The 89,155-nt window shown below is 63.3% G+C and carries 92 protein-coding genes, 1 tRNA gene and 2 rRNA genes (2 of these 95 cut by a window edge); 44 read left to right on the top strand and 51 right to left on the bottom strand.

Annotated features, from left to right (window positions below):
- The 5 genes from ACZ5U1_RS11055 to ACZ5U1_RS11035 all read left to right on the top strand — a co-directional run.
- Positions 1 to 593: ribosomal RNA gene (locus ACZ5U1_RS11055) — 23S ribosomal RNA — on the top strand (it extends 2,204 nt beyond the left edge of the window).
- A 137-nt stretch (positions 594 to 730) separates the two neighbouring features.
- Positions 731 to 845: ribosomal RNA gene (gene rrf / locus ACZ5U1_RS11050) — 5S ribosomal RNA — on the top strand.
- Positions 846 to 928: 83 nt separating this feature from the next.
- Positions 929 to 1,005 (top strand) — tRNA-Met (locus ACZ5U1_RS11045).
- Positions 1,006 to 1,478: 473 nt separating this feature from the next.
- A protein-coding gene (locus ACZ5U1_RS11040) for an IS5 family transposase (RefSeq protein ID WP_464778445.1) occupies positions 1,479 to 2,239 on the top strand; the annotation gives its coding sequence in 2 pieces (ribosomal slippage) (positions 1,479 to 1,803 and positions 1,803 to 2,239; 762 coding nt in all).
- A gap of 157 nt (positions 2,240 to 2,396) precedes the next feature.
- Positions 2,397 to 3,308 carry an oxidoreductase gene (locus ACZ5U1_RS11035; protein ID WP_464778444.1) on the top strand — a complete coding sequence of 304 codons (912 nt, stop codon included), beginning with the start codon at positions 2,397 to 2,399 and terminating at the stop codon, positions 3,306 to 3,308.
- Positions 3,309 to 3,330: 22 nt separating this feature from the next.
- Here the strand turns inward: ACZ5U1_RS11035 and pgeF are convergent, their stop codons facing one another.
- A complete protein-coding gene (pgeF, locus tag ACZ5U1_RS11030; protein WP_464778443.1) occupies positions 3,331 to 4,089 on the bottom strand; it encodes a peptidoglycan editing factor PgeF in 759 nt (252 codons plus the stop codon).
- A 140-nt stretch (positions 4,090 to 4,229) separates the two neighbouring features.
- On the opposite strand from pgeF, the gene ACZ5U1_RS11025 reads away from it, so the two are divergent.
- A complete protein-coding gene (locus tag ACZ5U1_RS11025; RefSeq protein WP_464778442.1) occupies positions 4,230 to 5,846 on the top strand; it encodes an amino acid permease in 1,617 nt (538 codons plus the stop codon).
- A gap of 41 nt (positions 5,847 to 5,887) precedes the next feature.
- Here the strand turns inward: ACZ5U1_RS11025 and ACZ5U1_RS11020 are convergent, their stop codons facing one another.
- Positions 5,888 to 7,165 (bottom strand): multidrug effflux MFS transporter, encoded by a 1,278-nt coding sequence (locus tag ACZ5U1_RS11020; RefSeq protein WP_464778441.1) that lies wholly within the window; start codon positions 7,163 to 7,165, stop codon positions 5,888 to 5,890.
- 197 nt (positions 7,166 to 7,362) lie between these two features.
- Here ACZ5U1_RS11020 and ACZ5U1_RS11015 point away from each other — a divergent pair, with 197 nt between their 5' ends.
- Positions 7,363 to 7,659, top strand: a complete 297-nt coding sequence (locus tag ACZ5U1_RS11015) for an SEL1-like repeat protein (protein ID WP_464778440.1) — start codon at positions 7,363 to 7,365, stop codon at positions 7,657 to 7,659.
- 3 nt (positions 7,660 to 7,662) lie between these two features.
- On the opposite strand, the gene ACZ5U1_RS11010 is transcribed toward ACZ5U1_RS11015, so the two are convergent.
- From ACZ5U1_RS11010 to ACZ5U1_RS10990, 5 genes are all read right to left on the bottom strand, one after another.
- Complete coding sequence (locus ACZ5U1_RS11010) at positions 7,663 to 8,826, bottom strand: GNAT family N-acetyltransferase (protein ID WP_464778439.1); 1,164 nt, start codon at positions 8,824 to 8,826, stop codon at positions 7,663 to 7,665.
- A complete protein-coding gene (locus tag ACZ5U1_RS11005; protein WP_464780034.1) occupies positions 8,789 to 9,424 on the bottom strand; it encodes a glycerophosphodiester phosphodiesterase family protein in 636 nt (211 codons plus the stop codon). The genes ACZ5U1_RS11010 and ACZ5U1_RS11005 overlap by 38 nt, the downstream gene beginning before the upstream one ends.
- A 70-nt stretch (positions 9,425 to 9,494) precedes the next feature.
- Complete coding sequence (locus ACZ5U1_RS11000; RefSeq protein ID WP_464778438.1) at positions 9,495 to 9,959, bottom strand: RidA family protein; 465 nt, start codon at positions 9,957 to 9,959, stop codon at positions 9,495 to 9,497.
- Positions 9,949 to 10,611, bottom strand: a complete 663-nt coding sequence (locus ACZ5U1_RS10995; protein ID WP_464778437.1) for an HAD family hydrolase — start codon at positions 10,609 to 10,611, stop codon at positions 9,949 to 9,951. The genes ACZ5U1_RS11000 and ACZ5U1_RS10995 overlap by 11 nt, the downstream gene beginning before the upstream one ends.
- Complete coding sequence (locus ACZ5U1_RS10990) at positions 10,608 to 10,904, bottom strand: DUF3572 family protein (RefSeq protein ID WP_464778436.1); 297 nt, start codon at positions 10,902 to 10,904, stop codon at positions 10,608 to 10,610. Before ACZ5U1_RS10990 ends, ACZ5U1_RS10995 begins: the two co-directional genes overlap by 4 nt.
- Before the next feature lie 71 nt (positions 10,905 to 10,975).
- Between ACZ5U1_RS10990 and ACZ5U1_RS10985 the strand changes: the two genes are divergently transcribed.
- Together ACZ5U1_RS10985 and ACZ5U1_RS10980 are read left to right on the top strand one after the other, a co-directional pair.
- On the top strand, positions 10,976 to 11,338 hold the full coding sequence (locus tag ACZ5U1_RS10985; RefSeq protein ID WP_464778435.1) for a response regulator: 363 nt from the start codon (positions 10,976 to 10,978) through the stop codon (positions 11,336 to 11,338).
- Between the two features lie 148 nt (positions 11,339 to 11,486).
- Positions 11,487 to 13,355 carry a PhoX family protein gene (locus ACZ5U1_RS10980; RefSeq protein WP_464778434.1) on the top strand — a complete coding sequence of 623 codons (1,869 nt, stop codon included), beginning with the start codon at positions 11,487 to 11,489 and terminating at the stop codon, positions 13,353 to 13,355.
- 195 nt (positions 13,356 to 13,550) lie between these two features.
- Here ACZ5U1_RS10980 and rpmG read toward each other — a convergent pair whose 3' ends face one another.
- Positions 13,551 to 13,718 carry a 50S ribosomal protein L33 gene (gene rpmG / locus ACZ5U1_RS10975; RefSeq protein WP_007687342.1) on the bottom strand — a complete coding sequence of 56 codons (168 nt, stop codon included), beginning with the start codon at positions 13,716 to 13,718 and terminating at the stop codon, positions 13,551 to 13,553.
- Positions 13,719 to 13,925: 207 nt separating this feature from the next.
- Here rpmG and ACZ5U1_RS10970 point away from each other — a divergent pair, with 207 nt between their 5' ends.
- The 3 genes from ACZ5U1_RS10970 to ACZ5U1_RS10960 all read left to right on the top strand — a co-directional run bounded on the left by ACZ5U1_RS10970 (position 13,926) and on the right by ACZ5U1_RS10960 (position 15,465).
- Complete coding sequence (locus ACZ5U1_RS10970) at positions 13,926 to 14,258, top strand: hypothetical protein (RefSeq protein WP_464778433.1); 333 nt, start codon at positions 13,926 to 13,928, stop codon at positions 14,256 to 14,258.
- Positions 14,259 to 14,273: 15 nt separating this feature from the next.
- Positions 14,274 to 14,840 carry a TMEM165/GDT1 family protein gene (locus ACZ5U1_RS10965; protein ID WP_464778432.1) on the top strand — a complete coding sequence of 189 codons (567 nt, stop codon included), beginning with the start codon at positions 14,274 to 14,276 and terminating at the stop codon, positions 14,838 to 14,840.
- Between the two features lie 133 nt (positions 14,841 to 14,973).
- A complete protein-coding gene (locus tag ACZ5U1_RS10960; RefSeq protein WP_196224850.1) occupies positions 14,974 to 15,465 on the top strand; it encodes a Dps family protein in 492 nt (163 codons plus the stop codon).
- A 67-nt stretch (positions 15,466 to 15,532) separates the two neighbouring features.
- Here the strand turns inward: ACZ5U1_RS10960 and ACZ5U1_RS10955 are convergent, their stop codons facing one another.
- From ACZ5U1_RS10955 to ACZ5U1_RS10930, 6 genes are all read right to left on the bottom strand, one after another.
- The gene (locus tag ACZ5U1_RS10955) at positions 15,533 to 16,003 is read right to left on the bottom strand and encodes a GreA/GreB family elongation factor (protein ID WP_464778431.1); all 471 of its coding nucleotides are present in this window, start codon (positions 16,001 to 16,003) and stop codon (positions 15,533 to 15,535) included.
- Between the two features lie 108 nt (positions 16,004 to 16,111).
- Entirely contained in the window at positions 16,112 to 17,938 is a 1,827-nt protein-coding gene (gene cobT / locus ACZ5U1_RS10950) for a cobaltochelatase subunit CobT (RefSeq protein WP_464778430.1), read from the bottom strand.
- Positions 17,938 to 18,723 (bottom strand): tyrosine-protein phosphatase, encoded by a 786-nt coding sequence (locus ACZ5U1_RS10945; RefSeq protein WP_464778429.1) that lies wholly within the window; start codon positions 18,721 to 18,723, stop codon positions 17,938 to 17,940. The genes cobT and ACZ5U1_RS10945 overlap by 1 nt, the downstream gene beginning before the upstream one ends.
- Positions 18,720 to 19,139 carry an OsmC family protein gene (locus ACZ5U1_RS10940; protein ID WP_464778428.1) on the bottom strand — a complete coding sequence of 140 codons (420 nt, stop codon included), beginning with the start codon at positions 19,137 to 19,139 and terminating at the stop codon, positions 18,720 to 18,722. Before ACZ5U1_RS10940 ends, ACZ5U1_RS10945 begins: the two co-directional genes overlap by 4 nt.
- Before the next feature lie 4 nt (positions 19,140 to 19,143).
- A complete protein-coding gene (cobS, locus tag ACZ5U1_RS10935) occupies positions 19,144 to 20,151 on the bottom strand; it encodes a cobaltochelatase subunit CobS (RefSeq protein WP_464778427.1) in 1,008 nt (335 codons plus the stop codon).
- An 88-nt stretch (positions 20,152 to 20,239) separates the two neighbouring features.
- A complete protein-coding gene (locus ACZ5U1_RS10930) occupies positions 20,240 to 20,857 on the bottom strand; it encodes a DnaJ domain-containing protein (RefSeq protein ID WP_464778426.1) in 618 nt (205 codons plus the stop codon).
- A gap of 44 nt (positions 20,858 to 20,901) precedes the next feature.
- Between ACZ5U1_RS10930 and ACZ5U1_RS10925 the strand changes: the two genes are divergently transcribed.
- Both ACZ5U1_RS10925 and ACZ5U1_RS10920 read left to right on the top strand, forming a co-directional pair.
- Positions 20,902 to 21,189 (top strand): BolA family protein, encoded by a 288-nt coding sequence (locus ACZ5U1_RS10925; protein ID WP_449474457.1) that lies wholly within the window; start codon positions 20,902 to 20,904, stop codon positions 21,187 to 21,189.
- A gap of 14 nt (positions 21,190 to 21,203) precedes the next feature.
- Complete coding sequence (locus ACZ5U1_RS10920) at positions 21,204 to 22,109, top strand: pirin family protein (RefSeq protein WP_464778425.1); 906 nt, start codon at positions 21,204 to 21,206, stop codon at positions 22,107 to 22,109.
- 171 nt (positions 22,110 to 22,280) lie between these two features.
- Here the strand turns inward: ACZ5U1_RS10920 and ACZ5U1_RS10915 are convergent, their stop codons facing one another.
- Positions 22,281 to 23,114 (bottom strand): MJ0042-type zinc finger domain-containing protein, encoded by an 834-nt coding sequence (locus ACZ5U1_RS10915; RefSeq protein ID WP_464778424.1) that lies wholly within the window; start codon positions 23,112 to 23,114, stop codon positions 22,281 to 22,283.
- 170 nt (positions 23,115 to 23,284) lie between these two features.
- Here ACZ5U1_RS10915 and ftsE point away from each other — a divergent pair, with 170 nt between their 5' ends.
- Genes ftsE through ACZ5U1_RS10895 form a run of 4 tightly spaced genes read left to right on the top strand, consistent with a single transcriptional unit; the run spans position 23,285 to position 26,155 of the window.
- Positions 23,285 to 24,001 (top strand): cell division ATP-binding protein FtsE, encoded by a 717-nt coding sequence (ftsE, locus tag ACZ5U1_RS10910; RefSeq protein WP_464778423.1) that lies wholly within the window; start codon positions 23,285 to 23,287, stop codon positions 23,999 to 24,001.
- Positions 23,998 to 24,900: a cell division protein FtsX gene (locus ACZ5U1_RS10905; protein WP_464778422.1), complete on the top strand. Its 903-nt coding sequence runs from the start codon at positions 23,998 to 24,000 to the stop codon at positions 24,898 to 24,900. The genes ftsE and ACZ5U1_RS10905 overlap by 4 nt, the downstream gene beginning before the upstream one ends.
- On the top strand, positions 24,897 to 25,427 hold the full coding sequence (locus tag ACZ5U1_RS10900) for a YdcF family protein (RefSeq protein ID WP_464778421.1): 531 nt from the start codon (positions 24,897 to 24,899) through the stop codon (positions 25,425 to 25,427). Before ACZ5U1_RS10905 ends, ACZ5U1_RS10900 begins: the two co-directional genes overlap by 4 nt.
- A gap of 11 nt (positions 25,428 to 25,438) precedes the next feature.
- Positions 25,439 to 26,155, top strand: coding sequence for a lysophospholipid acyltransferase family protein (locus ACZ5U1_RS10895; protein WP_464778420.1), 717 nt, complete (start codon positions 25,439 to 25,441; stop codon positions 26,153 to 26,155).
- Positions 26,156 to 26,312: 157 nt separating this feature from the next.
- Here ACZ5U1_RS10895 and ACZ5U1_RS10890 read toward each other — a convergent pair whose 3' ends face one another.
- Genes ACZ5U1_RS10890 through ACZ5U1_RS10880 form a run of 3 tightly spaced genes read right to left on the bottom strand, consistent with a single transcriptional unit; the run spans position 26,313 to position 29,308 of the window.
- Positions 26,313 to 27,218, bottom strand: coding sequence for a prephenate/arogenate dehydrogenase family protein (locus tag ACZ5U1_RS10890; RefSeq protein WP_464778419.1), 906 nt, complete (start codon positions 27,216 to 27,218; stop codon positions 26,313 to 26,315).
- 3 nt (positions 27,219 to 27,221) lie between these two features.
- The gene (hisC, locus tag ACZ5U1_RS10885; protein WP_464778418.1) at positions 27,222 to 28,319 is read right to left on the bottom strand and encodes a histidinol-phosphate transaminase; all 1,098 of its coding nucleotides are present in this window, start codon (positions 28,317 to 28,319) and stop codon (positions 27,222 to 27,224) included.
- 41 nt (positions 28,320 to 28,360) lie between these two features.
- Positions 28,361 to 29,308 (bottom strand): 2-hydroxyacid dehydrogenase, encoded by a 948-nt coding sequence (locus tag ACZ5U1_RS10880; RefSeq protein WP_464778417.1) that lies wholly within the window; start codon positions 29,306 to 29,308, stop codon positions 28,361 to 28,363.
- A gap of 66 nt (positions 29,309 to 29,374) precedes the next feature.
- Here ACZ5U1_RS10880 and metX point away from each other — a divergent pair, with 66 nt between their 5' ends.
- Positions 29,375 to 30,511: a homoserine O-acetyltransferase MetX gene (metX, locus tag ACZ5U1_RS10875; protein WP_464778416.1), complete on the top strand. Its 1,137-nt coding sequence runs from the start codon at positions 29,375 to 29,377 to the stop codon at positions 30,509 to 30,511.
- Positions 30,508 to 31,101: a methionine biosynthesis protein MetW gene (gene metW / locus ACZ5U1_RS10870; protein ID WP_464778415.1), complete on the top strand. Its 594-nt coding sequence runs from the start codon at positions 30,508 to 30,510 to the stop codon at positions 31,099 to 31,101. The genes metX and metW overlap by 4 nt, the downstream gene beginning before the upstream one ends.
- Here metW and ACZ5U1_RS10865 read toward each other — a convergent pair.
- The 8 genes from ACZ5U1_RS10865 to rpmI form a co-directional block, all read right to left on the bottom strand.
- Positions 31,098 to 31,715, bottom strand: coding sequence for a glutathione S-transferase (locus ACZ5U1_RS10865; protein ID WP_464778414.1), 618 nt, complete (start codon positions 31,713 to 31,715; stop codon positions 31,098 to 31,100). The two genes, metW and ACZ5U1_RS10865, sit on opposite strands and share 4 nt — an antisense overlap.
- 17 nt (positions 31,716 to 31,732) lie before the next feature.
- On the bottom strand, positions 31,733 to 33,298 hold the full coding sequence (locus ACZ5U1_RS10860) for a peptide chain release factor 3 (RefSeq protein WP_464778413.1): 1,566 nt from the start codon (positions 33,296 to 33,298) through the stop codon (positions 31,733 to 31,735).
- Between the two features lie 121 nt (positions 33,299 to 33,419).
- Positions 33,420 to 34,301: an aldose 1-epimerase family protein gene (locus ACZ5U1_RS10855; protein ID WP_464778412.1), complete on the bottom strand. Its 882-nt coding sequence runs from the start codon at positions 34,299 to 34,301 to the stop codon at positions 33,420 to 33,422.
- Between the two features lie 152 nt (positions 34,302 to 34,453).
- Positions 34,454 to 36,868 carry a phenylalanine--tRNA ligase subunit beta gene (gene pheT, locus ACZ5U1_RS10850; protein ID WP_464778411.1) on the bottom strand — a complete coding sequence of 805 codons (2,415 nt, stop codon included), beginning with the start codon at positions 36,866 to 36,868 and terminating at the stop codon, positions 34,454 to 34,456.
- The gene (gene pheS / locus ACZ5U1_RS10845) at positions 36,865 to 37,956 is read right to left on the bottom strand and encodes a phenylalanine--tRNA ligase subunit alpha (protein ID WP_464778410.1); all 1,092 of its coding nucleotides are present in this window, start codon (positions 37,954 to 37,956) and stop codon (positions 36,865 to 36,867) included. Before pheS ends, pheT begins: the two co-directional genes overlap by 4 nt.
- 59 nt (positions 37,957 to 38,015) lie before the next feature.
- Positions 38,016 to 38,342: a GIY-YIG nuclease family protein gene (locus ACZ5U1_RS10840; RefSeq protein ID WP_464778409.1), complete on the bottom strand. Its 327-nt coding sequence runs from the start codon at positions 38,340 to 38,342 to the stop codon at positions 38,016 to 38,018.
- Between the two features lie 269 nt (positions 38,343 to 38,611).
- On the bottom strand, positions 38,612 to 38,974 hold the full coding sequence (gene rplT / locus ACZ5U1_RS10835; protein ID WP_022682430.1) for a 50S ribosomal protein L20: 363 nt from the start codon (positions 38,972 to 38,974) through the stop codon (positions 38,612 to 38,614).
- 13 nt (positions 38,975 to 38,987) lie between these two features.
- Positions 38,988 to 39,191: a 50S ribosomal protein L35 gene (gene rpmI / locus ACZ5U1_RS10830; protein ID WP_183955972.1), complete on the bottom strand. Its 204-nt coding sequence runs from the start codon at positions 39,189 to 39,191 to the stop codon at positions 38,988 to 38,990.
- Positions 39,192 to 39,349: 158 nt separating this feature from the next.
- Between rpmI and ACZ5U1_RS10825 the strand changes: the two genes are divergently transcribed.
- Complete coding sequence (locus tag ACZ5U1_RS10825; protein ID WP_464778408.1) at positions 39,350 to 41,530, top strand: AsmA family protein; 2,181 nt, start codon at positions 39,350 to 39,352, stop codon at positions 41,528 to 41,530.
- Between the two features lie 39 nt (positions 41,531 to 41,569).
- Positions 41,570 to 42,100, top strand: coding sequence for an O-acetyl-ADP-ribose deacetylase (locus ACZ5U1_RS10820; RefSeq protein WP_464778407.1), 531 nt, complete (start codon positions 41,570 to 41,572; stop codon positions 42,098 to 42,100).
- Between the two features lie 19 nt (positions 42,101 to 42,119).
- On the opposite strand, the gene hisN is transcribed toward ACZ5U1_RS10820, so the two are convergent.
- Entirely contained in the window at positions 42,120 to 42,905 is a 786-nt protein-coding gene (gene hisN, locus ACZ5U1_RS10815; protein WP_464778406.1) for a histidinol-phosphatase, read from the bottom strand.
- 79 nt (positions 42,906 to 42,984) lie between these two features.
- Between hisN and ACZ5U1_RS10810 the strand changes: the two genes are divergently transcribed.
- Both ACZ5U1_RS10810 and ACZ5U1_RS10805 read left to right on the top strand, forming a co-directional pair.
- The gene (locus ACZ5U1_RS10810; RefSeq protein WP_464778405.1) at positions 42,985 to 43,413 is read left to right on the top strand and encodes a VOC family protein; all 429 of its coding nucleotides are present in this window, start codon (positions 42,985 to 42,987) and stop codon (positions 43,411 to 43,413) included.
- 43 nt (positions 43,414 to 43,456) lie between these two features.
- A complete protein-coding gene (locus ACZ5U1_RS10805; protein WP_464778404.1) occupies positions 43,457 to 43,702 on the top strand; it encodes a hypothetical protein in 246 nt (81 codons plus the stop codon).
- A 26-nt stretch (positions 43,703 to 43,728) separates the two neighbouring features.
- Here ACZ5U1_RS10805 and ACZ5U1_RS10800 read toward each other — a convergent pair whose 3' ends face one another.
- Positions 43,729 to 44,664, bottom strand: coding sequence for a ribose-phosphate pyrophosphokinase (locus ACZ5U1_RS10800; protein WP_464778403.1), 936 nt, complete (start codon positions 44,662 to 44,664; stop codon positions 43,729 to 43,731).
- 117 nt (positions 44,665 to 44,781) lie between these two features.
- Between ACZ5U1_RS10800 and ACZ5U1_RS10795 the strand changes: the two genes are divergently transcribed.
- Complete coding sequence (locus tag ACZ5U1_RS10795; RefSeq protein ID WP_464778402.1) at positions 44,782 to 46,437, top strand: NAD+ synthase; 1,656 nt, start codon at positions 44,782 to 44,784, stop codon at positions 46,435 to 46,437.
- A gap of 4 nt (positions 46,438 to 46,441) precedes the next feature.
- Positions 46,442 to 47,770: a glutamate--tRNA ligase gene (gene gltX / locus ACZ5U1_RS10790; protein WP_464778401.1), complete on the top strand. Its 1,329-nt coding sequence runs from the start codon at positions 46,442 to 46,444 to the stop codon at positions 47,768 to 47,770.
- A 156-nt stretch (positions 47,771 to 47,926) separates the two neighbouring features.
- On the opposite strand, the gene ACZ5U1_RS10785 is transcribed toward gltX, so the two are convergent.
- The 4 genes from ACZ5U1_RS10785 to hemC form a co-directional block, all read right to left on the bottom strand.
- Entirely contained in the window at positions 47,927 to 48,685 is a 759-nt protein-coding gene (locus ACZ5U1_RS10785) for an esterase/lipase family protein (protein ID WP_464778400.1), read from the bottom strand.
- A 115-nt stretch (positions 48,686 to 48,800) separates the two neighbouring features.
- Positions 48,801 to 49,688, bottom strand: coding sequence for a hypothetical protein (locus tag ACZ5U1_RS10780; RefSeq protein ID WP_464778399.1), 888 nt, complete (start codon positions 49,686 to 49,688; stop codon positions 48,801 to 48,803).
- 10 nt (positions 49,689 to 49,698) lie between these two features.
- Positions 49,699 to 50,367, bottom strand: coding sequence for a uroporphyrinogen-III synthase (locus ACZ5U1_RS10775; RefSeq protein WP_464778398.1), 669 nt, complete (start codon positions 50,365 to 50,367; stop codon positions 49,699 to 49,701).
- Positions 50,364 to 51,302, bottom strand: a complete 939-nt coding sequence (hemC, locus tag ACZ5U1_RS10770) for a hydroxymethylbilane synthase (protein ID WP_464778397.1) — start codon at positions 51,300 to 51,302, stop codon at positions 50,364 to 50,366. The genes ACZ5U1_RS10775 and hemC overlap by 4 nt, the downstream gene beginning before the upstream one ends.
- A 44-nt stretch (positions 51,303 to 51,346) precedes the next feature.
- On the opposite strand from hemC, the gene tsaD reads away from it, so the two are divergent.
- The 3 genes from tsaD to ACZ5U1_RS10755 are packed head-to-tail and all read left to right on the top strand — an operon-like array spanning position 51,347 to position 54,922.
- Positions 51,347 to 52,381, top strand: a complete 1,035-nt coding sequence (tsaD, locus tag ACZ5U1_RS10765; RefSeq protein WP_464778396.1) for a tRNA (adenosine(37)-N6)-threonylcarbamoyltransferase complex transferase subunit TsaD — start codon at positions 51,347 to 51,349, stop codon at positions 52,379 to 52,381.
- Complete coding sequence (locus ACZ5U1_RS10760; protein ID WP_464778395.1) at positions 52,378 to 53,349, top strand: NAD(P)H-dependent glycerol-3-phosphate dehydrogenase; 972 nt, start codon at positions 52,378 to 52,380, stop codon at positions 53,347 to 53,349. Before tsaD ends, ACZ5U1_RS10760 begins: the two co-directional genes overlap by 4 nt.
- Positions 53,350 to 53,398: 49 nt before the next feature.
- A complete protein-coding gene (locus ACZ5U1_RS10755; RefSeq protein WP_464778394.1) occupies positions 53,399 to 54,922 on the top strand; it encodes a lipopolysaccharide biosynthesis protein in 1,524 nt (507 codons plus the stop codon).
- A 61-nt stretch (positions 54,923 to 54,983) separates the two neighbouring features.
- Here the strand turns inward: ACZ5U1_RS10755 and ACZ5U1_RS10750 are convergent, their stop codons facing one another.
- The gene (locus tag ACZ5U1_RS10750; RefSeq protein ID WP_464778393.1) at positions 54,984 to 55,988 is read right to left on the bottom strand and encodes an adenosine kinase; all 1,005 of its coding nucleotides are present in this window, start codon (positions 55,986 to 55,988) and stop codon (positions 54,984 to 54,986) included.
- Positions 55,989 to 56,097: 109 nt separating this feature from the next.
- Here ACZ5U1_RS10750 and ACZ5U1_RS10745 point away from each other — a divergent pair, with 109 nt between their 5' ends.
- Positions 56,098 to 56,766 carry an EI24 domain-containing protein gene (locus ACZ5U1_RS10745; protein WP_464778392.1) on the top strand — a complete coding sequence of 223 codons (669 nt, stop codon included), beginning with the start codon at positions 56,098 to 56,100 and terminating at the stop codon, positions 56,764 to 56,766.
- A 206-nt stretch (positions 56,767 to 56,972) separates the two neighbouring features.
- A complete protein-coding gene (locus tag ACZ5U1_RS10740) occupies positions 56,973 to 57,131 on the top strand; it encodes a hypothetical protein (RefSeq protein WP_464778391.1) in 159 nt (52 codons plus the stop codon).
- A gap of 1 nt (position 57,132) precedes the next feature.
- On the opposite strand, the gene queG is transcribed toward ACZ5U1_RS10740, so the two are convergent.
- Positions 57,133 to 58,182 carry a tRNA epoxyqueuosine(34) reductase QueG gene (queG, locus tag ACZ5U1_RS10735; RefSeq protein ID WP_464778390.1) on the bottom strand — a complete coding sequence of 350 codons (1,050 nt, stop codon included), beginning with the start codon at positions 58,180 to 58,182 and terminating at the stop codon, positions 57,133 to 57,135.
- Between the two features lie 22 nt (positions 58,183 to 58,204).
- Between queG and ACZ5U1_RS10730 the strand changes: the two genes are divergently transcribed.
- From ACZ5U1_RS10730 to msrB, 3 genes are read left to right on the top strand one after another with little or no spacing between them, the layout of a single operon-like run.
- Positions 58,205 to 59,164, top strand: a complete 960-nt coding sequence (locus tag ACZ5U1_RS10730) for an ABC transporter ATP-binding protein (RefSeq protein ID WP_464778389.1) — start codon at positions 58,205 to 58,207, stop codon at positions 59,162 to 59,164.
- The gene (locus ACZ5U1_RS10725) at positions 59,164 to 60,360 is read left to right on the top strand and encodes an ABC transporter permease (protein WP_464778388.1); all 1,197 of its coding nucleotides are present in this window, start codon (positions 59,164 to 59,166) and stop codon (positions 60,358 to 60,360) included. The genes ACZ5U1_RS10730 and ACZ5U1_RS10725 overlap by 1 nt, the downstream gene beginning before the upstream one ends.
- 9 nt (positions 60,361 to 60,369) lie before the next feature.
- Positions 60,370 to 60,846: a peptide-methionine (R)-S-oxide reductase MsrB gene (gene msrB / locus ACZ5U1_RS10720; RefSeq protein ID WP_464778387.1), complete on the top strand. Its 477-nt coding sequence runs from the start codon at positions 60,370 to 60,372 to the stop codon at positions 60,844 to 60,846.
- On the opposite strand, the gene ACZ5U1_RS10715 is transcribed toward msrB, so the two are convergent.
- From ACZ5U1_RS10715 to ACZ5U1_RS10680, 8 genes are all read right to left on the bottom strand, one after another.
- The gene (locus ACZ5U1_RS10715; RefSeq protein ID WP_464778386.1) at positions 60,827 to 62,656 is read right to left on the bottom strand and encodes a hypothetical protein; all 1,830 of its coding nucleotides are present in this window, start codon (positions 62,654 to 62,656) and stop codon (positions 60,827 to 60,829) included. The two genes, msrB and ACZ5U1_RS10715, sit on opposite strands and share 20 nt — an antisense overlap.
- Entirely contained in the window at positions 62,634 to 63,047 is a 414-nt protein-coding gene (locus ACZ5U1_RS10710; protein ID WP_464778385.1) for a GtrA family protein, read from the bottom strand. The genes ACZ5U1_RS10715 and ACZ5U1_RS10710 overlap by 23 nt, the downstream gene beginning before the upstream one ends.
- A 10-nt stretch (positions 63,048 to 63,057) precedes the next feature.
- Positions 63,058 to 64,584: an NAD(P)/FAD-dependent oxidoreductase gene (locus tag ACZ5U1_RS10705; RefSeq protein WP_464778384.1), complete on the bottom strand. Its 1,527-nt coding sequence runs from the start codon at positions 64,582 to 64,584 to the stop codon at positions 63,058 to 63,060.
- 114 nt (positions 64,585 to 64,698) lie between these two features.
- Entirely contained in the window at positions 64,699 to 66,288 is a 1,590-nt protein-coding gene (purH, locus tag ACZ5U1_RS10700; RefSeq protein ID WP_464778383.1) for a bifunctional phosphoribosylaminoimidazolecarboxamide formyltransferase/IMP cyclohydrolase, read from the bottom strand.
- 96 nt (positions 66,289 to 66,384) lie between these two features.
- Positions 66,385 to 68,154 (bottom strand): heparinase II/III family protein, encoded by a 1,770-nt coding sequence (locus ACZ5U1_RS10695; protein WP_464778382.1) that lies wholly within the window; start codon positions 68,152 to 68,154, stop codon positions 66,385 to 66,387.
- Positions 68,151 to 68,813 carry a ribulose-phosphate 3-epimerase gene (gene rpe, locus ACZ5U1_RS10690; protein ID WP_464778381.1) on the bottom strand — a complete coding sequence of 221 codons (663 nt, stop codon included), beginning with the start codon at positions 68,811 to 68,813 and terminating at the stop codon, positions 68,151 to 68,153. The genes ACZ5U1_RS10695 and rpe overlap by 4 nt, the downstream gene beginning before the upstream one ends.
- Before the next feature lie 91 nt (positions 68,814 to 68,904).
- On the bottom strand, positions 68,905 to 69,390 hold the full coding sequence (locus ACZ5U1_RS10685; protein WP_464778380.1) for a diguanylate cyclase: 486 nt from the start codon (positions 69,388 to 69,390) through the stop codon (positions 68,905 to 68,907).
- A 53-nt stretch (positions 69,391 to 69,443) separates the two neighbouring features.
- The gene (locus ACZ5U1_RS10680) at positions 69,444 to 70,730 is read right to left on the bottom strand and encodes an RsmB/NOP family class I SAM-dependent RNA methyltransferase (RefSeq protein WP_464778379.1); all 1,287 of its coding nucleotides are present in this window, start codon (positions 70,728 to 70,730) and stop codon (positions 69,444 to 69,446) included.
- A 133-nt stretch (positions 70,731 to 70,863) separates the two neighbouring features.
- Between ACZ5U1_RS10680 and ACZ5U1_RS10675 the strand changes: the two genes are divergently transcribed.
- Positions 70,864 to 71,868 (top strand): IS30 family transposase, encoded by a 1,005-nt coding sequence (locus ACZ5U1_RS10675; RefSeq protein WP_464778378.1) that lies wholly within the window; start codon positions 70,864 to 70,866, stop codon positions 71,866 to 71,868.
- 44 nt (positions 71,869 to 71,912) lie between these two features.
- Here ACZ5U1_RS10675 and htpX read toward each other — a convergent pair whose 3' ends face one another.
- Positions 71,913 to 72,845, bottom strand: a complete 933-nt coding sequence (gene htpX / locus ACZ5U1_RS10670; protein ID WP_464778377.1) for a zinc metalloprotease HtpX — start codon at positions 72,843 to 72,845, stop codon at positions 71,913 to 71,915.
- 88 nt (positions 72,846 to 72,933) lie between these two features.
- On the opposite strand from htpX, the gene ACZ5U1_RS10665 reads away from it, so the two are divergent.
- The 3 genes from ACZ5U1_RS10665 to ACZ5U1_RS10655 all read left to right on the top strand — a co-directional run bounded on the left by ACZ5U1_RS10665 (position 72,934) and on the right by ACZ5U1_RS10655 (position 74,718).
- Positions 72,934 to 73,107 (top strand): DUF1674 domain-containing protein, encoded by a 174-nt coding sequence (locus ACZ5U1_RS10665; RefSeq protein ID WP_449474410.1) that lies wholly within the window; start codon positions 72,934 to 72,936, stop codon positions 73,105 to 73,107.
- A 195-nt stretch (positions 73,108 to 73,302) separates the two neighbouring features.
- Positions 73,303 to 73,731 (top strand): hypothetical protein, encoded by a 429-nt coding sequence (locus ACZ5U1_RS10660; RefSeq protein ID WP_464780033.1) that lies wholly within the window; start codon positions 73,303 to 73,305, stop codon positions 73,729 to 73,731.
- A gap of 87 nt (positions 73,732 to 73,818) precedes the next feature.
- Positions 73,819 to 74,718 carry a UTP--glucose-1-phosphate uridylyltransferase gene (locus ACZ5U1_RS10655; RefSeq protein ID WP_464778376.1) on the top strand — a complete coding sequence of 300 codons (900 nt, stop codon included), beginning with the start codon at positions 73,819 to 73,821 and terminating at the stop codon, positions 74,716 to 74,718.
- 183 nt (positions 74,719 to 74,901) lie between these two features.
- Here the strand turns inward: ACZ5U1_RS10655 and ssb are convergent, their stop codons facing one another.
- The 4 genes from ssb to ACZ5U1_RS10635 form a co-directional block, all read right to left on the bottom strand.
- Positions 74,902 to 75,465, bottom strand: a complete 564-nt coding sequence (ssb, locus tag ACZ5U1_RS10650; protein ID WP_464778375.1) for a single-stranded DNA-binding protein — start codon at positions 75,463 to 75,465, stop codon at positions 74,902 to 74,904.
- Positions 75,466 to 75,490: 25 nt separating this feature from the next.
- Complete coding sequence (gene feoB / locus ACZ5U1_RS10645; RefSeq protein WP_464778374.1) at positions 75,491 to 77,347, bottom strand: ferrous iron transporter B; 1,857 nt, start codon at positions 77,345 to 77,347, stop codon at positions 75,491 to 75,493.
- Positions 77,344 to 77,598, bottom strand: a complete 255-nt coding sequence (locus tag ACZ5U1_RS10640) for a FeoA family protein (protein WP_464778373.1) — start codon at positions 77,596 to 77,598, stop codon at positions 77,344 to 77,346. Before ACZ5U1_RS10640 ends, feoB begins: the two co-directional genes overlap by 4 nt.
- Before the next feature lie 87 nt (positions 77,599 to 77,685).
- Positions 77,686 to 78,351 carry a COQ9 family protein gene (locus tag ACZ5U1_RS10635; protein ID WP_464778372.1) on the bottom strand — a complete coding sequence of 222 codons (666 nt, stop codon included), beginning with the start codon at positions 78,349 to 78,351 and terminating at the stop codon, positions 77,686 to 77,688.
- A 141-nt stretch (positions 78,352 to 78,492) separates the two neighbouring features.
- Here ACZ5U1_RS10635 and ACZ5U1_RS10630 point away from each other — a divergent pair, with 141 nt between their 5' ends.
- From ACZ5U1_RS10630 to ribH, 6 genes are all read left to right on the top strand, one after another.
- Entirely contained in the window at positions 78,493 to 79,185 is a 693-nt protein-coding gene (locus tag ACZ5U1_RS10630; RefSeq protein ID WP_464778371.1) for an energy transducer TonB, read from the top strand.
- A gap of 8 nt (positions 79,186 to 79,193) precedes the next feature.
- Positions 79,194 to 79,706: a hypothetical protein gene (locus ACZ5U1_RS10625; protein ID WP_464778370.1), complete on the top strand. Its 513-nt coding sequence runs from the start codon at positions 79,194 to 79,196 to the stop codon at positions 79,704 to 79,706.
- Between the two features lie 38 nt (positions 79,707 to 79,744).
- Positions 79,745 to 80,698, top strand: a complete 954-nt coding sequence (gene ribD / locus ACZ5U1_RS10620) for a bifunctional diaminohydroxyphosphoribosylaminopyrimidine deaminase/5-amino-6-(5-phosphoribosylamino)uracil reductase RibD (RefSeq protein WP_464780032.1) — start codon at positions 79,745 to 79,747, stop codon at positions 80,696 to 80,698.
- Between the two features lie 32 nt (positions 80,699 to 80,730).
- Positions 80,731 to 81,342 carry a riboflavin synthase gene (locus tag ACZ5U1_RS10615; RefSeq protein ID WP_464778369.1) on the top strand — a complete coding sequence of 204 codons (612 nt, stop codon included), beginning with the start codon at positions 80,731 to 80,733 and terminating at the stop codon, positions 81,340 to 81,342.
- A gap of 73 nt (positions 81,343 to 81,415) precedes the next feature.
- Positions 81,416 to 82,699: a 3,4-dihydroxy-2-butanone-4-phosphate synthase gene (ribB, locus tag ACZ5U1_RS10610; RefSeq protein WP_464778368.1), complete on the top strand. Its 1,284-nt coding sequence runs from the start codon at positions 81,416 to 81,418 to the stop codon at positions 82,697 to 82,699.
- A 16-nt stretch (positions 82,700 to 82,715) separates the two neighbouring features.
- Positions 82,716 to 83,138, top strand: coding sequence for a 6,7-dimethyl-8-ribityllumazine synthase (gene ribH, locus ACZ5U1_RS10605; protein WP_464778367.1), 423 nt, complete (start codon positions 82,716 to 82,718; stop codon positions 83,136 to 83,138).
- Between the two features lie 120 nt (positions 83,139 to 83,258).
- On the opposite strand, the gene ACZ5U1_RS10600 is transcribed toward ribH, so the two are convergent.
- The 4 genes from ACZ5U1_RS10600 to ACZ5U1_RS10585 form a co-directional block, all read right to left on the bottom strand.
- Complete coding sequence (locus tag ACZ5U1_RS10600) at positions 83,259 to 84,341, bottom strand: alkene reductase (RefSeq protein ID WP_464778366.1); 1,083 nt, start codon at positions 84,339 to 84,341, stop codon at positions 83,259 to 83,261.
- A gap of 99 nt (positions 84,342 to 84,440) precedes the next feature.
- A complete protein-coding gene (locus tag ACZ5U1_RS10595; RefSeq protein ID WP_464780031.1) occupies positions 84,441 to 85,706 on the bottom strand; it encodes a DUF445 domain-containing protein in 1,266 nt (421 codons plus the stop codon).
- Between the two features lie 67 nt (positions 85,707 to 85,773).
- A complete protein-coding gene (locus ACZ5U1_RS10590; protein ID WP_464778365.1) occupies positions 85,774 to 88,935 on the bottom strand; it encodes an efflux RND transporter permease subunit in 3,162 nt (1,053 codons plus the stop codon).
- A gap of 24 nt (positions 88,936 to 88,959) precedes the next feature.
- Positions 88,960 to 89,155: the 3' portion of an efflux RND transporter periplasmic adaptor subunit gene (locus ACZ5U1_RS10585; protein WP_464778364.1), read on the bottom strand. 974 nt of this gene lie beyond the right edge of the window; the window shows 196 of its 1,170 coding nt (coding positions 975-1,170); the start codon falls outside the window, past its right edge; the stop codon is at positions 88,960 to 88,962.

The raw sequence follows: 89,155 nt of genomic DNA, 5'->3' as shown, positions 1-89,155 counted from the left end.
TGGGCTCAGGACGGTTGGAAACCGTCTGTTAGAGTGCAATGGCATAAGCCCGCCTGACTGCGAGACTGACAAGTCGAGCAGAGACGAAAGTCGGTCATAGTGATCCGGTGGTCCCTCGTGGAAGGGCCATCGCTCAACGGATAAAAGGTACGCCGGGGATAACAGGCTGATGATTCCCAAGAGCTCATATCGACGGAATCGTTTGGCACCTCGATGTCGGCTCATCACATCCTGGGGCTGGAGCAGGTCCCAAGGGTTTGGCTGTTCGCCAATTAAAGTGGTACGTGAGCTGGGTTCAGAACGTCGCGAGACAGTTTGGTCCCTATCTGCCGTGGGCGTCGAAATTTGAGAGGAGTTGACCCTAGTACGAGAGGACCGGGTTGAACATACCTCTGGTGTACCTGTCGTCCTGCCAAGGGCGCAGCAGGGTAGCTATGTATGGACGGGATAACCGCTGAAAGCATCTAAGCGGGAAGCCTCCCTCAAGATAAGATTTCTTCGAGCGGTCGTAGACCACGACCTTGATAGGCCGGATGTAGAAGTGTGGTAACATATGGAGCTAACCGGTCCTAATTGCTCTGATCGCGCCTGAGAGTCCCACCATCAATGACAGTGCTGGCAACAGCAAAACGTCAGCGATAAGTGGTGATCAACCTCAAGCCAGATAACACATACAAACATCAAATACCGTGCACGGTATCGATTATAACCCAAAGCGCAAGCTCTATTGCTTGGTGACCATAGCGTCTGTGACCCACCCGATCCCATCCCGAACTCGGCCGTGAAACCAGTCTGCGCCGATGGTACTGTGGCTCAAGCCCCGGAAGAGTAGGGCGTCGCCAGGCATTACAGCTTGCGCTTTGAAATAAAAACCCATCACAATCTCACAAAAGGGCGGCCCATAAAGCCGCCCTTTTGCCTTTGGTGACGCGGGATGGAGCAGCCCGGTAGCTCGTCAGGCTCATAACCTGAAGGTCGCAGGTTCAAATCCTGCTCCCGCAACCAACTTGATTTGCAAGGCCCCCTCGGCACACGCCGCAGGGGGTTTTTGCTTGTCCAATCACCGCACAACTCCAGCATCGATACCAGCTCACCGTGTCCGGACCGCGAGCGTCCTCGCGATAGATTGTCAGACCCTCGATAAACGCGTCCATCGGGGCAGCCGCTTCTGCCCGAATACCCGTCATTGCACGTCGCACGCAGCGCACCGACCTTGTCACCGAACTTCTCGAGCAGCCCCGGGCGAAGCACGATTTAGGGGATCTGCTTCAACCGCGCGATGCGCGTCAGCCGATCCACGTCCAGCGCAGGATAAACCGGACATTATCTGTATCGCTGCCACTCCCAGAATGTGTCAGTGGCAGCGCCGGTTCCCCAGCACCTTGGCTCGCCGGCTTCTGCACTGTAGGCTGTAGTGACATTTTAGGGATTCACGCGAGCGTAGATTTCTGATTCAACACTGGCTTTTGGAGGCTGGTGTGGAAGGCGAGGTTTTACGGGACGATCAGTGGGAGCGACTGCGCGAGTTTGTGCCGGGCGGACGAAAGGGCAAGCGTGGTCCACGCAGCGATGGCCGCCGGTTTCTTGATGCGCTGCTGTGGCTGGCGCGTTCGGGCGGACGCTGGCGTGATTTGCCCGAGCGTTTTGGCCCCTATCAGACGGCTAAGCGACGCTATTATCGGTGGGTCGAGCAAGGGGTGATTGACCGGATATTCGCGGCGGTATCGGACGATCCCGACATCGAATGGCTTGCGATCGACGCCACCGTGATCCGCGCCCAGGCTCAAGCGGCCGGAGCGCGGGTAAAAAGGGGGGCGTTCAAGCCCAGGCTCTTGGTCGCTCCCGAGGCGGGTTCGGCACTAAAATCCACGCCGTAGTCGATGCCCTTGGTCTGCCGGTGCGCTTCATACTCGGTCCCGGACAACAGAACGACATGGCGCCTGCTTGCGACCTGATCCGAGGACTGCCCGCAAAGCAGGTTCTTGCCGATCGCGCCTATGATGCCGATAGCCTGTGCGATCTGATCCGTGCCCAAGGCGGTGAGGCCGTCATCCCGCCACGCCGCCATCGCAGCATCCGCCGACCATATGATGTCATCGCCTACAAACAGCGATGGGGCATCGAAGGCTTCTTCGCTCGCCTCAAACAATGGCGCCGCATCGCTACCCGCTACGACAAAATCGCCGCCAACTTCCTCGGCTTCATCAAGCTCGCAAGCATCATGCTATGGCTCAAATGATTAAATCGTCACTACAGCCTAGTACAACGCCGGACTGTTTTTACCGCTTCAACTATTTCTCCGCGAGCCGCCGGATATTTGCACAGCTCAATCAGCCTTGTTTTCTGGTTCAGGATTGGTGACTAAGGACCAATAAGGCGCGAACGGGGAGAGTAGAATGGGGTTCACCGACAACCAGGTGGCGGATCAGGATGGACGCACGATCCTGGTTACCGGGGCGAACACCGGTATCGGCTTTGAAACCGCGAAGCTGCTGGCCCGAAAGGGCGCGCGAGTGCTGCTCGGCTGTCGCGACGCGGGGAGAGGCGCGGATGCAATGGCCGAGATCGCGGCCGCAACTCCAAGCGCGAAACTGGATCTCATTCTGCTCGATCAAGCAGATTTGGGAAGCGTTCGAGCCGCAGCCGAAAGAGTCGCGAGCGAACCCAGGCTCGATATACTGATCAACAATGCGGGCGTGATGATACCGCCCCTTACCCGCACGGCCCAAGGCTTCGAGCTTCAATTTGGCGTCAACCATCTGGGGACCTTCGCGCTGACGGCGCTTTTATTGCCGAAGCTCGCCGAAACCGCCGGTTCGCGGGTGGTCGTTACGTCCAGCTTGGCACACCGCAATGGACGCATGCTGTGGGACGACTGGAACGCAGAGAAAGGCTATAGTCCCAACGTCTATTATGCCCAAAGCAAGCTGGCCAACCTACTGTTCGCCCTTGAACTTGACCGAAGGCTGCGGGCTGCGGCATCTCCGGTGAGCGCCATCGGCTGCCATCCCGGCGTTTCCCTGACCGAACTTATGCGCCATCTTCCCCGATGGACAAAACCGTTGCTGCCTGTTGTGCGGCCTCTTTTCAATCCGGTGGCGGCGGCGGCGTGGCCGACTCTTCAGGCTGCTACCGATCCGACCGCCAAGGGTGGTGACTATTTCGGCCCCCAGGGACGATGGGAAATGCGTGGCGAGTCAGGACATGCGTTGATCGACAAGCGCGCCAGCAGTGTCGAGGATGCCCGGCGGCTTTGGGATCTTTCGGTCGAGCTGACTGGAATCGATCCGGGACTGCCGCCCGGCTGACCAGCCAACGCAGGCTGCTGCATCAACCGACGGCAATCATGGAAATCTGCCGTCCATAGCTTGGCTCGCCCAGGTGGCAGGAACGGCGATAGCTGAAGAAGCGATCGGGCTGGCTATAGGTGTCCTCATCCAGCATCTCGACCCGACCGATCCCTGCCTGAGCCAAACGCGCCGCGACATAAGCCGCGATGTCGAACTGGCAATGGCCTTCGCGCCCTGCGGAGAAGAAGCGGCCATTTTCCACATCTTCTTCCTCGAAATTGCGGGCGAAATCGGCCGTGACCTCATAAGAAGCGCGGCCGATACAGGGGCCGATCGCGGCGCTAATCCGCTCACGTAGGGCACCCAGTTTTTCCATCGCCACCACCGTGTTGTCCGTGACGCCCGATATGGCGCCTTTCCAACCCGCATGTGCGGCGCCCACCACCCCGGCTTGCGGGTCCGCGAGCAGCACCGGAACGCAATCGGCCGTCAATATGCCCAGGACAAGCCACGGACGATCTGTGACCATGGCATCCGCTGCGGGGCGATCCGCCTCATCAATTGCGCCGGTGATGGTCACCACGTCCGGCGAATGGACCTGCCGCACGGTGACCAGCGCCCCGCCGGGCAGCAGCGCATCCCTCGCCAAATCACGGTTGCGCAGGATCGCCTCTCGCTCATCCATTGAACCCAGGCCCACATTCAAGCCAGCATGCAACCCGCCCGACACACCGCCACGACGCCCGGCAAAGCCATGCGGCACGTCGTTCAGGCTGGCGGCGCGCAGCAGTTCGATCATCAGTAGCTCCCTTGGACAAATGTGCCGAAGTCGCGCAACATACTTGCGCGGGCCATAATAGGCGATAGTCTCTGCGTCAGATATAACGGGCCGGCTTCGCGGCTGATCGGGGACAAGATGACAGGCAAAGGGCTCCACGCATGATCTTCGGGCGCATCAAGCCATTGGACGCCATATTGGCGACTGCGGAAAAAAAGTCGCTCGTTCGGACATTGGGGCCGATACAGCTAACGCTTCTGGGTGTCGGTGCCATCATAGGGACCGGCATTTTCGTACTGACCGCCGCCGCCGCGCAAAAGGCGGGGCCGGGCATGATGTGGAGCTTCGTCATTGCCGGAGCAGTCTGTGCCTTCGCCGCGCTTTGTTATTCGGAACTCGCGTCGATGGTGCCGGTGTCGGGCTCAGCCTATACCTATACCTATGCGGTGGTGGGCGAATTGCTGGCCTGGATGGTGGGTTGGGCGTTGATCCTGGAATATGCCGTGGCCGCCAGTGCCGTTTCAGTGGGCTGGTCCGGCTATTTCATGGGTTTGATGAAAAGCGTGACAGGGCTTGATCTGCCTCAGGCGCTATCTGCCGGACCTGCCTGGAGCATGAATGGCTTTGTCCCCCACGCCGATTTTTCCCATGGCATCATCAATATCCCGGCGATCGTTGTCGCGCTCGCCGTCACGGCCTTGCTCGTCGTCGGCACCACGGAAAGCGCGCGGGTCAATGCGGTGCTGGTCGCGATCAAGGTGGCGGCGCTAACCGCCTTTATCGCGCTGACGCTGCCAGCGTTGGATAAGGGCAATTTCTCTCCTTTCGCGCCCAATGGGTGGTTCGGACCGGAAGGCACGAGCGGGATGGGCGTTGTCGGTGCGGCGGCGTCCATCTTCTTCGCCTATGTGGGCTTCGATGCCGTTTCGACCGCAGCGGAGGAGACCAAGAATCCGCAGCGCAATGTGCCGATCGGTCTCATTGGCAGCCTGGCGATCTGCACCGTTTTCTACCTGCTTGTCGCCGCAGGGGCGATCGGCGCGATTGGCGCCCAGCCGGTCCTTGGTCTGGACGGTTCGATCGTCGCACCTGGATCGGTCGGTTTCGCTCAAGCGTGCGCGACCGCAGCCCATGCGGGGGATCTGGTCTGTTCGAATGAGGCGCTTGCCCATGTTCTGCGCTCGATCAACTGGACTGTGGTCGGAAACGCCTTGGGCCTCGCGGCCAATCTGGCGCTACCGTCGGTCATCCTGATGATGATGTTCGGCCAGACCCGCATCTTCTTCGTGATGGCGCGCGACGGACTGTTGCCGGAAAAGCTTGCCAGCATCCATCCACGTTTCAGGACACCGCACATCGTAACCATGGTGACGGGCGTCTTTGTCGCCATCGCCGCGGCGCTGCTGCCGGTGGGTCAGCTGGCCGACATTTCCAATTCCGGCACGCTCTTTGCCTTCTTCATGGTGGCAATCGCCGTGCTGGTGCTGCGCGTGCGCGATCCCCATCGTCCTCGCCCCTTCCGGACGCCTGCCATCTGGTTCTTCGCGCCAATGGCGGCATTCGGCTGCCTCTTCCTCTTCTTCAACCTGCCCGTGGACGCGCAACTCGTGCTTCCGGTCTGGGGCGGAGTGGGGCTGCTGCTTTATTTCCTCTATGGCTATCGCAAGAGCCATGTCGCGCGAGGCCTCGTCGAGACGCATGAGCAGGATGCCGATGTCCCGCCGATGCCGGTGCCACCGATGCCCGGTGCGCATACGCCGGGCGGCCGCGACGCCTGAATCGGGTGAGGAAGGCGGCGGCGTGATCGCCGTCTTTCTTTTTAGTGGACGGGATCGAATTCCGGTTCTCGCAACGCACCATGATGCGGGCGGGTGAAGAGCTTCCCGCGTTCGGCGAACAGCACGATAAGAAGCGCCGCGATCCCGAACGCCAGCATGCCGACAGTCAGCGGTACGGTCGTCCCGTTGAACGCCCGACCGACCACGCTACCCAAGGCGCTGGACAGCGCTGTGGTCATAAACGCCTGAAAGGAGGACGCCGCGCCCGCTCCCTTGGCAAAGGGTTCCATGGAAATCGCGCCGAAATTGGAAGCGGTAAAAGCCACGGCCATCATCGTTGCCGACTGGAAGAACATGAAGGTGAACATGCTTTCCCAGCCGGATGCGATCACGACAAGATGGATGGCGCTCGTCGCGATCATGGACAGAACCGCACCTTGGCTCAGCCGCCGGGCGCCGAATCGCGATACAAGCCGACTGTTCAGCAGGCTGCCGACCCCCATGCTGCCCGCCATGATCGCAAAAGCTATCGGGAAGAATGACTGGGCATGAAACAGGTCGAAGAAAATCTGCTGCACCGACAGGATGAAGCCGATGAGTCCGCTCATCACCACCCCGCTCGCCAGCATATAGCCTGCGGAACTGCGATTGGTCAGCACCGCCGCCACGGTGCGAAAGATCGTGGACGGGTTCATCCGTAGCCTGTTCTCAGGCTTCAATGTTTCGGGCATGCGCATGATCATCCAGCCGAGGATCAGCGCCGCCTGAATAGCCAGGATCCAGAATATCCATCGCCATGGCGCGAACCAGAGGATCGCCTGCCCAAAGCTCGGCGCCACCACGGGTATCAACATGAACACGGCGAGGATGAGCGACATCACCCTCGCCATCGCGTCTCCCTTGAACCGATCGCGGATGATGCCCACGGCGATTACGCGGCTCGCCCCCGCAAAAAAGCCGGCCGAAGCCCGGCCCAACAGCAGCATGGGAAAGCTTTGCGCCGCCGCGCAGCCTATCGTGGACAGGATGAACAGCGCCATCGCTCCACCCATTACCGGTTTGCGCCCGAACCGATCCGACAGGATGCCAAACAACAACGATCCGACACCCAATCCCAGGAAATAGACGCTGATAATAAGCTGCCGGTCATTGGCATTCGCGATTCCCAGATCGTGCCCCATGGCGGGCAGCGCGGGCAACATCGGGTCGGTCGACAGCGCATTCATCGCCATCAAACAGGCGCTCAGCACCACGAATTCGCGAAAGCCGATATCCTTTTGCGATTGTCCGTTGGCGACCGGAGGGGGAGGGTTGGTCATGGCGCGGCTATGGGATCATTCCGGCAGCTATGCCAGCCCCAGAACAGGCAACCGGCCGCATTAACCTTGCTATTCCCTGTTTTCCGGGGGCCGCTGAATGTCGCTGCAAATCAGCGTTAACCATTTTTTATCCCCTGCCGGTGCACCGTGCGGCCTGTCGAAAACCATTATCTCGAAATCCACAGGGGGATTCGGTCGTGGCAAACAGTCTGAAAAGTGCTCAGTTTCTGATGGAAAGCCGCCTGTCAGTGGCGGGCTGGGAATCGGCGGAGGCCTGCTTCGATCTGGGCGTCGCCTATAGCTGCGGAACCGGCGGCAAGTCAGTCGATCTGATCGAAGCGCATAAATGGTTCAACCTCGCCGCGCTGCGTGGCAATGAGGAAGGGCAGGTGATGCGCGCCGAGATCGCCGAAGAAATGACGGCCCGCGAAATCGCCGAGGCGCAGCGTCAGGCGCGCGCCTGGATTGCCGCAAACCAGCTGCGCGCCGCCTGATCGTCAGCCTGGCTTGCGGAACGGCGCTCGTTCGCTAAGCCAGATTCGGTCCCGTTGCACGTCAGTCCGCTCGGCAGCGAGGAATTCACCGACGGCCCGGCGGAACGAAGCGTTGGGCAGGAAGTGCGCCGAATAAGTGGGTTCCGGTCCATATCCCCGCGCCAGCTTATGCCCCCCTTGGGCTCCGGCCTCGACCCGGGATAGCCCAAGCGCAATGGCGACCTCGATCGCCTGATAATAGCATAGCTCGAAATGCAGGTTGGGCACGTCCTCTGCGCAACCCCAATAGCGGCCATATAAAGCCTCCTCACCAATCAGGTTGAGCGCTCCCGCAATCGGCCTGCCGTGACGCTGTGCCAGCATCAGCAGCACCCGATCCGCCATATTTTCCCCCAGCATCGAAAAAAACGCCCGCGTCAGATAGGGCCGTCCCCATTTGCGCGATCCGGTATCCTGGTAAAAATGCCAGAAGGCGTCCCAGTGCGCCTCCTTGAGGTCGCTGCCGGTCAGGTGAACGATCTCCAGCCCCTCGACCGCGCGCGCGCGTTCCTTGCGGATATTCTTGCGCTTGGCACTCGACAGGCTGCTCAGGAAATCGTCGAAGTCGCGATAGCCGCGATTGATCCAGTGGAACTGGCTGTCTTCGCGGATCAGCCAACCCGCCGCTTCGAACAGAGGCACCTGCGCTGGCTCGATGAAGGTTGCATGCGCGGACGACAGGCCGTTGCTCTCGACAAGGGTTTCGATCCCCGCGATCAGCGCTGGTGCCAGCGCAGCATCGCGCAGCAGAAGGCGGGGTCCGGGCACCGGGGAAAAGGGCGCGGCGAGCTGGATCTTGGGATAATATTGTCCCCCCGCGCGCTCCCACGCGTCGGCCCAGCCATGGTCGAACACATATTCGCCCTGGCTATGGGTCTTGCCGTAAAGCGGCGCTGCGGCGGCAATCTGTCCGTCGGCACCATCGATCAGCATCGGCAAGGGCTGCCACCCGGTTCCGGGGCCAACGCTGCCCGATCGTTCCAGTGCGGCCAGGAAATCCCAGCTCATGAACGGATTGGCGGTTCCGGCGCAGGCGTCCCACTGATCGCGTGGCAGTTCCGCAACCCCGCCAGCTACCCGCACCAGGCATTCAGTCACGCGGAACCTCGAATATGATCTGGTCCGCATGCGCCGCAGCCGCAGCACGATCGGCCTCCGTGCGCACCGTCCAGGTCAACACGGCCAAACCGCGCGCACGCGCCCGCGCTGCGAAACGGGAAGGAAGGTCACGAACATCACAAGCGATAAAGTCGGGTCTCGCCACCCAAAGTGCAAGACCGCGCCGCGCCGCGCCGCGCCAACCCGTGTCATCCTGCTCCGTCACCACAAGGCCCCGCACCGCCTGTGGCATGTGCCGGGCAAACCAGCGCATTGCCATGGGGTTGAAGGACATGATAGCGGCCAGAGCATCCGGATGCTTTGCCAGATCGCGGGCTACCGCTGCACAGAGGGGCGCCACATGGCGGCCCGTCACCTTCAGCTCGATCAGCAGTGGGACCGTTTGCCCACATGCCTGCAGCAGCGTCTCCAGCCGTGGAACGCCGCCGCCGTCCGCCAATCTCATCTGCTCAAGGCGTTCGGCGGGATGGTCCGAAAGCGATCCCTCGACACCGATCATTCGTGACAGGGCGTCGTCGTGAAAGACCATCGCAATGCCATCCCCGCTCAGCCGGACATCGCATTCGATGCCATAGCCTTGCGCAATGGCCGCGCGAAAAGCGGCCATGCCGTTTTCACTGATGCCCGCGCCATGCAACCCGCGATGGGCGAAGGGGCGGGCGGTCAGGAAGGAAAGATCAGGCCGCAGGCCGGACAAGGACGATCGCGTCGATTTCAACCACGGCACCCAGCGGCAGCACCGGCACGCCCACCGCGCTGCGGGCGTGCTTGCCCGCCTCGCCGAAGACCTCGACCATCAGTTCCGACGCGCCATTGGCCACCTTGGGCTGATCGGTGAAGCTCGGGGCGCTGCTGATGAAAGCGCCCAGCTTCACGATCCGCTCAACACGGTCCAGGCTGCCCAGCGCCGCCTTGATCTGGGCGATGAGGTTGAGGCCGCAGGCCCGCGCCGCCTTGACGCCATAATCAAGGTCGCGATCTTCGCCGAGACGGCCCGTCATCAGCTGGCCTTCGGAAAGCGAAATCTGCCCGGAAATATGCAGCAGGCCATTGGCTTCCACTGCTGCGACATAGGCGGCCACCGGCGCGGCGGCTGCGGGCAGGGTAATGCCAAGTTCGGCAAGGCGGGCTTCAACGCTCATCTGGGACTCCATCTGGGTTATCCATGTTTAATGGTGCGGGGCCGTCGGCAAGCCGATCGGCGATCCATCTCTCCGCCGTTGCCCAGTCGTCTATCCGGGCGTGGGCATAGGGCGCGGCATCGACATCAGCCGAAATCTCAGGCTCGCCCACCATATGCAATCTCCACACGCCCGGCGCATGCTCGGTCACGGATTCATGATGCTCGGCCAGGTCGTCGATGAACAGCGCGGCTGACGGCCGCCGCTCGGCGACGATCGCGGCCAGCGGTGCGCCCTTGGGTCCATGGTTCCAATGCACCGGGAAATCGAGGCCATGCGCCGCCAGCTGCTCCACGCGCTGCTGATGATGCCGCTCCCCGATATTGGTGAGTACGACGATATCGGCGATGCGCGACAACCTGCCCATCGCTTCGACCGCTCCGGCGATCGGCATCTGCCGGTGCATTTCCGTATCGAAAAAGCCGACCAGCAGCTGCCAGACCAGTTCGCGCTCCAGCGGGATGCCGCTGTCCTTGTGGCGCAGCGCCTCAGCAAAGCCGCGCTCGCGCATATCGAAATGCACGGCATGATGCTCGTCCAGCCATTCGCGGAACGGAACGACCATGTGCAGCAGCACCTCGTCGCAATCCGTGATGATCAGGGGACGGCTCATCGGCCCAGCTCCCGCCGCGCCGCGATCAACGCCTCTGCTTTGGTATCAAGCGCCTCGGCACAGGCGATCAGATCCGGCTCATGATCGGCCAGAAAATCCAGCACCGCACGCAGGACCGAAGGATTATTCACGCCAGCGCGCAACGCGTCCGCGTCCAGTCCGGTAAGCGCCAGCAGCCGATCCGCCCGCTGCTCATCGCCCAAGGTCCAGGCAAGCGCCATCAGGGCCAGCGTCAGGGCGTCTTCGCCATCGGCCGGGCCAAGTTGCTTGCTATCGGGGCTGTCGGAACGCATGATTGATTCTCGGCAAGGGGCAGTTGTATCAGCGCGCTTTTAATATGCGCATCATTTAACGCGGGTGACTGGTGGCAAAGCGCGTGCTCGTTGTCGAGGACAACGAACTCAATCTCAAACTTTTTTGCGACCTTTTGCGCGCGCATGGCCATGAAGTGCTGCCGTTGCGGGATGGGCGCGACGTCGTTTCGCAAGCGCTGGAGTTCCGCCCGGATCTGGTGATCACCGACATTCACCTTCCCCATGTCAGCGGCTTGGATCTGATCGTGTCATTGAAGCGCGACCCGCGCCTGGCGTCGGTCCCCATCATGGCCGTGACAGCCTATGCCGGAAAGGGCGACGAAGACCGGATTCGCGGCGCGGGGGCGCAGGCCTATGTGTCGAAGCCAATCTCGGTGCTGCGCTTCATCGAGCAGGTGAACGCTCTGCTGTAACGACCAGCGGTGGCCGTCATAAGACCGTCATCGGTCTTTCATGCTCATGTCCCTGAAATGAAGCGCTGATTTCACTTAGCGCTGCCAAGCCCCCGGGCCAGGGACGCGGCATTCCGCCGACAGTCCGATCTGGAACAGGGGTAAATTCATGTCTCACCTCACTGACGAGGCGCGCGCGCCATTTCGCGATGCGGAGCCCAGGATCGACGCTGGCGACAACTGCCTCGAAGCGATCGTTGCCGCCAATCCCGGCCGCCGTTGCGTTCTGAAGAACGGCTTGCTGGGCCTTTCCATTCTGCCGATGCTTGGCACGCTTGCGGCCTGCGGCGACGATGATGACTCCCCCTCGCCAACCCCGACGCCTAGCCCCACGCCCACTCCTGCGCCCGCGCCCAGCTATGCGATCGCCTTCGCGCCGGTTGCCGCCAACCAGAATGATACAGTCACGGTCCCGGCTGGCTACACCGTCGATGTCCTGTTGAAAGCGGGTGACTCCGTTGAAGCTGGCACAGCCTATTCGGGCAGCTTCCCGACGCCAGCCGACGCCGAAAAATGGGCGGGCGGCAACCATGATGGCATGGAATATTTCGCGCTGTTCGGCACCGACGCCAACGGCGGCGGGCTGCTGGCGATCAACCATGAATATCCCGACGCCCAAATCCTGTTCGCAGGCAGCTATGATGCGGCCACGGCATCAGCCGACCAGAAGGCGCTGGCGCTTTCGGCCGTCGGCGTCTCTGTCGTGGAAGTCGCCAAGGGCACCGATGGCAAATGGAGCGTCAAGGCAGGTTCGCGCTTCAACAAGCGCTATACGGGCAACAGCAGCTATCGCGCGGGTGGACCCGCTGCGGGCCAGCTGTCCGGCACGATCAAGGGCATGCTCAACAACTGCGCGTCCGGCCGCACGCCCTGGGACACATATCTGACCTGCGAAGAGACCACCGACAATTATCTCGACCCGACGCAGCCCGAGCAGAATTACGGCTGGGTGGTTGAAATCGACCCCTATCAGGAGCTGGCCGAGCCGACGAAGCGCACCGCCATGGGGCGGTTCGACCATGAAAATGTCGCGCATATGGCCGACAGCAACAACCGTGTCGCCTTTTACATGGGTGACGACAGTACGCCGGGCTGCATCTACAAGTTCGTGCCCGATCGCGCCTTCAGCGCATCCAACCGCGCCGCCAATACGGGCCTGCTGGACTATGGCACGCTCTACGTTGCCCGCTTCAACGCCGATGGCACCGGCGAATGGCGCGCGCTGGTGCAGGGGCAGAACGGGCTGCTCCCAGGCGCTTCCGACCCCGGCAACATCAGCCAGAGCACGACACCACCGGCGCCCGTCATTGTCGACTTCAACAGCCAGGCAGATGTGCTGATCAACACCAAGTCAGCTGCGCGTGTCGCGGGCGGCACCGTGATGGATCGTCCGGAATGGCTGACCGTCGCGCCGGACAACAGCGCCATCTATTGCACGCTCACCAACAATAGCGGCCGTCAGGTTACCGATGCGGCCAATCCGCGCACGCGCAACCTCCACGGCCACATCATCAAATTCAAGGAAAAGGACGATTCGCCGCTGGCGACGACCTTTACCTGGGAAATCTTCCTGCTGGCGGGTGATCCCAGCCTCGCGTCCGGCGGGGCGAATCTGGCGGGCAACATCAATGGCGACACCTTCTCCAGCCCTGACGGCATCCGCATCGATCCGCAGGGTCGCCTGTGGGTGCAGACGGACCACAGCGTCCCCGGCAATTCGGGCGTGACCGGCACGACCATCGATCAGGCCTTCGGTCACAACGCGATGTTCTATGTCGATCAGACCAGCAAGCAGTCCAAACGCTTCCTGGTCGGCCCCGCTGGGTGCGAGATCACCGGCATCGCCTACACGCCGGACCTCAAGACCTTCTTCGTTAACATCCAGCATCCCACGGGTGACTGGCCGGTCGCGGGGCAGCAGCCGCGCTCATCGACCATCGTCGTGACGCGCACCGACGGTCAGCCAGTCGGGAACTGATGGGTGGGAGGGCTTTACGCCCTCCTCCGTTCGCTTCGAGCGAAGTCGAGAAGCCTCTCAAACCGTTTCTCGACACGCGCGAAACGAACCGAAGCGCAGTTTCAATGACACAAGGAAAGGCCCGCTCCCTGACAGGGGCGGGCCTTTTCCATCGAAGCCATCAAATGGATCGAAGCGACCGAAGTCGCCTTCAGATCACTTGATCTTGGCTTCCTTGAACTCGACATGCTTGCGCACGACCGGGTCGTACTTACGGAAGCTCAGCTTCTCGGTCTTCGTGCGCGGGTTCTTCTTAGTAACATAGAAGAAACCGGTGTCAGCCGAGCTGACGAGGCGAATCTTGACGGTTGCTGGCTTGGCCATGGCCCTGGTTCCTGGTCGTGAATATCGTGAAAAAGAGAAGCGGCCCCGTGAAGGGCCGCCCCGTTTCAGCAGCCGCCCATGAGGGAGATTCGGGATAATGTCAAGACGCGCGTGGCGGCTGAACGGGCCGCGTGCTAGACTTTACGCGGCCTTAACAGGTTCCGATGCATCATGTCATCGGAGCGACAGGACAGGGGGATGCTTCCCATGCGACATGATCCGATGCTGGCCATTCTTGCAGACATGCTGCGCCGCGTGGACGGCCTTGCCGGGCAGCGCGGGCAGGTGAGCCTGTTGCGATTGAGCGATGAAGTTGACCAGATTCGCCATGTCGCCCGCGCCTATCATCTCGATAGTGTCGAAGGGCTGGCGGACACGCTGCAATCCGCCCTGTCGTTGCAGGGAACGGGACCGGTCATACTCTCCTACCTCGACCTCATGCGGGATGCCATCGCGGCGGAAATGTCCGATGCGCAGGTGATACCGATCCTCATGGCAGCAAAACCGGCGCCAACCGCCGGAACGCCGCTTTCCTGCTGACGACTGCCCCTGCCGATGGATGCATTGCTGACCGCGCTGCTCGGATGCTTCCTGGCTGAGATTGGCGACAAGAATCAATTGCTGGTGCTGGCGCTGGCGGCGCGTTTCAGCCGTGATGGCGCGATCATTGCGGGCATCATGCTGGCTGCCGCCGCCAATGCGGCGATCGGCGCCGTCGCGGGCGCGTTTCTGGCGCCGATGCTGGGTTCTGATGCGCGGCTGCTGTTTCTTGCCCTGGCCGTGCTGTTCTTGGGCATAGGTCTTCTTTGGCGGGTCAAAGCCCCCGATCCTCTTGCGGAATGGCCGACGGGGCCGTTCCTGACCACCGCGCTGGGCCTGTTCATCCTTGGCTTTGGCGATGGCTCCCAATTCCTGATCCTGGGCATCGCGACGCGGACGGCCGAACCGCTGCTGGCCGGAATTGGCGGCGCGCTCGGCGTGACGGCGGCGCTTATTCCAGTCGTCTTACTCCGTGACCGCATCCTGCCTGCGAGGCCGATCAAGGCTATCCGCCTGACTGCCGCTGCACTGATGCTGATCATCGCGTTGATGCTGGGCGTCACCGCCATGGGGCTGGTGTAGGCGCTCTTACTTATCGACGGAATGGATCAGTCTGAGCGATGATTTCGTCGGGTAATTCCTGCGCGGGAATGGCACCTTATCGCCATCAGATCATTATACCCCCGAAATCATTTTCACGAGCCAGGAGCAAGCTATGACAGCCCCCGATCTCAAGACACCCACCGACCTGCGCAGCAACGCCACAAAGTCCGTGGCGCAAGCGCTCAACGGCGTGCTCGCGGACAGCTATGCGCTGTATTTCAAGACCAAGAATTTCCACTGGCATGTGTCGGGGCCGCATTTCCGCGACTATCACCTGATGTTCGATGAGCAGGCGGCGCAAATCCTGGCGGTAACCGATGCCATTGCCGAACGCGTGCGCAAGACCGGTAATACAACCCTGCGGTCGATCGGTGACATCGGCCGCCACCAGTCGATCAAGGATAATGACGCGGAATATGTCAGCCCCGCCGACATGCTGAACGAACTGCGCGAGGATAATCTGCGCCTCGTCGAATCGCTGCGCGCCGCCAAATCTGCCGCCACCGAAGCTGGCGACAACGCGACCGAAGGCATTGTCGATGACTGGACCGACCAGGCCGAAGAGCGCGCCTGGTTCCTGTTCGAAGCTGGCCGCAACGGCTGACAAATGAAAAGGCCCTCCAGCATAAAACAGGAGGGCCTTTTTATTGCAAGACATTGGATGACCGGCGCTATTCTTCGTCGATCGTCTCGATGGCGACTATTGTGATCGCGTTCGGCTTGCCTGCGAAGTCGATTGTCTCACCCACTTCCGCATCCATCATCGCGCGCGCAAGCGGCGCGGTGAAGGCGATCCGCCCCTCCGCCGGTTCCGCCTCGTCATCGCCGACAATATCGATCCGCTTTTCCGCGCCGTTCAGCCGGTAAGTCACGCGCGAACCAAAGGTCACGGCGTCCCCCGCCGCCGCTGGCTGAAGATGCGCCGTCGCCAGCCGCGTGCGCCAGTAGCGCAGCTCGCGCTTATGCTTCTTCGCATCCTCTTCAGCCATGGCCGCCGTATCCATCGCTTCCAGCGCCTCGACCTTCTCGCGCGTCAGCCGTAACCCGCGCGTCGTCACCCAATTGGGGCCTGGCGGAATCGGAATCTCGAACGTCGGCTCCAGATGCTCCTCCTCGCTTTCGCGGCGAAAGGCGACACTCATGGCACACTCCTCAACAAACGCTGCTCACCCCTGTCCCAAGGTCGAGATCGCCGATCTTCTTTTCAAGGGAAGGCCGGGTTCAGATGCCCAAGCCGGGACAATCTCGGCCTAATCTTCGTCGAACAGCCCGGCCAGCTGTTCCACCATCGTCCCGCCAAGCTGTTCGGCATCCATGATGGTGACCGCCCGCCGGTAATAGCGGGTGACGTCATGACCGATGCCGATCGCCACCAACTGCACCGGCGACCGATTCTCGATCCACTCGATCACCTGACGCAGATGGCGCTCCAAATAGGTGCCGCTGTTCACCGAGAGGGTGGAATCATCGACGGGGGCACCATCGGAAATCACCATCAGGATACGGCGTTCCTCATTGCGCGCGATCAGCCGCTGATGCGCCCAAAGCAATGCCTCGCCGTCGATATTTTCCTTCAGCAGCCCCTCGCGCATCATCAGGCCCAGATTCCGCCGCGCCCGGCGCCATGGCTCATCAGCCTTCTTGTAGATGATGTGCCGCAGGTCATTGAGACGCCCCGGCATCGGCGGCCGTCCGGCGGCCAGCCAAGCCTCCCGGCTCTGACCGCCCTTCCAGGCGCGCGTGGTAAAGCCCAAAATCTCCGTCTTCACGCCGCAACGCTCCAACGTGCGCGCCATGATGTCGGCGCTGATCGCCGCGATGCTGATCGGCCGCCCGCGCATCGAACCACTATTGTCGATCAGCAGCGTGACGACCGTATCGCGAAACTCGGTATCCCGCTCGATCTTGTAGGAAAGCGACCGTGTCGGATCGATGACGATCCGCGCCAGCCGAGCGGCATCGAGCAGCCCTTCCTCCTGATCGAAGTCCCAGGACCGCGACTGCTGCGCCATCAACCGCCGCTGCAGCCGATTGGCGAGCTTCGTCACCGCGCCCTGCAAGCTGACGAGCTGCTGGTCGAGGAAGCCGCGCAGGCGGTTCAGCTCATCCTCGTCGCACAAATCCTCGGCGGTCACCACCTCGTCATGCGCGACCGTATAGGGCTTATAGTCGAAACCGGGCGGCAAGTCGGACATCGGCCGGTTGGGACGGACGGGCATCATGCCCTCATCGCCCATGTCGTCGGCGCCTTCATCGCTGTCGGCGTCGAAATCGTCGCTATATTCGGTCTCGCCTTCCTCGCTGTCGCCGCCCTGATCCTCGGCGCGCGCCTCGGCGTTCATGTCACTGTCGCCAGCGTCCTCCTCGCCGGAGTCGCCCTCTTCTTGGCTCTCCTCTTCGTCCTCGCCCTCTTCCTGCTGTTCCTCTTCGTCGGTCTCGGGCGGCATGTCGGTTTCAACGAGCTGCAGATGCTCCAACATGGCCTGTGCCAGTTTCTGGAAAGCGCGCTGATCGTCGATGGCGAGGCCCAGCGCATCGAGGTCGGCGCCCGCCTTCTCCTCGATCCACGCATCGACCATCGCCATGCCGGTGATGGCATCCTTGGGGATCGGCTGGCCGGTCAGCCGCTCGCGCACCTTCAACGCCAGCGCCGTCGAAAGCGGCACTTCATCGGCGGATCGCGCCCGGCGCAGCGGGTCCGACTTCAACCGCAAGTCCAACGCATGATTGAGGTTGTCGCGCACCCCTTCCATCGCCCGCGATCCAATCGCCTCCACCCGCGCCTGCTCCACCGCGTCATAGACCGCGCGCGCGGTCGCGTCGGCTGGCGCAGCAGCCGTATGCACACGCGCATTATGGTGGCGCAGGCGCAGCGCATTCGCGTCAGCAAACCCGCGAGCGAGCGCCACCTGATCAGGCGGCAGGTTCCGGCCCGGAGTGGGCACCTTGATCGCCTTGCCCGCCATATGCGGCGCGTCGGCGGTGAAGCCCACCTCGACCTCGGCATCGCGCGCGATTGACCGGGCCGCGCCCGATAGCACGTCCTTGAAGGCATCCAGAGGCGACCGCTCCGCCATCAGTCGAGCAGCCTTTCGCGCAGGCTCCGGCGCGCAGCCGCGTCGATGCCCAGAGATTCGGCCAGATAGCCCTCGATCCCGCCATGGTTCGCGTCCAGCTCCGCGAACAGGCTGTCGAGATAGGCCACGTCAACGGCCAGCACGGGCTCCAACGCCTCCGCCCGGGCAGACCATGCCCGCGCAACCAATGAGTTGCGCTGGTTCAGCAGCCAATGCCAATCGGCATGCTCTTTGGTCAGCAGATAATCCTCAACAATCGTCTCACGCGGCACGCCCAAAGCCGCCAGGATCAGCGCCGCGCCAACGCCGGTGCGGTCCTTGCCAGCCGAACAGTTGATGATTATCGGCAGGCGCCCGGCGGCAATCTGCCCGAACATCGCCCGATAGGATGCGGCGTGGTCCGCCGGAATGGCACGATAGAGCGCGATCATCGCGTCACGCATATCCTGCGCGGTCGCATCCTTCCGCTTCAGCATATCGCCCAGAACGCCGCTGCTTTCGCTATAATCGCGGCAGAAATAATCGACCTCCGCCCCGTGCCAGATCGTGGGTTCGGCGCTGCGCTCATTGCCCCTGCGGAAATCGCAGATCGCCCGGATGCCGAGCGACCGCAGATGCGCCGCGTCCGCATCGCTCAGCAACGCCATCGTCCCCGACCGAAAAAGCGCGCCCCGACGAACCACGCGCCCATCCGCCGTCGCATAGCCCCCAAAATCGCGCAGGTTGAACGCGCGCTCCAACGGCAGGCGGCGCTGATCAGCGACCAGGGCGCTGGTGTCCGTCACGGCCGTTCGCCCTCGCCAACTGGCGGCACGGCGATCGTCTCGATCCGCGTTTCGACTTCGCTCATCAGCTTGTGGACAGGGCAGCGCGCGGCGACGCCGATCAGCGTGTCATGCTGCTCCGGCGACAACGGCCCGCTCAGCGCGATCCGCGCCGTCAGCCGGTAAATGCCATCCCGCTCCTCGCTCGCATCACGAATGACGCCAACATGGATGCCCTCGACCGGAATGCTCTTGCGCTGCGCATACCAAAGCATCGTCATCGCCTTGCACGCGCCCAATGCCGAATCATACAGGTCATGCGGATCAGGTCCGGCATCATGCCCGTCAGGCGGCGTCATATCGACGATCAGCTCATGGCCCCGGATGTTGACCCGGTGCGCGCTGCCATCCGGCGCGATGCGCTCTACGACTATCATTGCATCACGCCGCCCGGTGGGCGACGCTTTCGGGCAGGTCCTTGCCGAACACGCGCTGATAATATTCCGCCACCAGCGGCCGTTCCGCCTCATCGCATTTGTTGAGGAAGGACAGGCGGAAGGCAAAGCCGATATTCTTGAAGATCAACGCATTCTGCGCCCAGCTGATCACGGTGCGGGGACTCATCACAGTCGAAATGTCGCCGTTGATGAAGCCCTGGCGGGTCAGTTCCGCCACCTTGATCATATTCTCGACTTCCTTGCGGCCGCCTTCATGATCGTACTCCCCAGACTTGGCGAGCACGATTTGCGCTTCGGTCGCGGCTGGCAGGTAATTGAGCGTCACCACCAGATTCCAGCGGTCCATCTGGCCCTGGTTGATCTGCTGCGTCCCATGATAGAGGCCGGTCGTGTCGCCCAGACCCACGGTATTGGCCGTGGCGAACAGCCGGAAATGGGGATTGGGCCGGATCACACGGTTCTGGTCGAGCAGCGTCATCTTGCCGTCCGTTTCCAGCACGCGCTGGATCACGAACATCACGTCCGGACGACCGGCGTCATATTCGTCGAACACCAGCGCCACCGGCCGCTGCAATGCCCAGGGCAGCAGCCCTTCGCGGAATTCCGTCACCTGCTGTCCATCCCGCAGCACGATCGCATCACGGCCTACCAGGTCGATACGGCTGATATGTGCGTCCAGGTTAATGCGGATGCAGGGCCAGCGCAGCCGTGCCGCAACCTGCTCGATATGGCTCGACTTGCCGGTGCCGTGATAGCCCTGCACCATGACGCGCCGGTTATAGGCAAAGCCCGCCAGAATCGCGAGCGTGGTGTCCGGATCAAAGACATAAGCGGGATCAAGATCGGGCACCCGCTCGTCCGCTTCGGAAAAGGCGGGGATTTTCATATCAACATCAATGCCGAACACTTCCCGCGCATCCACCTCGCGGTCGGGCGCGGCCAGCAGCGTCTCTGATCGGGTATCGGGCTGGACGTTGGGAATGTCGGTCATTGCTCTTCTTTCTATTCGCTCTCCTCCGCCGTAACCCATAGCGAAGGCCGGTGTCGAGTGGCCAATCCATCCGGCGCGGCCTGCCTGTTCACGCGAAGGCAGCCGCCTTGCGCAGCAGCCCATAGGCCTCGATCACGCCCTGCAATGCGCTTTCGTGACTGCGGTCGCCGCCATTATGGTCGGGGTGATAGCGCCGCAGCAGCTCTGTATAACGTAGCCGCAGCGCCTTGCGATCCGCGTCGATGGACAGGCCCATGACAGACAGCGCCTTGCGGTCCTCCTTGGACAGGAACTTGCCGTCCTCCCGCATCTGGCTGTCGGCACGAGCCTTTGCCACCCGCTCCTTGAACTTCGCACCAATCGCATCAAGCGGGTCCTGAAAGTCCGACCATTTGGGCGGCGGGCTCGCGGCGTTGGAGGAAAAGGCGCGCGTTTCCCGTTCCCACCCCGCAAAGGGCCGTTGGGCAGCGGCGATTTCGTCGGGGCTCATGCCGGTGAAGAAATTATAGCCCTGATTGAATTCGCGCACATGATCCAGGCACAGCCAGCGCCAGCGCGGGCCTTCCTGATTGGGTGACGCGCCCTCCAGCGGGGGCGCGCGAAACTCTCCGGGCTCGGCACACCCATCGACCGCGCAGGGGCGGTCACTTTCCACGCGGCCATGGAAGCGGTTGAAACGGCGGGTCGAGTAGGGGTCGGTAGACAAGATTGCCCTGATGCATGATGGAACAAAGGGCCTATATAGGGGCGATGAGCACCCAACTGAAAGGCCCGGTGGCCACGGAAATCGAACAGCGGCTGCGCGCCGCCCTGTCGCCAGAGCATCTCGCCGTGATCGATGACAGCGAGAAGCATCGCGGTCATGCGGGGCATGACGGTTCGGGCGAAAGCCATTTCACGGTAGAGATCGTCTCGGCCGAGTTCGCGGCCAAGAATCGCGTTGCCCGCCAGCGGCTGGTCAACGCCGCGCTCGCCGATCTGCTGCGCGACAAGGTTCATGCGCTGGCGATCAAGGCTCGCGCGCCCGGCGAAGCCTGATCAGGGGAAAGCTCATGACGTTAGACGACCTCGTCATCCAGACCATTAGCCCGACCACCCATGATCTGGGCGACTTCCGCGTCCATCGTTCACTGCCCGCGCCGGGCCGGACGATGGTCGGCCCCTTCATCTTCTTCGACCAGGCCGGACCCGCGAAGATCGGCGCGGGGCAGGGAATCGACGTGCGCCCACATCCGCACATCAATCTCTCGACGGTCACCTATATGTTCGAGGGCGCCTTTCTGCACCGGGACTCCTTGGGCACCGAGCAACTGATCGAGCCGGGCGCGATCAACCTGATGACCGCAGGCAGCGGCATCGTCCATTCCGAACGCTCCCCCGACAGCGACCGCGCGCGCGAGTCCAAAATCTCGGCCATTCAGACATGGCTCGCCCTGCCGGACGGCATTGAGGAAATGGCGCCAGCCTTCGAACATGTCAGCGAAGGCGGCTTGCCCGTCATCGACTGCGGCCGGGCCAGCGCGCGCGTCATCATGGGCAGCCTTTGGGGAGCGACGTCCCCGGTCACCACCTATGCCGACACCATCTATGCCGACATTCAACTATCACCCGGCGGGACCGTACCGATCGACACCGACGCGGACGAGCGCGCCATCTATGTCGCTGGCGGAGACGCGGCGCTCGATGGCGTCGCCCTGCTGCCCCAGACGCTCTACGTCCTGCGTCCCGGCACCCGCGCCACATTGATGAGCGTCGATGGCGGCCGGGTGATGTATTGCGGGGGCGAGGCGTTCAAGACGCCCCGCCATGTCTGGTGGAACTTCGTCTCCTCTTCGACCGATCGCCTCTATAAGGCGCGCGAGGATTGGGAAGCGATGCGCTTCCCCCTGATCCCCGGCGATGATCAGGAATTCATTCCGATCCCGAAAGGACGGCCCAAGACGGTGAGCTATCCGTAAGCCTCCAGCATAACGGGACCACCTAACCCCGTTCGGGCTGAGCCTGTCGAAGCCCCTTCCTTCTTTTCAAGAGAAGCCCCCTTCGACTGCCTGCCAAGGCAGGCGCTCAGGACAGGCTTCGACAAGCTCAGGGGGAACGAGGGGAGTGGCGTGCAGTCCCTAAGCTGGCGCTCACTGAACGAACGTCAGCGACAAATTCTCGGCGTTCTTCGGAATGTCGATCCGGCTCTCGTTGATCGACGCTTCCTCGCCCGGTTTCAGGCTCGTGCGATCCGCTTTCGTCGTCCAGCTGAACACCAGCCGGTTCTGCTGATCGCGCAACTGCACCAGCACCGGCGGCACGGGCAAAGTCTGCTTCCCGCTGTTCACGATCCGCGCGCCAAAGGCGAAATATTCCTCCCCGGTCGGCAGCTTGCGCCGCTCGGCGGGCTTGGACAGGTAGAATAGCAGGTCTGGGTCGCCCTCTTCGGAAACAAAGCCCAGATTGATCGCCCAGCTTGGCGTGCCGAAATACCAGAGCGCGCCACCCACGCCGCCAACGGCCAGGCAGAAAAGCACTGCCGCATAGGTCCACAGCTTCAGGCGATTGCGACGCGGCCTGACCGGCGCGGCATAGCTTTCCGCTGGCTCTTCACGGTGCCGACCGTAAATATCATCGACGCTGTTATCAGTCTGCGCTGCCGACATGCTCGGCGCGACGGCCACTGGCTCGGGTATCGGCGCAGCTACCGTCTCTACTGCCCGAGCAGGCTCAACCGGCACCTCGACGGGCGCAGCAGGAGGAGGCGGAGCAGAGGCAGCAGGCGGCGGAGTGGGGGCAGGACGCGCTTCGGCGGCGACGGGCGCTTCCGCCATCTCGACGGCCTTTTCCCTGACCGGCAGAGCCGCGCCTTCCTGGAACCAGCTATGTTTGCAGGAGGCGCAGCGAACCTGGCGGCCATCGGGGCCGACGGCGCTGTCCGGCACAATATAGCGCGTGGCGCAATTGGGACACACCAGGATCATGACGCTTCATAGCCATGGCTTGGACTCGAGGGCAAGCGGCATTGAATGGGCGGGTGCAAGATGCCGCGACTCGGCGGATGAAGGCGCTTGGCGCTTTACGCGTGGCCGCCCGCTGTGCCATGGCTGTACCCAAGGGGAAGCAGGGAGCGCGCAGGCGCATTCATCGAAGCATGTCGGCGATCGTCCAGTTCGAAAATGTCGGCCTGCGCTATGGTCTGGACAGTGAGACGCTGTCCGACGTCAGCTTCTCGCTGCATGGCGGCGGCTTCTATTTCCTGACCGGGGCGTCGGGCGCGGGCAAGACGTCGCTGCTGAAGCTCCTCTACCTCGCCCAGCGCCCCAGTCGCGGCGTCATCCGCTTGTTTGGGGAGGATGTGGTGACACTCCCCCGCAAGCGCCTGCCAGGCTTTCGCCGCCGCATCGGCGTCGTTTTCCAGGACTTCCGGCTGGTCGCGCATCTGTCCGCCTACGATAATATCGCCCTGCCGCTGCGGGTCGCAGGCATGGAGGAAAGCGAGATCGACGCTTCGGTCTCCGAAATGCTCAACTGGGTGGGCCTCGGCGACCGGGGGCAGGCGCGCCCGGCGACCCTATCGGGCGGCGAGCAGCAACGCGTCGCCATCGCCCGCGCCGTCATCGCCCGGCCCGAAATCCTCGTCGCGGACGAACCCACCGGCAACGTCGATGCCGATATGGCCCGCCGCCTGCTCACCCTGTTCGAAGCGCTCAATCGCCTCGGCACCACCATCGTCGTCGCGACCCACGACCTGCCGCTGATCGGTCAGGTGGAAGGCGCGCAGATGATGCGGCTGGACAAGGGACGGCTGTCCGATCCCACCGGATCGCTGCGCTACCCGCCCCGGCCGCAGGGCGCGGCAGCATTATGACGGGCGCAGATCGCCGCGCCGCCGCTGCCGCCCGCCACCGGCTGCTGCCCGAAGGCCGCGTCGCCGGACCCATGCCCTGGGTGATCGCGATCATGATGTTCCTGACCGTTCTTGCCGCAGCCTCCGGCCTTGGCCTTGCGGCGGCGGTGCAGTCGGTCGGCGCCGACCTTGCTGGACGTGCCACGGTCCAGATTGTCGAGGCCAATGCCGACCGGCGCGAGGCGCTGAGCGGCGCGGCAGCCCGGCTGTTGCGCAAATCCGCTGACGTTCGCGCTGTCCATCCGGTCGATCCGGCGACCCTCGCTGACCAGATCCGCCCGTGGCTCGGCCAGGATGCCGCGAGCGGCGACCTGCCCATCCCGGCGCTGATCGACGTCGAACTGACGCCCGGCGGCACGGCAGCCAAGGTGCAGCGGCTGGGCCGCGCCCTCGCTACCCTGTCGCCGAACATCCGCGTCGAACCCCACGCCGCCTTCCTCCAGCCGCTCGGCAGCCTGCTTGCCGCGCTAGGTGGCCTCGCCGCTGGCATCGTTTTGCTGATGGCGCTCGCCACCGCCGCCATCGTCGTGCTCGCCGCGCGCGCCGCGCATGACAGCCATCGCGGCACGATCGACGTGCTCCACCTGATGGGCGCCACCGATGTGCAGATCGCCCGGCTCTTCCAACGGCGCATCGGCCTCGACGCGCTGTTCGGCGGCCTGCTGGGCTTTGTCACCGCGTTGTTGGTCATCATCCTGCTGGGCACCCGGCTCGCAGCGACAGGGTCCGATCTGCTGGCGGCGATCAGCCTGCCGTGGAGCAGTTGGCTGATCCTTGCCACCCTGCCCATAGGCGGCGTCCTGCTCTCGACGCTGGCCGCACGGTGGACCGTGCTGCGATCCCTGGGGCGGCTCCTATGATTGTCCGCCTCTTTGCGGTGACCTTGCTCGCCTGGATATTGGGCTTCGCCTGGTTCGCGATCTTCCTGCCCCAGCCGCTCGATGGCCGCGCGACAGACGCCATCGTCGTGCTGACGGGCGGCGCTGGCCGGATCGACCGTGGCCTTGCCCTGCTTGAAGAGGGCGCGGCAAAGCGAATGCTGATCTCGGGCGTCGATCGCTCCGTCCGCCCGGCGGAACTGGCGGCGCAATATGAAAGGCCCGAACGGCTATTTTCCTGCTGCATCACTTTGGGCCGCGAAGCGATCGACACCCGCTCCAACGCCATCGAAACCGCGCATTGGCTGGAGCGCAGGGACTTCCGCACCGTCCGCCTCATCACGACTGACTGGCACATGCGCCGCGCCGCGCTTGAACTGCGGCAGGCGGTCCCGGGCAATCTGACGATCGTCTATGACGCGGTGCCGAGCAGACCCAGCCTGAGGGTGCTGATGCGGGAATATAATAAATATCTCCTCCGCCGCGCCGCCGCGCTCGTCGGGATTTGAAGAACGGCCTTATGATCACCGCCCTGCGCTCGCTTGTCTTCATGCTGATATTCTACAGCGGCTCATTGCTGCTGGTTCTTGCCGCTCTGGCTGTGGCATGGCCATGGCCTGCGGGGGTTCCCGTGGTGGCGACGGCATGGGGCCGCTTTCACCGCTTTTGCGCGCGCTGGCTTCTCGGGCAAAAGGTGCGGATCGAAGGCGACCTGCCGCACGGCAACTATCTCTATATCGTCAAGCATGAGTCGATGTTCGAAACCATCGACCTGCTCTGCATCTTCGATCGGCCAGTCATCGCGGCAAAGCGCGAACTGCTCGACATTCCTTTGTGGGGCCGTATCGGTCGGCTGTACGGCCTTATTCCGGTTGAGCGCACCGCTGGAGCCAGTGCCCTGCGAACCCTGCGAGCCGCCGCCCGCGCCGCAACCGATCAGGGCCGCGCCGTCTGCCTCTTTCCAGAAGGCACGCGCGTCCCTCATGGCGAAACGCCCCCGCTGCGTGCGGGCTTCGCGGGCCTCTATTCCCTCCTTCGCCTGCCAGTCGTTCCGATCGCGATTGACAGCGGTCTCTTGTCGCCGCGCGGCAAATTCATGAAGCGCGCGGGCACGATTACCTACAAGGTGGGCGATATCATTCCGGCGGGCCTCGATCGCCGCGAGGCGGAAGCTCGCGTCCATGCGGCGATCAACGCGCTGAACTCAGCCCAAACGGGATCGAGTGATCCCAGCTGAAAGGCGCTAAGTCCTAGGGCCGATCGACATTCAGGAGATGGCGTGTCGAAAATGGTGGTTTTCCGTGACCCGGAGCGCAGCGTACTCAAAGTACGTGAGCACCGGAAGCGCGGAGAACCGCTATTTGCAGATCGCCAGAACTGAATGTCGATCGGTCCTAGTGACGCCGCCCGAAGTCGGGCTTGGGATCATCCTGCCCCTGTTCGATGATCGACCGCCGGATGGCCCGCGTCTTCGTGAACAGGTTGAACAGCGTGTCCCCGTCATTCCACCGGATTGCCCGCTGCAAAGCCGAAAGGTCTTCGGAGAAACGTTGCAGCATCTCCAGCACCGCATCCTTGTTCGCCAGGAACACGTCGCGCCACATGGTGGGATCGGACGCCGCGATGCGGGTGAAGTCGCGAAAACCGCCTGCGGAATATTTGATGACCTCGGACTGGGTCACATCTTCCAGATCGCTCGCCGTGCCAACGATCGTATAGGCGATAAGGTGGGGCAGATGGCTCGTCACGGCCAGCACCAGATCATGATGCTGCGGGTCCATCGTCTCGACATCGGCGCCCACGCGATGCCAAAGTTCGGAAATGCGCTCGACCGCAGCCGGATCGGCTCCGGCAGGCGGCGTGACGATGCACCAGCGGCCCTGGAACAGGCTGGCGAACCCCGCCTCCGGCCCGCTATTTTCCGTCCCGGCGACCGGATGTGCGGGGATGATGACTCGTCCGGGCAGGGCCGCGCTCAGCTGCGCCAGCACATCGGCCTTGCATGATCCCACATCGCTCACGATGGCATCGGAGGGCAGATCGTCCGCAATCTCCGCCGCCGCCGCACCCATGGCCCGCACCGGCACGCACAGCACGACCAGATCGGCGTCGGTCACGCTGGCGCCCGCCGTGTCGGTCACATCGTCGCACAGGTCGATCGCCCGCGCGATCTGCCGCACATTTGGGTCGGCATCATGCCCCGTCACCCGAACCGTCGGCATATATTCGCGGATCGCCCGCGCGAGGGACGATCCGATCAGGCCAAGGCCGATGATGGTGACGCGGGAAAAAGGCAGCATGGTTCAGGCCGCCTCCGCCATCGCGCGCAGCTTCGCTGCGACCGCGCGCACCTGCTCTTCAGTGCCGATGGTGATGCGCAGCCCATTGGGCAGCCCCTGTCCGGGCAGCCAGCGCGTGGCGAAGCCTTCGTCCCACAGCCCCTTCATCGCCGCTTCCGCCGTCAGCGTGCCATTGAACAGGATCAGCAGGAAATTGGCCTTGCTCGGCACCGCCCGCAGCCCATGGTTGGACAGCGAAGCAACCTCATCGGCCAGCCAGGCCCGCCATGTGCGATTGTGCGCCCGGCTGGCATCCACCCAAGCCTGATCCTTCACCGCCGCAATCGCCGCCGCCTGCCCCGCCGTCGTCACATTGAACGGCGCGCGAATGCGATGCAGCGCATCGATAATCTCCGCGCTGGCATAGCCCCAGCCGATCCGCTCGGCCGCAAGGCCATAGATTTTGGAGAAGGTGCGGGTCACCAGCACATTGGCCGCGTTCTTCGCCAGCTCCAACCCGTCATCATCCTCGTCTGCGTCCAGATATTCGGCATAGGCCTGATCCAGCACGAACAAAATGTCCGGCCGCAGCGCCTTGTGCAGCCGCGCAATCTCCTCGCGCGGCGTCATGGTGCCCGTGGGATTGTTGGGATTGGCGAGGAAAACGACCTTGGTCTTGTCCGTCACGCAGGCGAGCAGCGCGTCCACGTCGGTCGCATAATCCTTGTCCGGCGCGATCACCGGGGTCGCGCCGACCCGCCGCGCGGCGATGTCGTAAACCGAAAAGCCGTAATGGACGTAAAGTATCTCGTCCCCAGGTCCGGCATAGGCGCTCGCCGCGATGTGCAGCAGCTCGTCCGACCCGGTGCCATAGATCACCCGAGCGGGATCAAGCCCATGCACCGCCGCAATCGCCTCGCGCATCTTCGCCGCGCCCGGATCAGGATAGGTCGCAAGGTCGGCCGTCGCCGCGACCAGCGCCGCTCGCGCGGCCGCGCCGGTACCTAGCGGGTTTTCATTCGCGCTGAGCTTGATCAGCGGGCGTCCGTCGTCGGCCGCCGCCTTGCCCGGCACATAGGGCGAAATGCCCAGAATCCATTCCTTGGGAGCAGGTTTCGTCATGGCCGCGCTTTAGCGTCATCCGCACCAAAGGCAAAGCGCTGCTATACGACCGGCGTGATCAGAGGTTCGCCCGCCGCCCACGCGTCAAGATTGGCAAGCACCAGATCGGCCATCGCCTTGCGGGTGTTCACCGTGGCGCTCCCCTGATGCGGTTGCAGCACCACATTATCCATGGCGAACAATGTTTCGGGCACGTGCGGTTCCTGTGCGAACACGTCCAGCCCGGCGCCACCAATCCGTCCTTGCACAAGCGCCGCCACCAGCGCGTCCTCATCGACCACGCTCCCCCGGCTGATGTTGATCAGTACGCCCTGCGGCCCCAATGCATCCAGCATCGCCGCATCGACCAGCCCGCGTGCCTCCGGCCCGCCCGATGTCGCGACGATGACGACGTCGCTCTCCCGCGCGAACTGGATCGGGTCGTCCACATAGCGGTAGGGCGTGTCGGGTTGAGGTCTGCGATTATGATAGATGATTTCGCCCGCGACCGGCTCCACCCGCCGCGCGATCGCCCGGCCGATCCTTCCCAGCCCCAATATTCCGATCCGTCGACCCGTGACGCTCCTGCTCAGGTGCACCGTTTCGCCGCGCGCCCATCTGCCCGACCGCACCATCCGATCATTGGCGGCGATGTTGCGCACCGTCGCATAGAGTAGTCCGACGGCCAGATCGGCGACATCGTCGGTCAGCACATCGGGCGTGTTGCTGACCTTGATGCCCTTCGTTCGCGCATGCGCGATGTCCACCTTGTCATAGCCTACCGAAAACAGCCCGATCATCTCCAGCCGGGGCAGCGCATTCATCATCGCCGCGGATGCCCCGGTCGCGCCGAACGACACCAGCGCGCGCGCTTCCCGCACTGCCTCGGGCAATGTGTCGGGGTCGGCATCCGCCGCCAATGCATGCACCAGGAACCGCGCTTTCAACCGCTCCTCCAGATAGGGCGACAGGGGGCCATAAGCGACGATCGGAATGCGGGTCTGGCTCATGCCCCCGTCCTAGACCATTCCCCACCGATTGACAGCACCCCTCCACGGTCCTAGCCCGCTTGCACCATGGCCAGCGCCTCCTTCACCGACGACAGCCGTTTCGGCCTCCGCCGCCAGGTCCGCCTGTCCGGCCCCCTGCGGCTGGACAGCGGCGCCGCGCTCGCGCCCGTCGACATCGCCTACGAAACCTATGGGCGGATGAACGCGGACAAGTCGAACGTCATCCTCATCTGCCACGCGCTGACGATGGATCAATATGTAGCGTCTGAGCATCCGGTGACGGGCAGGCCAGGCTGGTGGTGGCGCTTGGTAGGGGAGGGTCTGCCAATTGACCCGAATCGCCATTTCATCATCTGCGCTAATGTTTTGGGCAGCTGCATGGGATCGAGCGGTCCTGCTGTCCTCGATCCTGCGACCGGTGAACCCTACGCGATGAGGTTCCCAGTGATCACCATCGCAGACATGGTGCGTGCGCAGGCCATGCTGCTGGATCATCTGGGAGTAGAGCGACTTAAAACCGTTATCGGCGGTTCGATGGGCGGCATGCAGGCGCTCAGCTGGCCCACCATCTTCCCCGAGCGCGTCGAAAGCTGCATCGTCATTGCCTCGACCGCTCGCCACAGCGCACAGAATATCGCGTTCCACGAAGTCGGCCGCCAAGCAATCATGGCCGATCCCAACTGGCGCGGGGGCGACTACTATGTTGACGGGAAGGTGCCCGGCGCAGGCCTAGCGGTCGCCCGCATGGCCGCGCACATCACCTATCTGTCCGAAGCCGGCCTCACCGAGAAATTCGGCCGCCGCCTGCAAGGGCGCGATGCCAAGACCTTCGGCTTCGACGCCGACTTCCAGGTCGAAAGCTATCTGCGCCATCAGGGTCTGAGCTTCGTCGAGCGGTTCGACGCGAACAGCTACCTCTACATTACCCGCGCGATGGATTATTATGACATTGCCGAGGATCATGGCGGCAGCCTCGCCACCGCCTTCGCCCCGTCCAAGGCGCGCTTCTGCCTCGTGAGCTTCGACACGGACTGGCTCTACCCCACCGCCGAATCCCGCATCATCGTCCACGCCCTGAATGCCAGCGGCGCACACGCCAGCTTCGTCGAACTGTCGAGCCCCTTCGGCCACGACGCCTTCCTGCTCGAATGCCCGGAATTGAACCGCGTCGTCGATGGCTTCCTCAAGGGCGGCCGCGCATGAGCGAAACGCTTCGGCCGGACCTCGCCCTGATCGCCCGCACCGTCAGCCCCGGCGCACGAGTCCTCGACGTCGGTTGCGGCGACGGAGCGCTCATGGCCGCGCTGCGCGACACGAAACAGGTTGATGCGCGCGGGCTGGAACTGGACGCGGGCAATGTCGCCGCGGCCGTCGGCCGGGGCCTGTCGGTGGTGCAGGGCGACGCCGACACGGACCTTGCCTATTATCCCGACGCCAGCTTCGACTATGCGATCCTTAGCCAGACGCTCCAGACCACGCGCCGTCCCGATCTGGTCGTAGAGGAACTGCTGCGCATTGGCCGCCAAGCCTTCGTCTCCTTCCCCAATTTCGCCCATTGGCGCGGGCGGTTGTCGTTGATGTGGGGCGGGCGCATGCCAGTGACGCGGCTGCTGCCCGATACCTGGTACGACACGCTCAACATCCACCATGTCACCGTCGATGATTTCCGCGCGCTGGTGAAGGATCGCGGCTGGACGATCGATGGCCAATGGTTCCTCAAAGGGGACAAGGAAACGACCCACGCGAACGCCAACCTGTTCGCCGAGCACGCCGTGTTCCTCCTGCGCCGCTAAAGAAAGACCGCCGCGTCACCCGGCTGCCATGCGGCTCTGCGTGTCATGGCGCGGTCAAACAATTCCGACCCGATCAAAGCACGCAACCATGCCTGCACACGCGGCACGGGCTGTGCGTCAAACCATAGCTGATCAGCCGCCGCAAACTGTCGCGCAAACGGAAAGATCGCGATGTCGGCAAGCATCCTGCGCGCGCCGCACAGGAAAGCACTGCCCTCCAGCCGCGCCTCCAATGCGCCCAGCCACGCCATCCCTGCGGCTCGATGTTCCAGCGGGTCCGACCCATGGCGCGTCGCATATTTGTAACGGTCGAGATGTTGCTTGAATGGCCCGTCATTGGCGGCGACCAGCGCCGCATCATCCCCCTCAAGCCAGCCCTCCGGATCATGCAGGCGCAGCGCCCAGCGCATGACGTCCAGGCTTTCGTCGATCACGTCGTCGCCGGGTAACGCCAGCACCGGCACCGTGCCCTTGGGTGACAGCGCCAGCATAGACGCAGGCTTGTCGCGTAAAACGACCTCGCGCAACTCCACCTGCTGCCCGCTGATGATCAGCGCCATCCGCGCCCGCATGGCATAGGGGCAGCGCCGGAAACTGTAGAGGATGGCGTTCATCCCCCGACCGCCAAAATTCAGCGTTCCTTGGTCGCGCTGAACTTCACCTTGGGATGCCGCTCCTGCTGGTAACCCACATCCCACGCACTCTTCGCCATGAAGACGAGGTTGCCGTCCCGGTCCTTCGCCATGTTCGCCACGTTGAACGAGGCCAAGTCCTTCACCGCCGCATCATCGCCGGAAATCCAGCGCGCCGTATCGAAGGGGGAGGGTTCCAGCCCCGCCGCCACCTTATACTCGACTTCCAACCGCGAAATCAGCACATCCAGCTGCAACTGCCCGACCACGCCGACCACCCAGTTGCTGCCGATCTCGGGATAGAAAACCTGGATCACGCCCTCTTCGGACAGATCGTCCAGCGCCTTCCGCAGCTGCTTCGTCTTGGTCGGATCTTTCAGCGCCACGCGCCGCAATATTTCCGGCGCGAAGTTAGGCAGCCCCGTAAAGCGCACCCCCGCCTTCTCGCTCAGCGTGTCGCCGACCCGCAACGTCCCGTGGTTGGGAATACCGATGATGTCGCCCGGAAACGCCTCGTCGGCAATCTCACGGTCCTGCGCGAAAAAGAGGATGGGCGAATGCACAGCGATCGGCTTGCCCGACCCGCTCGGCGTCAGCTTCATGCCGCGCCGGAACTTGCCCGAACATAGCCGCATGAAGGCGATGCGGTCGCGATGCTGCGGGTCCATGTTCGCCTGAACCTTAAAGATGAAGCCGGTGACTTCGCTATTCTCCGGCTCGACCGGCGCCGGTTCGGCCGGCTGGGCACGCGGCGGCGGCGCATGGGCGGCCAGGGCGTCGATCAGCTCAGTCACGCCGAACAGCTTGAGCGCCGACCCGAAATAGACCGGCGTCAGATCGCCATGGCGATAGGCCGCCAGATCGAAATCGGCATAGCCACCGACCGCCAGCTCCGCTTCCTCGCGCAGCTTTTCGAGGCCCCGCGCGGAAATATGCTCGGCCAGCGCATCATCATCGATGCCCTCGACAAACACTTGCTTGCCCTCAAACTCCTTGCTGGGGCCGCTCGGCTGCCGCAGCCGGTTCTTGGCGAAATCGTAAATCCCCTCAAACTCGCCACCCATGCCGACCGGCCAGCTCATCGGGCACACGTCCAGCGCCAGCGCGTCCGCCACCTCGTCCAACAGGGCGAAGGTGTCGCGCCCCTCGCGGTCCACCTTGTTGACGAAGGTAATGATCGGCACGTTGCGCAACCGGCAAACCTCGAACAGTTTGCGCGTCTGCGGCTCGATACCCTTGGCCGCATCGATCACCATGACCGCCGAATCCACCGCCGTCAGCGTGCGATAGGTATCTTCGGAGAAATCCTCGTGCCCCGGCGTATCCAGCAGGTTGAAGGTAATGCCGTCGCGTTCGAACGTCATGACCGAGCTGGTCACGGAAATGCCGCGCTGCTGCTCGATCTTCATCCAGTCCGACCGCGCGCGCCGATTGGCCCCGCGCGCCTTGACCTCACCGGCCAGATGGATCGCGCCGCCTTCCAGCAGCAGCTTTTCGGTCAGCGTGGTCTTGCCCGCGTCAGGGTGGGAAATGATCGCGAAGGTGCGGCGGGATGGGATGGTCATGATGTTGTCGGGGGCTCGGTACAAAAACAACCGTTCGCCCTGAGCTTGTCGAAGGGCTTTACTTCCTTCCAGGGAAGAGGCTTCGACAGGCTCAGCCCGAACGGAATCATGGAAGCCGCCGTTACACGTCCACGACCGTCACGTCCATGCGGAACCGCCGCTCATCGCCCGGCAGCAGGCGCATGATGCCCTGCTTCTCCCAGACGTCCCCTTCGAACCCGACCAAGTCAGCCATCCCGGCCCAAGGCTCGACACACAGATAATGCGCTCCCGGCTTCTGCCACAGCCCCAGCCATGGCGTATCGGGAAAGTCGATCTTCAGCCGCGTCCCCCCCGGCACACCCCAATAGAGGCTATCGCTCTCCAACGCGTCCCAGATCAGCGCATCGCCTTCGAACATGGCATAAGTGGGATGCAGGACCTTGCCCTTCACCGGAGATGCCACGCTTTCCCGCGCGATCAGGCCCGGCTCGTCCCCCACCTTGCGCAGCGGTGCCGTTTCCACCTTCTCAAACTCTATCCGATGATCGTCCGCCGAACCGCCAAAAGGCAGGGGCCAGGCAAAGGCCGGATGATAGCCGAAGGAAAAGGGCATATCCGCCTCCCCCCGGTTCATGACCGTCGCCGTCATCATCAACGTGCCGCCCGCGACAGCGAACTGCATGTCCAGCCGGAAATCGAACGGATAGGCTGCCCGCGTCGCCGCGTCCGCCTCCAGCCGGAAGATCACCGATTCAGGCAGATGCTCCACCTGCGCGAACGCCATGTGCCGGGCAAAGCCGTGCTGCGGCATCGGATAATCATGTCCGTTCAGCCGATACACATCGTTGCGCGACCGCCCTACGAAAGGAAACAGCAAGGGCGCATGCCCCGTCCACCAGCGCGGATCGGCATCGGTCATGAGTTCGCGCCCCGCAGAATCCTTGAGCGACCAAAGCTCCGCGCCCAGCGGGTTGATGGCGGCGGTCAGCCCGTCCGACGCGATCGTTACAAGCTCGTCCATCAGTCCTCACCATTCGATCCTGTAGATCCAGCTCACTATTTCCGTTCGGACTGAGCTTGTCGAAGTCCTTCTCTTCAATGGCGTAAAGCCAGCCTCGCTACTCACCCTTCGGATCAGTCAGCCAGACCCCAATGTGAATGGCGAGGTTTCCCTCACCCCCGCAATGTCGCGCCCAGCTTCTCCGCCGCCTTCACGACAGCGGCGCTGATGGCGTCCAGCTCCTCCTGCGAGAAGCTCTTCTCGCCCGGCTGTAACGTCACCTCGATCGCCAGGCTCTTGCTGCCCTCATCCACGCCCGGCCCGACAAAGACGTCGAACAGGCGCGCATCCACGATGCTCTTCTTGTCCGCGCCCTTGACCGCGCGCACCAGCGCGTCCGCCTCGATCGCCTCGTCAACGACGAAGGCAAAATCACGCTTCACTGCCTGCAAGGCGGGCGGCGCGTAGGGTGCGCGCATGAAGCCGCTCTTCCGCTTGGCCGGGATCGCATCGAGGAAAATCTCGCCCGCGACTACCGTGCCGCTGATGCCGAATTGCTTAGCCAGCGAAGGATGCAGCACGCCAAATTCGGCCAGCACCACCTTGGGGCCAAGGCGCAATGTCCCCGACTGACCCGGATGGTAGGCGCCCGATGCCTCGCCAAAGCATTGCAGGTTCGCCACCGGCGCTCCGGCGGCGGCCAGCAGGGCGATGACTTCGGCCTTCGCGTCAAAGGCGGAAAATGCCTGTGCCTTGCCCGTCTGCCATCCGCGCGCGACTTTCTCGCCCGCCAGCACGAAACCGGCCGTGGCCCGTTCCTTGTCACTGAAATAGCGACGGCCCACCTCGAACAGCCGTACCGAAGTCGCGCTCCGGTCCATGTTCCGCCGCGTGGCGGACAGCAGGCCGGGCAGCAGCGAGGGGCGCATGACCTTCAGATCCTCGGAAATCGGGTTCGCCAGCGTCCAGTCGCCACCGCCGACAGAGGCCGCTTCCTTTTCCGAAATGAAAGACCAGTTGATCGCCTCGGCGAGGCTGCGGGCTGCCGCCGTCCGCCGTACCCGCCGCTCCATCAGTTGCTCGCCGGTTGCCGTTGGCTTGGCGACGCCGGGCATGCGGGGCAGGGGGGTGGAAGGGACCTGATCCAGTCCTACGATGCGCACGACTTCCTCGACCAGATCGGGCCAGCCATCGACATCTCGCCGCCAGCTGGGCACGCTGACGGACCAGTGAGCGGGCGTCGTTACTGGCGTGCCGTCCTCATAGTCGAACCTGGACTCATGTTCCTCGACGCCAAATCCCAGACTTTCCAGAACGCGCCTCTGCTCGGCATCGTCCACATAAACGCCCGCCAGCGTCAGGCATTGCGAGGTTTCATAGCGGATGATCTTGTTTGCCACGGGTGGCATGCCGGTGCGCGTCGCCTCGCTGGCGCTGCCGCCGCACAGCTTCATCACCAGATCGGCCGCGATCGACAATCCGTCATCCAGAAATGCCGGGTCCACCCCGCGCTCGAACCGTCCCCGCGCGTCGCTGGTCAGGCCCAGTCTCTGTCCTGTAACCGCGACGCGTTCGGGCGTGAAATAGGCGCATTCGATCAGCACGTCGGTCGTTGCCTCGCTGGCACCCGAATGCTCGCCACCCATGATGCCGCCAATGTCGTGCACCGCTTGCGTGTCGGCGATGACGGTCATCGTTTCATCCACCGCGTAGGTCTTGCCGTTGAGCGCCAGCACCTCTTCGCCAGCCTTGCCCAGACGGGCGGTTAGCGGACCTTTCAGCTTGGCCATGTCGTACACATGCAACGGCCGACCAAGGTCGATCATCAGATAGTTGGTGATATCGACCAGCGTGCTGATCGGCTTCTGCCCGATCGCTTTCAACCGTCGCGCCATCCATTCGGGCGACGCGCCATTGGTGACGCCCCTGACCGTGCGCGCGAAGAAGGCCGGACAGCCATCTTCATCCTCGATCCGCACGTCCGGCCCCGGCCCAACACCCTCAACCGTGGGCACGACGATCGCGTTCAGCGTCCCCAGCCCTGCCGCCGCCAGATCGCGCGCAATCCCCCGCACGCCCATGCAGTCCTGACGATTAGGTGTTATACTGACATCAATCACCGGGTCATCGAGCCCGGCCCACTCGGCATAGACCCGCCCCACCGGCGCATCCGCGTTTAATTCGATGATTCCTTCATGATCTTCGCCCAGTTCCAGCTCCCGGAACGAACACATCATGCCGTTGGATTCGACCCCACGAATGGCAGTTTTCTTGAGCACCATGCCGTTGACGGGCACCACCGCGCCCTCGGTCCCGAACACGCCAACGAGGCCCGCCCGAGCGTTGGGCGCACCGCACACGACCTGCAACGCTCCATCGCCCGCATCCACCGTCAGCACCTGCAACTTGTCCGCCTGCGGGTGAGGCTCCGCCGTCAGCACCATGGCGATGCGGAAGGGCGCGAGCTTCTCCGCCGGATTCTCGACACTCTCGACCTCAAGGCCGATATCATTGAGCGTCTTGAGGATCGTCGGCAGGTCGGCATCGGTATTGAGATGCGTCTTGAGCCAGCTCAGCGTGAACTTCATGCGCCCACTCCTCCGCTCAGCGTCGGCACATCCAGCGCCGAGAAGCCATAATGTTTCAGCCAGCGCAGATCGCCGTCGAAGAAAGCGCGCAAGTCGTTCATCCCATATTTCAGCATGGCGAGCCGGTCGACGCCGGTGCCGAAGGCAAAGCCCTGCCATTCGTCCGGATCGAGCCCGCACGCTTCGATCACCCGCCGGTTGACCATGCCGCTGCCCAGCACTTCCAGCCAGCCGCCACCCGGCGCGTCGCCGTCGCCGCCGATCACCCGCTGGCCATTGGTCAGCGTGTAGCCGACATCCACCTCGACCGAAGGTTCGGTGAAGGGGAAGTAGCTCGGCCGCAGGCGCAGAACGATATCGTCACGCTCGAAGAAAGCCTTGAGGAAGGTTTCCAACGTCCATTTGAGATGGCCAAGGGTGATGCCCTTGTCGATCACCAGCCCCTCGATCTGGTGGAACATCGGCGTGTGCGTTGCGTCACTGTCCGACCGGTAGACACGGCCCGGCGCGATGATGCGGATCGGCGGCTCGCCGTTCATCATCGTGCGGATCTGCACCGGCGAGGTGTGGGTGCGCAGTAGCATCTTCTGCCCGGACTCCGCGTCGGGGAAGTAGAAGGTGTCATGCATCGCCCGCGCCGGATGCGTCTCGGGAATGTTGAGCGCGGTGAAATTATGCCAGTCGTCCTCGATCTCCGGCCCTGTTGCGACGGAGAAGCCAAGGTCCGCGAAAATCTCCGCCAGTTCGTCCATGACCTGGCTCACCGGATGCACCGACCCCTGCGCGCCGAGATCAGCGGGCAAGGTCATGTCGATCTTTTCCGCTGCAAGTTTCGCATCCAGTGCCGCTTGCTCCAGCGCCGCCTTGCGCTCGGCCAGTGCAGAGGTGACGCTTTCCCGCAGATCCTGGATCGGCGGTCCCTTCTCCAGCCGATCCTCAGGGCTCATCGACCCCAATGTCTTGAGCAGCCCCGTCACCACGCCATTCTTGCCCATGGCCCCCACACGCAAGGCCTCCAGCGCGTCGAGCGTGTCGGCGGCATTGATGTCGGCGACCAGGCCGGCTTTCAGATTGGCAATCTCACTCATCACAATCTCACTATCTCGTCATTCCCGCGAAGGCGGGAACCCATCTCCTGACCTCTCGATCAGTCGCAGCGCAGAGAGGGCAATGGCTCAAAGCCGAAACCCAGCGCCAGATCGTCCCAGTCAGGATTTCCAGCTTCGATCAGCTCGATTTTCCACTGCCTGTTCCATTTCTTGATCCGCTTTTCGCGCTGGATTGCGCTCTCCATCGCGTCATGCGGTTCGAACCAGACAAGGCGCTTGACGCCGTAGTCGCTCGTGAAGCTCTCGATCAAGCCGTTTCGATGCTGATAGATGCGCTTTGTAAGGTCGGAGGTCACACCGATGTACAAGGTGCCGTTCTTTCGGCTTGCTAGAAGATAAACAGTGGGGTTGGTCTCAGGCTTCATGGATGCCTCGGGAGATGGGTTCCCGCTTTCGCGGGAATGACGAAGAGAGAGACGGCACCCCGGTAATGCGCTGCCGGGACAACCTCCATACCACTCCCGCTGAGTAGGGGCTGAGCGAAGTCGAGGCATGCATTTAAGGATTGGCCCCTCGATACGCCATTCCGACAAGCTTAATGGTTACTCAGGGCCAACGGCAGGTGCAAAACGAAAAAGGGCGCCGGAAGCATCTGCCCCGGCGCCCCTTGGACGATCTTGCGACCGTTCTAAGCTTAAGCTGCGGGCAGCGCAGCCTTCGCCTGGGCGATGATGGCGCTAAACGCCTCGCCTTCGTGCATTGCGATGTCGGCCAGAACCTTGCGGTCCAGATCGACGCCAGCCAGCTTCAGGCCGTGCATGAACTGCGAATAGGTCAGGCCCTCGGCGCGGACGCCAGCGTTGATGCGCTGGATCCACAGGCCGCGGAAGGTGCGCTTCTTGACCTTGCGGTCGCGATAAGCGTACTGGCCGGCCTTTTCGACGGCCTGGCGAGCGATGCGGATCGTGTTCTTGCGACGGCCATAATAGCCCTTCGCCTGATCCAAAATCCTCTTATGCTTCGCCTTGGTGGTCGTACCACGTTTTACGCGTGCCATGTGCCTCTACTCCTTACTTCAGGCCGTAGGGCGCCCAGAGGCGCACGTGAGCGACATCGGAATCCGACAGCACGGACGTGCCGCGATTCTGGCGGATATACTTTGCGTTGTGGCTGATCAGGCGGTGACGCTTGCCAGCGACGCCGTGCTTGACCTTGCCGGAAGCGGTGAACTTGAAGCGCTTCTTCACACCGCTCTTGGTCTTGAGCTTGGGCATTTTCGTCTCCTTTTTCAGCGCGACGATTACGGACAGCCACGGCAGCCCTAGTTAGCCGGGCGGTCCTTCCAAATATCGCGAAGGGGCGCGCATAATCGGCCAGCCGCCGGAAAGCAAGGTGATTCGGACCCAAAGCAGGGGAAGGGCGTTCTTGCGCCATGGCCGACGCCGATCCCCTGCGGCCGGGCACACCGGCGAAATCGGCTCCTGCTCCCGATAGCGGGGCAGGAGGCGTCGGCCATTATTGGTCCTCCGCGCGTCAGAAATGGCGCAATGTTCCCCTGCCGCTGCGTATGATCGCCTATATCGTCGGCCTGATCTTCCTGCTGTGGCTGATCCTGTTTGTCACGAAGGGCCGTTTCCTCAAACATCCGTTCGAGCGCTTCCTCACCAGTCGGCTGGAGCGCCCAGTCAAGGTCGCCGGTGACTTCCAGCTCTATTTCGCGCCCATCACGATCAAGTTTCGCGCCGAGGGAATGACGATCGCCAACACGCCGTGGGCGAGTCGGCCGCATTTCTTCCATTCCGACCTTATCGACACGCGGATCGCGCCGCTCAGCCTGATCTTTGGCGACCAATATCGCGTCCGTTGGCTCGAGCTTCGCAACGCCGCCGCTGACCTGGAATGGTCTAGGGATGGCAAGAGCAATACATGGACCTTTGGTGACCCGAATAAGAAGGGCGAGCCGCTCAATCTGCCGCTCGTCCGCCGCGCGCTGCTTGCCGGAACGACCTTGCGCTATCGCGACCCCCGGATGCAGTTGTCCACCGACATAAGCTTCGAAACGGTGAAGGCGCAGGACACGCGCTTTGCGAGCGACATCCGCTTTTCCGGCGACGGCACGATGCGGGGCCGTCCCTTTACCTTGCGCGGAGGACTGCTCTCGCCCAACGAAACTGTAACAGGCGGCAAGAACAGTCTTGCGCTCCACGCACAGTCCGGCCCGACAATTTTGGAGGTTAGTGGCACCTTGCCCGGCGCGACCGAGATTGAGGGAGCGGACCTGCGGCTGCTGACGCGCGGTCCCAATCTTGCCCTGCTGTTCGACTTTCTGGGCGTCGCCATCCCTGAAACCCGCACCTATCGCTTCACCTCCGCGCTTACCAAGCAGGGTGGAGAATGGCGCTTCACCCATCTCAAGGGCCGGTTCGGAGACAGCGACCTTTCCGGGCGCATGACCGTGTCGCTGCCCGACAACCGCCTGCGCCTGAAGGCGGACCTGAATACCCACACCCTTGATATCGTCGATGTGGGTCCCTTCATCGGCTACAATCCTCACAAGCTGGAAGCTCAGGGCGCCAGTGGCGCGATCGAGAATGTCGGCGGCAGGCCGCGCGTCTTGCCCGACGCACCGCTCAGGGTAGAGGCGCTGCGTAACTTCGACGCCAATGTCCGCTATGATGTGCGCCAAGTCCGGGCGCCCAATGTGCCCATTTCCAATATCGGCCTTACCCTCGCGCTGGAGCGTAGCCTGCTGACGCTGTCGCCGCTCACCTTCGACATGTCCGGCGGACATGTCAGTTCGGACATAGAGATAAACGCGAGGGCTCAGCCGGTGCGTACACGCTACGATGTGCGCCTGTCACCGACACCCATGGGCAAGCTCCTTGGCCGTTGGGGTGTCGAGGAATCGGGAACCACAGGCATCATCAAGGCGCGGGCGCAAATGACAGGTTCGGGCAACACTGTGCATGATTCGCTTAGCACGGCGAATGGAAGGATCGCGGTCATTCTGCCTGCTGGCACCATGTGGGCACGCAATGTCCAGCTTGCCGAACTGGACATAGGCACCTTCATCACGAAGATGTTCGAAAAGAAGCTGAAGGAACCTGTCCAGATCAATTGCGGGCTCATCGCCTTCACGGTTCGCAACGGCATCGCGGCGGCGGACCCGATCATCATCGATACCAAGAAGAACGTCATGCTTGGACGGGGCGGCTTTTCCTTCCGTAACGAGAGCCTCGATCTCGCCTTCCGCGCAGACGGCAAGAAGTTCAGCCTGTTTTCCGGCCAATCGCCGGTCGGCATCACGGGCTATTTCGCGAAGCCCGGCATCAACGTCATCAGTCCTGAACTGATCGCGCGTGGCGGTGCGGCGGCGGCGCTGGGGATCGCGGCGAGCCCGCTTGCTGCCGTCCTGGCCTTTGTCGATGTGGGGGACGCCAAGAGCGCAGCGTGCGGCCCCGTCCTGGCAGGTGCGACCGCCACTGCGCAGAGGACGAAAGGTGGGAAGCCCCGAGATGACGTAGGCCGGGGCACAACTTCAAAGGAAGAGTCCGGCAAGGCCAACGCCAGGGAAGAAAAGAAGCAAAAGAAGAAGTTTCTGGGGATTTTCTAGGGTAATGCTGCGAACGCAATTTATCGCGAGGGCAGCGATATGATCTTCGGCACCGCCCGCTGGGAAATCCGAACTGGCGACATTACCCGTTGCGCAACGGACGCGATCGTCAATGCCGCCAATAGTTCCCTGCTGGGGGGAGGCGGCGTGGATGGTGCGATCCATCGAGCGGCAGGGCCTGAACTGCTCGCCGAATGCCGTATGTTGGGCGGCTGTCCAGTAGGGGAGGCACGGATCACGGGCGGCTACAGCCTGCCTGCTGCCCATGTCATTCATACCGTCGGTCCCGTATGGCGGGGCGGGGCTTCGGGCGAAAGCCAGTTGCTCGCCAATTGCTACCGATCATCGCTCGATCTGGCGCGGGAGCATAGCCTCCACAGTATAGCCTTCCCCGCCATCTCCACCGGCATTTATGGCTATCCGAAAGAGCAGGCCTCTCGGGTCGCGGCCCAGGCGGTGCGGGGCCAGCTTGCGGCTTTCCCGTCGGCCTTCGACCTCATCCTGTTCATCTGCTTCGATGACGAGAGCGCGCGTATCTATGCTGAAGCAGTAACGGCGCTGGCCGCCTGAAACATCAATGCCTGAAAAATCAATGAGCGTGATGCCCCTCGGCAAGCGCTTCCAGCACATCGTCCAGCCGCGCAGGATCGCCGATCGCAATAACCTGTCCGTCGCTATCCGCCGTGATGGGGTCGCCCGCCCAATCGCACATCCGCCCGCCTGCGCCTTCCACGACCGGGACGAGCGCGGCGATATCGTGCAGCTTCAACCCGGCTTCGACGACGATATCGACATGGCCCGACGCGATAAGGCCGTAATTATAACAATCGCCGCCCCATACGGTGTCGCGGCACTGACCAGCCAGCCGCGAGAAATGCTCGCCGGTGCAGCCCGGGAAATATTGCGGCCCGGTGCTGGCGACGATCGCTTCTTCAAGCGATCGGCAACTGCGGGCAGTGACGGGTGCGCCGTTGAAGGTCGTGGGCTGGCCCATCATACCTGCCCAGCGCTCTTGTGCGATCGGCTGGTCGATGATGCCGACCGTCGGCCATCCCGCCTCAGTCAGCGCGATAAGCGTGCCAAAGATCGGCCGTCCCGCGATGAAGCTGCGCGTGCCGTCGATCGGGTCAAGGATCCAGACCCGCTCCGCATCTTCGCGTGTCGCTCCATATTCCTCGCCGATAATGCCGTCCTGCGGGCGTTCTTTTTCCAGTATGGCTCGGATCGCTGCTTCCGCCGCCCGATCGGCCTCGGTCACCGGCGATTGGTCCGACTTGAATTCCATGTCGTATCGCGCGCGGAAAAAGGGCCGGATCGCCGCTGCCGCGGCGTCGGCGAGGCGGTGGGCAAGGGTCAGGTCATCGCGGGTCGTCATCGCTCCCGCCTAGCCGGAAAGCGCCTGCTGCGCTAGGCTTGGCCAATCCGGTCCCTGATCGCGATGAAGGAGGGAAAACATGCCTGGCTCCCCACTGATCCCCGGCCTGCGCTATGCCGATGCTCCAGCGGCAATAAACTTCCTGCAAGACGCTTTCGGCTTTGCATTGCACGCCTGTTATGAGGACGAAGCGGACCCCCACATCATCCACCATGCACAGCTCATATTGGGCGACGGCATGGTCATGCTGGGCAGCGCGCGCGACGGCGAGGCCGAGTCGCTCTACAGCTGGACGACACCGCGCGATCTGGGCGGTGTTACAACTTGCATCTATGTAGTGGTGCCGGACGCCGACGCCCACTGCCTCCATGCCCGCAACCAGGGAGCAGTGGTGGTGAACGAGCCGCATGATAATCACGGCTATCCCGGACGAGGCTACGAGGCGCTCGATCTGGAAGGCAACCTCTGGAGCTTCGGCACCTATGATCCTTGGGCTGCCGCCGTTTAAGCTTCCTCAACCCGCGCCGTTTATCGCTTCGTGTCGGAAGGGAATGGCTGTGGCGCTGATCGGGTGGATCTTGAGTTTCGCGGCCTTGCTGGGCGCGCTCGCCCTGCGGCAGGACGCGCCCGTCGGCGGATCAGCCGCCCTTTCCAACATGCTCCTGCTGCTGGCACTGCTCGCCTGCCCAATGCTTTGGCAGGGAAAGCCGCTTGGCATTTCCCGCGCTCAGAGGGTCGTTGGCGGACTAATCCTGCTATTCTGCCTGCCCATAGTGTTGCTGCCAGGCGCCTCATAGAAGTCGCGCGGCGCAACTTCTTGTGCTTAGTCGAACAGGCTGGAAACCGAGCTTTCGTCCGCAATCCGCTTGATCGCTTCGCCCAGAAGCGGGGCAATCGGCAGGTGACGGATGCTCTTGGCGGTGCACACCGCGTCCGTGCCCTGGATCGAATCGGTGATGACCAGTTCCTTGAGTTCCGACGCCTCGACGCGCGCAACCGCGCCACCCGACAGCACGCCATGGCTGACATAGGCTACCACCTCTTCGGCGCCTGCGGCCTTGAGCGCGCTGGCGGCATTGCAGAGGGTGCCCGCCGAATCGACGATGTCGTCGATCAGGACACAGAAGCGGCCCTTCACGTCGCCGATGATGTTCATCACCTCCGATTCGCCCGCGCGCTCGCGGCGCTTGTCCACGATGGCGAGGGGGGCGTTGTCCAGCCGCTTGGCCAGCGCGCGGGCGCGCACCACGCCGCCTACGTCGGGCGACACGACCATCAGGTTACGGTCGCCAAAACGCGCCTGGATATCCGCCGACATCACCGGGGCGCCAAACAGGTTGTCGGTCGGAATGTCGAAAAAGCCCTGAATCTGCCCAGCATGTAGATCGACCGACAGCACGCGGTCAGCACCCGCCGTGGTGATCAGATTCGCCACCAGCTTGGCCGAGATCGGCGTGCGAGGGCCGGGCTTCCGATCCTGCCGGGCATAGCCGAAATAAGGAACCACCGCAGTGATTCGCTTGGCCGACGCGCGCTTCAGCGCATCGATCATGATCAGCAATTCCATGAGATTGTCGTTCGTCGGATAGGCCGTCGACTGAATGACGAACACATCCTCACCACGGACATTCTCGTGAATTTCCACGAAAACTTCCTCATCCGCGAAGCGGCGGACGCTCGCATCGGTCAGCGGGATCTCGATATAATCTGCAATTGCGGCCGCAAGCGGCTTGTTGGAATTGCCGGTCATGAGTTTCATGGCCAAACCCCTGTGACGATTGGATGACGGTGCGCGAAACGCGGCCCCTTTAGCCGCGCTTGCCCTCACTGGAAAGGCGCTTTTGCGCAGGGGGGCAAAATGGACTAGGGCGCGGGCATGACCGACAAACTCGTGATCGCCCTTGCCCAGATGACACAGAGCGTGGGCGACCTGAAGGCCAATGCGGACGCGATGCTGGAATGGCGAGCGCGCGCGACCGGCGCCGACCTCATCGTCTTCCCTGAGCTCCAGTTGATCGGCTATCCGCCCGAAGACCTGGTGTTGAAGCCTGCATTGGTCGATCGCGCCAACCATGAACTGGATCGTCTGGCCCAGGCGACGGCGGACGGCGGCCCGGCCATGCTGGTCGGCACGGTCGTCGCGTCGCAAGGCGTGTTGTTCAATGTTGTCGCCCTGTTGGAAGATGGCGCCGTTACTGCCATCCGCCAAAAGCGCGAGCTGCCCAATTATGGCACGTTCGATGAAAAGCGCCTGTTCGCGCCCGGCCCGCTTCCCGCGCCGATCGACTTCAAAGGCGTGAAGATCGGCGTGCCGATTTGCGAGGACATCTGGTTCCCCTTCGTCACCGCGCACCTTCGGGCCGAAGGTGCGGAGATCCTCATCAGCCCCAATGGCAGCCCGTTCGAAGTCGACAAGGACGACCGCCGCATTAACGCCGTCGCTGGTACGCGCGTGCGTGAAACCGGCCTGCCGCTCGTCTATCTCAACCGCGTCGGCGGGCAGGACGAACTGGTATTCGACGGCGCGTCCTTCGTCATGGGCGCCGACCGCAGCATCGCCCACCAGCTGCCTGACTGGGAGGAAGCGCTCGTCCTCACCCATTGGGAAAAATGGGAGGGCCAGTGGGTCTGCATCCCCGGCGAGCGCCACGAACTCGATAGCCGCCCGGCCGACATCTATAATGCGATGGTGCTTGGCCTGCGCGACTATGTGAACCGCAACGGTTTCCCCGGTGTCGTCCTCGGCCTGTCAGGCGGCATCGATTCGGCGCTCTCGGCAGCGGTGGCCGTGGACGCCCTGGGACCGGAGCGCGTCTGGAGCGTGATGATGCCGTCGCGCTTCACCAGTCAGGACAGCCTGGACGATGCCGTCGAATGCGCCCGCTTGCTCGGCATCCGCTACGACACGATCCCGATCGAGCCTGCCGTGGCGGCCTTCGACACGATGCTGGCCGATGCTTTTGCGGGGCGGCAGCGTGACCTTACCGAAGAAAATCTCCAGTCCCGCATTCGTGGCGTGACGCTGATGGGCCTGTCGAACAAGTTCGGCCATATGCTGCTGACTACCGGGAACAAGAGCGAGATGTCGGTCGGCTACGCCACCATCTATGGCGACATGGCGGGCGGCTATTCGGTGTTGAAGGACGCCTACAAGACCACCGTCTTCGACCTCAGCCGTTGGCGGAACGAGCATGTCTCGTCGCTCGGCCTTGGCCCATCCGGTCCGGTCATGCCCGAACGCGTGATCACCAAGCCGCCAAGCGCGGAATTGCGGGACGATCAGAAGGACGAAGACAGCCTGCCTCCCTATGAGGTGCTGGACCCGATCCTGTACGGCCTGGTGGAGGAGGAGTTGTCAGTCGAGCAGCTTGTCGCGCGCGGTTTCGACAAGGATGTGGTCGCCCGCATCGAACGCCTTCTCTATGTCGCCGAATATAAGCGGCGCCAATCCCCTCCGGGCGTGAAGCTCGGCATGCGCAATTTCGGGCGTGATCGCCGCTATCCGATCACCAACGCTTTCCGGACCCTTTAAGCTCATGACTGTCATCACCCGCTTTGCCCCGTCGCCAACCGGCAACCTTCACGTCGGCAATATCCGCGCCGCGCTGCATAACTGGCTTTGGGCGCGCAAAAGCGGGGGCAAGTTCCTCCTGCGCCTCGACGATACGGACCTTGAGCGCTCCCGCGCGGAATATGCCGACGCGATCCGGGCGGATATGTCTTGGCTCGGCCTGAACTGGGACGGGGAGGAAAAGCAGTCGGATCGCTTCGCCCTGTATGAAAGCCGGTTCGAGCAGTTGAAGGCGTCAGGCCATGTTTATCCGGCCTATGAAACGAGCCAAGAACTGGAGCTGCGCCGAAAGGTCCTGCTCGGCCGGGGACTTCCGCCGGTCTATGACCGCGCCGCCCTGTCGCTGACCGTCGATCAGATTGGCGCCTATGAAGCCGAAGGCCGCACACCCCATTGGCGCTTCAAGCTTGATCATGATCAGCCGATCGTCTGGACCGACCTCATCCGTGGCGATCAGCGCTTCGACCCCAAGCTGCTGTCCGACCCGGTGATCCGCCGCGCCGATGGCAGCTGGCTCTACATGCTCCCATCCGTGATCGACGATGTGGACATGGGCGTAACCCATGTGCTGCGTGGCGAAGATCATGTCTCCAACACGGCGACGCAAATCCAGATGTTCGCCGCTTTGGGGGCCGGGCTCCCCTTCTTCGCGCATGAGGCATTGCTGACCGGGAGCGAAGGCAAGCTCTCCAAGCGCTTGGGCTCGCTAGGCGTCGCCCATTTCCGCGAGATCGGGCTGGAGCCCATGGCTGTTCTATCCCTGCTCGCCCGCCTCGGCACATCACTGCCGGTAGAGCCGTTCACGAATGTCGAGCCGCTGGTCGAAAGCTTCGATTTCGCGCATTTCGGACGAGCGCCCGCCCGTTTCGACGAAGCGGAACTTGCCGCACTCAACCAGAAGATCGTGCATCTTCTGCCCTATGACGCCGTGTCGGGGCGCCTGCCTGCCGGGATGGATGAAGCAGGCTGGAACGCCATCCGACCGAACCTCGAAAATGTTGGGCAAGCCGCCGATTGGTGGCGCATCGTGACTGGCCCGGTCGAAGCGCCTGCGCCCGATGACGAGGATGATCGCACCTTCCTCGCAACTGCTCGGGAAATGCTGCTAGATTTGAACTTCGGACCCGACATCTGGCCCGCGCTCACCGGTGCGCTCAAGGATCGGACGGGGCGAAAGGGCAAGGCGCTGTTCCTGCCGCTCCGCCGCGCGCTGACCGGCCTCGACCATGGTCCCGACATGGCGCAACTCTTGCCGTTGATCGGCAGGGATGAGGCGCTTCGGCGCCTTGCGTGATGCTGGCCGTAGTTTTTGAAGCGGCACCATCTCCTACCGTTCGCCCTGAGCCTGTCGAAGGGCTTTACTTCTTTTAAGAAAAAGAGGGCTTCGACAAGCTCAGCCCGAACGGGTGGAGTGGTTCAGATTGAAGACATTATAATTGGAAGCTGCGCCCTAGCCATATTCGTGCCCCAACGCCTCCAATGCCTTGCCCACAGCCAATATGCCTTCGGGCGCGACAGCAAAGCCCATATGGGTACAATCCACCTCAATGGCCCTGTCGCGCTCGCCGTGCCTGCCCTTTGCGCATTCCGGCACGATAACCCCGTCGCGCCGCGACCATAGGGCAATGGTGGGGACCTGCGGCTTTACCTCCCGACTGCAGGCAAAAGGCGGGCAATCGACAGGATGACCCGCCACCAATTGGTATAGCCGCCAAGCATGATTGGCGCGGGGATCGCCTGAAAAAGGCGTGCCCATGGTGATGACGCCAGCAACTTTCTCCTGCGCGACCTTGGCATATTCTCGTGCGAACAGCCCTCCCAGGCTCCAGCCCACCAGAGTCACTGGTGCATCGGCCTCCCTGCGAATCCTCTCCACTCGCCGGTCGATCTGCTCGAGCGTGTCTGGCCGGGGACCCAGATTGCGTCCCATGTCCCAGCTGTGAGCGCTATATCCCGCAGCCTGAAGGATCGTGCGCATCATCTCCATCCGCTGCTCTGAAGCGAGCAGGCCTGGGATCAGCAGGATGTGGCGCCCATCGCCCTTTATCGCTCGCGATAAGGCACCGGCTCGGGCACGGCTGCGCGCCAGATCGATCGGCATGGACGCGTTGCCCAGCAGATGCCGCAGGGAAGGCCGCACTGCATCACCAGGATGCTGCGCTACGCGGCCCTTCCAGAAGCTGGTGATCGAATCGACATAAGGCGGCACGAGAAAACAGTCTCCAAGGCCCGAAGGCGAAAGATGACATTCTCATGACAAATGCGCCGCGCGTCCAATGGTTTCGCGCGGCTGTCTCAACGGCTGGTCGATTATGACAGGCAGTTCAGGGCGCGAGGGGAGAGGTTTGGGTGACTGGCCCACCACTGACGCCGTGTAGCTGGCGCGGTTCCAATATGGCTGCGGTTTCGATCAGGTCGAGCGCCCGCCGTGCTTCGATATAGCGGCGGGCGAACTGCATCCACCTGTCGGCGGCCGCCCTGCCGGGCATTTTCTCCACCTCCGCAAGAGCAGGACCTACCCGCCCCGCATCGACATAGCGCAGTGCCCGTTCCATCGCAGCCTCCGGACGCGGAGAGGGTGTGGACGTCCGCCTGATGGTGACAAGTTCGCGGGCCTCATGCTCCACCGATTCCCACCAGCTCGTCTGCGGCCCGGGCGTCGTCAATTGATCGGCGACGCCGGAAAGTCCGGCGCGCAGGTCGGCAATCGTGACCGGCTCGCGCGCCGCATTGATGATCGTTGCCACGGCGCGCGGCTGCGCCTGGCCAAAGCGCAACCTCAACTGCCCTTCGATATAGCCGAGAGGCATCCCGCTATCGAGCGCACGGCGCGCGGCGAAGGCGACCAGCAGTCCCTCGGCGCGGGCTGCATTTCCGGATGCTGCCTGAGCCTCTACGGTTATGCGATTGAGCCGATCTTCCAGCTGTACCACCCTGCCGTCCAGCATCTGCGCCGCGTCTGCGGACAGTGGGCGTAGGGCGACGCCGGGGCGCAAATAGGGGTCGGTGGCAGCGACCGGCGGTTGCGCGCGATCTTTCCAGCGGCCCTGAAAATACAGCATCGTAGCCATGGCAAGCGCAACGCCGATGACAAAGGCAAGCAACAGGGAAGCGAAGATCGGCCAGGAACTCCGTTTGCGCGGAGGAACCGGCGCAATCGCCGTGACGCTTGTCGCGCCGCCTTCTTCGCTCATTGAGGACCTTTCTTCCATCTTGGCGCGATCATTCGCACAATCGTGCCGCGAGAGCCAGCATCCTCTCGTCATCGGGCCTGTCGGGCGCTTCGCCGCTGGCCCAGCCGGGTCCGCAGGCTGAAAGAGCTGCCGGGCTGATGGCAATGACATGGAAGTCGCCCCGCTGCTCCGGGGCGATCATTTCTGCAAGCTTGGCGCCCGCGCGCGGGGAATGAACCAGCAATATCGCCCCCGGTTCCAGCTGAGGATCAAGCTGTGCCGGTGGCCGGGCGCCGATTGTGTAGACGGCCACCCGCTCGATACGCAACTGCCCCGCCTCTATCGGTGCGAGGGTCGTGCCTCCCAGATGCAGCACCCGCCGGTGCCCGTCCGCCGCCATTCGCGCCGCGATGGCGCTGCCGTCCTGATCGCCGATGACCACATTTGCAAAACCATGCTCTGCCATCGCCTGGGCGGTAGCGCTGCCGACCGCATAGGCGGGCAGCGCCTGGTAGCGGACAAGCTGCGATCCGCCGAGCCGCGCCGCCTGCGCGCTGGTCATCAATAGCGCATCGAACCGCTCGGGTGGAGGGGCGTTCCAGCCGATCGGCCGTGCCTCGAACAATGGGCAAAGCCGGGGTTGGAGGCCCAGCTTCCTTGCCCGCGCAGCCGTCTCGCTCGCACCCGGTTCTGGCCGCAGGATGATGACCGGCCTCACGCCTCGAACAGAGCGCGCAGTTCCGCGCTGGCACGGTCGAGCAGGGAGCGTCCCAGCGCCTCCGCCGCGCTGACATCGCCGCGTGCGATGACCCTTATGTCATCGACCCGCTCGCGCCCGTCAGCGCTCAATATCTCGGCTGCGAGGCGGATCTTCCCATTCTCCAGCCGCCCCAGAGCCGCGATGGGCGAATGGCATGTCCCGCCCAGCCCTTTGAGGACCGCTCGTTCGGCCATCACGCAATCGAACGTGTCGCTATCGTTGATCCCGGCCAGCAGCTCCCGCATTTTGGCGTTTTCGCTCAATGTCTCAATGCCCACTGCGCCCTGCGATGGCGCTGGCAGCATGACGTCAAGCGGGATGCATGTCCCGACGTCCGGCTGCCCCAGCCGGTCGAGCCCCGCCGACGCAAGCAAGGTCGCATGCACCTCCCCAGCCGCCAGCTTCGCCAGCCGCGTCGCGACATTCCCCCTGAAGAGCACGACCTGCGCGTCAGGCCGCAGCCGCTTGACCTGCGCCGCCCGCCTGGGGGAACTTGATCCCACCACCGGCTTCTCGGGCAGGGCCGCAAAGCTTTCCGCGCCGACCAGCCGATCCCGAACATCCGCGCGGGGCAGCATGGCCGCAACCATGATTTCCGCAGGCCGGATAGTCTCCACATCCTTCATGGAATGGACGGCAAAGTCGATCTGACCTTCCACCAGCGCCCGATCCAGTTCCTTCGTCCACAGCGCCTTGCCGCCGATTTCCGCCAACGCCCGGTCCTGAATCCGGTCACCGCTCGTCTGGACAATCACGGTCTCGATCGCGTCCGTTCCCCAGCCATGCCGCGCGCACAGCGCCTCGGCGGTCATGCGCGCTTGCGCCAGTGCAAGCGGCGAACCTCGCGTACCAAGACGGAGCGGGCGATCAGGCGTGAAAGATTGCGATGTCATATGCCGCTTGCTCTAATATCCACGGCCATTAGATGGAAGCAGCAATGACGATCATCCTCGGCCTGGAATCTAGCTGCGACGAAACTGCGGCAGCGTTGGTGACGGCTGAGGGGAAGATACTCGCCCACCGTCTCGCCACGCAGGAGGAGGCGCACCGCCCCTATGGCGGCGTCGTGCCTGAGATAGCGGCCCGCGCCCACGTCGAGGCATTGGCTCCCCTGATCGAAGCGGCACTTGCCGACGCAGATTTGACCCTGGATCAGGTTGACGTGATCGCCGCGACGGCAGGCCCCGGATTGATCGGCGGCGTGATGGTCGGGCTGGTTACCGGCAAGGCGCTCGCCCATGCCGTCAACAAGCCGCTGGTCGCCGTCAATCATCTCGAAGGCCATGCCCTGTCGCCCCGGCTTGCCGATCCGACGCTGCAATTCCCATATCTGCTGCTGCTGGTTTCCGGCGGGCATTGCCAGCTGCTCCATGTTCGTGGGCCTGGCGATTATGCCCGCCTTGCCACCACGATTGACGACGCCAGCGGCGAGGCTTTTGACAAGACCGCCAAGCTGCTTGGCCTCGGCTACCCCGGAGGTCCGGCGGTCGAGCGGGCTGCGGCAAGGGGCAATCCTAAGGCCGTTCCCCTACCGCGTCCGCTCGTCGGAACGACCGAGCCGCATTTCTCCTTCGCCGGTCTCAAGAGCGCGGTAATGCGCGCCGCGCAATCGGGACAATATTCGACCGAAGACATCGCCGCGAGCTTTCAGCAGGCAGTGATAGATTGCCTCGTCGATCGGACTGAAAAGCAGCTTGCTGCGCTGGGCGGGATAACCGCCCTGGTCGTTGCGGGTGGGGTTGCCGCCAACGAGTCAATCCGGGCAGCACTCCAGGCGCTGGCCGCGCGGCATGATCTACCTTTTGTCGCGCCACCGCTTTGGCTTTGCACGGACAATGCCGCGATGATCGCCTGGGCCGGCGCGGAACGCTATGCAGCGGGGCTCGTCGATGATCTTACCGTTCCAGCTCGGCCGCGCTGGCCGCTGGATCCGGATGCCGAAAAAGCGCGCGGGGCAGGAGTGAAGGCATGAAGGCGGGTGTCATAGGAGCGGGCGCCTGGGGCACGGCCCTGGCGCAAACCCTTTCGTCGCAAGGTGAGGATGTTCGTCTATGGGCGCTTGAGCCGGACGTCGTCAGCGCCGTAAACCAGGATCATCTCAATCCCCTTTATCTTCCCGGGATTCCCCTTAATCCAGCCGTGCAGGCGACGGGGGACATGGCGGACATGGCTGACCGGGAACTGCTGCTGATCGTCAGCCCGGCTCAGCACCTGCGCGCTGTCGTGGCGGGACTTCCTGCCGGTATCCCACTCATCCTGTGTTCGAAGGGGATCGAAGCTGGCTCCGGCCTGCTCATGTCGGAAGTCGCCAAGAAGGCCCAGCCCAGTTCGCCGATCGGCGTTTTGTCAGGCCCGACCTTCGCGCATGAAGTCGCGCGGGGGCTTCCCACCGCCGTCACCTTGGCTTGCGATGATGCCCAGCTTGCCGGGCGTATCGCGGCACGTGTCGCCCGCCCCGCCTTTCGTCCCTACCTGTCCGATGACATCGTGGGCGCGGAGATTGGCGGCGCCGTCAAAAATGTGCTCGCCATCGCTTGCGGCGTTGCAGACGGAGCGGGCCTTGGCCTGAATGCCCGCGCATCGCTCATCAGCCGAGGTTTTGCCGAAATGACGCGTTTTGGCCTCGCGCGCGGCGCTCGCGCTGAAACGCTATCAGGCTTGTCAGGTTTGGGCGACCTTGTCCTCACCTGTTCCTCGACCAACTCCCGCAATTTCTCGCTGGGCAAGGGGCTCGGCGAAGGCCGATCGGCTGCCGAACTGCTTGCCAATCGTCGCACCGTTGCCGAGGGCGCCTTTACCGCGCCAGTGCTGCGCGAGGCGGCGCGCGCGGCATCCGTCGAGATGCCGGTGGTCGAAGCTGTCTGTGCCTTGCTGGAAGACGCAGCCCCTCTGGGCGAAGTCATCGACGCGCTGCTCGCCCGTCCCCTGCGTCCCGAATAAACCCGTCGCCCTGCGATCATTTATTGTTTACCATCCGGCACCAGAGAATATGACGCGACAGGGGGAACCACTTTCTTTGCCGGCTGAGCAGGCTTCCTCCGCGCAACAGGATGACATCGCGGCGCTTGCCAAAGGTGGCCGGACGAACATCTTCGGCTTTCTTCTGCGCCTGGCCGCTCGCCTCCCTTTCCTTTTCATCGCCGGTCGCTGGTACGGCGCCGATGCGTTAGGCCGTTTTGCCTATGCCGTCCTTGTCGTCGAATTCATCGCGCAACTGGCGACGCTCGGGCTGAAGCGCGGTCTGGCTGGCGCGCTGGCTCAGACCGAGCGCCCGCACAGCCATGTCGTCACGGACGCGATGCTTGTGACGCTGATCGCTGCCTCGATCGGCAGCGGCCTACTGGTTGCCTTCCCTCAAGCGATGTTCCCGAACAGCGGCATCAATGGCCTTGACCGCTTGCTCGCGCTCATCGTGATCGCCGTCGCGGGGTCCGACGTTGCGCTCGCCGCCTGTGCCTATCGCTTCGACATTGGGGCAACAGTTCGCGCCAGGTCCATCATAGAACCCTGGGCTATCAGCATTGGCGCCTTCGCCTTCGCATTCTACTCCACGCGCGATGGCCTGATCCTCTCCTACGTCGTTTCCATGATCGCGGCGTTCGTCGCCTCCATCATCCCCATGACTCGCCACTATGGCATACCCTATGGATGGCGCCCCGACTTCGGCAGGCTTTGGCGCCTCGCGCGCCGCAACTTGCCGCTCGCCGCCGCCGATGGCGTGGAATGGGGATCGCGTCGCCTCGACCTCGCCATTCTGGGCCTGTTCGTCAGTCCCGCGATTGTCGGTGTCTACTATGTGGCGCAGCAGGTCGCCTCATTGCCGCAAAAGCTGAAAACCAGCTTCGATCCCATTCTGGGGCCGGTCATCACCCGCAACCTTGCCGAGGGCAATCTTGCCGCCATTGCGCGGCAGGTCAGTCAGGTGGGCTTCTGGATCATCGCTGCGCAGGCGGGTATTGCCCTTGCGCTTGGCATACCCGGCGAGGCGGTGATGGGACTTGTCGGGCCGCATTTCGTTGGCGGCACTGGAGCCTTGGCCTTTCTCCTGCTGGCGGAGGTCGTCGCGGCCACTGCCGTGGTCAGCGAATCCGCGCTGGTATATATCGCTCGCCACCGCAATCTGATGATCTCGCTGTTCATGATCGGATTGCAGGCCGCGCTCAGCTTTGGGCTCATATTGCTGGCGCGCCGATTTGATCTGTCTCCGATGGCGATAGCAGCGGCACCGGCTCTGGCGCTCACCATCGCGCTGGGGGTCGGCGCGCTGGTGAAGGCGCGCCTTTTGTCTCATCTGTTGAAGGCCAAGGTAAATGCCTGGCGCTGGCCATTGCTCAGCGCATGTGGCGCTGCCTGTATCGTGGGGGCGGCCTTCGTCGCTCTGCCGCCCGCACTGGAATGGATCGAACTTGTTTTCGGTGTGGGGACGATTCTGGCGGTCTACGGCTTTGTCATTTGGCGCTGGGGCTTCGGCCCCGATGACCGGGCCTTGTTTCGGCGCCAGAAAGCCGCCTGACCCAAATAGAGCTTAGGCGGCTTAGATTTCCCCGGTCGACGTGGGGGAGCGTTCCGCCGTCTTACCGCCCCAGCTTCGCCCGGATCAGCTTCAGGTCCTGCTCGGGCCGCGCCCCCCAATGGGAAATCACTTCGGCTGCGGCTGCTGCGCCCAGTTCGAGGCAGTGATGCACGTCCAGTTCCTCGATATGACCGGCAAGGAATCCTGCGGCGAACAGGTCGCCCGCACCCGTGGTGTCGATCACCTGTGCAACAGGCGCCGCGGGCACCTCATAGCGAACGCCGTCCACCACAGCGATCGCGCCCTTTTCGCTGCGCGTCGATATCAGCACTGGCACGCGTCCAGCGAATGACGCCACCGCTTTGTCAAAATCATCGATCTGCGCCAGCGACTGAATTTCATGCTCGTTGGAAAAGAGGATGTCGATCAACCCTTGGTCGATGAGTTGCACGAAATCATCCCGATGCCGCTCAATGACGAAGCCATCGGACAAGGTGAAGGCAACCTTACGGCCCGCCCCTTTCGCGGCATCGATCGCGGCGCGCATGGCAGCACGCGGCTGTTCAGGATCCCACAAATAGCCTTCCAGATAGAGGATCGACGCCGAACGGATCAGGTCGAGATCAAGCGCTGATTCCGGCAGAAACTGCGATGCGCCCAGAAAGGTGTTCATCGTGCGTTGAGCGTCCGGCGTCACCAGGATCAGGCAGCGCGCGGTGGGCACCTCGCCCCCCACCGCTGGCGTGTCATAGCGGATACCGAGGGCGCGCACATCATGGGTGAACACATCGCCCAACTGGTCGTCGCGCACCTGCCCGATGAAGGCGCAGCGCTTGCCCAGTGCCGCGAGGCCAGCCAGCGTGTTCGCCGCTGATCCGCCGCTGACCTCTTTACCCGCGCCCATATCGGCATAGAGCGCCTCGGCCGTCTCCGCGTCGATCAACTGCATGCCGCCCTTGGTCAGCGCATGTTCGGCAAGGAACGCGTCATCGCTGGGAGCAAGCACGTCGACAATAGCATTGCCGATCGCGACAACATCTAGCGAGGGGGCAGCAGCAGCGGTCACGCGATATCCTTACTCAAAGGCTCAAAATCGCGCCGTGTCTATCGAGCCGCGCTGCTGCGTGCAACGTTGCAGATTGACCATGCGTGCAGAGCGCGGAATAGCGTGCCTAATGGTGATCGCCCCCGCCCTTCGTGCCTTTCCCGTCATCTTCCATCGGGCTGCTCTGCGCCTGTTGGCCAAGACCCTCATGTTGACGCTGCTGATTTTCGCGCTGGCCGGATTGGGTCTTTGGACAGCAGTCCACGCAATGCGCGCATATTTCGGCTGGAGTGGAGGTGGCCTGGCGGAAGCCGCTGTGACGGCTATGAGCCTCGCCGCGCTTGCATGGCTACTCTTCCGGACCATCGCCATGGCAGTCATGAACCTGTTCGCCGACGACATCGTGGCTGCGGTCGAACGGGACAGCTATCCCGCCGCCGCAGCCGCCGCGCGGCCTCTGGGCTTAACGCCCAGCTTGCGGCTTGCCCTCGCTTCGGCCGCGCGAACGGCGGGCTGGAACTTGCTGGCGCTGCCCGTCTACCTTCTTCTTCTGGTCACCGGCGTCGGCACGGTCCTGCTCTTCCTGGCGCTTAACGCCTATCTCCTCGGTCGCGACCTCAGCGATATGGTGGAACAGCGGCATCCGGGGCTTTTGCCGATCCCCCGCCTCGACCGGTGGCTCATGGGCCTCGTTTCGGCGCTTCTGTTCCTCATTCCCTTCATCAACTTGCTTGCGCCCGTTTGGAGCGCGGCTATGGCGGTGCACATGCTGCATGGCGTCCGGAACAAGTCACGATGAAAGCCCCCCAACATATCCTTTCGGTCTTGCTTGCGCTGCCACTGGCAGCTTGCGGCGGGTCGATTGTGCCGCCTGCGCCGATGCGCTCGTCTCCAGTTGGTCCGCCCGCCAGCGCCTTCATGAAATCGGGTCCGCTCATGGGAATGGACGCGCGCCACCTTGTCCAGCAATTCGGTACGCCTCGGCTTGATATCCGGGAAAGCAGCATGCGTAAGCTCCAGTTCGCTAACGGGCGCTGCGTCCTGGACGCCTATCTTTATGCACCGGCTCGCGGCAAGGAGCCTGTCGTCACCCATGTCGACGCCCGCACCCCCGCCGGCATCGATACGGATCCGGGCGCCTGCGCTTCAGCGCTGGGGCGGTAGGTCACGACGCCGACAGCCGTTCCACGGCCCACGCCGCCGCTTCCGCCACGACAGGATCGTCATCGCTCAGCAATGGGTGCAATCGCGCCAGCAGGCCGGGGTTCCCGCTGTTCCCTGCCGCTATCGCCGCGTTGCGGACCATCCGGTTGCGCCCGATCCGCTTGATCGGCGAACCTGAGAAAACCTCCCGAAACGCCGCGTCATCCAAAGCCAGCAGGTCGCCAATTTCAGGCGCCGCCAGTTCGGCCCGTCCGATAAACGCCCCGTTTGCCGCTGCCGCATCAGCGAACTTGTTCCACGGACACACCGCCAGACAATCGTCGCAGCCGTAGATGCGATTGCCGATCTTCTCGCGAAACTCGGGCGGGATCGGCCCCTTATGTTCGATGGTCAGGTAAGAGATGCACCGCCGCGCATCCACGACATAGGGGGCGGGAAATGCATCGGTGGGACAGGCCGACTGGCAGGCCGTGCAACTGCCGCAATGATCTGCTTCGGGCTGGTCGGGTTCCAGGGCCAGCTCGCTATAGATCGCGCCCAGGAACAGCCAGCTGCCGTGCGCCCGGCTGACGAGATTGCTGTGCTTCCCCTGCCAGCCCAGACCCGCCGCCGCCGCCAGCGGCTTTTCCATCACCGGCGCGGTGTCCACGAAGACCTTAAGCGCGCTCGCCTGCTCCTCGACCAGCCAGCGAGCAAGGCTCTTCAAACCCCTTTTCACGACGTCATGATAGTCGCGCCCCTGTGCGTACACGGAAATGCGTCCACGATCCCCTTCCTCCGCCAGCGCCAGCGGGTCGCGGCCCGGAGCATAGCTCATCCCTAGCATGATGACGCTGCGTACGTCGGGCCACAGCGCGTTTGGCGAACCGCGCTGTTCGGCGCGCTCCTCCATCCACAGCATCTCGCCATGGCACCCATCATTCAGCCATTGGCGCAGCCGCCGCCCGGCCTCAGGCGCGGCGTCCGCGCGCGCGATGGCGCATGCGGCAAAGCCCAGCTGCTGCGCTTGCGCCTTCAGGCGCTGTTCCAAGGTTTCGGTTTGCGTTGGCATGCTGTGCGACTATCAGGAGTGGATGATCCGTAACAATCCGGCTCCCCCTTCGGCCTATGCCGTCGAAGGCCATGCTCTTGTCAAGACATTCGGCAAATTCCGGGCAGTCGATGGCATCGACCTCGCCGTTCCCACGGGCTCCATTTACGGCATTCTCGGCCCTAACGGCGCGGGCAAGACGACTTTGCTCCGCACGCTGCTCGGCATCATCGATCCCGACGAAGGCTCTCGCCGATTGCTGGGGGATGAAGTCCCGCTTCGTCAGGCGCGGGCCATCGGCTATCTGCCCGAGGAGCGGGGACTCTACCCCTCGATGAAGGCGGCGGAAGCGATCGCATTCATGGGTGCACTGCGTGGGCTGCCGCTAAAAACGGGGCGGCAGCGCGCACGAGAAATGCTTGCCGAACATGGCATGGGCAGCTCGATCGACAAGCCGATCCGTCAACTGTCGAAGGGCATGGCGCAGACCGTTCAGCTATTCGGCACGATCATCCATGAACCTCGGCTGATAGTTCTCGATGAACCGTTCTCCGGGCTCGACGCGATCAATCAGGGCAAGCTGGAGCTTTTGATCCGCGATCAGGCGCGGCGGGGCGTCACCATTCTCTTTTCCACCCACGTCATCGCGCATGCCGAACGCCTCTGTGAACGCATCGCCATCGTCGCGGGCGGCCGCATCAGGTTCGAAGGATCAGTGGGTGAGGCGCGCGACAAGCTGCGACCGCAGGTTCGCCTGAGGACCCGCGCAAGCGATGGCAGCTGGCGCCGTGCCTTGCCTGCTGAAACGCTGGCGGCCGATGGCGCATGGCATTTTGATCTGCCGGATGAGGGGATCGAACCGCTGCTCCGTGCTTTGCTTGACGGGCAGGCGGGCATCGAAAGTCTCTCGATCGAACGGCCCGGCCTGCATGACGCATTCGTCTCCATCGCGGGTGCCGCCGCTGCCCAGCAGATGCAGGATGCGGAAGAGGAGGCCGCCTGATGAGCGAAGTTCTGCGCGCGGCTCTGGTTATCGCCCGCCGCGATTTTTCCGCCGTTATCTTTTCAAAGACCTTCATCCTGTTCCTGCTCGGCCCCTTGTTCCCGGTCGTGATCGGCATGGCATTTGGCGGCCTGGGTGAAAAGATCACGACTGAAAGCCTGCGCCCCACCGTCGGCATCGCCATGGCGAAGGAAGATGCGGTGCGCATGGAACGTGCCCATGAGGTTCTGGCCGCCCGATTGGGGGCGGACAACCTTCCTCGCCTGCAACGCGCGCCCAAGGGAGCGCCGCGCGCCTTGCTTATGCGACGCGACGCCCGCTTCATCGCCATCGTGTCGGGCACGATTACCCATCCTGTGCTCACCGGCAAAGCCGACGATCTCGCCATGCTGGAAGGCGATATCAGCCTGCTCGCTAGCGCGGCCGTCGCTGGCGAGAGCCTGCCTCATGTACGGATCGAGAAGCAGCTTGTTACAGCCAGCGCGGGCGCCGAGGCGCAATCGCGACTGTTGACGGGCCGGGCCGCGCAAGTCCTGATATTCCTGCTCACTATGCTTCTCGCGGGCATGGTTCTGTCCAACCTTGTGGAGGAAAAAACCAACAAGGTGATCGAAATCCTCGCTGCCGCCGTCCCGATCGACTCCGTTTTCCTGGGCAAGCTCATCGCCATGCTCGGTATGAGCTTCGTCGGCATCGGCTTCTGGGGGGCGGGGGTCGTCCTGGGCGTCCGGATTTTCGCAGGTCCTAACATTGCGCCGCCTACCCCTGCCGTCGGATGGCCCATGTTCCTGCTGCTTGGCGGCGTCTATTTCACCATGGCCTATGCTTTGCTGGGCTCGTTATTCCTGGGCATCGGCGCACAGGCCGCAACCGTGCGGGAGGTGCAGACGCTCAACATGCCCGTCACCATGGCGCAGATGGGCGTCTTCTTCTTCGCGACCTACGCGGTCGATCATATGGGCTCCGCTCCAGAGATTGCCGCGATCATCTTCCCCTTCTCCTCACCATTCGCGATGATCGCACGGGCGGCTCAGGACACGGCGCTGTGGCCCCATATTCTTGCTATCATCTGGCAGGCGATTTGGGTTGCCGCCATCATCCGTCTGGGCGTCTGGCTGTTCCGCCGACATGTGCTTAAATCAGGTCAGGGCAGCAGCCGGAAATGGTTCAGGCGGCGCTCAGCCTCGATCGGCTAGGCAGATGGAATGACCCGGCGGGACCTTCTCAAAAGTAGCGCCTGTGCAGTAGCCGCTCTCGCCTTCTGGCGATTGGGCATGGAAGAGGCTGCCGCCGCTTATCCCTTTGCTCTGACCGATGCTGAGTGGCGCAAGCGCCTAAGCCCACTTGCCTATAAGGTGCTGCGCAAGCATGCCACTGAACATCCCTTCACCAGTCCGCTGAACAAGGAACATCGCGCCGGAATCTTCAAATGCGCGGGGTGCGGCCAGGCCTTGTTCAGTTCGAAGACCAAATTCGACAGCGGCACGGGCTGGCCGAGCTTTTGGGCGCCCTTGCCCCGTGCGATCGGTACATCGCGGGACATGACTCTGCTCTATCCAAGGATTGAGGTTCATTGTGCCAGATGCGGTGGCCATCTGGGCCATGTGTTCGACGATGGACCGCCGCCCACGGGCAAGCGCTATTGCATGAACGGCGTGGCGCTCAGTTTTTCGGCGGCATGATCCTGTAGACACGCAAGGACGTCATCCCCTGAAGCCTGACCGGCTTCAACCAGTCGGGATGTCCACCCTTGTCCAAAATCATTGCCAAGCTGCCCGGATGCTCCTGAGCATAATGTCTGAACTCATTTAGGCTGGGACAGGTCACCAGATAGTCTGGCCCCTTGCCATTATTCAAAGCCGTCAGAATAGCCCGCGCCTTCGCTGGCGATGCCGTAAAGCCCTCGACCACCGCCGTGATCCCGGCCGCATTCCGGTGATGGGCCGTGCCGATGACGTTGTGGGGGGTGCGGATCAAAATGTCGGGGCCGATATCCAGTGGAGCAAACAGCGTCGATCGGGGCAGTTGCCGCAACGGGTTCAACGCTGCGGCAGTGCGGCATTCACCCGCAGGCGTGGGCGATTTCTCCTCTTTCTCCGCGCTCGCCGTCGCTGCGATCCAGAGCGCGCACAAGGCCGCTGGTGTGAGCAAGGCGACCGCCGAGGACGCGAACACCCTCGGGATCGTCGCGGTTTTCTGTTGCGCCCGGCGGAATAGCCTCAACATCAGCCAGGCGACCCCCGGCAGCGCCACCACATGAGCGACCGACATCGCCCGCATCACAAGCATGGCGACCAGCGTCGATCCGGTCAAAAGGAACGCCACGGTCAGCCAGCGGTCGCGCGCCTTGGCCGTATCGGCAATTCGCGCCGCCATGATCGACCCGGCCAGTCCTGCGATCGGGGGCAGCAGGATGAGCCCCATTATCGAGCGACCCTGTTCCCAGATCGGGCGGCCCTCCATGACCTGCAAATACCAGAGTTTGTAGGCGACGGGTCCCAACGACTGGAAAGGATCGCCAGTCAGGCAAGACTTGCCGGTTATGATGAACAGCGCAGCGGCGGCCAATGCGCCGGTTCCGGCGGCGGCGAACCGCCCAGTCGCGGAAATCGGGGTGGCGATGCGGAAGACAATCGGGGTTACGACCGCAAAGGCGATCAATGGCCAGATATAGGGCGCTGAAAGGGCATCGCATTGCGCGTGCATCAGCGGAGTCGTGCCCCGCAGGACGGCCAGCAACAGCAACCCGACCGTGCCCAAGGTCAGCGCGTAGGCTACAAAGCGGCGCGTCTCATCCTGATCTCGCCACTGGCGCAGCGCCAACGTAGCTGCGAACAGGGCGGCATAGGGCAATCCTTCGCTCGAAATCTGTAGCCAAACGGCCATGGCGGCACCCGCAACCACGCCGCCGCGCCCTGGCCGCGAATCCATGATACCGGCAAGGGCGATCGTCGCCATTAGTATCTGCCAGCCATGGTGATCGATCCGCAACGCCCCGAACTGCACGAGGATGGTCGGCGTCGTCAGCAGCAATATCGGCGCAAGTATCGCCGCCGGTTTGCCAGCAATGCGAACAACAGCAACATGCAGTGCCCATGCCAACGCACCCAAGGACAGCAGTGGAACTGTCGAGCAGGCGACCACTTCGGCTAAGTGGCCGCCCAGGATCGGCCGCAGCAGCAGGATTATCGCCGCGATCGGCATATCGACGATCCGCGACCAATGCATGGGTCCGCCAAAGGGCGGGTTCACCCGATGCTGACTGACATCGAGAAAGGCTTGGCCGTCGAGCCAGTCGCGCACCTGCTGAAGGCGCATTGCGTCATCCGGATCACGAAAGCCCAAAATGTCTAGCTGGTCGCGCGCCAGCCACAACAAGATGATGGAACAGCAAATCCAGGCAAGGACGAGCCAGCGGGCACGGGGGGTGGCTGCCCCCCCAATGTCGCGGGTGAACCCCGTGCGGATCTTAGCGAGCGGCGAAGACGCCATATTTCCGGATCGCATATACCGATAGAAAACTTGCGGGGATGGCGAACAGCTTGGCAAGCGCCGGAGCCATTCCGGCGGCTCCCAGAACGCTGATCAGGCCGGATGTCACGGCGATGCCGACTACCGCGCTGACGGCAAAGCCCAGACGCTGCCGGTTCGTCGGGCCGACAGCCGAAGGAAAAACGAACCTAACACTGATCAGCCAATGCAGCAGCAGGCCCGATGCATAGCCGATGGCGCCCGCCATGGTGGGCGGCACATCGAACCGCAGCAACGCCAGGAACAGCAGCATGTCGCCGCAAAGCGCGCACAGGCTGGCCAGCAGATAACGGACTATGGTGAAGCGGACGGTTAAGGCGCTGGTCAGATGGCCAAGGTTCATCAATGCCATGACTGCCGGTTTACGCGGCCTTCAGGCGGCCGGGCACCCGCCGCACGCTCCCCAGAGCCGCATTCTGCCCGATTGCTTCTTCGCCTTCCTCGCCGGCTTCATGATATTCGGCGTCCTCATTGACCGCCCAGATGTCGAACTGTCGCTCGCCAGCTTCGATGTTCCGCACCGTCAGCATGGCGGTCATCATCGCATGATCCTGATTATTGTAGCGGTGCATCCCGTTGCGGCCGACCAGATGCAGCGTCGGGTAGAGCTGCTCAAGTTCCGTCCGCATCTTCAGCACATTGGCGGCATAATCATCATCATAGACGGGATAGGCTTTTTCCTGACGGACGACCGCTCCCCCGACCACATCGGCAGGATCGCACAGCCCCAGCATTGCCATTTCGCGCTTGGCGAGTTCGACCAGAGCATCGTCGCTGGACGACCACAGCCCGTCGCCCTCGAAACAGAAATATTCCAACCCGACGCAGGCCAGCGACGGATCGGGCACCATTTCCGGAGACCAGCTGCGGAAATTCTGGATGCGGCCGACCTGAACCTTCGAATCATGGATGTAGATCCAATTGTCGGGAAACAGATCCTCCGACCTGATCATCAGCGCCACGGTCAGGAAATCGCGATACTTAAGCTCCATCGCATTGCCGAGCGTCGCGGGCAAAGGATGAATTCGGCCCGCCAGCTCACGCATCGGCGCCGAACTGATGACATGACGCGCCTTCAGCAGCACCTCGCGCTCGGGACCCTGAGCGACCATCTGCCACCGACCGGTGCCCTGGTCGTGCGACAGCTGCTTGAGGCTATGCGCCATCAGCACCTGGTTGCCGCCCTTGACCACGAAGTCCCGTGCGGCTTCCCACATCATCCCGGGGCCAAGGCGCGGATAGCGAAAGCTTTCCAGCAAGGTCTTGGTCGCCATGCCATCATTGGGCCGCTTGTTAAGGCCCAGCGAGCGCTTCAGCCCATCCTTTACCGCGCCCCAGAGCGAAAGCCCCTTGATCCGCTGAGCAGCCCAGTCGGCCGACATCTCGTTGCAGGGCATGCCCCAGACCTTTTCGGTATAGGTCTTGAAGAAGATGGAAAACAGCTTCTGCCCGAAGGCATTTACCGTCCAATCCTGAAACGACCGGACATTGCGATTGGGTAGCAGCCTCGCCTTCGCGAAGCTCGCCATGCATAGCGTCGATCGCCACACGCCCAGGTTCCACAACGCCTCAAAGGCACGCAGCGGATAGCTGTAGAATTTGCCCTCATAATAGATGCGGCTCATCCGAGGGCGCTGTATGAAGTCATTAGGCAGAATCTCGTTCCAGAGATCGACCACCTCTTTCGACTTGGAAAAGAAGCGGTGGCCGCCAATGTCGAAGCGGAATCCGTTCAGTTCAACGGTACGGCTGATCCCGCCGACATAGCGGGGGTCCTTCTCGATAACGGTAACCGAATAGCCCTTTTTGGTGAGCAGATAGGCTGCAGTCAGGCCTGCCGGACCCGCGCCGATGATGGCGACATCCACATTCTGGTCGATTTCCGGCATGCAATGCCCCCCGATAGGCTAACTTCTATCATCGGAATTGGCGGAAATCATCTAAGGAATGGTTAACGATCAGGTAAGCATGGCGGGGCATGTGGACGGCCCCGCCAGCCTGTCTCAGTGGCGGAAGTGCCGCATGCCGGTGAAGACCATGGTGAGGCCCGCTTCATCGGCAGCCGCGATGACTTCCTCGTCACGGATCGATCCGCCCGGCTGGATCACGGCGGTAGCGCCCGCTTGGACGGCTGCGAGCAGACCATCGGCAAAGGGGAAGAAGGCGTCGGACGCGACTGCGGAGCCAACGGTGCGGGCTTCGCTCCACCCTGCCTTATCAGCGGCATCCTTAGCCTTCCAGGCGGCAATGCGCGCGGATTCGAGGCGGTTCATCTGCCCCGCGCCGACACCAGCGGTGCTGTTGCCCTTGGCATAGACGATCGCGTTGGACTTCACATGCTTCGCGACGGTCCAGGCGAACAGACAGTCGTTCAACTCCTGCTCGGTGGGCGCGCGCTTGGTCACGACTTTCAGCTGATCGCGCGTAATGCGGCCATTGTCGCGGCTCTGCACCAGCATGCCGCCAGCGATGCTCTTCATCATGAGGCCGGTGCGGCCGGGATCAGGCAGTTCGCCCGTCAGCAGCAGGCGGAGGTTCTTCTTCTTCGCAAAGATCGCCTTAGCATCGTCATCGGCGTCGGGCGCGGCGACGACTTCGGTGAAGATGCCGCTGATTGCCTCGGCGGTCGGGCCGTCAAGCGGGCGGTTGACGGCGATGATACCGCCAAAGGCCGACACGCTGTCGCAGGCAAGCGCAGCTTCATAGGCTTCGATCAACGTATCGCCTGTGGCGACGCCGCAGGGATTGGCGTGCTTGACGATCACCACGGTCGGCGGGCCGTCGCGGAACTCGCTGACCAGCTCCAGCGCCGCGTCGGCGTCGTTATAATTATTGTAGCTCAGTTCCTTGCCCTGAATCTGCTTCGCCTGAGCGATGCCGTTGGCCGAAGGACCGAGGGGCAGATAGAGCGCCGCCGATTGGTGCGGATTCTCGCCGTAGCGCAGCGTCGCGCCCAGCTTGCTCGAAACCGCCAGCGTCTCCGGGAAGGTGACGCCCTGATCGGCAAAAGCGAACCAGCTGGCGATCATCGAATCATAGGCAGCGGTCGCGGCATAAGCCTTGGCCGCGAGCATGCGACGGAAATCATAGCTGGTCGCGCCGCCCTTTTCCGTCATCTCCGCGATCAGGCGGGCGTAGTCGGCCGGATCGGTGACAATGGCCACACTCTCATGGTTCTTCGCGGCGGAACGGACCATGGAGGGGCCACCGATATCGATATTCTCGATGATCTCTTCGCGCTCGGCGCCTTTGGCGACGGTGGCGGCGAAGGGGTAGAGGTTGACCACGACAAGGTCGATGGCGCCGATTTCATGTTCCTGCATCGAAGCGACATGGTCGGCATTGTTGCGCACTGCCAGCAGGCCGCCATGGACCTTGGGGTGCAATGTCTTGACCCGGCCGTCCATCATTTCGGGAAAGCCGGTGAGGTCGGAAATATCCTTAACGTCCAGCCCGGCATCGCGCAGAGCCTTGGCCGTGCCGCCGGTGGACACCAGTTCGACGCCATGTTTGCCCAGCGCCTGACCCAGTTCGATGAGGCCGGACTTGTCCGATACGGAAAGGAGGGCGCGTTTGATGGTGACGTCTGACATGATGCTTCCTGCTGTTCGAAGTGCCGCTCAGGCTTGCCGCAGCCCTCTAGTCCTGCCGGGGCGATGCGGCAAGGACAGGATTCGGGGCAAGGGGCCTTAGCTCATCCGTTTGAAGAGCCAGCCGATGGTCGATCCGCCGGGCAGTGCTTCGGCGGTGATGACCAACTGGCGGGTCTCATGCGGGCGGCCTTCTCCATCCACCCAGAGGCTTTCCTCTATGGCGAGCTTCCCGGCATTGGCGCGGAACTGCCAGATAGGCCCCATCTCGATGCGCAACAACGCGCCCATGCCGTCGGCTGTGGCGGTCGGTTCTACTCCGGGCGCCAAGTGAAAGCGTAGCTCGGCGGGCAGCTTCACCGGCCGACGGCGGCGCGCGGCGGGCGTCAGCATGTCTTCGCCCCGGATTTCGCGGCCATCGATGCTGACGAGCAGCAGACGGCGATGGACATAGCCCATGCGCCGCACATAACCGTCATGGCTGATCTCTATCCGGCTGCCGCTTTCCTGCTCCTGCCGGTGAAATTCGACTTCGGTGACGCCGCGTCCCAGCGTGCCGTCGGGGAGCAGGGCCGTGGAATTGCTGTTGTTCAGCACCAGCGTGCTGTGCGCCGCCGTGGTGCGCAGGCCCTGTGCGAGGCCATCGGGCATCCATGCGCCCTCAAGCGCCGCGCCGCCGCAATTGACGATCAGCCGCTGCGGCCCGTCGCTGATCTCGATCGCGGTGGTGGAGGCGCACCCCGCCTCGGCCAGTCGGGCGACCGGAGGCGGCGCAGCATCGATCTGGACGATGGTCGTGCCCGCGACGAGCCGCTGATAGCCCCAATCGCTCGCCTGCCGTAGCGGACGTGCCCGCACGCGGCTCGCCCGGATCACAGCTTCTATGATGGCGGGGTCGATTGCGCCCGTGCCCTGCCAACTGCCAAGCCCGCCATCGCCATGAGTGAGGCCCAGCAGCGCGGGAACCATGCGCCCCTGCGCTTCGGCGAGGAAAGGCGGCACCTGTTCGCGGCGAACGTCATAGACCGCCCGCACCATCGCCAGCAGCATGATGGCGTCCAGTTGGTCACTGGGCGATCGCGAGATAATGCCGCCATCGCCATGAACCGTGTTTTCGATGGCGCGCTTGAGACCGGCCTCACCGAAAATCTTGCGTGCCGCGCCGCCTGGCAGCAGCATCGAAGCCGCGACGATCCCGCCCCAGGCCACCAGACGCGGGAGGCCAAGCGGCGCCTTGTCCGCGCCGCGATCCAGATGCCGCGCCGTCCGTGCGATGCAGTTCAGCACCAGCGAGCGATAGACCAGATCGCTGGACGACAGGATAAGGGGCGCATGGGCCGACCAGAAGAGCAGCCGCCAGCCTGCATTGTCGGCACGCCATGCCGGTTCGCTTGGCGTTTCGGCATGCACGTCCAGCCATTTGCGCAGAACTGCTTCGGCAATGGGCGCGCCCTGTTCCCGCGTCGCCGCCGATGACAGGTCGCGCAGCCATGCAAAGCTGTGCAGATAATCGGCGAAAGCCGGGATGACGGCCAGACGGTCAAAATCCAGCGTGTTGACCGGTTGCTTCAGCCCGCGAAAAAGGAAATAACCGGCCCGGATCGCCTGACCAGCCTTCGCATCGCCCGCAATCTCGTCATCGGGCACCGCGAGCAATTTGAGCGGATATTTTCCCTTCAGCCGCCGTCCGTGGATCGGCGTTTTCCAGCTCATCAGGTAAAAGCGGTTGGCGACTCGTTGAGCCAGCGACAGGCCCTTGTCATCCGCGACGCGGATGAGGCGCTTGCCCTGCTCGATTCCGTTTTCGGCTGGTTCTGATTCCGCCGTATCCGCAAGCGATGGGCTGGGGATGCGCCGCCTGTCGCTCACCCGCCTTTGAGCTTCCGGATATTGTCGGCATAGGCGGAAGGCCCGCCACGGAAGGTGGCGGTGCCAGCGACCAGCACGTCCGCCCCCGCCTCGATCGCACGCGGGGCAGTGTTGAAATCGATGCCGCCATCGACCTGCAGGCGAATGTCGCGCCCGCTCTTGTCGATCATCTTGCGGATCGCCTCGATCTTGCGCAGTTGATTCTCGATGAAGCTCTGCCCGCCAAAGCCCGGATTGACGCTCATCACCAGGATCAGGTCGACATCATCGATCAGATAATCGAGCATCTTGGCCGGGGTGCCGGGATTCAGCACCACGCCCGCCTGTACGCCCAGCGACTTGATATACTGGATGGAGCGGTGAATGTGCGGCCCGGCTTCCGGATGGACGGTCAGGATATCCGCCCCCGCCTGCGCGAAGGCGTCCAGATATTGATCCACTGGAGAGATCATCAGGTGGACGTCAAACGGCTTCTTGCTGTGTGGGCGGAGCGCCTTCACCACCGCCGGACCAATCGTGATGTTCGGCACGAAATGCCCGTCCATCACGTCGATATGAATCCAGTCGCAACCCGCCTCGTCAATCGCGCGCACCTCCTCGCCCAGACGGGCAAAGTCGGCGGACAGGATGGAGGGGGAGATAAGGATAGGGCTGGTCATCAACAGTCGGCTCTAGCCGCGCCTTGGGTCAAGGGCAACGACGCAGTTCGACCTTATCCACAGCCTTTTTCGGCCGTCATGGGCGGGCGGTTCAGGGCAGGCTGAAAATAGTTGGATCCAGGCCACGTGACGCCACCGATCCGCGCGGCAAAAACTGCTTCACGCCGTGGAGCGCGACGACATGCGCGCCCTCCAATATCGGGGCGGCGATGAGGCGCATGGTGCATTCCCCGCCATCCAGCGGCCGTATATCCACGTCCACGGTGAAACCACGGCGATGACGAATGGCATAGGCGCGTAGCTGTTCCATCGCCTCGCGAGAGTCGGGCTGGTAGAGCGATGTGGCGAGCGGACGCGGAACCGTCATGCCGCGCTCTATGCCGAACAGGTCATAGACGCCGCTGGTCCAGCACAGGCTGTCGTCGTCCAGATTACAGTGCCACAGGCCAATGCCCCGCTCCGCCAGTGCTTGATCATCGCGCGCGGTACGATCGTCGAGCGACACCGAGGCGAGATGCCGGTGCAGGTCGTAGAGCGGCCAGCTATGGTTCAGAGCAAGGGGCTCGGTCGGGCGCAAGCGATGCCTTTCTGACGTTGCCAGATCTCAGTTCTTCTGGGCCTGATCTTAATTCATTGTGGCGCGCGGGCAAGCCGGGCAACGAAAAAGCCATCCGTTCCGCCTTGGTCGGCCAGCGTCTGGGGCAGGGTGCGTAGCCAGCCCTCCGGATGGGGGGATATGCCCTGCGGCAGTTCGGCCGCCCTCGCGCCCTGGATGCTGAAATCGGGATGGGTGCGGAGAAAGGTTTCGAGCTGATCTTCGCCCTCTGCCTTTTCGAGCGAGCAGGTGGCGTAGATCAGGGTGCCGCCGGGCTTTAGCCACTGGGCTGCGCGGCTAAGTAACTCCGTCTGCAACTCGGCAAGTTCGGCGATCTGGCGCGGGCCGATGCGATGGAGCACGTCGGGATGGCGGCGATAGATGCCGGTCGCGGTGCAGGGGGCGTCGAGCAGAATGGCGTCGGCGGGGGTGACGGGCTCCCACTGGCGCAGGTCGGCCTGAACGATTGTGGCGGAAAGGCCGGTGCGCAAAAGGTTGTCGCTCAGACGTTCCAGCCGCTTCTTCGACTGGTCGATGGCCGTCACCTGCCATCCTGCGGCGGCGAGTTGCATCGTCTTGCCACCGGGCGCCGCGCAGAGGTCCAGCACCGTGCGGCCCTCGCCCTGGCCAAGAAGGCGCGCGGGGCAGGAGGCGGCGATGTCCTGCACCCACCATGCGCCTTCGGTGAAGCCGGGAAGCTCCGTCACCGATCCATGATCGGGCAGGCGGACATGGCCGGGCGCGAAACTTTCGCCGCCCAGCTTTTCGGTCCAGCTTTCGGTCTCTGTCGGGTCGCGCAGGGTGACATCGACAGGCGGGCGCACGGCATAGGCGCGCGCGGCGGCGGCGGGCATGTCACTGCCCCACTGGCTTTCCCAGCGCGCCACGACTTCGTCCGGCAATGTGGGTGGATCGGGGAGGGTGGGTGTGGCGCGGGTGACAGTGCCAAAGACGCCATGAACCAGCTTGCGCGGGCCGCCATCGACGAGGGGCAGCGCGGTCGCAATGGCGGCATGGGGCGCGGTGCCGAGTGCCAGCACCTGAATGAGGGCGATGCGCAGGACCATGCGGGCCTTGGCATCCGGGGGCAGCGGCTGGCGGGTAGCGCCGTCGATCAGCGCGTCGAGATCGGGGAGGTGGCGCAGCGTTTCTGCGGCGATGGCGTGAACGAGCGCCCGGTCGGGAGCGGGCAGGCCCTGCGCGGCACCATGCAGCGCCAGCTCCAGCGGATCGCCTCGGCGCAGGACCGCGTCGAGCAGGCGCAAGGCGGCGCGACGGGCGGGGAGGCCGGGAATATCCGTGGGTCGGGGAGGTTTCGCCATCGCCTGCGCCTAGGCTAATTGGCGGGAAAAGTAATCACCGTTTGGCACCCGCCACAACATTCGTCGTCCCCGCCAGATCCGTCATCCCCTGAGTTCACGGAACAAGTGCAACACCTGCTAGGGTGTTGTTGCGATGGGACAGAGATATGGCCAGCTCAGCCTTGAGGAGCGGATCGAGATTTACCGCCTGCATGCAGGCGGTAAATCGCAAAGAGCCATAGCGGCGCATCTCGGGCGGGCACCGGCTACGATCAGCCGCGAACTGCGGCGCAACAGCGTGCGAACCAAGGTCTGGCCCGGTGGCTATGAGCCTGTCCGCGCCCAGCAGCTTGCCGAACGCAGGCGCCGATGGGATTGCCGCTTCAAGCTGGAACGCCAACCGGACCTGCGCGGCCTTGTGAGGGACGGCCTTGCGATGGGATGGTCCCCCGAGCAGATCGCAGGCCGATTGACGCGCGAGCACGGTCGCACCCTCATCAGCCCTGAGTCAATCTACCGCTTCATCTACCACCGTTCGGCGCAGAAGGATTATTGGCACCGCCTGCTGCCGCGCGCCCGGCACAGGCGCGGCCACCCTGTCCCTACCGGCGGGAGCATGCTCGACATCATCAAGCATCGCCGCTCCTTGAGCGAGCGCCCTCCTGACGCCGATGATCGGCAAAGCCCAGGCCATTGGGAAGCCGATTTCATGCTCTTTGCCCGCTATGGCCAGGCCATCCTCGTCGCCCATGAACGCGCCTCCCGGTTCACGATCATCCACCGGCCACAGGATCGAAAGGCCCGCAGAACCGCAGGCCATCTGGCGGACATGCTGGCCGACCTGCCCCAAACCCTCCGACGCTCCATCGCTTTCGACAATGGACCCGAGTTCGCCCGGCATCACCAGCTCGCAAACCAGATCGGTATCCAGACCTTCTTCTGCGATGTCCGTTCACCCTGGCAAAAAGGCGGCGTCGAAAATGCCATCGGACGCCTCCGCCGCAGCCTGCCGCGCAAAACCAACCTCGATGCCATCACCACCGATGACATCCTCGCTGCCATACAGCGCTATAATCATACGCCAAGAAAATGCCTCGACTTCCTTACTCCCGCAGAGGCATTCTCTCGCTTCAATCCAAATGTTGCACTTCAAACGTGAATCTACATCCCAGCGCAGGCTGGCATGACGGCAGAAGGCGGATCTCAGTCCCGGCCCAAAGGATCAAGCGCACTCGACCGCCGACGCGCTGGCGCCGCTACCGGGCTCAACGCCGAGGCCCGCGCCACGGCAGCCACCGGCATGCCCACATCTCCCGCCATCTCCTCCAGCGCGGCGATGCGCTTTTCCGTCGCGGGATGGGTGGAGAAGAGTTCGCTCACATGTACGGGGACGATATAGAGTTGGGCGGCGGCGGGATTGCGCTCGGCCACATGGTTCGGGATCATCTCTGCCTTGCCGGAAATCTTGGCGAGTGCGGATGCGAGTGCGCGGGGATTGCCGCTGATCTGCGCTCCGGCGGCGTCGGCGCCATATTCGCGGGTGCGGCTGATCGCCATCTGCACAATCATCGCGGCAAAGGGCGCGACGATGATCGCCATGAGCGTGGCGAGGATATTGCCATGGCCATTTTCTTCATTGCCGCCACGGAAGAAGAGGCCAAAGTTGGCGAGCATCGAGATGGCGCCAGCGATCGTCGCGACCATAGTCATGATCAGCGTGTCACGATTCTTCACATGGGCAAGTTCATGCGCCATCACGCCTGCAACCTCATCGCGGGTCAGCATGGACAGCAGGCCCGTCGTCGCGGCTACGGCGGCATGTTCGGGATTGCGGCCCGTGGCAAAGGCGTTGGGATGCGGCTGGTCGATCAGGTAAACGCGCGGCATCGGAAGGCCCGCCCGCTGCGCCAGATCGCGCACAAGCCCATAAAATTCGGGTGCGCTCCGAGCATCCACCTCCTGCGCGTTATGCATCGATAGAACGATCTTGTCGGCGTTCCAGAAAGTAAACAGGTTCATGCCTGCCGCAACCAGCAGCGCAATCATCGCCCCGCCGCTGCCGCCCAGCGTATAGCCCAGTGCCATGAACAGCGCCGTCATCGCCGACAACAGCATCACCGTCTTGAAACCGCTCACTTGTCTTCCACTCCTTTGCAGCCCAGATAGCGGACCATGCATGAATATGGGGTTGCCGGTTTGGCGCCACAATCGAAAGGCTTTGGATATGGGAACATATAACGGCAAGCGTCCCGCGCATGTGAAGCCCCCCGCGCATCTGTCGAAGAGCCCGCCGGTGCCTGCGCCCGACCCGATCGACACTCCCTCGCGCCATGAGGAAGAATTGAGCCCCGTCCGCTACGGAGACTGGGAACGCAAGGGAATCGCTATCGATTTTTGATTTTCAGCGCCTGCCCCTCGATCAGTTCATCGCTGATTATGCACGTCTTCCGCTGGCCTGTGCCCTCGCTGCGAGCGGCGCGGCGCGTCCCTCTAGCCTTCGCTACCTGCTTCCGTGCAGGATTCAGCGGGGCAAAGGAAGAAAACAAGCCGGGGGTGGGTCGTGAATCATATAGCCGAGATAAAGGTGAGGGCGGTGTCTGAATATGCGCCGGAAGATGCGGCGCTGCTCTGTGCCGTGGGTCGTCTGGTCTGTGCCTGGACGATGCTGGAACAGAGTCTGGAGGCGAAAATCGCCATGATGCGGGAGGCTATGGGCGACGTGCGAACTGTCGGCACCCGGATGCGCCCCAGTATGGCGAAACTGATGACCGAGCTTCGGACAATGGTGGCGATGCGTGACAAGCGCAATGCCAGCGCCTTGACCGAGATTTCGGATATCGAGCGACACATGCAGAGGATCGATCGCTTCCGATCGCTCATCATTGGCGGCTTTCAGCAGCCCGCGCCCGGCGGCTTCACCTGCCGCGATGCCCGGAACAATCACACGCATGTCTCGCTTGATCATCTCGATGCGGAGATTTCTTCGCTCGAAACGGTGGCACAGCGCCTGCTGGCCGTCTGACCGGGTGAGGTAATCCTCCCGCTATGCTTGACCTTTGACGCGTGGGGGGCGAAGCCTCTCCCCCGCGTCTAGCGAGAATGGAATATCATGCCCTACAAGCCTATCCGCAAAGCCGTGTTTCCTGTCGCAGGCCTCGGCACGCGCTTCCTGCCTGCCACCAAATCCGTGCCCAAGGAACTGTTGCCGGTCGTTGACCGTCCACTGATCCAATATGCTGTCGATGAGGCGCGCGAGGCGGGCATCGAACAGATGATCTTCATCACCGGCCGCGGCAAAGGCGCGATCGAAGATTATTTCGACATGGCCTACGAGGCCGAGGCGACGCAGCGTGAGCGCGGCAAGGACCTGTCAGCTCTGGACGGCACGCGCCTTGCGCCCGGTAACGCGGTGTTCCTGCGTCAACAGGAACCGTTGGGCCTGGGCCACGCGATCTGGTGCGCGCGCGACATCGTCGGGGACGAGCCCTTCGCTATCCTGCTGCCCGACGAATTCATGAAGGGTGCGCCGGGACGGGGCTGCCTCAAGCAGATGGTCGATGCCTATAATCAGGTGGGCGGCAATCTGGTCTGCGCGCTTGAAGTGCCGATGGCCGATACGCCGAGCTATGGCGTCATCGATCCCGGCGAGCGCAACGGCCCGCTGACCCAGGTAAAGGGCCTTGTCGAAAAGCCAGCGCCCGGCACCGCGCCCTCCAACCTCATTCTGCCGGGACGCTATATCCTGCAACCCGAGGTCATGAAGATTCTCGCGACCCAGGAAAAGGGCGCGGGCGGCGAGATCCAGCTGACGGACGCCATGGCATCGATGATCGGACAGCAGCCCTTCCACGGCGTGACCTTCGACGGCCGCCGCTTCGACTGCGGGTCAAAGGCTGGCTATATCGAAGCGAACTTAGCGTTGGCTTTGGAACGCGAAGATCTGGGCGAGCATATCCGCAAGTTTGCGCTGGCGGAATTGGGCGCAGCGACGATCGCTGCCGCTGCCTGAGGGTGTTTCACTGAATAAGGCGGCCCCATTCGTCACCTCCCCTCCCGCAAGCGGGAGGGGCCGGGGGTGGGCCAGAGCAACCTCAATGTCATATAGCAAAGGCTAGCGCAGAAGCTCGCTTCGCTCGCGCCCACCCCTAACCCCTCCCGCTTGCAGGAGGGGAAGGTTTCACGGTCGCTCTCCTCAAAACGGCACTTCGTCGTCCAGGTCATTGTCGAAATTCGGCCCGCCAGCGCCGCCCCGGGCACCGCCGGACGAGCGCCCACCGCTGCCGCCGCCAAAGCCACCGCCGCTGCCACCGCCGAAATCATCATAATCGCCGCCAAAGCCGCCCGAACTGGCGCCCCAATCACTGCCGCCGCCCTGCGAGCGACCACCGCCCTGGCCACCACCAGGCGCGCCGTCGAGCATGGTCAGCACCGCGCCCGGACCCTGCAAAACCACTTCGGTGGTGTAGCGGTCGTTACCCGACTGGTCCTGCCACTTACGCGTGCGCAGCTGGCCTTCGACATAGACCTTCGACCCCTTGCGCAGGAACCGCTCGGCGACGCCCGCCAGACCTTCGGAAAAGATCGAAACGCTATGCCATTCCGTGCGCTCCTTGCGCTCGCCCGAATTGCGGTCCTTCCAGCTTTCGGAAGTGGCGATGCGAAGATTGCACACCTTGCCGCCATTCTGGAAGCTCTTCACTTCCGGGTCAGCGCCCAGATTGCCTACCAGAATGACCTTGTTGACCGAACCCGCCATATTTCCTCCGATGCTTTGGAGGTTCTTATAGCCCCGCTGCCGTCGCGGTCCAGTAGGTCAGGCCCGCAGCGGCATAAGCGAGCGCGAAAAGATAGCCGATCATAAAGAGCGGCCATTTCCATCCATTGGTTTCCCGCTTCGTCACGGCAATGGTGGAGATGCACTGCGGCGCGAACACGAACCAGGCGAGGAAGGCGAGGGCGGTCGGCAGCGGCCAGTTATCCTTCAGCCGGTCGCCCAGGCTCCGTTCCAGCTTTGCCTCATCCTCATCCGCATCGAGCGAATAGACGGTCGCGAGCGCCGACACCGCCACTTCCCGCGCGGCCATCGCCGGGATCAGCGCCAGCGAGATGTCGCGGTTGAAGCCGATCGGCTCCAGCACGACGTTGAGCCCATTGGCGATCCGTCCGGCGACCGAATAATTGACCTGGCTGACGCTGCTGTTCTCCGGCGCCTTGGGGAAGCTGAGCAGCACCCAGAGGATCACGGTCGATGTGAAGATGATCGTGCCTGCGCGCTTCAGGAAGATCACCGCGCGCTGCCATAGGCCGAGCAATATGTCCTGCGGGCGCGGCCATTGATATTTGGGCATTTCCATCAGGAAGCTGCCGCTCGCGCCCTTGGTGACGGTGGCGCGCAGGATGAGCGCGACCAGCATCGCGCCGACAATCCCGGCGATGTAGAGGCAGAAGAGAACGAGTCCCTGGAGCCCGATGCCCAGCCCCACGTTGCGCGCCGGGATGAAGGCGCCGATAATCACCGCATAGACGGGAAGGCGCGCTGAGCAGGTCATAAGCGGCGCGATCAATATGGTCGTCAGCCGGTCTTTCGGATCGGCGATGGTGCGCGTCGCCATGATTCCCGGAACGGCGCAGGCGAAGGAGGAAAGCAACGGGATGAAGGCGCGGCCGGACAGGCCCACTCTGGCCATCAGCCCGTCCATCAGGAAGGCGGCGCGCACCATATAGCCCGTCGCTTCCAGCATCAGGATGAAGAAGAAGAGGATGAGGATCTGCGGCAGGAAGACGACCACCGATCCGACGCCGTTGATGACGCCATCGACCAGGAAGGATCGCAGCAGGCCGTCCGGCAAGGCGTCGGTGACGACCGTGCTTGCCATTTCGGCTAATCCCTCGATCATGGCGATCGGCGCCGCCGACCAGGCATAGACCGCCTGAAACATGATGAACAGCAGCGCGAGCAGCAGTAGCAGACCCGCCACGGGGTGGAGCGCAACCCGATCGACCGCAGCGGTCAGGCGGCGCGAGGGCGTTTCGCGAACCACGGCTGCGCGTGCGATCCTGCGCGCTTCGCTGCGCAGGGCATCGAAGCCGAGCGGAGCTGCGGAAGGTCGTGCCTTGGCGCTGCCGTCGAACAGCGTGTCCAGTTCGGTGCGGAGATGGTCGAGCCCGCGCTTCCGAACCGCGACGGTCGAAATGACCGGCACGCCCAGCTCGCGCGAGAGGATATTCGCGTCCAGCTCCAGCCCGTCACGGGTGGCAAGATCGACCATGTTGAGCGCCACGACCGTCGGGAGCCCCAAGGCGATCAGCTCCAGCGCGAACCGCAGGTGATTGTCGAGGTTCGAGGCATCGACGACCACCACCAACGCGTCCGGAAGGCGCTCGCCATGCTGCTTGCCGAGGACCACGTCGCGGGTCACCTGCTCATCGGGGCTGGTGGGATTGAGGCTGTAGGTTCCGGGCAGGTCGACCAGTTCGAGCGGGCGGCCATCGGACAGCGACAGCCTGCCTGCCTTGCGCTCCACCGTGACGCCGGGATAGTTGCCCAGCTTCTGTCGAGCGCCAGTCAGAGCATTGAACAGCGCGCTCTTGCCAGCATTGGGATTGCCGACCAGCGCGACCAGCGGCATTCCACTCATGCCGCCTCCGCCGGACCGGTGTGGACGGTAATCGCGGCGGCATGATTGCGGCGCATCGCAATGGTCATGCGCCCGACCTTGCAGGCGATCGGACCCCGGCCGAGCAAACCGCCATGATGCAGCGCTTCGACGCTGGCGCCCTCGCACAGGCCGAATTCACGCAGGCGCTGGCCGTCCGACGCGGAAAGCGCGTCCCAATCGATCAGGTCCACATAGGCTGGCTGGCGCAACGGCAGTTCGGACAGGCGCAAGGAAGAAAAACTCGCTGAAATCACCTGCGAGTGACTATCAATATAGATAGGAAAAGGCCAGCCGGAATCGCGGCCCTTCGCGGGCAGTCAGATTGCGGGGTAGCGGAGCCTGCCGATGAAGCGAGCAAGGCTCAGCCGCTCGCCGCCGCCGATGCCTTTCCACCTCGCCTTGGCCCGTTCGAAGCGCATCACGCCTTCGATGCGCCGATCGAGGAAGGCTCGGCTATCCGCCCAATCTTCGCTTTCATCGTCCACGAACACCAGCAGCGTCGCGGCATAGACCGCCGCCAGCGTCAGCCGCTTGCTATAATGATTGAGGTCGGTCGCGCTGTCGCCAGCCGCTCGCCACATCACATCGGCCGACCGCCAGCCGAGCTTCGCTGCGCGGACGCTGTTCTGCGGCAACGCCATGACGGCGAGCGCACGGCGCAAGGCTTCCCGGTCGCGCGCCAGCAGTGTCAGCCGTGCCGTGACCAGCGCGATGATGCGCTGGCGGATCGACATGGTGACGAGCTTCTCTGGCGTCAGCGCCTCCAGCATGCGCGAGTCGATGCTGGCGAACCAGGCATCGATCATGTCCATGGCGCCCGCCGAAAAGGCGAGATGCGCAATGTCGGCATCCACCCGGCCTTCCGACGCGGCCATGGTGACCGCTTCGGCGCGCCAGCCGTCAAATGCGGCATGACGCGGCAGCATCGGTGCGAGAAACGCCCGCACTTCATCGAGGGTCGGGTCTTCGGGCAGTACAGTCATGCCCTTATGGTAGGGCGCGGCACGCCATCACACAAGGCGCGGCGCTTCCATCAAAACATAATGTTGCAACATATCATTAGATATGATGTAACATTATGTTTGCAGTGGTCCGAAGACCGCGCCACGAGGATGGAGGATGCAATGGCAACATTGGCAATGCACGCAAATAGTGGCCCCAAGCAGTCCGGCTATGGCGGTGGAGGCGGATCGCCCATCGCGATCGGAGCGACAATCGCCGTCCACGCGCTAGTCGTGGGCGCCTTCATCCTGATGCCCAAAGAGGTGATCGCCCCTTATGTGCCGCAGATCCTGATTGGCAACCAGATCCCGCTCGACCCGCCGCCTCCACCCGAGGCACAGCCGATGCCGCCGGAAAGCAAGCTGCCGGTGCGCATGGCATCCGATCCGCTCCCTTCGAAAACCGACAGTCTGGTGGACCTGAAGGGCAGCGGGACAGGGCCGCTGATTTCCACCGGCACGGGCGAAGGGACCGGCACGGGGGACGGGATTGTCCTGCCGCCCATCGACCTGCCGCGCGACCCCGTTCTCGTCGAACCCGGCATCGACCCCCGAGCGAAGTCCGCTTTCCAGCCGGACTATCCCGGATCGATGATCCGCCAGGGTTTGGAAGGCTCCGTGACCGTCCGCGTCAGCATCGGCGCGGATGGCAAGGTGACGGCCATCCAACGGCTATCCGCCACGGACGAAGCCTTCTGGATCGCGACCCAGCGGCACGCCATGCGCAAATGGCGTTTCCGCCCCGCGACTCGGGACGGCGTGGCCGTGACCGGCACGAAGATTCTGAGCGTCCATTTCAAGCTCACCGACCGTTGAATGCCGCCATGCCGGATGCAAGCCCCGGCTTTGCATCCGGCGGCGCGCTACCCTATATAGCGGCGATGGCGATCTTCCCCCGTCCGGTCTCTCCCAGAAGCGCGCTTGGCGACATGTGGAGCTATTTTCGCGAGAATCGGCCCCATAAATGGCCTCTGCTCGGGCTGTCGATGGCGATCACCTGGGTCATCATCTGGGTGTTCATGGTCGATGCCAACACCAACACGATGCCCACGCGCAACAAGATCATCTACGTCCAGAGCTGGGACGCAAGCCGTTCGGACGCGGCGATTATCCTGCAGCAGAAGATCGACCTGGCGAAGAGCGAGGCGGCGCTGAAAAAGCGGCAAAAGCAGATGCAGGGATGGGCCGACTCATTCGGCATCGACTGGCGCACCGAAGAAGCCCGCAACAGTGCCCGCCGCAAGGAAGCGTTGAAGCAGATCAACGCTCAGCTCGATTCGCGACTGGCCAAGGCGGAGGCGGCGGAAAAGGCCGCGCCCCAGACCAGCCAGAATTGAATTTCCCGATGGCCGACCCTGCCGAGGACCGCCGTTTCATGGCAGCGGCGATCGCCCTGTCCGAACGCGGGCGGGGTCTGTCCACGCCCAATCCCAATGTCGGATGCCTGATCGTCCGCGACGGTGCCGTGGTCGGTCGCGGCTGGACACAGAAGGGCGGCCGACCCCATGCCGAAGCGCAGGCGCTCGATGAAGCAAAGGATCAGGCGCGCGGCGCGACAGCCTATGTGACGCTGGAGCCCTGCTTCCACCTGTCCGCTCGTGGCCCGCGCTGTGCCGACCTGATGGCGCGGGCGGGTGTCGCGCGGGTGGTGATCGCGCTGCGTGATCCCGACCCGCGCACCGATGGGCAAGGCGCAGGACATCTGCGCGCGCGGGGCATAGAGGTCGAAATGGGCCTGATGGCCTCCGAAGCTGCTGCAGCCATGCGCGGCTTCGTCCTGCGGCAGACGCTGGGCCGCCCGGCCGTCACCCTGAAGCTTGGCCTGTCGCTGGATGGCTGCATCGCGCTCAAGGACGGGTCGAGCCGCTGGATCACCGGCGAGGCGGCGCGCGCCCATGCGCATCTGGAGCGGGCGCGGCATGACGCCATTCTTGTCGGCGGCGGCACGTTGCGCGCCGACGCCCCGCGCCTCGATGTCCGGCTACCGGGACTGGAGGATCGCTCACCCCGCCGCCTGCTGCTGACGCGCGGCCGGGCACCCAAGGGGTGGGAAGCCATCGCGCAGCCCGAGGATATCGCCGCGCTCGATCATGTGGACCATCTGCTGGTGGAGGGCGGCGCGGCGGCGGCAGCGGCCTTCCTGCGCGCCGATCTGGTCGATCGCCTTCTACTCTACCGCGCGCCCATCATCATCGGTGGCGGCCTTCCGGGGATCGGCGACATCGGCCTCACCGATCTTGGCCGGGCGCATCACCGCTGGACCCTGACTGACGAACGACGGCTGGGCGAGGACCGGCTGGAGGTTTACGAACGGCGGCGCGGCGCTTAGGAGCGTCACGGAACCAGCAGGATCGCACACCCATGTTCACCGGCATCATCACCGACATCGGCACCATCCGCTCCGCCGAGCAGCGCGGAGACCTGCGCCTCGTCATCGGGACCGCCTATGACATGGAAGGCGTTGCGATCGGCGCTTCGATCGCCTGCTCGGGCGCGTGCCTGACCGTGGTCGAAAAGGGCGCGGACTGGTTCGCCGTCGATCTGTCGGCCGAAACGGTGGAGCGAACCGCGCCCGGCCTGTGGAAGCAGGGCGGCAGGCTGAACCTTGAACGCGCGCTCAAGGTCGGGGATGAACTGGGCGGGCACATCGTGACCGGCCATGTCGATGGGGTCGGCACATTGGTGTCGATCACGCCGGAAGGGGATTCCACTCGGCTGATAATTGCCGCGCCCCCCGCGCTGGCGTCCGCACTCGCCGCCAAGGGGTCTGTCACGGTCGATGGCATCTCCCTGACCGTGAACAGCGTTGAGGATCAGCCGGATGGGGCCGTTCATTTCGGTCTGAACATCATTCCCCATACGGCTGCGGCTACCACGCTGGACGATCTGGCGACCGGCCGGACGTTCAATCTGGAGATCGACGTGCTGGCCCGTTATCTCGACCGCATGCAAAGCCTTCGCGCCTCGATGTGATTCGTGCTTGAAATAATCACATCATGATGTGATAACTGCGTCCCGAGACCGATCTGGTCAAGGAGTCGCTATCATGTCTTCCGCGCTTATCGATACCATTCGCACGCTGGTCAACGAAGGTGGCATGTCCCGCTCGGGCCTCGCGCGCGCTGCGGGTCTTCATGCCAATTCCCTGCGGAAACTGGGCGAAACGGACTGGAACCCCACCGCCGAAACGCTGGGCAAGCTCGAAAATTATCTGGCTCGGCGCGAAGGTGGCACTGCTCTTGCCTCCCCGGAAGAGATCATCAACGAAGCGCGCAACGGCCGCATGTTCATCCTGGTCGATGATGAAGATCGGGAGAATGAAGGCGATCTGGTGATCCCGGCGCAGATGGCGACACCCGACGCGATCAACTTCATGGCGACGCATGGCCGGGGCCTCATCTGCCTCGCGATGACCAAGGATCGGGTCGATCATCTGGGCATTGACCTTATGAGCCGCAACAACGGCACGCGCCATGAAACCGCCTTCACCGTGTCGATCGAGGCGCGCGAGGGCGTGACTACCGGCATCAGCGCCGCCGACCGCGCGCGCACCATTTCCGTGGCGATCGACGGCTCCAAGGGCCGCGATGACATCGTGACCCCCGGCCACGTCTTCCCGCTCGTCGCGAAGGATGGCGGCGTGCTGGTGCGCACCGGCCATACCGAGGCCGCCGTCGATGTGGCGCGTCTCGCCGGGCTCAACCCGTCGGGCGTGATCTGCGAAGTGATGAAGGACGACGGCACCATGGCGCGCCTCGACGACCTCATCCCCTTCGCGCAGAAGCACAAGATGAAGATCGGCACGATCCGCGACCTCATCGCCTATCGCCGCCGTCATGATCATATGGTTGAGCGCCGCGCCGAAACCGTCTTCAACAGCAAGTGGGGCGGCGATTGGAAGGCGATCAGCTTCTATAACAAGGCGACGCAAAGCGAACAGCTCGTGCTGCAAAAAGGGCATGTTTCGCCCGACGAGCCGACGCTGGTGCGCGTGCATCAGCTCTCGCTGCTTGACGACGTCTATGGCGCCAGCGGCCCCCGCTGCGAAATCCTGCGCAAGTCGATGGAGATCGTCGCCAAGGAAGGCGCGGGCCTCATCGTCGTCCTGACCAGCAACTCGCCGACCGATTTCCTGACCCGTATCCTGCGCCATCATGCTGGCCAGCCTGGCAGCGGCATGGACGAATTGCGCGACTATGGCGTGGGGGCGCAAATCCTCGCGGAACTTGGCGTGCACGACATGATCCTGCTCACCAATTCCAGCCACAGCCTGATCGCGCTTGACGGCTATGACCTTGCCGTGGTTGGGCATCGACCCGTCGAGCTATAAAAAAGGAGACAAGGCCTTGGCGAAATTCCTGATCGTTGAAGCCCGCTTCTACGAACATCTCAATGACCTGCTGATAGAAGGCGCGGTAGCCGCGCTGGAAGCGGAAGGGCATAAATATGAAGTGGTGACGGTCCCTGGCGCGCTGGAAATCCCCGGCGCGGTTGCGCTGGCGGCGGAATCCGGACGCTATGACGGCTTCGTGGCGATCGGCGTGGTGATCCGCGGCGAAACCTATCATTTCGAAGTGGTGTCGAACGAAAGCGCACGCGGCCTGATGGCGCTCAGCATGGATGGCATAGCCATCGGCAATGGCATCCTGACCGTCGAGAATGAGGCGCAGGCGCTGACCCGCGCCAAGCCGGATGAGAAGGACAAGGGCGGCGAAGCGGCCAAGGCGGCGATCGCCATGCTGGGCCTGCGTGAGAAATTCGGCGCCTAGGAGCTTCGGGCTTTAAAAGGGCATCGCCTTTTAATCCCGTTCGCCCTGAGCTTGTCGAAGGGCTTCATTTCTTTTTTGGAGAAAGGGCCGACCCTCGCAGCGGCCCTTTTCCATCCAGGCTCAGCCCGCCTTGGCGAGAACCGGATAATCCACATAGCCCTCCCGGCCCTGCGTGTAGAGCGTATCGATGCTCAAGGGGTTCAGCGGAGCCCCTAGCGACAGGCGATCCGGCAGGTCCGGATTGGCTATGAACGGACGGCCAAAGCTGATCGCCTGGGCAAGGCCGCTGTCCAGATCCTCCTGCGCTCGCCCTGCGTCATAATCACTGTTCAGGACGAGCGGGCCGCTGAAATGGCGGCGGACGAGCGGCGACTGACGCGGGACGTCGCTCGCGCCCCGGCTGCCGTCCGGACGCAGCTCGCGCATCTCCAGAAAGGCGATGCCGATCGGGTCCAGCGCCTTGGCAATGGCGATGGCAAGGCTGGCGGGATCGCTGTCGTCCGTACCCTGCGACGCGCCATTGATCGAAATCCGCACCGCCGTCCGGTCGGCGCCAACGGCGTCCGCTACGGCCTGCGTGATCTCGCGCAGCAGCCGGACGCGGTTTTCGGGGCTGCCGCCATAGATGTCCTGCCGCTGGTTGACGCCATCGCGAAGAAATTCGTCGAGCAGATAGCCGTTGGCGGCGTGAACCTGAACGCCGTCAAATCCGGCTTCGCGGGCATTGCGCGCGGCTGTGACATAGGTGGCGATCAGGGCCGGAATTTCCTCTGCGTCCAACGCGCGGGGCTGCTCATAGGGCTTGTTGCCTTCATAGCTATGGGCGTGGCCGGGCGCGACGATCGGGCTGGAAGATACGGGCTGCTGCCCGCTGACGCTCGAATGGACGAGGCGACCCATGTGCCAAAGCTGCGCGAAGATACGGCCGCCGACTTCATGTACGGCCTGAGTAATCGGCTTCCAGGCCTCCGTCTGCTCGGCCGTCCAGATGCCCGGTGCGAAGGGCCAGCCTAGTCCCTGACGCGACACGCCTATGCCTTCGCTGATGATGAGGCCCGCCGAAGCGCGCTGGCGATAATAGTCCGCCATGATCGGCGTCGGCACATGATCGCGGCTGGCGCGGGCGCGGGTGAGCGGCGCCATCAATATGCGATTGCGGGCCTTGATGGCGCCCAACTGAACAGGATCGAAGAGGCTGGTCATGAAAATCCCCTTATTATGGTTGCAATTTGCAACGCATAAGCTTGCCGACGCCAGCTAGGGATCGGTGATCAGGGTTTCAAGCCTGTTCGCGGCAAGATGTCAAAACAGTGTGTCGACCGCATGAATGGCCAATCCCACAAGGCCACCGACCAAAGTACCGTTGATCCGGATATATTGGAGGTCGCGGCCGACAGCGCTTTCGAGGCGGCTGGTTACCGTTCCCGCGTCCCAGCCGCGCACGGTTTCGCTCACCAGCTTGACAATGGAATCGCCATAGACGGCCGTCGCGCCCACCGCCGCGCGGCGCACGAAACGGTTGATCAGCAGGCGAAGGCGGGCATCGTCCTGCAGCGTGGTGCCCAGTTGGCGCAGCGCCTCGCCCAGCCGCCCCGCCATGGCCTTGCCGGGATCACGCACGGCGCGCAGCAGGCCGGATCGCGCCTGTTCCCATAGGCCGTCGATCCACCGCTGCATCGCAGGATTTTCCACGATCTCGTCGCGGATGCGAGCTACGCGTTCCTGCATCGCGGCATCGAATTGCAGGTCGCTTGCCAGCTTCGCCATGCCCTCTTCGGCCTTGAGGCGCAGGCTATGGGCCGGATCGGCCGCCATTTCGGCGAGCAGGCGCCGCAATCCGTCTATGATGGCGTTGGACAGATTTTCATCCAGGCCCGTCCAGCGCAAAATCTTGCCTGCCCGGTCATGCACCATCTGGCGGATCAGGTGGTCATTGGCCTCCAGCGTCAGATCGGCCCAATGAATGATGCCGTCCATCACCGGCGCATGGCGGCCGTCGCGCATCGCCGCCTCGATCGCCTGGCCGATCAGCGGGGCGATGTTCATGCTCCGCAGCCGCTGCGCGATCGCGCCCTTGACCATGCCGCCAAGCCGCTCCTGATCCAGCGCCTCCAGCATATCCGCGACCAGCCGCGACGCGCCTTCGCGCAGGCGGCCGTCGCCCCCTGACGGGCTGGCCAAGAAGCGTCCGGCGGCGGCCGCGACGTCCAGCCGCTGCATTCTGCGCGCAACGACTGCGGGCGTCAGGAAATTGTCGCGCAGGAAGAAGGCGAGCGTGTCGCCGATCCGGTCCTTGTTGCGCGGGATGATCGCCGTGTGCGGGATGGGCAGGCTGAGTGGATGCCGGAACAATGCGGTGACGGCGAACCAGTCGGCAAGGCCGCCCACCATCGCGGCTTCCGCAAAGGCCTGAACGAAGCCGATAGCGGGGTGAAGATGGACGGTAGATCGCGCGGCGAGGAACAGCAGCGCCATCGCGATCAACATGCCCGTCGCAACCACCCGCATGTCGCGCGGCGACCGGACAGGCACGTCGGCGGCGATCGAGGGAACGGGAAGCTGCTTCATCGTCCGTCCAACGGTTACGCCGCCGTTTCGTTCAGCCATGCGCTTCTTTCATGCGATCCGACTGCCATCATTCCGCCGGTTCTGCATTTCCCTCATGCTTTGCATCGTCCCCCGGTTTGTATGTGAGCAGGCGGCGGCTGAGGCGCGGACCCGCCCATCCTTCGATCTGTAGAGCCAGGCTGAATGTCGCGGGCACGATCACAAGGGTGAGGAGGGTGGAGAGCAGCAAACCGCCGATCACCGTTATGCCCATAGGCGCGCGCCAGGCGCTGTCGCCGCCAAGGGAAATGGCGGTGGGGACCATGCCCGCAACCATCGCGACGGTGGTCATGACGATCGGCTGGGCGCGCTTGTGCCCCGCATCGATGATCGCGTCGAACCGGGGCACGCCCTTCTGGATCTCCTCCAGCGCGAAGTCGATCACCAGGATGGAGTTCTTCGCGACGATCCCGAGCAGCATCAATATGCCGATCATTACCGGCATCGAGATGGGGTGCCCGGTAAGATGCAATGCCAATGCCCCGCCGAGCGGTGCCAGCAGCAGCGATCCCAGATTGACGAACGGCGGCATCAACCGCTTGTAAAGCAGTGTCAGCACCGCGAGCACCAGAAGGATGCCGGAAATGACCGCAACCGTGAAGTTCTTGAGCATTTCTGCCTGCCACTTCGATTCGCCGGTGTTGATCTTCTGAATGCCGGGGATGCGGCCTTCACTGATCTCCTTCATCGTGGGCAGGGCATTGATCTTCTTCATTGCCTGACTGCTGACGATGCCCGGCGCGAAGTCGGCATCGACGACGATCCGGCGGATCTGGTTATAGCGACGGATTTGCGTTGGCCCCGCACCGAATTCGATATCCGCGACGACCTTCAACGGGACGGAACCGCCGCTGACAGTCGGCACGGGCATATTCTCGATCGTCGCTATGTCGCTGCGGCTGTCCTCCGCCATCGCGACCCGGATGGGAATTTGCCGGTCGGCAAGCGAGAATTTGGCGGTATTCTGGTCAATGTCGCCGATCGTGGCCACGCGGATAGTCTGGCTGAGCGCGGCGGTCGTGACCCCCAGGCTCGCGGCCAGGTCAAAGCGCGGTTTGATGACGATCTCGGGCCTATTCATGTCGCCCTGGACGCGGGGCGACCGGACTTCCTTCACGCCGATCATTTCGGAAACCAGCTTGTTAGCGACACGATCCAGCAGCGCGGCATTGTCGCTGCCGAGCATGATCGTAACGTCACGGCCCATGCCTCCACCCGCTTGCGACTGGAAGTTCACACGGGCATCCGGGATTTGCTGGAAGCGGGGCGCCATGCTGCGTTCCCACTCGACCGAGGAAGCAGGCCGGTCCTTCTTCAGTGTAAGATAGATGTTGGCGCTGGTCGGTTGGATGTCGGCAAAGGCCGCATCGACGAATTTCGTGTCAGCCGTCAACATGTCCGCCACGCGCCGTGCGACTGCGGTGGTTTGCTGCAGGGTGCTGCCGGGAACCGTTTCGATCTTCACCTGACTGTAATCGGTGTTCATCGATGGCTGGAACGCCATTGGCAGCGTCCCGAAGGCGAGCAGCGTAGCGATGAAGGCCAGCCCCCCGATGCCGACGGTCCAGATACGGTGATCGCGAAGCCAGGCGCCAATGCGGGGCCGCCTGCCGCGCGCGCGGTATGCTTTGGCCCGGCTTTCATCGAGCGACCAGTGCAGCACACGCATATAGACGTCCATCAGCCAGCCTTCACCATGGCTTTCCTGGCCGTGCGCCTTGAGGAAATAGGCGGCGATCATCGGCGTGATGAGGCGGGCGACCGCCAGGCTTAGCAGCACCGCGACCACGACGGTCATGCCGAACTGGATGAAGAACTGGCCCGAAACTCCGGGCATCAGCGCAACTGGCAGGAATACGGCGACAATAGCCATCGTCGTCGCCAGCACGGCCAGGCCAATCTCGTCGGCCGCGTCGATCGATGCCTGATAGGCTGTCTTGCCCATGCGCATGTGGCGCACGATATTTTCGATCTCCACGATGGCATCATCGACCAGCACACCCGCGACCAGGCTCAGCGCCAGCAAGGAGGTCACGTTGAGCGTGAAGCCCATCATGTCCATGAACCAGAATGTCGGGATCGCTGACAGCGGGATTGCCGTGGCGGCGATGATCGTCGCCCGCCAGTCACGCAGGAACAGGAACACAACGACGACCGCCAGCACCGCGCCTTCGATCATGGACTGCATCGCCGCATGATATTGGCTCTTGGTATAATCGACGCTGTTGAAGAGTTCCTTGTAACGGATCTTCGGATTTTCTTTCTTAAGCTGGTCCAGCACCTTCATCGCATTGTCGAACACGGTGACGTCGGATGACCCCTTCGCCTTTTCCAAGCTAAAGCTCGTCACCTGCATGCCATTCATCAGGGAAAGCGATCGTTGTTCGGCATACATGTCGCGCACATCGGCAAGGTCGGACAGCTTGACGGTGCGGCCGCCGGAGATGGCGATCTGGGTTTGGCCCAGGGCATAGGCGTCCTGCGCATTGCCCAGCACGCGGATCGCCTGCTCGGCTCCTGCGATTTCGGTGCGCCCACCCGCCGCGTTCAGGTTGACCTGCTGCAACTGCTGATTGACCTGCGAAGCGGTTACGCCGTGCGACTGCAACTTGGCGGGGTCGAGGATGACGCGAATTTCACGGCTAACACCGCCGCCCCGCCTGACCGCCGCCATGCCTGGCACGGCCAGCAGCCGCTTGGCGACCGTATTGTCGACATACCATGACAATTGTTCGAGCGTCATGTCGGTCGCTTCGGCACTGAAATAGGCGATCGGAGGGTCTGCCTCAAGTCGGGTAACCTGCGGCTCCAATATGCCTTCGGGCAGTTCGCTGCGGATCTGGTCGATAGCGTTCTTGACGTCATTGACGCCCCGATCAATCGGCGTTCCGATCTGGAACTGCACGATCGTCATCGAATTGCCTTCGGAGACGGTCGAGGTGATCTCGTCAACGCCGCTGATGCCGCGCACGGCGGCCTCGACACGCTGCGTCACCTGGGTTTCCAGTTCCGGCGGCGCGGCGCCTGGCTGCAATACCAGCACTTGAGCGATGGGGAAGGTGATATCGGGCTGCTGGTTGATGTCCATGCGGCCAAAGCTGACCATCCCTGCGAGAAGCAGGGCGACGAACAGCACGAGCGGGGACACCGGGTTGCGGATGGCCCAGGCCGACATATTACGAAAACTCATGACGGCTTCCTCGCCTGCGCGGGCTTACCCGGCCTTTTGAACTTGCGGCCGCACCTTCTGCCCGGGCCGCAGAAAGGCGCCTGCCGATGCGACAATGCGTTCGCCGCCATTCAGGCCGCGCGTAACCGCAACGCCCTTCGGGGAGACCTGTCCGACCTCGACACCACGTCGTTCGGTCTCGTCCCGCGCGTTGACGATGTAGACAAATTGTCCCTTGGCA

It is taken from the genome of Sphingobium sp. TomTYG72, from assembly GCF_055394715.1.
This window is presented reverse-complemented; position numbering and strand designations above follow the sequence as displayed.

What these genes read in the sequence shown, in the direction of transcription:
- ACZ5U1_RS11035 (WP_464778444.1), top strand. Translation starts at nt 2,397, where the DNA reads ATGGGGTTCACCGACAACCAGGTGGCGGATCAGGATGGACGCACGATC.
- ACZ5U1_RS10655 (WP_464778376.1), top strand. Translation starts at nt 73,819, where the DNA reads ATGCCCTACAAGCCTATCCGCAAAGCCGTGTTTCCTGTCGCAGGCCTC.
- metW (WP_464778415.1), top strand. Translation starts at nt 30,508, where the DNA reads ATGAGCGAAACGCTTCGGCCGGACCTCGCCCTGATCGCCCGCACCGTC.
- ACZ5U1_RS10595 (WP_464780031.1), bottom strand. Translation starts at nt 85,706, where the DNA reads ATGAAGCAGCTTCCCGTTCCCTCGATCGCCGCCGACGTGCCTGTCCGG.
- ACZ5U1_RS10740 (WP_464778391.1), top strand. Translation starts at nt 56,973, where the DNA reads ATGCGTAAGCTCCAGTTCGCTAACGGGCGCTGCGTCCTGGACGCCTAT.
- ACZ5U1_RS11005 (WP_464780034.1), bottom strand. Translation starts at nt 9,424, where the DNA reads ATGGCCGCTTTTCGCGCGGCCATTGCGCAAGGCTATGGCATCGAATGC.
- pheS (WP_464778410.1), bottom strand. Translation starts at nt 37,956, where the DNA reads ATGAGTGAGATTGCCAATCTGAAAGCCGGCCTGGTCGCCGACATCAAT.
- ACZ5U1_RS10800 (WP_464778403.1), bottom strand. Translation starts at nt 44,664, where the DNA reads ATGAAACTCATGACCGGCAATTCCAACAAGCCGCTTGCGGCCGCAATT.
- ACZ5U1_RS10625 (WP_464778370.1), top strand. Translation starts at nt 79,194, where the DNA reads ATGCCGGATGCAAGCCCCGGCTTTGCATCCGGCGGCGCGCTACCCTAT.
- ACZ5U1_RS10840 (WP_464778409.1), bottom strand. Translation starts at nt 38,342, where the DNA reads ATGAAGCCTGAGACCAACCCCACTGTTTATCTTCTAGCAAGCCGAAAG.
- ACZ5U1_RS10965 (WP_464778432.1), top strand. Translation starts at nt 14,274, where the DNA reads ATGGATGCATTGCTGACCGCGCTGCTCGGATGCTTCCTGGCTGAGATT.
- ACZ5U1_RS10615 (WP_464778369.1), top strand. Translation starts at nt 80,731, where the DNA reads ATGTTCACCGGCATCATCACCGACATCGGCACCATCCGCTCCGCCGAG.
- ACZ5U1_RS11025 (WP_464778442.1), top strand. Translation starts at nt 4,230, where the DNA reads ATGATCTTCGGGCGCATCAAGCCATTGGACGCCATATTGGCGACTGCG.
- rplT (WP_022682430.1), bottom strand. Translation starts at nt 38,974, where the DNA reads ATGGCACGCGTAAAACGTGGTACGACCACCAAGGCGAAGCATAAGAGG.
- ACZ5U1_RS10745 (WP_464778392.1), top strand. Translation starts at nt 56,098, where the DNA reads ATGGTGATCGCCCCCGCCCTTCGTGCCTTTCCCGTCATCTTCCATCGG.
- ACZ5U1_RS10955 (WP_464778431.1), bottom strand. Translation starts at nt 16,003, where the DNA reads ATGAGTGTCGCCTTTCGCCGCGAAAGCGAGGAGGAGCATCTGGAGCCG.
- ACZ5U1_RS10925 (WP_449474457.1), top strand. Translation starts at nt 20,902, where the DNA reads ATGAGCACCCAACTGAAAGGCCCGGTGGCCACGGAAATCGAACAGCGG.
- ACZ5U1_RS10705 (WP_464778384.1), bottom strand. Translation starts at nt 64,584, where the DNA reads ATGCCGGAAATCGACCAGAATGTGGATGTCGCCATCATCGGCGCGGGT.
- ACZ5U1_RS10730 (WP_464778389.1), top strand. Translation starts at nt 58,205, where the DNA reads ATGATCCGTAACAATCCGGCTCCCCCTTCGGCCTATGCCGTCGAAGGC.
- ACZ5U1_RS11000 (WP_464778438.1), bottom strand. Translation starts at nt 9,959, where the DNA reads ATGAGCGTTGAAGCCCGCCTTGCCGAACTTGGCATTACCCTGCCCGCA.
- ssb (WP_464778375.1), bottom strand. Translation starts at nt 75,465, where the DNA reads ATGGCGGGTTCGGTCAACAAGGTCATTCTGGTAGGCAATCTGGGCGCT.
- hemC (WP_464778397.1), bottom strand. Translation starts at nt 51,302, where the DNA reads ATGACATCGCAATCTTTCACGCCTGATCGCCCGCTCCGTCTTGGTACG.
- ACZ5U1_RS10915 (WP_464778424.1), bottom strand. Translation starts at nt 23,114, where the DNA reads ATGATCCTGGTGTGTCCCAATTGCGCCACGCGCTATATTGTGCCGGAC.
- ACZ5U1_RS10880 (WP_464778417.1), bottom strand. Translation starts at nt 29,308, where the DNA reads ATGAGCCAGACCCGCATTCCGATCGTCGCTTATGGCCCCCTGTCGCCC.
- ACZ5U1_RS10780 (WP_464778399.1), bottom strand. Translation starts at nt 49,688, where the DNA reads ATGGAAGAAAGGTCCTCAATGAGCGAAGAAGGCGGCGCGACAAGCGTC.
- ACZ5U1_RS10805 (WP_464778404.1), top strand. Translation starts at nt 43,457, where the DNA reads ATGGCTGTGGCGCTGATCGGGTGGATCTTGAGTTTCGCGGCCTTGCTG.
- ACZ5U1_RS10860 (WP_464778413.1), bottom strand. Translation starts at nt 33,298, where the DNA reads ATGACCATCCCATCCCGCCGCACCTTCGCGATCATTTCCCACCCTGAC.
- ACZ5U1_RS11010 (WP_464778439.1), bottom strand. Translation starts at nt 8,826, where the DNA reads ATGCGGACCAGATCATATTCGAGGTTCCGCGTGACTGAATGCCTGGTG.
- ACZ5U1_RS10990 (WP_464778436.1), bottom strand. Translation starts at nt 10,904, where the DNA reads ATGCGTTCCGACAGCCCCGATAGCAAGCAACTTGGCCCGGCCGATGGC.
- cobS (WP_464778427.1), bottom strand. Translation starts at nt 20,151, where the DNA reads ATGACCGACATTCCCAACGTCCAGCCCGATACCCGATCAGAGACGCTG.
- ACZ5U1_RS10825 (WP_464778408.1), top strand. Translation starts at nt 39,350, where the DNA reads ATGGCCGACGCCGATCCCCTGCGGCCGGGCACACCGGCGAAATCGGCT.
- hisN (WP_464778406.1), bottom strand. Translation starts at nt 42,905, where the DNA reads ATGACGACCCGCGATGACCTGACCCTTGCCCACCGCCTCGCCGACGCC.
- ACZ5U1_RS10905 (WP_464778422.1), top strand. Translation starts at nt 23,998, where the DNA reads ATGACGGGCGCAGATCGCCGCGCCGCCGCTGCCGCCCGCCACCGGCTG.
- ACZ5U1_RS10970 (WP_464778433.1), top strand. Translation starts at nt 13,926, where the DNA reads ATGCGACATGATCCGATGCTGGCCATTCTTGCAGACATGCTGCGCCGC.
- pgeF (WP_464778443.1), bottom strand. Translation starts at nt 4,089, where the DNA reads ATGATCGAACTGCTGCGCGCCGCCAGCCTGAACGACGTGCCGCATGGC.
- ACZ5U1_RS10725 (WP_464778388.1), top strand. Translation starts at nt 59,164, where the DNA reads ATGAGCGAAGTTCTGCGCGCGGCTCTGGTTATCGCCCGCCGCGATTTT.
- purH (WP_464778383.1), bottom strand. Translation starts at nt 66,288, where the DNA reads ATGTCAGACGTCACCATCAAACGCGCCCTCCTTTCCGTATCGGACAAG.
- ftsE (WP_464778423.1), top strand. Translation starts at nt 23,285, where the DNA reads ATGTCGGCGATCGTCCAGTTCGAAAATGTCGGCCTGCGCTATGGTCTG.
- ACZ5U1_RS10820 (WP_464778407.1), top strand. Translation starts at nt 41,570, where the DNA reads ATGATCTTCGGCACCGCCCGCTGGGAAATCCGAACTGGCGACATTACC.
- ACZ5U1_RS11020 (WP_464778441.1), bottom strand. Translation starts at nt 7,165, where the DNA reads ATGACCAACCCTCCCCCTCCGGTCGCCAACGGACAATCGCAAAAGGAT.
- ACZ5U1_RS10895 (WP_464778420.1), top strand. Translation starts at nt 25,439, where the DNA reads ATGATCACCGCCCTGCGCTCGCTTGTCTTCATGCTGATATTCTACAGC.
- ACZ5U1_RS10600 (WP_464778366.1), bottom strand. Translation starts at nt 84,341, where the DNA reads ATGACCAGCCTCTTCGATCCTGTTCAGTTGGGCGCCATCAAGGCCCGC.
- ACZ5U1_RS10755 (WP_464778394.1), top strand. Translation starts at nt 53,399, where the DNA reads ATGACGCGACAGGGGGAACCACTTTCTTTGCCGGCTGAGCAGGCTTCC.
- gltX (WP_464778401.1), top strand. Translation starts at nt 46,442, where the DNA reads ATGACTGTCATCACCCGCTTTGCCCCGTCGCCAACCGGCAACCTTCAC.
- ACZ5U1_RS10760 (WP_464778395.1), top strand. Translation starts at nt 52,378, where the DNA reads ATGAAGGCGGGTGTCATAGGAGCGGGCGCCTGGGGCACGGCCCTGGCG.
- ACZ5U1_RS10865 (WP_464778414.1), bottom strand. Translation starts at nt 31,715, where the DNA reads ATGAACGCCATCCTCTACAGTTTCCGGCGCTGCCCCTATGCCATGCGG.
- pheT (WP_464778411.1), bottom strand. Translation starts at nt 36,868, where the DNA reads ATGAAGTTCACGCTGAGCTGGCTCAAGACGCATCTCAATACCGATGCC.
- ACZ5U1_RS10715 (WP_464778386.1), bottom strand. Translation starts at nt 62,656, where the DNA reads ATGGCGTCTTCGCCGCTCGCTAAGATCCGCACGGGGTTCACCCGCGAC.
- ACZ5U1_RS10630 (WP_464778371.1), top strand. Translation starts at nt 78,493, where the DNA reads ATGGCAACATTGGCAATGCACGCAAATAGTGGCCCCAAGCAGTCCGGC.
- ACZ5U1_RS10590 (WP_464778365.1), bottom strand. Translation starts at nt 88,935, where the DNA reads ATGAGTTTTCGTAATATGTCGGCCTGGGCCATCCGCAACCCGGTGTCC.
- ACZ5U1_RS10635 (WP_464778372.1), bottom strand. Translation starts at nt 78,351, where the DNA reads ATGACTGTACTGCCCGAAGACCCGACCCTCGATGAAGTGCGGGCGTTT.
- rpmI (WP_183955972.1), bottom strand. Translation starts at nt 39,191, where the DNA reads ATGCCCAAGCTCAAGACCAAGAGCGGTGTGAAGAAGCGCTTCAAGTTC.
- ACZ5U1_RS10980 (WP_464778434.1), top strand. Translation starts at nt 11,487, where the DNA reads ATGTCTCACCTCACTGACGAGGCGCGCGCGCCATTTCGCGATGCGGAG.
- ACZ5U1_RS10795 (WP_464778402.1), top strand. Translation starts at nt 44,782, where the DNA reads ATGACCGACAAACTCGTGATCGCCCTTGCCCAGATGACACAGAGCGTG.
- ribB (WP_464778368.1), top strand. Translation starts at nt 81,416, where the DNA reads ATGTCTTCCGCGCTTATCGATACCATTCGCACGCTGGTCAACGAAGGT.
- ACZ5U1_RS10920 (WP_464778425.1), top strand. Translation starts at nt 21,204, where the DNA reads ATGACGTTAGACGACCTCGTCATCCAGACCATTAGCCCGACCACCCAT.
- ACZ5U1_RS10675 (WP_464778378.1), top strand. Translation starts at nt 70,864, where the DNA reads ATGGGACAGAGATATGGCCAGCTCAGCCTTGAGGAGCGGATCGAGATT.
- ACZ5U1_RS10995 (WP_464778437.1), bottom strand. Translation starts at nt 10,611, where the DNA reads ATGAGCCGTCCCCTGATCATCACGGATTGCGACGAGGTGCTGCTGCAC.
- ACZ5U1_RS10810 (WP_464778405.1), top strand. Translation starts at nt 42,985, where the DNA reads ATGCCTGGCTCCCCACTGATCCCCGGCCTGCGCTATGCCGATGCTCCA.
- ACZ5U1_RS10855 (WP_464778412.1), bottom strand. Translation starts at nt 34,301, where the DNA reads ATGGACGAGCTTGTAACGATCGCGTCGGACGGGCTGACCGCCGCCATC.
- ribD (WP_464780032.1), top strand. Translation starts at nt 79,745, where the DNA reads ATGGCAGCGGCGATCGCCCTGTCCGAACGCGGGCGGGGTCTGTCCACG.
- feoB (WP_464778374.1), bottom strand. Translation starts at nt 77,347, where the DNA reads ATGAGTGGAATGCCGCTGGTCGCGCTGGTCGGCAATCCCAATGCTGGC.
- rpe (WP_464778381.1), bottom strand. Translation starts at nt 68,813, where the DNA reads ATGACCAGCCCTATCCTTATCTCCCCCTCCATCCTGTCCGCCGACTTT.
- queG (WP_464778390.1), bottom strand. Translation starts at nt 58,182, where the DNA reads ATGCCAACGCAAACCGAAACCTTGGAACAGCGCCTGAAGGCGCAAGCG.
- ACZ5U1_RS10940 (WP_464778428.1), bottom strand. Translation starts at nt 19,139, where the DNA reads ATGATAGTCGTAGAGCGCATCGCGCCGGATGGCAGCGCGCACCGGGTC.
- tsaD (WP_464778396.1), top strand. Translation starts at nt 51,347, where the DNA reads ATGACGATCATCCTCGGCCTGGAATCTAGCTGCGACGAAACTGCGGCA.
- ACZ5U1_RS10890 (WP_464778419.1), bottom strand. Translation starts at nt 27,218, where the DNA reads ATGCTGCCTTTTTCCCGCGTCACCATCATCGGCCTTGGCCTGATCGGA.
- metX (WP_464778416.1), top strand. Translation starts at nt 29,375, where the DNA reads ATGGCCAGCGCCTCCTTCACCGACGACAGCCGTTTCGGCCTCCGCCGC.
- hisC (WP_464778418.1), bottom strand. Translation starts at nt 28,319, where the DNA reads ATGACGAAACCTGCTCCCAAGGAATGGATTCTGGGCATTTCGCCCTAT.
- ACZ5U1_RS10960 (WP_196224850.1), top strand. Translation starts at nt 14,974, where the DNA reads ATGACAGCCCCCGATCTCAAGACACCCACCGACCTGCGCAGCAACGCC.
- ACZ5U1_RS10710 (WP_464778385.1), bottom strand. Translation starts at nt 63,047, where the DNA reads ATGGCATTGATGAACCTTGGCCATCTGACCAGCGCCTTAACCGTCCGC.
- rpmG (WP_007687342.1), bottom strand. Translation starts at nt 13,718, where the DNA reads ATGGCCAAGCCAGCAACCGTCAAGATTCGCCTCGTCAGCTCGGCTGAC.
- cobT (WP_464778430.1), bottom strand. Translation starts at nt 17,938, where the DNA reads ATGGCGGAGCGGTCGCCTCTGGATGCCTTCAAGGACGTGCTATCGGGC.
- ACZ5U1_RS10665 (WP_449474410.1), top strand. Translation starts at nt 72,934, where the DNA reads ATGGGAACATATAACGGCAAGCGTCCCGCGCATGTGAAGCCCCCCGCG.
- msrB (WP_464778387.1), top strand. Translation starts at nt 60,370, where the DNA reads ATGACCCGGCGGGACCTTCTCAAAAGTAGCGCCTGTGCAGTAGCCGCT.
- ACZ5U1_RS10900 (WP_464778421.1), top strand. Translation starts at nt 24,897, where the DNA reads ATGATTGTCCGCCTCTTTGCGGTGACCTTGCTCGCCTGGATATTGGGC.
- ACZ5U1_RS10680 (WP_464778379.1), bottom strand. Translation starts at nt 70,730, where the DNA reads ATGGCGAAACCTCCCCGACCCACGGATATTCCCGGCCTCCCCGCCCGT.